The sequence below is a fragment of the Streptomyces sp. NPDC002643 genome (assembly GCF_053592555.1).
In genome coordinates, this window is record NZ_JBSFVY010000037.1 from 1 (window position 1) to 84,917 (window position 84,917).

General features: G+C 71.0%; 65 protein-coding genes and 2 pseudogenes. 42 read left to right on the forward strand and 25 right to left on the reverse strand.

What is annotated here, in order from left to right; translation table 11 throughout:
• Nucleotides 1-341 (reverse strand): annotated as a pseudogene (locus tag ACWD4G_RS37745) (hypothetical protein); the annotation flags it as partial.
• A gap of 268 nt (nucleotides 342-609) precedes the next feature.
• Here ACWD4G_RS37745 and ACWD4G_RS37750 point away from each other — a divergent pair.
• Both ACWD4G_RS37750 and ACWD4G_RS37755 read left to right on the forward strand, forming a co-directional pair.
• Nucleotides 610-1,350 carry a DUF4982 domain-containing protein gene (locus ACWD4G_RS37750; RefSeq protein WP_451301784.1) on the forward strand — a complete coding sequence of 247 codons (741 nt, stop codon included), beginning with the start codon at nucleotides 610-612 and terminating at the stop codon, nucleotides 1,348-1,350.
• The gene (locus ACWD4G_RS37755; RefSeq protein ID WP_451301786.1) at nucleotides 1,320-1,562 is read left to right on the forward strand and encodes a hypothetical protein; all 243 of its coding nucleotides are present in this window, start codon (nucleotides 1,320-1,322) and stop codon (nucleotides 1,560-1,562) included. Before ACWD4G_RS37750 ends, ACWD4G_RS37755 begins: the two co-directional genes overlap by 31 nt.
• 304 nt (nucleotides 1,563-1,866) lie before the next feature.
• Here the strand turns inward: ACWD4G_RS37755 and ACWD4G_RS37760 are convergent, their stop codons facing one another.
• Nucleotides 1,867-2,850 (reverse strand): LacI family DNA-binding transcriptional regulator, encoded by a 984-nt coding sequence (locus ACWD4G_RS37760; RefSeq protein WP_451301788.1) that lies wholly within the window; start codon nucleotides 2,848-2,850, stop codon nucleotides 1,867-1,869.
• Nucleotides 2,851-3,105: 255 nt separating this feature from the next.
• On the opposite strand from ACWD4G_RS37760, the gene ACWD4G_RS37765 reads away from it, so the two are divergent.
• The 4 genes from ACWD4G_RS37765 to ACWD4G_RS37780 all read left to right on the forward strand — a co-directional run bounded on the left by ACWD4G_RS37765 (nucleotide 3,106) and on the right by ACWD4G_RS37780 (nucleotide 10,157).
• Nucleotides 3,106-5,364: a glycoside hydrolase family 3 C-terminal domain-containing protein gene (locus tag ACWD4G_RS37765; protein ID WP_451301790.1), complete on the forward strand. Its 2,259-nt coding sequence runs from the start codon at nucleotides 3,106-3,108 to the stop codon at nucleotides 5,362-5,364.
• Nucleotides 5,365-5,612: 248 nt separating this feature from the next.
• Nucleotides 5,613-6,977: an alpha/beta hydrolase gene (locus tag ACWD4G_RS37770; RefSeq protein WP_451301792.1), complete on the forward strand. Its 1,365-nt coding sequence runs from the start codon at nucleotides 5,613-5,615 to the stop codon at nucleotides 6,975-6,977.
• Nucleotides 6,978-7,404: 427 nt separating this feature from the next.
• Entirely contained in the window at nucleotides 7,405-8,100 is a 696-nt protein-coding gene (locus tag ACWD4G_RS37775; protein ID WP_451301794.1) for an ABC transporter ATP-binding protein, read from the forward strand.
• Nucleotides 8,101-8,141: 41 nt separating this feature from the next.
• Complete coding sequence (locus tag ACWD4G_RS37780; protein WP_451301796.1) at nucleotides 8,142-10,157, forward strand: FtsX-like permease family protein; 2,016 nt, start codon at nucleotides 8,142-8,144, stop codon at nucleotides 10,155-10,157.
• Between the two features lie 240 nt (nucleotides 10,158-10,397).
• Here the strand turns inward: ACWD4G_RS37780 and ACWD4G_RS37785 are convergent, their stop codons facing one another.
• From ACWD4G_RS37785 to ACWD4G_RS37805, 5 genes are all read right to left on the reverse strand, one after another.
• Nucleotides 10,398-11,876, reverse strand: a complete 1,479-nt coding sequence (locus ACWD4G_RS37785; RefSeq protein ID WP_451301798.1) for an MFS transporter — start codon at nucleotides 11,874-11,876, stop codon at nucleotides 10,398-10,400.
• A gap of 218 nt (nucleotides 11,877-12,094) precedes the next feature.
• Nucleotides 12,095-13,294 (reverse strand): XdhC family protein, encoded by a 1,200-nt coding sequence (locus ACWD4G_RS37790; protein ID WP_451301800.1) that lies wholly within the window; start codon nucleotides 13,292-13,294, stop codon nucleotides 12,095-12,097.
• Nucleotides 13,287-15,401 carry a xanthine dehydrogenase family protein molybdopterin-binding subunit gene (locus tag ACWD4G_RS37795; protein WP_451301802.1) on the reverse strand — a complete coding sequence of 705 codons (2,115 nt, stop codon included), beginning with the start codon at nucleotides 15,399-15,401 and terminating at the stop codon, nucleotides 13,287-13,289. The genes ACWD4G_RS37790 and ACWD4G_RS37795 overlap by 8 nt, the downstream gene beginning before the upstream one ends.
• On the reverse strand, nucleotides 15,398-16,399 hold the full coding sequence (locus ACWD4G_RS37800) for an FAD binding domain-containing protein (RefSeq protein ID WP_451301804.1): 1,002 nt from the start codon (nucleotides 16,397-16,399) through the stop codon (nucleotides 15,398-15,400). Before ACWD4G_RS37800 ends, ACWD4G_RS37795 begins: the two co-directional genes overlap by 4 nt.
• Nucleotides 16,396-16,965 (reverse strand): (2Fe-2S)-binding protein, encoded by a 570-nt coding sequence (locus ACWD4G_RS37805; protein WP_451301806.1) that lies wholly within the window; start codon nucleotides 16,963-16,965, stop codon nucleotides 16,396-16,398. Before ACWD4G_RS37805 ends, ACWD4G_RS37800 begins: the two co-directional genes overlap by 4 nt.
• Nucleotides 16,966-17,170: 205 nt before the next feature.
• Here ACWD4G_RS37805 and ACWD4G_RS37810 point away from each other — a divergent pair, with 205 nt between their 5' ends.
• Nucleotides 17,171-17,815, forward strand: coding sequence for a TetR/AcrR family transcriptional regulator (locus ACWD4G_RS37810; protein ID WP_451301808.1), 645 nt, complete (start codon nucleotides 17,171-17,173; stop codon nucleotides 17,813-17,815).
• 61 nt (nucleotides 17,816-17,876) lie between these two features.
• Here the strand turns inward: ACWD4G_RS37810 and ACWD4G_RS37815 are convergent, their stop codons facing one another.
• Nucleotides 17,877-19,709, reverse strand: coding sequence for a thiamine pyrophosphate-requiring protein (locus ACWD4G_RS37815; protein WP_451301810.1), 1,833 nt, complete (start codon nucleotides 19,707-19,709; stop codon nucleotides 17,877-17,879).
• A 289-nt stretch (nucleotides 19,710-19,998) separates the two neighbouring features.
• Here ACWD4G_RS37815 and ACWD4G_RS37820 point away from each other — a divergent pair, with 289 nt between their 5' ends.
• The gene (locus tag ACWD4G_RS37820) at nucleotides 19,999-20,796 is read left to right on the forward strand and encodes an RNA polymerase sigma factor SigF (protein WP_451301812.1); all 798 of its coding nucleotides are present in this window, start codon (nucleotides 19,999-20,001) and stop codon (nucleotides 20,794-20,796) included.
• Nucleotides 20,797-20,865: 69 nt separating this feature from the next.
• Here ACWD4G_RS37820 and ACWD4G_RS37825 read toward each other — a convergent pair whose 3' ends face one another.
• Nucleotides 20,866-21,990 carry a GAF domain-containing protein gene (locus ACWD4G_RS37825; protein WP_451301814.1) on the reverse strand — a complete coding sequence of 375 codons (1,125 nt, stop codon included), beginning with the start codon at nucleotides 21,988-21,990 and terminating at the stop codon, nucleotides 20,866-20,868.
• 154 nt (nucleotides 21,991-22,144) lie between these two features.
• Here ACWD4G_RS37825 and ACWD4G_RS37830 point away from each other — a divergent pair, with 154 nt between their 5' ends.
• From ACWD4G_RS37830 to ACWD4G_RS37840, 3 genes are all read left to right on the forward strand, one after another.
• Nucleotides 22,145-22,861: an ANTAR domain-containing response regulator gene (locus ACWD4G_RS37830; protein WP_451301816.1), complete on the forward strand. Its 717-nt coding sequence runs from the start codon at nucleotides 22,145-22,147 to the stop codon at nucleotides 22,859-22,861.
• 320 nt (nucleotides 22,862-23,181) lie between these two features.
• On the forward strand, nucleotides 23,182-23,976 hold the full coding sequence (locus ACWD4G_RS37835) for a hypothetical protein (protein WP_451301818.1): 795 nt from the start codon (nucleotides 23,182-23,184) through the stop codon (nucleotides 23,974-23,976).
• 81 nt (nucleotides 23,977-24,057) lie between these two features.
• The gene (locus tag ACWD4G_RS37840) at nucleotides 24,058-25,365 is read left to right on the forward strand and encodes an aminotransferase class I/II-fold pyridoxal phosphate-dependent enzyme (RefSeq protein WP_451301820.1); all 1,308 of its coding nucleotides are present in this window, start codon (nucleotides 24,058-24,060) and stop codon (nucleotides 25,363-25,365) included.
• Nucleotides 25,366-25,461: 96 nt separating this feature from the next.
• Here ACWD4G_RS37840 and ACWD4G_RS37845 read toward each other — a convergent pair whose 3' ends face one another.
• Complete coding sequence (locus ACWD4G_RS37845; RefSeq protein ID WP_451301822.1) at nucleotides 25,462-26,076, reverse strand: DedA family protein; 615 nt, start codon at nucleotides 26,074-26,076, stop codon at nucleotides 25,462-25,464.
• The gene (locus ACWD4G_RS37850; RefSeq protein ID WP_451301823.1) at nucleotides 26,073-26,834 is read right to left on the reverse strand and encodes an MBL fold metallo-hydrolase; all 762 of its coding nucleotides are present in this window, start codon (nucleotides 26,832-26,834) and stop codon (nucleotides 26,073-26,075) included. The genes ACWD4G_RS37845 and ACWD4G_RS37850 overlap by 4 nt, the downstream gene beginning before the upstream one ends.
• 142 nt (nucleotides 26,835-26,976) lie before the next feature.
• Here ACWD4G_RS37850 and ACWD4G_RS37855 point away from each other — a divergent pair, with 142 nt between their 5' ends.
• The 4 genes from ACWD4G_RS37855 to dnaK all read left to right on the forward strand — a co-directional run bounded on the left by ACWD4G_RS37855 (nucleotide 26,977) and on the right by dnaK (nucleotide 32,380).
• Entirely contained in the window at nucleotides 26,977-27,414 is a 438-nt protein-coding gene (locus ACWD4G_RS37855; protein ID WP_451301898.1) for a hypothetical protein, read from the forward strand.
• A 265-nt stretch (nucleotides 27,415-27,679) separates the two neighbouring features.
• Nucleotides 27,680-29,740, forward strand: coding sequence for an alkaline phosphatase family protein (locus ACWD4G_RS37860; protein ID WP_451301900.1), 2,061 nt, complete (start codon nucleotides 27,680-27,682; stop codon nucleotides 29,738-29,740).
• Nucleotides 29,741-29,853: 113 nt separating this feature from the next.
• Nucleotides 29,854-30,279 (forward strand): OsmC family protein, encoded by a 426-nt coding sequence (locus ACWD4G_RS37865; protein ID WP_451301825.1) that lies wholly within the window; start codon nucleotides 29,854-29,856, stop codon nucleotides 30,277-30,279.
• Nucleotides 30,280-30,508: 229 nt separating this feature from the next.
• The gene (dnaK, locus tag ACWD4G_RS37870) at nucleotides 30,509-32,380 is read left to right on the forward strand and encodes a molecular chaperone DnaK (RefSeq protein ID WP_451301827.1); all 1,872 of its coding nucleotides are present in this window, start codon (nucleotides 30,509-30,511) and stop codon (nucleotides 32,378-32,380) included.
• Nucleotides 32,381-32,416: 36 nt separating this feature from the next.
• Here dnaK and ACWD4G_RS37875 read toward each other — a convergent pair whose 3' ends face one another.
• Complete coding sequence (locus tag ACWD4G_RS37875; RefSeq protein WP_451301829.1) at nucleotides 32,417-33,280, reverse strand: helix-turn-helix domain-containing protein; 864 nt, start codon at nucleotides 33,278-33,280, stop codon at nucleotides 32,417-32,419.
• Nucleotides 33,281-33,548: 268 nt separating this feature from the next.
• Here ACWD4G_RS37875 and ACWD4G_RS37880 point away from each other — a divergent pair, with 268 nt between their 5' ends.
• Nucleotides 33,549-33,965, forward strand: coding sequence for a hypothetical protein (locus tag ACWD4G_RS37880; protein ID WP_451301831.1), 417 nt, complete (start codon nucleotides 33,549-33,551; stop codon nucleotides 33,963-33,965).
• Nucleotides 33,966-33,972: 7 nt separating this feature from the next.
• On the opposite strand, the gene ACWD4G_RS37885 is transcribed toward ACWD4G_RS37880, so the two are convergent.
• Nucleotides 33,973-34,818, reverse strand: a complete 846-nt coding sequence (locus ACWD4G_RS37885) for a helix-turn-helix domain-containing protein (RefSeq protein WP_451301833.1) — start codon at nucleotides 34,816-34,818, stop codon at nucleotides 33,973-33,975.
• 36 nt (nucleotides 34,819-34,854) lie between these two features.
• On the opposite strand from ACWD4G_RS37885, the gene ACWD4G_RS37890 reads away from it, so the two are divergent.
• The 5 genes from ACWD4G_RS37890 to ACWD4G_RS37910 all read left to right on the forward strand — a co-directional run bounded on the left by ACWD4G_RS37890 (nucleotide 34,855) and on the right by ACWD4G_RS37910 (nucleotide 40,108).
• Nucleotides 34,855-35,922 carry an ADP-ribosylglycohydrolase family protein gene (locus ACWD4G_RS37890; protein ID WP_451301835.1) on the forward strand — a complete coding sequence of 356 codons (1,068 nt, stop codon included), beginning with the start codon at nucleotides 34,855-34,857 and terminating at the stop codon, nucleotides 35,920-35,922.
• A gap of 64 nt (nucleotides 35,923-35,986) precedes the next feature.
• Complete coding sequence (locus ACWD4G_RS37895; protein ID WP_451301837.1) at nucleotides 35,987-36,292, forward strand: 4a-hydroxytetrahydrobiopterin dehydratase; 306 nt, start codon at nucleotides 35,987-35,989, stop codon at nucleotides 36,290-36,292.
• 4 nt (nucleotides 36,293-36,296) lie between these two features.
• A complete protein-coding gene (locus tag ACWD4G_RS37900) occupies nucleotides 36,297-37,100 on the forward strand; it encodes a class I SAM-dependent methyltransferase (protein ID WP_451301839.1) in 804 nt (267 codons plus the stop codon).
• Between the two features lie 39 nt (nucleotides 37,101-37,139).
• Nucleotides 37,140-38,147, forward strand: a complete 1,008-nt coding sequence (locus ACWD4G_RS37905) for a helix-turn-helix transcriptional regulator (RefSeq protein WP_451301841.1) — start codon at nucleotides 37,140-37,142, stop codon at nucleotides 38,145-38,147.
• Between the two features lie 38 nt (nucleotides 38,148-38,185).
• Nucleotides 38,186-40,108 carry a rhamnogalacturonan lyase gene (locus ACWD4G_RS37910; RefSeq protein WP_451301843.1) on the forward strand — a complete coding sequence of 641 codons (1,923 nt, stop codon included), beginning with the start codon at nucleotides 38,186-38,188 and terminating at the stop codon, nucleotides 40,106-40,108.
• A 60-nt stretch (nucleotides 40,109-40,168) separates the two neighbouring features.
• On the opposite strand, the gene ACWD4G_RS37915 is transcribed toward ACWD4G_RS37910, so the two are convergent.
• The 3 genes from ACWD4G_RS37915 to ACWD4G_RS37925 form a co-directional block, all read right to left on the reverse strand.
• The gene (locus ACWD4G_RS37915) at nucleotides 40,169-41,080 is read right to left on the reverse strand and encodes an endonuclease/exonuclease/phosphatase family protein (RefSeq protein WP_451301845.1); all 912 of its coding nucleotides are present in this window, start codon (nucleotides 41,078-41,080) and stop codon (nucleotides 40,169-40,171) included.
• 155 nt (nucleotides 41,081-41,235) lie between these two features.
• Nucleotides 41,236-43,902 (reverse strand): cellulose binding domain-containing protein, encoded by a 2,667-nt coding sequence (locus tag ACWD4G_RS37920; protein WP_451301846.1) that lies wholly within the window; start codon nucleotides 43,900-43,902, stop codon nucleotides 41,236-41,238.
• Nucleotides 43,903-44,043: 141 nt separating this feature from the next.
• On the reverse strand, nucleotides 44,044-46,959 hold the full coding sequence (locus ACWD4G_RS37925; RefSeq protein WP_451301848.1) for a glycoside hydrolase family 48 protein: 2,916 nt from the start codon (nucleotides 46,957-46,959) through the stop codon (nucleotides 44,044-44,046).
• A 392-nt stretch (nucleotides 46,960-47,351) separates the two neighbouring features.
• Between ACWD4G_RS37925 and ACWD4G_RS37930 the strand changes: the two genes are divergently transcribed.
• The 3 genes from ACWD4G_RS37930 to ACWD4G_RS37940 all read left to right on the forward strand — a co-directional run bounded on the left by ACWD4G_RS37930 (nucleotide 47,352) and on the right by ACWD4G_RS37940 (nucleotide 51,301).
• Nucleotides 47,352-49,067 (forward strand): glycoside hydrolase family 6 protein, encoded by a 1,716-nt coding sequence (locus ACWD4G_RS37930; protein ID WP_451301850.1) that lies wholly within the window; start codon nucleotides 47,352-47,354, stop codon nucleotides 49,065-49,067.
• Between the two features lie 473 nt (nucleotides 49,068-49,540).
• Nucleotides 49,541-50,434 carry a class I SAM-dependent methyltransferase gene (locus tag ACWD4G_RS37935; RefSeq protein WP_451301902.1) on the forward strand — a complete coding sequence of 298 codons (894 nt, stop codon included), beginning with the start codon at nucleotides 49,541-49,543 and terminating at the stop codon, nucleotides 50,432-50,434.
• Nucleotides 50,435-50,596: 162 nt separating this feature from the next.
• Complete coding sequence (locus tag ACWD4G_RS37940) at nucleotides 50,597-51,301, forward strand: SDR family oxidoreductase (RefSeq protein WP_451301852.1); 705 nt, start codon at nucleotides 50,597-50,599, stop codon at nucleotides 51,299-51,301.
• A 108-nt stretch (nucleotides 51,302-51,409) separates the two neighbouring features.
• Here ACWD4G_RS37940 and ACWD4G_RS37945 read toward each other — a convergent pair whose 3' ends face one another.
• The 3 genes from ACWD4G_RS37945 to ACWD4G_RS37955 all read right to left on the reverse strand — a co-directional run bounded on the left by ACWD4G_RS37945 (nucleotide 51,410) and on the right by ACWD4G_RS37955 (nucleotide 55,924).
• The gene (locus ACWD4G_RS37945) at nucleotides 51,410-52,246 is read right to left on the reverse strand and encodes an aldo/keto reductase (protein WP_451301853.1); all 837 of its coding nucleotides are present in this window, start codon (nucleotides 52,244-52,246) and stop codon (nucleotides 51,410-51,412) included.
• A gap of 578 nt (nucleotides 52,247-52,824) precedes the next feature.
• On the reverse strand, nucleotides 52,825-54,651 hold the full coding sequence (locus tag ACWD4G_RS37950) for an AMP-dependent synthetase/ligase (protein WP_451301855.1): 1,827 nt from the start codon (nucleotides 54,649-54,651) through the stop codon (nucleotides 52,825-52,827).
• 397 nt (nucleotides 54,652-55,048) lie between these two features.
• On the reverse strand, nucleotides 55,049-55,924 hold the full coding sequence (locus ACWD4G_RS37955) for a LysR substrate-binding domain-containing protein (protein WP_451301857.1): 876 nt from the start codon (nucleotides 55,922-55,924) through the stop codon (nucleotides 55,049-55,051).
• Nucleotides 55,925-56,096: 172 nt separating this feature from the next.
• On the opposite strand from ACWD4G_RS37955, the gene ACWD4G_RS37960 reads away from it, so the two are divergent.
• On the forward strand, nucleotides 56,097-57,215 hold the full coding sequence (locus ACWD4G_RS37960) for a bile acid:sodium symporter family protein (protein ID WP_451301859.1): 1,119 nt from the start codon (nucleotides 56,097-56,099) through the stop codon (nucleotides 57,213-57,215).
• On the opposite strand, the gene ACWD4G_RS37965 is transcribed toward ACWD4G_RS37960, so the two are convergent.
• The 4 genes from ACWD4G_RS37965 to ACWD4G_RS37980 form a co-directional block, all read right to left on the reverse strand.
• The gene (locus ACWD4G_RS37965) at nucleotides 57,154-58,386 is read right to left on the reverse strand and encodes a hypothetical protein (protein WP_451301861.1); all 1,233 of its coding nucleotides are present in this window, start codon (nucleotides 58,384-58,386) and stop codon (nucleotides 57,154-57,156) included. The two genes, ACWD4G_RS37960 and ACWD4G_RS37965, sit on opposite strands and share 62 nt — an antisense overlap.
• A 20-nt stretch (nucleotides 58,387-58,406) precedes the next feature.
• Nucleotides 58,407-60,338, reverse strand: a complete 1,932-nt coding sequence (locus ACWD4G_RS37970; protein WP_451301863.1) for an exo-alpha-sialidase — start codon at nucleotides 60,336-60,338, stop codon at nucleotides 58,407-58,409.
• Between the two features lie 280 nt (nucleotides 60,339-60,618).
• Nucleotides 60,619-61,482: a formate dehydrogenase accessory sulfurtransferase FdhD gene (gene fdhD / locus ACWD4G_RS37975; RefSeq protein ID WP_451301865.1), complete on the reverse strand. Its 864-nt coding sequence runs from the start codon at nucleotides 61,480-61,482 to the stop codon at nucleotides 60,619-60,621.
• A gap of 220 nt (nucleotides 61,483-61,702) precedes the next feature.
• On the reverse strand, nucleotides 61,703-62,116 hold the full coding sequence (locus ACWD4G_RS37980; protein WP_451301904.1) for a pyridoxamine 5'-phosphate oxidase family protein: 414 nt from the start codon (nucleotides 62,114-62,116) through the stop codon (nucleotides 61,703-61,705).
• Between the two features lie 201 nt (nucleotides 62,117-62,317).
• On the opposite strand from ACWD4G_RS37980, the gene ACWD4G_RS37985 reads away from it, so the two are divergent.
• The 17 genes from ACWD4G_RS37985 (at nucleotide 62,318) to ACWD4G_RS38065 (ending at nucleotide 83,083) form a co-directional block, all read left to right on the forward strand.
• A complete protein-coding gene (locus ACWD4G_RS37985; RefSeq protein ID WP_451301867.1) occupies nucleotides 62,318-63,655 on the forward strand; it encodes an OFA family MFS transporter in 1,338 nt (445 codons plus the stop codon).
• Nucleotides 63,624-63,758, forward strand: a complete 135-nt coding sequence (locus ACWD4G_RS37990) for an MFS transporter small subunit (protein WP_451301869.1) — start codon at nucleotides 63,624-63,626, stop codon at nucleotides 63,756-63,758. Before ACWD4G_RS37985 ends, ACWD4G_RS37990 begins: the two co-directional genes overlap by 32 nt.
• Before the next feature lie 141 nt (nucleotides 63,759-63,899).
• A complete protein-coding gene (locus ACWD4G_RS37995; RefSeq protein ID WP_451301871.1) occupies nucleotides 63,900-64,868 on the forward strand; it encodes a beta-ketoacyl-ACP synthase III in 969 nt (322 codons plus the stop codon).
• Between the two features lie 266 nt (nucleotides 64,869-65,134).
• Nucleotides 65,135-66,316 (forward strand): ROK family protein, encoded by a 1,182-nt coding sequence (locus tag ACWD4G_RS38000; protein ID WP_451301873.1) that lies wholly within the window; start codon nucleotides 65,135-65,137, stop codon nucleotides 66,314-66,316.
• Between the two features lie 106 nt (nucleotides 66,317-66,422).
• Nucleotides 66,423-67,988 carry a sugar ABC transporter ATP-binding protein gene (locus ACWD4G_RS38005; RefSeq protein ID WP_451301875.1) on the forward strand — a complete coding sequence of 522 codons (1,566 nt, stop codon included), beginning with the start codon at nucleotides 66,423-66,425 and terminating at the stop codon, nucleotides 67,986-67,988.
• A complete protein-coding gene (locus tag ACWD4G_RS38010; protein ID WP_451301877.1) occupies nucleotides 67,985-69,004 on the forward strand; it encodes an ABC transporter permease in 1,020 nt (339 codons plus the stop codon). The genes ACWD4G_RS38005 and ACWD4G_RS38010 overlap by 4 nt, the downstream gene beginning before the upstream one ends.
• 27 nt (nucleotides 69,005-69,031) lie before the next feature.
• Nucleotides 69,032-70,069, forward strand: coding sequence for a substrate-binding domain-containing protein (locus ACWD4G_RS38015; RefSeq protein ID WP_451301879.1), 1,038 nt, complete (start codon nucleotides 69,032-69,034; stop codon nucleotides 70,067-70,069).
• Nucleotides 70,070-70,367: 298 nt separating this feature from the next.
• The gene (locus ACWD4G_RS38020) at nucleotides 70,368-71,684 is read left to right on the forward strand and encodes a Gfo/Idh/MocA family protein (RefSeq protein WP_451301881.1); all 1,317 of its coding nucleotides are present in this window, start codon (nucleotides 70,368-70,370) and stop codon (nucleotides 71,682-71,684) included.
• A gap of 24 nt (nucleotides 71,685-71,708) precedes the next feature.
• Entirely contained in the window at nucleotides 71,709-72,713 is a 1,005-nt protein-coding gene (locus ACWD4G_RS38025) for a sugar phosphate isomerase/epimerase family protein (protein WP_451301906.1), read from the forward strand.
• Between the two features lie 158 nt (nucleotides 72,714-72,871).
• A complete protein-coding gene (locus ACWD4G_RS38030) occupies nucleotides 72,872-75,394 on the forward strand; it encodes a PQQ-dependent sugar dehydrogenase (protein ID WP_451301883.1) in 2,523 nt (840 codons plus the stop codon).
• A 9-nt stretch (nucleotides 75,395-75,403) separates the two neighbouring features.
• Nucleotides 75,404-76,822, forward strand: coding sequence for a ThuA domain-containing protein (locus ACWD4G_RS38035; protein WP_451301885.1), 1,419 nt, complete (start codon nucleotides 75,404-75,406; stop codon nucleotides 76,820-76,822).
• Between the two features lie 149 nt (nucleotides 76,823-76,971).
• Entirely contained in the window at nucleotides 76,972-78,216 is a 1,245-nt protein-coding gene (locus ACWD4G_RS38040; protein ID WP_451301887.1) for an inositol-3-phosphate synthase, read from the forward strand.
• Nucleotides 78,217-78,224: 8 nt separating this feature from the next.
• Nucleotides 78,225-79,148 carry a sugar phosphate isomerase/epimerase family protein gene (locus ACWD4G_RS38045; protein ID WP_451301908.1) on the forward strand — a complete coding sequence of 308 codons (924 nt, stop codon included), beginning with the start codon at nucleotides 78,225-78,227 and terminating at the stop codon, nucleotides 79,146-79,148.
• The gene (locus ACWD4G_RS38050; protein WP_451301889.1) at nucleotides 79,145-79,945 is read left to right on the forward strand and encodes an EboA domain-containing protein; all 801 of its coding nucleotides are present in this window, start codon (nucleotides 79,145-79,147) and stop codon (nucleotides 79,943-79,945) included. The genes ACWD4G_RS38045 and ACWD4G_RS38050 overlap by 4 nt, the downstream gene beginning before the upstream one ends.
• Nucleotides 79,945-80,793 (forward strand): TatD family hydrolase, encoded by an 849-nt coding sequence (locus ACWD4G_RS38055; protein ID WP_451301891.1) that lies wholly within the window; start codon nucleotides 79,945-79,947, stop codon nucleotides 80,791-80,793. Before ACWD4G_RS38050 ends, ACWD4G_RS38055 begins: the two co-directional genes overlap by 1 nt.
• A 3-nt stretch (nucleotides 80,794-80,796) precedes the next feature.
• Nucleotides 80,797-81,966 carry a metabolite traffic protein EboE gene (gene eboE / locus ACWD4G_RS38060; protein ID WP_451301893.1) on the forward strand — a complete coding sequence of 390 codons (1,170 nt, stop codon included), beginning with the start codon at nucleotides 80,797-80,799 and terminating at the stop codon, nucleotides 81,964-81,966.
• A 70-nt stretch (nucleotides 81,967-82,036) separates the two neighbouring features.
• Nucleotides 82,037-83,083 (forward strand): sugar phosphate isomerase/epimerase family protein, encoded by a 1,047-nt coding sequence (locus tag ACWD4G_RS38065; protein WP_451301895.1) that lies wholly within the window; start codon nucleotides 82,037-82,039, stop codon nucleotides 83,081-83,083.
• Nucleotides 83,084-83,205: 122 nt separating this feature from the next.
• Here ACWD4G_RS38065 and ACWD4G_RS38070 read toward each other — a convergent pair whose 3' ends face one another.
• Together ACWD4G_RS38070 and ACWD4G_RS38075 are read right to left on the reverse strand one after the other, a co-directional pair.
• The gene (locus tag ACWD4G_RS38070) at nucleotides 83,206-84,594 is read right to left on the reverse strand and encodes an OFA family MFS transporter (protein WP_451301896.1); all 1,389 of its coding nucleotides are present in this window, start codon (nucleotides 84,592-84,594) and stop codon (nucleotides 83,206-83,208) included.
• Nucleotides 84,595-84,784: 190 nt separating this feature from the next.
• A pseudogene (locus tag ACWD4G_RS38075) lies at nucleotides 84,785-84,917 on the reverse strand (formyl-CoA transferase); the annotation flags it as partial.

Sequence of the window (84,917 nt, forward strand, 5' to 3'; positions counted from 1 at the left end):
TAGAGCTGGAAGACGGTGCGCAGTTCGGCCGAGGGGTTGATGCCGCCCTCGGCGCGCGGCGGGTAGTCGTAGTGCGAGACGGGGCCGAGCAGCACCCCGTCCGCCTGCGGGACGCGCTCCAGTACGGCTTCCGGCAGTGTGGACCCGGAGGCGGCCAGGGAAGCGAGGCCGATGTCGTGGGTCTCGTACAGTTCTTCCTGGTCGCCGGGCAGGGCGGGCGATGCCGTGGACTGGCCCTCGCCCGCGGTGTTGACGCCGACCCAGCCGGTGCGCTCACCGAGGGCCGCGACGACCGTTGATCGGACTCGGTGAAGTCGGCCGAGGTTCGGCGGCGTCCTCAAGGGGGTGCGGAGCCGCTGTCGGCACAGCCGGCGGAGCGCTCAGTCGTTCGACGCGGATGCCGACCGGTCCCGGTAGCCGAACTCCCGCAGGGTGATCCGGCCCGAGAGCGCTTCGACGGCGAGCATGCGTCCGGTGAACCCGCCGACGACCTCCGTGGAGAGGTACCGGCCATCGGCCTCGCCGAGCAGTTCCTCCGGACGACCCCGACCGGGCGGCGGGCGGGGGCAACGCCGCCGGCGATCTGATGAACCAGGTGGCCCGTCACCCATGGTCGCGGCCCGGCTGGAGGAGTCGCTGTCGTCGGTCGATGTCGCCGGACTCAACTACGGGGAGGGACGCTACGAGATCGACCGCGACCTCCACCCGGACAGGATCGTGATCGGAACCGAGACGTTCCCGAACATCGCCGACAACTGGCGACTGATCGAGGCCAACCCCCAGGTACTCGGTGACTCCACCTGGACCGGCTGGGACTACCTGGGCGAAGTGGGCATCGGCCGCATGCGCTACGCGGACGAGGGCCCCACCGGCACCGAAGCGCCCTACCCGTGGCTGACCGCGGGGTGCGGTGACCTCGACATCACCGGCTACCGGCGCCCGCAGTCGTACTACCGGGAGACCGTCTTCGGGCTGCGCCACGAACCGTACATCGCCGTCCAACGCCCCCAGCACCACGGGCGCGAGACCATGCGGTCGAGAAGCCAGTGGGCCTGGACGGACAGCCTGGCCGGCTGGTCCTGGAACGTCGAGCCGGGAACACCGGTGACCGTGGACGTCTACAGCGACGCCGACGAGGCCGAACTCCTGCTCAACGGCGACAGCGTCGGCCGCCGGCCGCCGGGACGCGACCAGCGGTTCCAGGCCCGCTTCGATGTCGTGCCGTCGCCTTCACCTCGCAGAAGGAGCAGGCACGCACGGTGCTGCGCACGGAAGTGGGGGACCCGGTCCTGGACGTCCGGGCCGACCGCGGCGAACTCGTGGCCTCCACCGCGGAACTGGCCTTCCTGACGATCGAACTGCGCGACCGGGCCGGAGTGCTGGCCCCACGGGCCGACCGCCGTGTCGAGGTCGAGGTATCGGGTGCGGGTGTCCTCCAAGGCCTGGGAACCGGACGCAGGGAGCTGGACAGGGAGAGCCAGGCGATCTGGGTGGTGTGGAAGTGGACGGGGATCGCGGCCTGGGCGTTGCCGATGAGCAGGTCGCCGAGCGGCTGCAGCTGAGCGGTCCACAGCAATGCGACGAGCATCAGCGCGTAGCGGCCGGAGAAGGTCTGCTTCTCCTCGCCTGCCACGCCGCTCGGTGCGGGTGTTGGCCATACGGATTCCATTCAGAACGCGTCGGCGGGGTGCGAGCGGATCGGGCCGACGTCGGCTGTCCGGCTTCGGTCTTCCGTCATCTGCGGTGGCGGCGAGGCTTCCGCGCGGCTTTGACCATGGCCGAGCAGGCCGTACCTCGGGTGGGTGCTGGGCGGAAGTCGGACCGTGGGGTAAAGACGGTGTGCGTGCGTCGGGGCGCAGCGGCGCGTCAGGCGGAGGAGCGTTCGACGAGTTGTGGTGAGTCCGCCGAGGTGAAATCCACGCCCCCCTCGGCGCCCGCGAGGGCGGCGATCACCGCCTGGGCCCGCTCACGGCCGATGCGGGCGAGGTCGTACCGGAGGGTCGTGAGCGGGGGAACGGCCACTCTGCCCGCCGGGATGTCGTCGGCGCCGATTACGGCCATGTCCTCAGGGGCCCGAAGGCCGTGGTGGTGCAGCCCGGCCAGCACGGCCAGCGCCACTTCGTCGTTGTAGGCGCACACGGCGGTCACTCGCTGCCGCCGCCAGACGTCCACCACCGTCGCGGCTTCGTCCGGATCGAGGGCGACGGTGAGTGCCACGGGTGGTGCGAGGTGGTTGGCCGTGCAGGTGTGAGCGACGCCGTCGAGCCTCTCGTCGGCCCAGTCGCCGAGGGCGGGGTCGTCGGGTAGGGCGTAGCCCAGGCGCTGGTGTCCTCGGCGCAGGAGGTACTCGGCCTGGAGCCGGCCGACCGCCGTCGTGGGTGTGCGGCTCGCCGGCTCCGCTGTCGGCAGAACGACCTGGGCTCCGGCGCGGCGCAACTCCTGTGCGGTCTCCGTGTCGAAGGGGTGGAGGCCGAGTACCGCTGACGCGTCGATGGCCGTGCAGACCTCGGCCAGCGGGCGTCCGTGGGCTCCCTCAAGGTGGGTGACCAGGGACAGGCCGTGGGCCGCGAGCGCCGCGGCGAGTTCTTCGATGAAGCGGCTGATGCCCGGACCGATGGGCAGGTCGGGGAGGGCCAGCAGCGCGATGTCGCTGCGGCCCACGCGGAGCGCGCGTGCGGCGGCGTGGGGGCGGTAGTCGAGCTCCCGTGCGGCGTCCATGACGCGCCGGCGGGTCTCCTCGGGGATGGACAGGCCGGGCTTGTCGTTGAGGACGAAACTGACGGTCGTGCGCGAGACGCCGGCGGCGCGGGCGACGTCACTGCTCGTGATGCGCTTGGCGGGTCGGGTCATGGGTCCTCGGTTCGTCGGGCCGGGGCGTCATCCCGTCGGGCTGGGCGTCGTCTCGTCCGGGCTGGGCGTCGTCTCGTCGGGCCGGGGCGTCTGTCCACATCGTAGAGCGCTCGCCGTAACACGTGTTGTCGTGGTCTTCCGGCGTGATCGGTCCGTGCTGACCCCTTGCGCGGGCAGGAAAGCCCCTGCTATTGAGTAACACGTGTTCATAACACGTGTTACTTGATCCATCCACAGCTGACAGAGGGGTCGTTCGTGGAAGATCAGATCCGACCTGCCGAGACGCTCGCATCGCTGGCCCTGCACGAGAAGGCCGCGCTGCTGCCCGGCACCGCAGGCTGGTACACGAAGGCGGCCGAGCGCGCGGGCCTCGACTCGATCGTCCTCACCGACGGCCCCCACGGCGTGCGCAGACCGCGGTCCGACAGCGAACAGTTCACCTTCCGGGCGAGCCTTCCGGCCATGTGCTTCCCCACCGGAGCCGCCCTGGGCTCGTCCTGGGACCCCGACCTGCTCGCCTCGGTCGGCGAGGCGCTGGGTGCGGAAGCCCGGGCGGCCGGCGTCGCGGTCCTGCTCGGACCAGGAGTCAACATCAAGCGGTCGCCGCACTGCGGCCGCAACTTCGAGTACCTGTCGGAGGACCCGCATCTCACCGGACGGCTCGGCGCCGCGCTCGTCCGGGGTATCCAGAGCCAGGGAGTGGCGGCCTGCGTCAAGCACTTCGCTGCCAACAATCAGGAGATGGAGCGGATGCGCGTCAGCGCCGAGGTCGACGAGCGGACGCTGCGGAAGATCTACTTGTCCGCCTTCGAGCACATCGTCACCGAGGCACGTCCCTGGGCGCTGATGGCGTCCTACAACCGGATCAACGGCGTGTACGCGGCACAGAACTCCTGGTTGCTGTCGGAGGTGCAGCGGGGGCAGTGGGGTTTCGACGGGGTGGTGCTGTCGGACTGGGGCGCGGTGCACGACCCGGTGGCCTCCGTGGCCGCAGGGCTGGATCTGGAGATGCCCGGGACGAGCGGCGAGAGCGAGCGGCGCATCGTCGAGGCCGTGCGCCGAGGCGACCTGGACGAGGCCCAGGTCGACCGGGCTGTCGAGCGTGTGGCGGCACTGGTCCGGCGGACGGCCGCACCGGAGGACGTCGAGGTCGACACCGCCCCGCACCACGAACTCGCCAGGCGGGTGGCCCGGGAGTCCGCCGTGCTGCTCAGGAACGAGACCGGGCTGCTGCCCCTGAACCCGGCCGGGACGACGAGCCTGGCCGTCATCGGCGCGTTCGCACGGACACCCCGGTTCCAGGGCGTCGGCAGCTCGTGGGTGAACCCGTCCCGGCAGGACAACGCCCTCGACGCCCTGCGGGAGCCGGCCGGGCCGGGCGTCCGGGTGGGGTTCGCCCCGGGCATCGTCCTCGACGGCGAGGACGAAGCGACGCTTGCCGAAGACGCGGTCGCCGCGGCCGCGGACGCCGATGTCGCCCTGCTCGTCCTCGGTCTGCCCGAGGACGAGGAGTCCGAGGGCTTCGACCGTACCCACGCCCGCCTGCCCCGGCGCCAGATCGCTTTGCCGGAAGCGGTGGCCGCCGTCAACTCCCGCGTCGTCGTCCTCAGCAACGGTGGACTGGTCGAGGTCGGCGACTGGCAGCACCACACCAAGGCGATCCTTGAGGTCTGGCTGGGCGGGCAGGGCGGCGGGGCGGCCGTCGCCGACCTCCTGTTCGGCCGCGTCAACCCCTCCGGGCGGTTGGCCGAGACGATCCCCGCACGCCTGGCGGACACCCCGTCGTATCTGAACTTCCCCGGTTCCGAGGGCACGGTCACCTACGGCGAGCGGCTGTACGTCGGCTACCGCTACTACGACAGCAAGGACCTGGAGGCCGCCCATCCCTTCGGGCACGGACTGTCGTACAAGACCTTCGGCTATTCCGACCTGCGGGCCGAGACCGACGGGCAGGGCGATGACGTCGTCGTGCGGCTGCGGTTGACCGTCACCAACACGGGCGACCGGCAAGGCAAGGAGGTGGTGCAGGTCTACGTCGGCGACCCACAGGCCTCGGTGGACCGTCCCCGACAGGAACTCAAGGCCTTCGCCAAGGTCGACCTCGCACCCGGCACAAGCGTGCCCGTCACCTTCGAACTCCGGGCGCGGGACCTGTCGTTCTACAGCGCCGCGCGGCGCCGCCGGGTACTGGAGCCCGGTGACTTCGACATCGCGGTCGGCTCCTCCTCCCGCGACATCCGGCTCAGCGCCACCATGTCGGTGGACGCCCCGCCCGGCGTCCAGCGGCTCTCCCCGGACTCCTCCGTCGGCGAGTGGCTGGCCCATCCGGTGGGCGGCCCCTTCCTGAGGCGGGCCTTCCGGACGCAGGAGGGCTCGGCCATGGCGCACGACCGGGAGATCCTCCGCATGGTGGAGTCACCGCCACTGACGAGGCTCGTGGCGATGAGCGGAGGCCGACTCGACCTCGGGGACATGGACCGGCTGATCGCCCGGACGAGTGTCGACTGCCCTTGACGGTTCCGGCCCGCTCTCCCGGGCCCCTCTCTCCCCGCTTCGCCCGGGCCATCGGGGCTCCGGTCGTCAGCGACCAGAGCTGCTCGTCCCGTGGTTCGAACACTTCGACGAGGCGGAAGCGGGCCGGGCGGCCGTCCGGCCCGACGGGTGGGGCTGGGCGCCTCCGGCCCGACGTGTGGGGGCGGGCGTCTCCGGCCCGACGGGTGGGGCCGGGCCCATCGCGACAGACCCATCGACTGGAGGTCCGTATGGCACACGCCACGTTCCGCAAGACGCTCCGAACCCTCATCGCGGTGCCGCTCCTCGCGTGGACGGCACTCACCATGGTCCCCGCCCAGGCCGCCGTACCCGAAACCGACGCCCCACCCCTGCACCTGACCGGAACCCTGGCCGACGGAGCCGTCTGGATCGCCGACGTCCCCGCCGACTGGAACGGTGAACTCCTGCTGTTCAGCCATGGGTTCGGCCCGCTCCAGCCCCAGCTGGCTCCCTCGGAGCAGGCCCGCACCGCACTGCTCGACGCCGGCTACGCGCTCGCCGGCTCCTCCTACGACCCCAACGGGTCCTGGTGGGCGCTGAACAGCGCCGAACGGGACCAGTTCGCCACGCTGGACGCGTTCACGAGGGCGGTGCGCCGTCCCGACGCCACGATCGCCATGGGCCAGTCCATGGGCGGCCTGGTCGCCGCCCGCATGGCCCGGGACGGCGGCGGGCGCATCGACGCGGCACTGTCCCTGTGCGGAATCACCGCGGGGGCCGTGGACACGTTGGACCAGCAGTTGCGGGCCGAAGTCGCGATCGCCGAGCTGCTGCTCCCCGGCGAGCCCGTCGAGCTCGCCGGTTACGCGAACCTCGCCGAGGCCGAGGCCGCCGGGCGGCGGCTGCTCGACGCGGTGACCGCCGCGCAGGCGACCCCCGAGGGACGAGCCCGGATCGCGCTCGTGGCGGCGCTGCTGGACGAGACCGACTGGGTCGAGGGCAGCGCCCCGCCCGCGCCCGGCGACGTACAGGCCCGACAGGAACAGCAGTACCTGGGCGTGCGACGGGTGGCCGAATTCCTTCTGTGGTACGGCCGTTACAGCATCGAGTCGGCGGTCGGGGGCAACCCCTCCACCACCGCCGGAACCGACTACCCGGCCCTGCTGAGCCGTTCCCGGCACGCCGGCGTCGTCCGGTCGCTGTACACCAGGGCCGGACTCGACCTCCGGGCCGACCTGGCAGCCCTCGCCGACGCCCCGGAGACGCACGCCGACCTCGGTGCCCGGGCACGGCTCAGGGCGACTTCGACAGCGGGCCAGGGGCTGGCCGTGCCGACGCTGACCGTGCACACCACCGCCGACCCCCTGGTCCCGGTGGAGCAGGAGTTCACCTTCGCCCGGCGGATTCGCGCCGCGGGCGACGGATCGCTGCTGCGCCAGGCATTCGTCGCCCGGCCGGGGCACTGCGCCTTCACCGCCGCCGAGGTCGTCGCCTCGGTGCGGGCCGTCGACCACCGCCGAAGCACCGGTCGCTGGGACTCCGTGACGCGGCCCCGGGCCCTCAACGCCGCCGCGGCCGCGACCGGCCTGGGCGAGTCGGCGTTCGTCCGCCACCCGAACCCGCCGACCACGTAGGCGGCACGGCGCGGAGGCGATGTCCTGGTGGCGCCTGGAGCGCGGGCTGCCCACCGCCCGACGGCGCCGGCCACAGTACGGCGGCCAGTCCGACGAGCACCGGGGCCGGGGTCTGCCACAGGGGACTCATCGCCGGCAGGACGCTCGTTCCTTCGGAGCCCGCGTGGAGGACGGCGCCGACCAGGGCACCTGTGACCAGGGCACCTGTGACCAGGGCACCGATGGCGAGGCCCCGGGCACAGCCGCGGGCCGACACGGTCTTCCCGCCGATCACCGTCGGTCGGTCCCTCGGCGGCGGATCGGCCGAATGGTGGAGGTGGCCGGCACGCACGGCCCGTGATCCTGACCGTTCGGCCGAGGTGGGCGCCCGGGAGCGCGGGCGAAAGTGGAGCCGCATCCCCACCACGGACATCAGAAGGAGCACACGATGCAGCGCGGCACCACGACCGTTCTGGCCGGCTGCGGCCTCGTCAAGAAGTACGGCCCCACCACCGCCCTGACCGGTGTGGACGTGGAGGTCCACGAGCGTGAGTCGCTGGCGATCATGGGACCTTCGGGCTCCGGCAAGTCGACCCTGCTGCACACCCTGGCCGGCATCTTCCGCCCCGACGACGGGCAGGTGCTGTTGCGCGGCGAGCGCATCGACAACCTGGGCGAGAACCGGCTCAGTGCGTTGCGCCGCAAGCGGTTCGGGTTCGTGTTCCAGTTCGGCCAGCTCCTGCCGGAGCTGCCCGCCGAGGAGAACGCCGCGCTGCCGCTGATGCTGGAGGGCATACCGCGCGGCGAGGCCGTCGCCCGCGCCCGCCGCTGGTTCGCCCCGCTCGGCCTGGAGGGCCTGGAGCACCGTCGGCCCGGCCAGCTCTCCGGCGGCCAGGCCCAGCGCGTCGCCATCGCCCGCGCCCTGGCCGTCGAGCCGGACGTGGTCTTCGCCGACGAGCCCACAGGCGCACTGGACCAGCGCACCAGCACGGAGGTGGTCCAGCTGCTGACCTTCGCCACCCGGGAGACCGGTGCCGCCCTGGTCATGGTCACCCACGACCCGGACGTCGCCGCCCACTGCGGACGGATACTCCAGGTCCGCGACGGCCGCGTCAGCGGCCACAGCCAGTTCACCGTCGCCTGATCCAGAGTCCACCGTCGCCCGATCCAGCAGGAGCACCTTCCATGCGTTCCCCTGTCCTGCCCCTGACCTGGCACCTCGCCAGGTCCTCCGGCCGCCGCGGCCTTCAGTCACAGCTGCTCGCGGCCGGCGCCGCAGCCGTCGGCTCCTTCCTCATGCTGCTGATGATCGCCGCCGCCCTCGGTTCGGGCGCCCGCGCCGACCACACCACATGGCGCACCCCCGACGCCGTACCCGCCGAGGAAGCCACGGCCGTTCAGGCCACGACCACGACCTACGTCCGCCAGGAACCCGTCACCGTCGTGAACCTGGCCCAACTCCCCGGCCGCGAGGCGACCCCCGCCCCACCCGGCCTACGCGACTTCCCGCAGCGGGGCCAGGTGTATGTCTCTCCCGCCCTGGCCGAGCTGCTGCACGAGCTCCCCGCCGGCCAACTCGCCGACCGCTTCCCGAAGACGACGTCCTACGGCACGATCGGCGCCGCCGGTCTCGCCTCGCCCGACGAACTGGTCGCGGTGGTCGGACGGGCGCCCGGCGACCCGGCCGTCGCCAAGACCGCCGGGGAGCAGAACTACTACGACGAGGGACTGACCCGCCGCGCGACCGTCTCCGGATTCTCCGGCACCAAGGCGAGCATGTTCACCGGAATCGACCAGGGGACCGTGCTGCTGGGCGTGGTGCTGCTCGTCATGCCGGTCGTCGTGCTGGCCTCGGCCGCCGGGCGGCTCGGCGCGGCCCGGCGCGAGCAGCGACTCGCCGCACTGCGGCTGGCCGGGGCGACACCGCGGCAGATCCTCGCCATGACCGCCGTCGAGGCGGCGGGGGTCGGCGCCGCCGGTGCCCTGGCGGGCGCGCTCGCCTACACGGCGCTGCTGCCCGTCCTCGCCCAGCTCCCGTACGGCGTCGGCGGCTGGTACACCGCCCAGTTGTGGGTCGGACTGCCCTGGCTGGCAGCGGTCGTGGCCGCGGTCACGACCCTCATCACCATCAGCGCGGTGACGATGCTGCGTCAGGTCGCCACCTCCCCCCTGGGCGTGGCCCAGCAGGCCGATCCGCGCCGCACCCGTGCGATCCGCCTGGTGCTGTTCGTCGGCGTCCTGCTCTACATCTGGATGACCACGGGCGACAGCGGGCAGCTCAAGACCCGGCAGCTGCTCGCTCTGCTGGCGCTGTTCTACGGCGCGTTCTGGCTGTTCGGCCCGTGGGTGGTGGACCGGCTGGGCCGGATCGTGGGCCGCCGCGCCAAGTGTCCGGCCACGCTGCTGGCGGCGCGTCGGCTCAGCGACGACCCCCGCGCGGTCTGGCGCACCGTCAGCGGCCTGGTGCTCGCCGGGTTCGTGGCCGGGTTCTTCTCGGTCAGCACGCTGGGTTCCGACGGCCCGAGCCACCACGGCCAGGTGGCGGTGATCACCGCGAACGCCGCCGACGCCCGGCACGCCGCCTCCGAGGCCCGAACGGCGCTGCGCCGGGCGGGCGTCACGGCGACCGTGGACGTCACGAGTGAGGACGACTACGAGAGCCTGCTGGGCGGTGTGCCCGGGGTGATCGCCCATGTCTCGGGCGGGCAGGAGCGCATCGACACCGCCGTCACCGCGCTGACGCCCCTCGGATCGGGCAGGTACCCGCTGACGCGGGAGTACGTGACCGCGTCCGACGACACGGCCATCGCCCGCGTCGCCGCCGTCAGCACCGCCACCCTGGTGCTGAGCTTCCTCGTCGCGGCGGCCTCCGCCGGGCTCACCGCCGCCGCGAACGTCCTGGACCGGCGCCGGGTGTACAGCCTGCTGCGGCTGTCCGGTACTCCGCTGGAGGTGCTGGACCGGGCTCGGAGCCGCGAGACCGTCATCCCGCTGGCCGTCCTGGCCGGCGGCACCACCGGGATGGGTGTCTTCGGCGCCATGCAGCTCAACGAGGCGGCAGGCACCGCGATCAACACCTACGGCGCCCTGCGACTGGTGATCTGCGTGGTCGTCGGCGCGCTGGCCATGTTCGCCGCGATCGCCAGCAGCAGGCCCCTGCTGCGGAGGGTGACAGCGAGCCCGGTACAGGCGGCGGACTGACGCCATGGTGGATGTCGAACCGCCGCTCGCTACGGAACCGGCGTCACCATGATCGTCGCAGTCGCAGTCGCAGTCGCAGTCGCAGTCGCAGCCGCAGCCCGCCGTGGTACGCGCGCGACCGCAGCCGCAGCCCGCCGTGGGACGCGCGCGACCGCAGCCGCAGCCGCCGTCGAAGCCGTCGACGGTGAGCCGGCTGTCCCGGGGTGTGAGCCCTGGGACAGCCTCCGGCCGTGCAGGGGGTCAAGTGCGCCGGCTGCCGTAGTCGGTGAGGGCGGGTTCGGTGAGCGGGGCGGCGGCACCGGCCTGGTCCGGGGCAGGCACTCGGGCGTGATGGCGCGGGCGGGGGATGAACAGGGTGACGACCGCGGCGATCAGAGCGCCGGCGCCGCCGACGAGGAAGGACACGGTGTAGGCATGCTCGGTGGGCAGTGGATGGTGTGCGGTGACGCTGTTGGCGAGGATGCCGGCGATCATCTGGCTGCCGAGCGAGGAACCCACCGACCGGATGAGGGCGTTGACCCCGGTCGCCTCACCGGTCTTGCCCGCCTCCACGGCGTCCACGATCAGGTTCGGCATGGCGGCGAAGGCCAGGCCGATGCCGGTGAAGACGACCATGGTGAAGACCAGGACGGCCCCCTGGGAGCCATGTCCGGCGGCGAGCAGGGCCATGCCGATCGCGGTGACGACACCGCCCAGCGCCAGCGGCACCTTGCCGTTGAAACGTGCGGTCAGCACACCGGAGAGCGGACTGGTGACCAGCATCATCAGGCACCCGGGCAGCATCAGCAGCCCGGCCCGGGTGGCGTCGCCGCCGAAGCCGTACCCGCTCGCGGTGGGCGTCTGAACGAGTTGGGGCACGAGGAGGAAGACGCCGAACATACCGAAGCCGATCAGCAGTGTGGCGACGTTGGTCATCAGCACCGGCCGGTGTGTCAGTACCGTCATGTCGACCAGTGGCTCGGCGGTGCGCCGCTCGACCAGGACGAAGACCACGAGGACGACCGGGCCGACGGTGATCAGGCCCAGGGTGGGGCCGCTGGTCCAGCCCCAGGACGCGGCCTGGCTGATGGCGATGAGCGGGGCGGTGATGCCCGCTCCCAGCAGGACGGTTCCGGCGAAGTCGACCCTGCCGGGGGTGCGTACCGGCGACTCCGGCAGCAGGAACCGCGCCGCGACGGCCGCGACGACCGCCATCATGGTGCCGGACCAGAAGATCCAGCGGTACGAGGCGTGGTCCACGAGCAGGCCGCCCAGCAGCAGCCCCAGCCCGCCGCCGATCCCGGCCAGCGCGGAGATGATCCCCACCGCCCCGGGCCGCCGTTCCTGGGGGAACTCGTCGCGGACGATGCCGAAGCAGAGCGGGAAGATGCCGCCGCCCGCGCCCATCACCACCCGCCCGGCCACCACCACGCCCAGGCTGTCGCCCAGCGCGGCCAACGCACCGCCGAGAGCGAACAGCACGAGCGAGATCACCAGCATGCGCCGCTTGCCGAACATGTCGCCGAGCCGCCCGAACACCGGCGTCAGCACGGCCGCGGCCACCAGATAACCGGTCAGCGCCCAGGTCATGTTCGGTGCGTTGGTGCGCAGGGAGGAGGCCATGGCACCGAGCGCGGGCGCGACGGAGGTCTGGGCCAGAGAGAAGGCGAGCGCCGCCAGGCCGAGGATGGCCAGGCTCCGCCCTGTGGGTGTGCGTCTCGCCGCGTGCGTCACTGCCACGGGTCATGTCTCCCAAGAAGGAAAGAGGAGTGGGTGGACCCGAGGGTCCGTTTCTCGCGTGCCCACCGAACTCGCGGTCGCGCGGGGAAGGCGGCGGGCGGAGGGGCGGGGGTCGGCGGGGAGGCCGAGGCGCGGCCGTCGGCCTGCAGGGTCAGGTCCCGCGTGACACTCCCCGCCGTGCCGGGGCCTTGGTGGCGCAGGGGCGCGCACCCGGTCTCTCAAGCGAGGGCCCCGGCGTGAGCGAGGGCCCCCGTGTGCGGCTTGGCGTCGTCGCGGTGGATCGGGGTTCGTGAGCCGGTGAGGGGCGCACCCGTCCCGCCCCGGCGAGCGGCGATGATCTCCGCCGCGATGGAGACGGCGGTCTCCTCCGGTGTGCGGGCGCCGAGGTCGAGGCCGATCGGGGAGCGCAGGCGGGCCAGCTCCCGCTCACTGACACCGGCCTCGCGCAGCCGCCGGTCGCGGTCGGCGTGGGTGCGACGGGAGCCCATCGCGCCGATATAGGCGACCGGCAGCGGCAGGGCCGCCTTCAGGAGGGGGATGTCGAACTTGGCGTCGTGGGTGAGGACACACAGAACGGTGCGTTCGTCGGTCGTCGTCCGCCGTAGATACCGGTGCGGCCAGTCGACGACGATGTCGTCGGCGTCGGGGAAGCGGGCCCGGGTGGCGAAGGTGGGGCGGGCGTCGCACACGGTCACGTGGTAGCCGAGGAACCTGCCGGTCCGTACGAGCGCCGCCGCGAAGTCGATCGCCCCGAAGACGATCATCCGGGGCCGGGGTACGCGTGTCTCGACGAACAGGGTGAGGCCCTCCGGGCGGTGTGATCGTCCCCCCGACTCCCCGGGGGCCGACTCCCGTGGCGCCCCGCCCGCCGGCAGGTCGACCGTGCCGGTGCGCCCCGCCGCCAGCATCGCCCGGGTCTCGGCCGCGGCCGTCCGGTCCAGATCCGGGTGGCCGCCGAGGCCGCCTTCGTACGAGCCGTCGGTGCGTACGAGGAGGAGTCCGCCGAGCAGATCGTCCGGCCCCCGGAGCACGCGGGCGAGTGCCACCGCCTCGTCGCGTGCCACGTACGACAGCGCCGAGGCGAGCGTCCTGCCGGCCGCTGTGTGGGCGCGTACCGGAGTGACGAGGACCTCGATGGTGCCGCCGCAGGTCAGGCCGACCGCGAAGGCGTCGTCGTCGCTGTACCCGAACTCTTCGAGCACGGTGATGTCATCCCTGAGGGCCTGGACGCACAGGTCGTACACCGCGCCCTCGACACAGCCGCCGGAGACCGAGCCGATGGCCGTACCGTCGTCGGAGACGGCTAGGGCCGCGCCGGGAGGGCGCGGGGCGCTGCCGCCGACCCGCACGACGGTGGCGACGGCGAAGTCCCGGCCCTGCTCGGTCCAGCGGCCCCACTCGGCGGCGAGATCAAGCATCGTCGCCTGCCATCAGGACGCGGTCGGGCCGGATGGGCAGATGGCGGTGGCGTACGCCGGTGGCGTGCCAGACCGCGTTGGCGACGGCCGCCGCGACGCCCACGATGCCGATCTCGCCGATGCCCTTGATGCCGATCGGGTCGTCCGGGTCGGGGTCGTCCACCCAGTCCGCCTCGATGGCGGGGACGTCGGCGTGCGCGGCGACGTGGTAGCCCGCGAGGTCGGCACCGACGAGGCCGCCGGTGGTGTGGTCCCTGATCGCCTCCTCGTGCAGGGCCATCGAGATGCCCCAGACCATGCCGCCGGTGAACTGGCTGCGGGCGGTGAGCGGGTTGATGATCCGGCCCGCCGCGTAGATGCCCAGCATCCGCCGCACCCGCACCTCGCCGGTGGCGACGTCCACGGCGACCTCCGCGAACTGGGCCCCGTAGGCACGCCGTTCCATCGGCGTCAGACCGAAGACCGACCCGGAGGTGTCGGAGCGCGCGGTGATGCCCTCCGGCGGGATGCCGGTGGTCAGCTGGAGCTGCCTGCGCAACTCGGTGACCGCGTCCTTGATCGCCCAGGCCCATGAGCGGGTGCCCATCGACCCGCCGGCCTGCCACGCCGGCCCGAGGTCGCTGTCCCCGATCCGTACCCGGACCCGCTCCGGAGCCACCTCAAGCGCGTCGGCGGCGATGAGGGTGAGCGCGGTTCGTGCCCCGGTGCCGACGTCCGCCGCGTTGATCCCCACCGTGAAGGTGCCGTCGGCCTCGGCCGTCACGGCCGCCGTGGCCGGCATGGCCATCGCGTGGAAGGAGGCCGCCGCCGTCCCGGTGCCGAGCAGCCAGCGGCCGTCGCGGCGCACACCGGGTCGTGGGTCGCGCTCCGCCCAGCCGAACCGGCGGGCGCCCTCGTGGAAGCAGTCGAGTAGTCTGCGGCTGCCGTAGGGCAGCCCGGACACCGGGCCGCGCTCGGGTTCGTTGCGCACCCGCAGCTCGATCGGGTCGACACCGCACTTCTCGGCGAGTTCGTCGATCGCCGACTCCAGCGCGAACGACCCCGGCGCCTCACCCGGCGCACGCATCCAGGCGGGCGTCGGCACATCGAGCCGTACCACCCGCTGGACCGTGTGGTGGGCGGCGGCGTCGTACGACACCCGGGACATCCCGGCACTGGCCTCGACGTAGTTGTGCACGGTCGAGGTCTGGTTCAGGGATTCGTGCCGCAGTGCGCGCAGCCGCCCGTCCGGGTCGGCGCCGAGCCTGATCCGCTGTGCGGTGGGGCTGCGGTAGCCGGCGATCGAGAACATCTGAGGGCGGGACAGGACGACGCGGACCGGGCGCCGAAGCACGGTCGCGGCCATCACCGCGGCCACTTGGTGCGGGCGGAGCAACTTGCTGCCGAAGGCGCCGCCGACGTGCTCGGACCGTACGCGCACCGAGCCCGGTTCGAGCGAGAACATCTGCGCCAGTTCGCCGTGGACCACTCCGGTGCCCTGGCTGGAGTCGATCAGTTCCAGCCGGTCGCCGTCCCAGAAGGCCGTCGTCGCGTGGGGCTCCATCGGGTTGTGGTGGTTCTCCGGCGTGGTGTACTCGGCGTCCACGACCACGGCGGACGCGGCGAGTTCCGCCTCCAGGTCGCCCTTCTCCGTCACCGCCGGCCCACTCACGTCGTCCATCGGCTCCGCGTCCGGGCGATTCGCGGAGAACACCGTGTCGTGCGGCTCCTCGGCGTAGTGCACCACCAGCGCTTCGGCGGCCTCCTGGGCCTGCTCCGGCGACTCGGCGACAACCAGCGCCACCGGCGCGCCCATGTGTCTCACCAGGTCGTCCTGGAAGACAGCCGCGGAAGGATCGGCCGGGGTACCCAGAAAACCGGTGTAACCGGTGGTGACACGCGGGGCGTTCTCGTGGTTCAGGACAGCCAGCACGCCCGGCATGCCCTGGACGTAAGCCCTCTCCATCGAGCGGATTCGGCCGCGGGCGACGGTGGACAGCACCAGCCGGCCGTGGGCGAGCCCGGCGAGGGGGATCTCCGCCGAGTAACGGGCCGCTCCGGTGACCTTGTCGCGGCCCTCGATACGGCTGCGCGCCGTGCCTACGGAGCCCTGAACGGTCGTGGTCATCGGTCGGACTCCTCGGTCTCGCGGGCGAGTTCGGTCAGCACGGCCACGACGAGGTTGCGTATGAGCGGCACCTTGTACGTGTTGTGGGGCAGCGGTCTGGCGTTGGCCAGTTCGGCGTCCGCGGCGGCGGCGAACGCCTCGGGGGTCACCGGACCTCCGACCAGCGCCCGCTCGGCCTTCCGCGCGCGCCACGGCCGGGAGGCGACCGCTCCGAAGGCGAGACGGGCGTCCTGTACGACGCCGTCCCGGACGTCGAGGGCGGCGGCGAGGGAGCCGATCGCGAAGGCGTAGGAGGCGCGCTCGCGGACCTTGCGGTAACGGGAGCTGGCGGCGACCGGGGCGGGCGGCAGGGTGACGCCGGTGATCAGGGCACCGGGCGGCAGCGAGGTCTCCAGGTGCGGGGTGTCCCACACGGGAAGATGGAGCGCCGCGAGCGGCATCTCCCCGGGCCCGTCGGCGCTCTCGTACGACACCACGGCGTCGAAGGCGAGGAGCGCGACCGCCATGTCGGAGGGGTGCGTGGCCACACAGTGCTCGGAGGCGCCGAGGATCGCGTGGTTGTGGTGCTCGCCCTCGATCGCGGGGCAACCGCTGCCGGGCAGGCGCTTGTTGCACGGCCGGGTCACATCGGCGAAGTAGCCGCAGCGGGTGCGCTGCAGCAGATTCCCGCCGACGGTGGCCATGTTGCGCAACTGCCCCGACGCACCGGCCAGGACGGCCTGTGACAGCGCCGGGTAGCGGCGCCGCACTTCCGGGTGGGCGGCCAGATCGCTGTTGGTGACGGTGGCACCGATACGCAGACCCCCCTCGTCCGTCGACTCGATCCGGTCGAGGGAGAGTTCGCGGATGTCGACCAGCCGTGCGGGCCGCTCCACACCGGTCTTCATCAGATCGATCAGGTTGGTGCCGCCCGCGAGGAAGCGTGCCTCGGGGGCGGCCTCCATCAGCCCCAGGGCGCCCGGGACGTCGAAGGCGCGCTCGTAACCGAACTCCCTCATGCCACGGCCTCCTTCCGGGCCGGTTCCGTCCGCACCCGCGCGGCCCGCTCGACGGCCTGCGCGATCTGGACGTAGGCGCCGCAACGGCACAGGTTGCCGCTCATGCGCTCCCGGATCTCCTCCGCGGTCAGCGTCGGCGATCCCGCTTCCGGGCGGACGTCGGCGGTGGCGGCACTCGGCCAGCCCGCCGCATGCTCCTCGATCACCGCGACGGCCGAACAGATCTGCCCCGGTGTGCAGTAGCCGCACTGGAATCCGTCCAGGTCGAGGAACGCCTGCTGCACCGGATGCAGCCGCTCCCCGTCGGCCAGGCCTTCGACGGTGGTGATGTCCCGGCCCTCGGCGGCCACCGCCAACTGCAGGCAGGACACCGCCCGGCGGCCGTCCATCAGCACCGTGCAGGCGCCGCACTGGCCCTGGTCGCAGCCCTTCTTGGTACCGGTGAGATCAAGACGCTCGCGCAGGGCGTCGAGCAGCGTGGTGCGGTGGTCGACGGACAGCGAGTGCTTCCGACCGTTCACGGTCAGGGTGATGTCGCTGAAGGTGGAGGAGGGGGGTGAAGCCACGATCAGGTCCTCTCAGGATCTTCTCGGCAGGGAAAACGGGCGCGAACGCGGCGCGGATCAGTCGCGGTGGTCATACCGCCGTCGATCACCTGCGGCGGCATCCACGAGCACCATAACCTACAGATGTAGGATTTCCGGCAGCTGATTGGAAAACTGCATCTGTAGATAAACCTGTATGTGGTGAGAAGACAAGGTGAGGATGTCCATGACCAAGAGCGGCAGCGCCCCGTCGGGTGATCGACGGGTACGGCGCACCCGAGCCACGCTGCGGCGCGCCCTGATCGATCTCGTCGAGGAGCGGGACCTGCCCCGGATCAGCGTCGCCGACATCGTCGAGCGGGCCGAGGTGAGCCGCTCGACGTTCTACGACCACTACCGGGACGTGCACGAACTGGCCGAGGCCGCCTGCACGTCGATGATCGACGACCTGATCGGATTCGTCCTCGCCCTCGACCCCGCCCATGTGGACCCGGCTGATTCCACGGAGGCCCCGGACCCGCAACTGACGGCCTTCTTCGCGCACTTCGCCGAGCATGCGGGCCTCTACCGCGGTCTGCTGGGGCCGACGGGCAGCGCACGCGTCATCGAACACGTGCGCCTGCGCACCACGGCCGCCGCCCACTCCTTGGGAGAGCTCGCCGCGACGGACGAGTCCACGGCGTCGGACCCGGCGGCCCCGTCCGACACCCCGCACGACGTGCCGGCGGCGTTCGTCGCGGGCGCGCTCATCGGTGTGGCCACGGACTGGCTGCGGCGCGGATGCCCGCGAACGCCGTCGGAGATGGCCCTCCTGACCAAGCCGCTCCTGCGCGCCGCGGCGACCGGCACCTGCGTGCCGCCCACGCCCTAGCCCTCATGGCCCCGAACGCGACCACCGCGGCCTCGCCGCCGACCTGTTCGACGTCCCCCGCCTACCGCTTGTGCTCCCTGTGGCCCGGAAGGAACTCCTGGACCTTCGCCTTGAAGCCCTGCTTGACCATCGCGCCCCGGTCGGCGTCACCCTTGAGGATCGACGCGGCCGTGGCCTCCATCTGCTCCCAGGTGGCGTGCGGCGGGATCGGCGGCACCGCCGGGTCCGTCAGGAACTCCACGACCGCCGGGCCGTCGGCCTCAAGCCCCGCGCGCCAGCCCGCCTCGACGTCCTCCGGCTTCTCCACCCGTACGCCGGTCAGGCCCAGCGAGCGGGCGAAGGCGGCGTACTGGACGTCCGGCAGCTCCTGCGAGGGCAGGAACGACGGCTCGCCGCCCATCGCCCGCAGCTCCCAGGTCACCTGGTTCAGATCGTGGTTGTTCCACACACCCACCACCAGCCGCGGGTCCTCCCAGCGGTGCCGGTACTTCGCGGCCGTGATCAGCTCCGCCAGCCCGTTCATCTGCATCGCCCCGTCCCCGACCAGCGCGATCGCCGGACGGTCCGGATGGGCGAACTTCGCGCCGATCGCGTACGGCACCCCGCACCCCATCGTCGCCAGCGTCCCCGACAACGACGACCGCATCGTGCCCCGCATGGTCAGATGCCGGGCGTACCAGTTCGCCGCCGAACCCGAGTCCGAGGAGATGATCGCGTTCTCCGGCAGCTGGGGGCACCTCCCACGCCCTTCAGGCAGTGGGGGAGGATCGAGTACATGGGCCACGTACTCCGGGTTGATCGGATCGGCCGACAGCTCCGCGCGCCGCGCCATCACCTCACGCCAGCGGGCCACGTTGTCGCACACCGTGTCGTACCACTCACGCCCCCGCGCGGCGTCGATCAGCGGGATCAGCCGCTCCAGCGTCGCCCGCGCGTCCCCGACCAGATTCACGTCGTACGGGTAGCGCATCCCGACCATGTGCGGATCGATGTCGATCTGCACCGCCCGTGCCTTGCCGAACTCCGGCAGGAACTGCGAGTACGGGAACGACGAGCCGATCGTCAGCAGCGTGTCGCAGTCCCGCATCAGCTCGTACGAGGGACGCGTGCCCAGCAGCCCGATCGACCCGGTGACATACGGCAGCTCGTCGCTCAGCGCGTCCTTGCCGAGCAGAGCCTTGGCGACGCCCGCGCCCAGCACCTCCGCGATCCGCTCGACCTCGGCACGGGCCCCCGCGGCACCCTGGCCGACCAGGATCGCGACCTTGTCCCCGGCGTTCAGGATCTCCGCGGCCCGCTCGACGGACTCGGCCGACGGGATCGCCGTCCAGCCGCTGCGGTCCAGGCTGGAGGGGACCATCTTGAACTCGTGCGTCGGCGCCGCGTAGTCCAGCTCCTGTACGTCGCCGGGGACGATGACGGCGGTCGGCGCGCGCCGGGCGTACGCCGTGCGGATGGCCCGGTCCAGGACGTTCGGGAGCTGCTCCGGCACGGTCACCGTCTCGACGAAGTCCGAGGCCACGTCCTTGAACAGGGTGTGCAGATCCACCTCCTGCTGGTACGAGCCGCCCATCGCGCTGCGGTGGGTCTGGCCGACGATCGCCAGCACCGGCACATGGTCCAGCTTGGCGTCGTACAGCCCGTTCAGCAGATGGATCGCGCCCGGCCCCGAGGTCGCCGCGCACACTCCGAGCCGGCCGGAGAACTTGGCGTAACCGACCGCCTGGAACGCGGACATCTCCTCGTGCCGCGACTGGATGAACCTCGGCCGGTCCTCGGCCTGGCCCCAGGCGGCGAGCAGGCCGTTGATGCCGTCACCGGGATACCCGAAGACCTCCTCCACCCCCCATTCCCGCAGCCTCCGCAGGATGTGATCGGCGACCTTGGTGCTCATACCGGACCTCCCGGATGCCGGACGGGGTGCGGACGGGCGGCGCTCCGAGCGGGCGCCCGCGATGGCGATCTCCGTCCGAGTCACCCGCGGCGGCCATGGGAAACCTGGGGTGTTTGCCGGAGACGGTCACGGGCAGGTGAACCGCAGTGCTTCGGACAGGAGGCACGTCCGTGGGAGCGGCCGGTAGACCGCCACGGGTGTGCCCCGTCGCGCACACATCCGCGTGCAGGTCCGCGCTCCCACGGTGACTGTCCAACCCACAGCATCAGCCAGGGAGTTGCGACGCACCATGCGTACACAGGCAAGCGCGAAGCACCACCCCCACGACGACGCCCCCGACACCGCGGAGGCGTTCCGAGAACTGGCCGCCCTTCCCGACGGCCCGCAGCGGGACACCCTCCGTGACGAGATCGTCGAGGCGTGGCTGCCCATGGCCGAACGGCTCGCGGGACGGTTCCGCAGCCGCGGCGAGAGCTACGAGGATCTGCGCCAGGTCGCCGCGCTCGGCCTCGTCAAGGCCGTCGACCGCTACGACCCGGCGCGCGGCAACGCGTTCGAGAGTTACGCCGTGCCCACCGTGACCGGCGAGATCAAGCGGCACTTCCGCGACCACATGTGGACCCTGCATGTGCCGCGCCGCGTCCAGGACCTGCGCAACCGCGTCCGGTTCGCCAGCCAGGACCTGTCACAGACCATCTCCGGGCGCAGGCCCACCGTCACGGAGATCGCCCGGCACGCCGGGATGAGCGAGGAGGACGTCCGGGTCGGGCTGGAGGCGCTGGAGAGTTTCACCGCGTTGTCGCTGGACGCCGAGATGCCGGGGAGCGAGGACGGCTACTCGCTCAGCGACGCGCTGGGCGCCCCCGATCCGGCGCTGGACACGGTCGTGGACCGTGAGGCCGTCAAGCCTCGGCTGGCCGCGCTGCCGGAGCGGGAGCGGGCGATTCTGTACATGCGGTTCTTCGGGGACATGACGCAGAGCCGGATCGCCGAGCGGATGGGGATCTCGCAGATGCATGTGTCCCGGTTGATCAGTCGGTGTTGTGAGCGGTTGCGGGAGCAGGTGATGAGTGACGCCGCCGCGTAGGGGAGGGGGGTGCGGGTGCGTTGCGGGCTGACGGTTCGTTGTGGCTCGTCGCGCAGTTCCTCGCGCCCCTTAAGGGGCGCTCCTGCCAGGGCCTCGTTTCATTGCCAGGGCGATATGGCGGGACATCGTGTCCATCGCCTTTGCCTCTGCCATGGAGAAGGCCAGGCGGGGGCCGGTGCGGAAGAGGGTCAGTACGCCGGTCACCTTGCCGTCTCGCGTGGTCAGGGGGACGGACAGCAGGGACGTCACGTCGGCCTTGACGAGGACGGGGGCGCCCGAGTCGTCCTGGCCGAAGGCGCTGGGGTCGGCGGGGCGGATCTGCAGGGCCGGTGAGGCGGTTCGGGCGGTGTCCAGGACCAGCGGGCAGGTCTCGGGGTTCTGGTTCGCCACGGATGTCGCGTCCTGGTCCGAGGGGGCGAGGGCGAACCTCCGGGTGAGGTGCGGGGCCGTGGTGTCGACGATCACCCAGTCCGCGAAACGGTCGTGGAGGACCTGGGCCGCACGGTCCAGGGCCTCGGCGGCGGGCGCTGTGAGCAGTGCCGTGGTCATGGCGTCCAGCAGGTCCATCAGGGCCGCGTGGCGGGTCGCCTCGGTGAGGTCGGGCAGGGGGCGCGTGCTGTGTTCGACGGACGGCATACGGTCACCGGCCGGCTGCAGGACCACCAGCACGGTGTTGCGGGGCTCGCTGCTCGGGCGCAGGGCGGTCAGCGTGGCGCGCACGGGTACCGAGGGGCGCTGCTGGAGATGGACGGTCAGACCGCGGTCGCCGTCCCCGCGCGCCACGGCCGCCGCCTGGCCCCGGAACGCTATCCGGTCGGCGTGCGCCAGGAACCCGGTGAGCGGGCGCCCCGTCGCGTACCCGGCGCGTACGCCGGTGAACGCGGTCGCCGACTGGTTGAGCCGTCGCACCACGGTCTCGCGGTCCATCAACACGAGGGGCAGCGGCAGACATTGGAAGACCGCCTTCAGCAACTGCTGTTCCCTGGCCGCCGAAGAGGTCCCGCCGGACGGGCCGGAGGTGGTCAGCCGCTCGTACCACGGCCACAACTGGTCGGCCACATGGTCGAGTTCGAAGATCGCCGCGTCCAGCACGGTGTGCAGTTCGCCCGTCGGTACCGAACGGGCCGCCTTGAGTTCCGCGATGCGGCGCACGAAATCCGCAAGCTCCTCACCGAATTCGTCCGTCTGCGTCATGCGACGAACCTAACGCGGGGACGGGAAACGGGTGAGGGGGCGGTCGGTGCCGCGCGGGCGGAGGCCGGGGAGGGACGTGGAAGTCGCCAAGGGCAGCCGGAGTCGTTTTCGCCGCAGGTGGGTGGGAAGGCGACCGGCAGAGGAGGAGTGCATCATGCCGGAAACCGAACAGTTCGGCCTTCTGGGCACGGAATCACCGGAGTCGGCCGCTCCGGCGAGGCGGCTCTCGGAACTCGCCGAGCAGGCCGCCCGCTGCACCAGCGACTGCTGCGGCGCGAGCAGCACGGTCGGCGAGGGCGGCACCGAACGACCCGCCGCGGTCACCCATCCCGACCTCGCCGGCCTGGTCTCGGTGCAACTGCGGTGCGGGGACGGGCCGATCCCGGCCGCGCTGGAACGGGGCGAGTCGGTCGACTCGACGGATCTCCTACGGGACGAACGCTGGCCGGAGTACCGGGCGGTGGCCCTCGACGCCGGTGTGCGGTCCAGTGTCACGATCCCCTTCCGGCGCTCGGGCCTGACCGTGACGCTGAGCCTCTACAGCTTCCGGCCCGGCGCGCTGGAGGACGTCCCGCACGGACCCGCCCGCGCCCTCGGCGACCTCGCCACGTCCTGCATGGTCCGCGACCGCTCGTACCACGCCGCGCTCACCGAACTGGACCAGCTGGGCACCGCCCTGCGCACCAGGCCGATCGTCGACCAGGCCTGCGGCATCGTCATGCACGTCCTCGCCTGCGACGCCGACACGGCCTTCACCCTCCTCCGCCGCATCTCCCAGTCCACCAACCGCAAACTCTCCGAGGTGGCAGCCGCGGTGGTGAAGAAGAAGGGCAGAGGCTTGGAACGGGAACTGACAGCACTTTCCAACTGACAGCTACGACGGGAAGGGCCGAAGGCCCGATGGATGGGGCCGGAGGCCGATGGATGGGCCGAAGGCCATCCAGGGGCGCGGGGCGGTATCAATGTGCGGCTCCGCCGCGTGGGCGCGACCAGCCCCAACGCACCGGCACTCGAAAACGTACCCGAAGCACCCCCCCACCCCCCGGCTGAACCCAGCGGAGCGAACCGTCACCCGGTCGGCGCCCACATGTCCCGCGAACGGTGCCCGGCGGCGAGCGGTCCGCAGGACACCGCGTTGTGATGGACCCCGGGGCACGGCGGTCGTGCCCCGTGACGTCGAGGAGCCCCCTGATGCGCCGCACAGCCCGCGTCCTGTCCGCCGCCTTCGTGACCGGCACGGTCATGTGCACCCTCGCCCCGTCCGCGAACGCGGAATCCGAGGCTCAGGCCGACCCCCACACCGTCCTCCCGGGCGCCGACGTCACGATCTCCGTCGCCTGCGACCCGACCGGCGCCGCCGCACCGGAAACCATCGACGCCGCCTCCCAGGCCTTCGAACGGGGCACGGTCACCCTCCAACGCCTCCCCGGCGGTGACGCCTCCACGGCCGGACCCTCCTACCAGGGCACCGCCCGTATCGCCCCCGCCGCCGACTTCGAGGCCCGCCCCGACGCGATGGGCGGCCCCACGGAGTGGGCCGTGGACGGCCTCTGCCCGGCAGCGTCCGGCGGTCAGGAGAAGCAGTGGAGCGCCGCCTTCACCGTCGAACCCGGCAGCGACCCGAACCAACCCGCACACCAACCACTGGACGACTACTCCACCCACCAGCCCCCGGCCCAGTCCGACCCGTACGCCAACGACCAACCGTCGGCCACGCCGGACCCGTACGCCAAGGACCACTCCTCCGGCCAACCCGACCCGTACGCGAAGGAGCACCCCCCGGCCCAGCCCGACCACCACGGAACCTCTCAGCCGGACCACCGCGCCACGCACACCCCCGCCCCCGTCCAGCGAGGCGTCGAGGCGGGCGGTGGCGGGGCGTTCACGGACTCCGTCCCGGCCATGGTCGCCGGCGGCCTGCTGATCGTCGGCGCACTGGGCGCCGGCGTACAGCGACTGCGGGACCGGGCCCAGTCGAAATCGTGACGCCCACACGGTCCGCCCCGGCGTGACGGAGCACAATCGAACGCAAGCCGGAGAACGCAACACGACTGCGCGGAGGCACAGATGCGGCGGACGGAACCCGGAGGAGACGGTCCCGTCCACCGGGAACACGAAGGCCACGGCCCCGCCGGTCGGGAGCGCGGAGGTCACGGCCCCGCCCGCGCGGAACCGGAAGGCCACGGCCCCGTTCGCTACGGTCCGCCCCCTCCAGACCAGGGCGTGCCCGTCCTCCCCGAGCTCGCCGCCGTGCTGTCCGCCGCCGCGGCCCGCCCCGACGCCGTACCCCCCGGCGGTTCCCCCTCGCTCCTGGACGCCGCCTGCGGCTACTGGAACCGGCGCGGCCTGCCCACCGCGCTCGACCGTGCCGTCGCCGCCCCCGGCGCCCCCGCCCTGCTGCTGGCCCTGACGGCCGCGATCGGCGGTGACGTCCTGCTGCCGAGGCCTTGCGCCGCCTGGTGGGAACCGGAGGCGCGGGCGCTCGGCAGAACCGTCTTCCATGTGGGCACACCCGCCGAGTGTGGGGGCGTCCCGGACCCGTACCAGCTGCTGGAGACCGTGCGCCGTATCCGGGACGAGGGCGGCGACCCCCGGCTGCTCGTGCTGTGCGTCGCCGACGACCCGACCGCCACCGTCGCCCCGCCCGAACTCGTGCACGAGACCGTGGAGGCGGCCGCGGGGGAGGGGCTGCATCTGGTCAGCGACGAGACCTGGCGCGACACCGTGCACGACCCGCACGACACCGTGCTGCTCAGCCCCGCCGAGATGCTCCCCGACCGGGTCACCGTCGTCACCGATCTGGCCGGCCCCTTCCTGCCGCCCGGCTGGCCCGCCGCCGTCGCCCGCTTCCCCGCCGACGGCGACGGCGCGGGCCTGCGCGCCCGGGTCCTCGACGTCCTCACCGCGCTCGGCGCCCGCGTCGCCACCCCGGTCGCGGCGGCGGCCCTGTACGCGCTCGGCGAGCCCGCCGAGGTCACCGAACGACTCACCGCGACCGTACGACTGCACGCCCGTCTCGCCGCCGCCGCACAGCGCGCCGTGGTGGCCGCCGGGGCGCTCGCCCTGCCGCCGCGCGCCGGTCGGCATCTGTACGCGGACCTGTCCCCGCTGCGTTCGGCGCTCGCCGGGCACGGGGTCGGCGACTCCCAGGAGTTGGAGGACTTCCTGACCGAACGGCTCGGCGTTCCAGCCCCGGGCGGGCACCGCTTCGGCGACGACCTCGGGGCGCTGCGCGTCCGACTGTCCACCGGTCCGTTCCTCGGCACCTCCGACGAGGAACGGACCCAGTCCCTCACCGCTGCCGATCCCCTGGAACTACCGCATGTGGAACGCGCGTTGACGTCCTTCGGCTCGGCCTTCGAAGACCTGCGGTGACGAGGGCGGCCCCACCGGGCGGACCGCTCCGAGCACGCCGCCGTTGCGACGACTTTCAGCAGCGCGTCATGTGGTTCTGCTGATCGCGGCCGCCGTTCAGCGGACGGCGCGACGCCACAGGCTCGGCAGGAAACTGATCAACACCGTCAGCACGACCGCCGCGACCACGCCCTCCCACGGTTTGTCGAACAACGACCCGCCCAGAATGCCGATCAACTGATACGTCACGGCCCAGGCGAGGCACGCCGGGAGGTTCCCCCTGGCGAACCGCCGCAGCGGCATCTCGGCCAGGAGACACGCGAGCATCACCGGCAGCCGCCCGGCCGGCACCAGCCGGGACACCACGAGCACGGTCACCCCGTGTTCGTCGAGCCGCTGCTGAGCCTGGGCCAACCGGTCCTCCGGTGCCCGCCGCCGGATCGCCCCCAGCCATCGCGACCCGTTCTTCGACCCCATACCGCGCCGCCCCAGCCAGTACAGCGCGACGTCCCCGAGGAACGCGGCGGCGGACGCCACCACGAACACCAGCAGCAGCGAGAACGGCGCGGTCTGGTGGAACGCCACCACCGCCGCCGAACTGACCAGCGCCCCGGTCGGCACCACCGGCACCAACGCCCCGATCAACACCAGCAGGAACAGCGTCGGATACCCGATCGCCTGCTGAGTCGACTCGTGCGGCAGCGGCGTACTCGCCGCGGACAGAATGATCACGGCCGCACGCTCTCCCCGTGCCCCAGCCGATGCACGACCACATCGGGCGCACGGGTGGCCGCCAGGCGTACGAACTCCTCGCCCGGCGCATGGAATTCATGGGGGCGCACGGCGTCCAGGCCGATCGGCCAGTATGTGCCGTAATGCACCGGCACAGCGCTCCGGGGCGCGAGCCGCGCGAGCGCCTCCGCCGCGCGTCCCGCGTCCAGATGCCCCTCACCGAGGTACGGCCCCCACCCGCCGACCGGCAGCAGCGCCACATCGACCGGCCCGACCTCCTTGGCCATCGACTCGAACAGCCCGGTGTCCCCCGCGAAGTACGTCCGCGCGACGCCCTCGATGACATAGCCGAGCGCCGGCGAACGGTGCGGCCCGACCGGTAGCCGCCGCCCGTCGTGATGGGCAGGAACCACGCGTACGACCAGGTCACCGACCCTGACCTTGGTGCCGGGCGTCACCTCGGTGAGGTCGAGATGGGCGAGCCTGCGCAGCCCCGGCACCTGGCGCGGCGCACCGCTCGGCACCAGCAGCCGGGTGCCCGGGGCGAGCCGGGCGAGGGAGGGCACATGCAGATGGTCGGCGTGCAGATGGGACACCAGGGCGACATCCGCGACGGCCGCCTCGGGCGGGGGTGGTGCGCCCCGGCGTCTGCGCAGGTGCGCGAGCCGGCGCGCGAAGAGCGGATCGGTGAGCACGCGTGTGCCCGAGTCCTCGACGGTGCAGGTGGCATGACCCCACCAGGTGATCTCCACCGGCACTCCGTTCGCCTCCCTCGCGCTACTCCCCCGAGCCTACGGGCTGGAGTAGGGTCTCCGGCCAGGTCCTGGACTCGGAGGTGAGGGGGACGCCGTGGGGGACAAGCGTGACGAGGGTGATGCCTCCCGGTCGGGCTGTGCGGGGATACCCCGTCAGCGGCCGGGGCAGGCGGGGCGGGGTGCCGTGGTACGGGTCGCGGCCATCGCCAGTCTGACGCCGTTGGAGGAGCTGGAGGCCGACCCGTTCCTGGTCGACTCCCGTGGCCAGCACGCCATGTGCGCCCGCTGGGCCGCCGAGCGCGGCTATGTGGTGACGCGCGAGCTGCTCGTACGCGGTCTGCGCACCGACCACGACGCGCTGTGGGCCGACGTCGACGCCGGCCTCGTCGACCTCTTCGTCGCGCCCAGCCGCCGGGTTCTTGAGCGTGCCCTCGCCTCCGCGGATGAATTCGCCGCCGAGTGCGTCCGCCGAGGCATCGGCATGGAGACGGTCGATCACGCCGAACCGGCGTACGACGCCCAGATGAAGGCCAGCGTTCATCGACGGCTGTCGATGCCTACGGCGGGGTACGACGGCCGCTAGGCGCTCCGCTTGCTGCACCGTTATGCGGCTCCGCCGCAGGGCCGCTATATGCCGTCGTTCGTCTGCGGCGCCGTCGTGGCTGGTCGCGCAGTTCCCCGCGCCCCTTTCATGCTGGGCGGCGCTCCTCAGGCGCCCCCGGCGCTGCCCCAGGCGCCCCCCGGCGGCGGCCGTTCATATGACAGGCTGGGCGGAGGATCTGCTGGATGTGAGGGTGGCCGGCGTGAGTCGTGACGGTTGGCGGCGGGTGCTCAGCGGGTTCTGGCGGATGCTTGCCGTGTGGGCGGTGTCCACGCTGACCATGCTCGTGCTCGCGGGGGTGCTGCCCGACTTCCGGCTGCAGTCGGCGACCGGTGAGAGCGCCACCCAGATCGCCGTCACGGCAGCCGCGGGCGCCGGGGCCTTCGGTCTGCTCTCCGCGCTGGTGTGGCCGCTGCTGGTAAGGGCGTTGCTGCTGGTCCCCGCCCTCGTCCTCGGACTGCTGGTCTTCTTCCTCAACGGCTCCCTGCTGCTCCTCGCCCTACGGCTCAACCCCTCCGGCCAGAGCGAGGCCGCCCCCGAGACCGCCGTGGTCGTCGCCGCCGTGATGTCCGCCGTCGCCTCCGCCACCGGCGGCGCCCTCGCCGTACGGGACGACGACGCCTACCGCCGCCGGCTGTACCGGCTGGCCGACCGCCGCCGCAGGCGCGCGGACGGCCGCCCCGGCCCCTGCGGCCCCGGCACCGTCTTCCTCCAACTCGACGGCGTCGGCCATGACGTCCTGGAGGCGGCGACGGAGAAGGGCCTGATGCCGACCCTCGCCACATGGCTCGGCCGCCCGGCCCCCGACTCGGCCCGCCCCCGCCCCACCCACCGGCTCACCCCCTGGCGCACCGACTGGTCCAGCCAGACCGGCGCCAGCCAGCTCGGCATCCTGCACGGCACCAACCACGACATCCCCGCCTTCCGCTGGTACGAGAAGGACAGCCGCGAGGTGATGGTCTGCAACCGTCCCTCCAGCGCCGCCGAACTCCAGCGCCGGGCCATGGCCCGCACCGGCGACGGCGGCCTGCTCACCGTGGACGGCGCCAGCCGAGGCAACCTCTTCAGCGGCGGCGCCGACCAGCTCGCCCTCGTCCTGTCCGTCGCCGCCCGCCGCGACAAGCGGAACCGTTCCCGCGCCGGCTACTTCGCCTACTTCTCCGACCCCGCCAACGCGGTCCGCACCGCCCTGTCCTTCGTCGCCGACGCGCTGCGCGAGATCGGCCAGTCCACCCGCGCCCTCCTCCGCAAACAGCGCCCCCGGGTCGGTCGCGGCGGTCTCTACCCGTTCATCCGGGCCTTCGCGACCGTCGTCGAACGCGATGTCGTCGTCGCCGCGGTGATCGGCGACATGCTCGCCGGGCGTGCCGCCATCTACGCCGACCTCGTGGCGTACGACGAGGTCGCCCACCACTCGGGCCCGCGCAGCCGCGACGCCGAGAAGGTCCTCGAACGCCTCGACCGCTCCCTCGCGTTGATCGCCCAGGTCGCCGAACACGCCCCGCGCGCCTACCGCATCGTGCTGCTCTCCGACCACGGCCAGAGCCCCGGCGAGACCTTCCTCGGCCGCTACGGTCTGACCCTCGGCGCCCTGGTCCGCGCCGGCTGCGGCCTGCCCGTACCCCGCAAGGCCCGGCGCACCCACAGCGGCGCCGAGGCCGGCGCGGCCGTACGCGCCGCCCTGCGCATCCCCGTCGAGGAGCGCGCCGAACAGCACCGCCCGACCCGCCGCTCCGAGCCGATCGTCCTCGCCTCCGGCAACCTCGGCCTGGTCTCCTTCCCGGACGTCCCGCACCGGATGACCCGCGAGGAGATCGACGCCCGCCACCCCGCCCTGCTCACCACCCTCGCCAACCACCCCGGCATCGGCTTCCTCCTCGTACGGAGCGAGGAGCACGGGGGCGTCGTCCTGGGCGCGCACGGCGTCGAGATCCCCATCGACGACCTGACCGACGAACACCCCGGCCCCCTGGCCGACTTCGGCCCCGGCGCCGCCGACGCCGTACGCCGCACCCACACCTTCCCGCACACCGCCGACATCATGGTGAACTCCTGGTACGACCCGAAGGACGGCGAAGTCCTGGCCTTCGAGGAACAGATCGGCTCCCACGGGGGCCTGGGCGGCTGCCAGAGCCGCGCGTTCCTGGTGTCGCCGCTGGCCCTGTCGACCCCGGTCGAGGACGGCGAGGAACTGGCCGGCGCCGAACAGGTACATCGCGTACTGAGGCGCTGGCTGAGGGAATCGAACGGCCCGCAGGTCCCGCTGGGGGCTCACGCCAACAGGGTTGAAAGGGGCGCGGGGCTCTGACATTTGCGGCTCCGCCGCGCGGGAGCGACCAGCCACGAACCAACCGGGGGCCGGAATGTGATCGGATGGGGGCCGACCCCCGTTGGAACGGGACCCCCGCGAAAGGAAGAACCGTGGCTACCACGCGCTCCGCACACACCGTCTGGGAAGGCAACCTGCTTGAGGGCAATGGTGTCGTCCACTTCGACTCCTCCGGCATCGGTGAGCAGCCGGTGTCGTGGCCGTCGCGCGCCGAGCAGGCGAACGGCAAGACCAGCCCGGAGGAGCTGATCGCCGGCGCCCACTCCAGCTGCTTCTCCATGGCCCTCTCGCACGGTCTCGCCGGCGCCGGCACCCCGCCCACCAAGCTCGTCACCTCCGCCGACGTCACCTTCCAGCCGGGTGAGGGCATCACCGGCATCCACCTCACCGTCGAGGGCACCGTGCCCGGCCTCGACGAGGACGGCTTCGTCGCCGCCGCGGAGAACGCCAAGGCGAACTGTCCCGTCAGCCAGGCGCTGAAGGCGGTGCCGATCACGCTTTCGGCCAAGCTGGCGTGACGCTCCGCTGAGGGGGGCGCGATGGCGTCGTGGGTTGACTGCGGCGCCGTCGTGGCTTGTCGCGCAGTTCCCCGCGCCCCTTTGGGGCGCGGGTAGCCTCCGCTCGTCCACCAGTGAGCCCCTGCGCGTCCCCCAGTGCGCGACCGTTCGCCCCGTTGACAACGGACCACTCAAGTTTTGTGCTGGAGGTAGGGACACGGGAGTGGGGCCTCGCTGGAAGGGGACGGCTATGGCACGCGCGGTCGGGATCGATCTCGGGACGACGAACTCTGTGGTGGCCGTACTGGAAGGCGGTGAGCCCACCGTCGTCGCGAACGCGGAGGGTCAGCGGACGACACCCTCGGTGGTGGCCTTCGCCAAGAACAGCGAGGTCCTCGTGGGCGAGGTCGCCAAGCGGCAGGCGGTCACGAACGTCGAGCGCACCGCCCGCTCCGTCAAGCGGCACATGGGCGACGGGGGATGGCGCTTCCCCGAGCAGGGCTCCGTGGACGGTACGCGGTTCCGCGCGCAGGAGCTGTCGGCGAGGGTGCTGCAGAAGCTGAAGCGGGACGCCGAGTCGTACCTCGGCGAGGACGTCACCGACGCCGTGATCACCGTGCCCGCCTACTTCGACGACGCCCAGCGGCAGGCCACCAAGGAGGCCGGGGAGATCGCGGGCCTGAAGGTCCTGCGGATCATCAACGAGCCCACGTCCGCCGCCCTCGCCTACGGACTCGACCGGGGCGAGGAGCAGACCGTGCTGGTCTTCGACCTCGGCGGCGGAACCTTCGACGTCTCGCTCCTGGAGATCGGCGACGGGGTCATCGAGGTCAAGGCCACCAACGGCGACACCCATCTCGGCGGCGACGACTGGGACCAGCGGGTCGTGGAGTACCTGGTCAAACGGTTCAAGGGGAACCACGGCATCGACCTCGGCAACGACAAGATGGCCGTCCAACGGCTGCGTGAGGCCGCCGAGAAGGCCAAGATCGAGCTGTCCAGCTCCTCCGAGACCACCATCAACCTGCCCTACATCACCGCCTCCTCCGAGGGCCCGCTCCACCTGGACGAGAAGCTGACGCGTGCCCAGTTCCAGGAGTTGACCGCCGATCTGCTGGACCGGTGCAGGACGCCGTTCCACCAGGCCGTCAAGGACGCCGGGGTGAAGCTCGCCGCGATCGACCACGTCATTCTCGTCGGCGGCTCGACCCGGATGCCCGCCGTCACCGACCTGGTCAAGGAACTCACCGGCAAGGACCCGCACAAGGGCGTCAACCCCGACGAGGTGGTGGCCGTGGGCGCCGCGCTCCAGGCGGGCGTCATCCGGGGCGATGTGAAGGACGTACTCCTCCTCGACGTCACCCCGCTGTCCCTGGGCATCGAGACCAAGGGCGGCATCATGACGAAGCTCATCGAGCGCAACACGACGATCCCGACGCGCCGTTCGGAGATCTTCACGACCGCCGCCGACAACCAGCCCTCGGTCGGCATCCAGGTGTATCAGGGCGAGCGGGAGATCGCCGCGTACAACAAGAAGCTCGGTGTCTTCGACCTCACCGGACTGCCGCCCTCGCCCCGGGGCGTACCGCAGATCGAGGTGGCCTTCGACATCGACGCGAACGGGATCATGCATGTGTCCGCGAAGGACCTGGCCACCGGCCGTGAGCAGAAGATGACCGTGACCGGCGGCTCCGCGCTCCCCAAGGACGACATCGACCGGATGATGCGGGAGGCCGAGCAGTACGCCGACGAGGACCGGCGCCGCCGGGAGGCCGCCGAGACGCGCAACCAGGCCGAGCAACTCGTGTACCAGACCGAGCGGTTCCTCCGCGAGAACGAGGACCGTGTCCCGGCCGACACCAAGTCGGAGGTCGAGGCCGCCGTGTCCGAACTCAAGGGCCTCCTGGAGAACCCCGAGGACACCGCCGCCCTCCGCGCGGGCACCGAGAAGCTCGCCTCCGTCAGCCAGCGCATGGGCCAGGCCATGTACGCCGGCGCCTCCACCGGTGCGGCCGAGGAACCCCGCCCGGGCCCCGGCTCCACCGACGCCGGTGCCGAAGCCGAGGAAGAGGGCGTCGTGGACGCGGAGATCGTCGACGACGACAAGAACCAGAAGAGCTGAGACCACCGGGTGTGAGAACCTGGCTCGGTCCGGCCGTCAGAACTTGGCGCGATAGCGCCTGATGATCTCCCTGGTCTCCTCGGCGGAGGCCGCGTGCGCCGCCATGTGGTCCAGGACCTCCAGATGCATGGCGACCTCGCGGCGGGAGTCGAGGTAGAGGGCGCCGGTGAGGTACTCCGTGTAGACCATGTCGGGGAGTTCGGGCTCGGCGAAGCGGAAGAGGCCGAAGGGGGCGTAGGTGCCGGGGTGCGGGCCGTTGGAGAATTCGGCGACCTGGAGGATGACGTGGTCCTTCTCGGTGACTTCCAGCAGCCGGTCCATCTGGTCGCGCATGACCTCGGAGTGGATGCTGACCGGACGGAGAAGGGCCGTCTCGTCCATGATCACCCAGAGGTGGGGCGGGTTCTCCCGCGTCAGGAGTTTCTGTCTCGCCATCCGGAGCGAGACATGGCGGTCGATCGCCTCGGGGCCCATCTGGCCGACCGTTCCGGCCTCCATCACCGCGCGGGCGTAGTCCTCGGTCTGCAGCATCCCGGGCACGAAGTGCGGCTCGTACTGCCGGATCAGACTCGCGGCCCCTTCGAGGCTCACATACAGGCTGAACCAGTCCGGCAGGATGTCATGGAAGCGCTGCCACCATCCGGGCTTGTTCGCGTCCTCCGCCAGCTTCACGAACTCCGCGACATCCCGCTCCCCGACACCGTACGTGGTCAGCAGCACCTGAACGTAGGGGATCTTGAGGGCGACATCGGCGGTCTCCATCCGCCGGACCGTCGCCGGGGCGACCCGTAGGACCCGTGCCGCCTCCTCGCGCTTGAGCCCGGCGGCCTCGCGAAGCTCCTGCAACCGCTTCCCGAGCACCACCTGGCCCACGGTGGGCGCGGCCCGCCGCTCACTCACGCCACGCCTCCCCACGCGCCGAAGTCTGCGAACAGTCTGTCATGTTCCGGTGGACATCTCATGGGGGTGGCCGGAACGTTCCGCTCCCACGGCACAGGGTGCCACGACGACCCCACAGAGTACGGGGTGCCATGACCTCCGAGGTAATCGACCGTGCCCGGCCGCGCACGGCAAGGTGAGGGCACCGGGTTCCGGGCCGGCGCACTCCGCCCCGGAACCCGGCTCCCATCCACTGGACTCGTCCGACCTCGACGGAGGGTGATCCGCCATGTCCGCAACCCAGCTCGCCGCTCTCGCCCGGACCACCGACCCCCGGATCATGCTGCGTCGCTTCCTGGCCGTGGACGCCGTGGTCACCGGCGCGAACGGGCTCGCCTATCTCCTCGCCTCCGGCCCGCTCGGCCGGTTCCTCGGCGTCGGCTCCGGCCTGCTGCTCGGGCTCGGCGCCTTCCTCACCGTGTACGCAGCCGCCGTGGGCCTGCTGGCCTCGCGCCGGCGCCCGCCGGTGCCGGCCGTGCACGCCGTGATCGAGGCCAACCTCGCCTGGACGGTGCTCAGCCTCGTCGCCCTCGCGCTCTGGCTGACGCCGAGCACGGCGGGCGCGGTGTGGACGGTGCTCCAGGCGGTCACGGTGGCCGGGTTCGCGGCGGCCCAGTTCATCGCCGTACGAGCGCATCGGGACTGAGCCGGAGTCATGTCATCAGCGAGTGAAGGTACTTGGCCGTCGCCGGGTCGGCCGGGAGCAGGGTCTCGATGGCCAGTTCGGCGACGGTCACGTCCATGGGGGTGTTGAACGTGGAGATGGAGGAGACGAAGGACAGCACCCGGCCGTCGTGCTCGATACGGAGGGGGAGCGCGAAGTACGCGGGCGGCCGGCCGTCGGGTTCGGCCGAGGGGTCCTCGTCCGGTCGGCCCGGCGGCAGCGGATACGCCGCGACCTCCTCGTACAGCGCGCGCAGCCGTGCCGAGCGGCGGAGGGCGATCTGGCGTTCCATCTGCTGGAGGAGATGCCCGCGCCAGGCACGGAGGTTGCGGATGCGGGGCGCCAGGCCCTCCGGGTGGAGCGTCAGACGTATCGCGTTCAGGGGTGGGGAGAGGAGGAACGCCGGGAGGTCGCCGAGGAGGAGGGCGATGCCCTGGTTGGCGGCGAGGACGTCGTACGCGGCGTCCACGACCAGCGCCGGGTAGGGCTCGTAGCCCTGGATGAGGCGTTCCATGCCCTCGCGGAGGGTGGCGAGCGCCGGGTCGTCGAGCGGGGTCTGGGGGTAGTGCGGGGCATAACCCGCCGCCAGGAGCAGGGCGTTGCGCTCGCGGACGGGGATGTCGAGGTGGTCGGCGAGGCGGAGGACCATCTCCTCGCTGGGGCGGGCGCGGCCCGTCTCGACGAAGCTGATGTGCCGGGCCGAGGAGCCCGCGCGCAGCGCCAACTCCAGCTGGCTGAACCGTCGTTCCTCGCGCCAGGCCCGCAGCAGCGGACCCACGCCCCGGTCGGGAGGGGTGGTGGGACGGCCTGCGGCGGTGGACGGGACAATGGTCATACGTCGAACGTAGCCGAGGCGATCGAGGAGTGGCGCGTGTACAACCCGTGGAACCCGTCCTGGGAGGCGACGGCCGTCTACCGGGCCCGGGTACGAGGGTGTCTGCTGGGCGGGGCGGTCGGGGACGCCCTCGGCTATCCCATCGAATTCGCCTCGCTCGACCAGATCCGCGCCCGGTACGGAGGCACCGGGGTGACCGGGCTCGTGCCGGACGCGGACGGCGTGGTGGGGCGGGTCAGCGATGACACCCAGATGACCCTGTTCACGGTCGAGGGGCTGCGGCAGTCGCATGAGCGGGCGCGGCTCAAGGGCGATGACGGCGACTGGGTGGAGCTGGTCCGTGAGGCGTACGGCCGCTGGCTGGACACCCAGCGGCAGTCCGGCCCCGACCCCCGGGCGACCTCCGGTCTCGCCGCCCAGCCCTGGCTGTACGCCCGCCGCGCCCCCGGCAACGCCTGTCTCTCCGGTCTCGCCCAGGTCCACCACCCCGACCCGGCGGTCCCCCTCGGCGGGCCCGGCCCGGTCAATCCGAACTCCAAGGGCTGCGGCACCGTCATGCGGGCGGCGCCCTTCGGGCTGGCCCGCGTACCGGCCGAGACCGCGTTCGACATGGCCGCGCGGTGCTCCCAGATGACCCACGGGCACCCCACCGGGTACTACGCCGCAGGGGCGCTCGCCGCGATGGTGTCGTTCCTGATGGCCGACGAGTCCCTCGAAGGCGCCGTGCTCCGCGCCATGCGGCTGCTCGCCCGCCACCCCGGCCACGAGGAGACGACGGCCGCCCTCACCCGCGCCCTCGACCTCGCCGCCCAGGGCGCCCCGACCGCCGAGAAGCTCGCATCCCTCGGCGCCGGCTGGGTCGCCGAGGAGGCCCTGGCGATGGGCGTCTACTGCGCCCTCGCCACGCCCGGCGTCACCGACGCCCTCCTCCTCGCCGTCAACCACTCCGGCGACAGCGACTCCACCGGCGCCATCTGCGGCAACCTCCTCGGCACCCACCACGGCGACCACGGCCTGCCCCACGACTGGCTCACCACGACGGAGGGCCGCGCCGAGATCACCCTCCTGGCGGACGACTTCGCGACGGAGAGCGTACGGATCTGAGAGGGCGGTGGCAGGCTGGGAAGGAAAGCGTGTTCGCAGGGGTTGTCGCGGGAGGAGTGGGCGCATGGCTGTCGAACCCTTGGCGCAGAAGGAGATCGAGGAGCGGCTCGCGGAGTTGCCCGGCTGGGCGCTGGACAGCGGTCGGCTCGCTCGCTCGTACCGGCTGGCCTCGCACTTCGCGGCCGTCGCCATGGTCGTGCACATCGCCCACACCCAGGAGGAGCTGAACCACCACTCCGACCTCACCCTGGGCTACAACACGGTCTCCCTGACCATCAGCACCCACGACGCCGGCGGCGCCGTCACCGACAAGGACTTCGAGCTGGCCCGCAGGGTGGAGGCGCTCGCCCCCGGCCACGGGGCGAGCTGATCCGGTGCTGGACTACGACAAGGAGGCGAGCGACTACGACGCCCTGCGGGGCGGCGAGCCCCGCGCCGAGTCCGCCGCGCACGCCGTACTCGGCCTCCTCCCCGAAGGCACCCGCACTCTCCTCGACGTGGCCTGCGGCACCGGCATCGTCACCCGGCGTCTCGCGGCCGGACGCGCCGGAATGCGGGTGACCGGCGTCGACCTGACGTACGGCATGGCGAGCCGCGCGGCCGTGCGGCTGCCCGGCGCGGTGGTGCTGGCCGACAGCCGTCGACTGCCGTTCAGGGACGGGGAGTTCGACGCGGTCAGCAGTGTCTGGCTGCTGCATCTGCTGGCCGGTCCAAAGGACGTCCGTGCCGTGATCGGCGAGTGCGCGCGCGTGCTGCGGCCCGGTGGCGTGTATGTCACCACCGTCGACAAGGCCGCCGCGCACAACGTCGGCAGCGACATCGACGCCGTCCTCGCGCCGCGCCCCAGGGTCCCGGCGACGGACACCGCCGTCGACGTCGAGAAGTACGCCACCGAGCACGGCCTGGAAGCGGCCGGGCAGGCCACGTTCACGGGCCGGGGGCAGGGCCGCAGCCCGCGCCGCACCCTCACCGATCTGCGGCGCGGCTGGTTCATGACCATCCCTCCCGGTGATCCGCTCGCCGACGACTTCGCCGTGCGTCTCGCCGCCCTCCCCGACCAGGACCGGGACCGCCCGGACCCGACGTTCAGCCTGCGCGCGTTCCGGAAGCCTCTGGTGCCTTCGGTGCCTTCGGTGCCTCCAGCGCCGCCGGTGCCGCCGGTGCCTCCGGCCGGGTGAGGCGCGTCGGGCGGTCGGTCGCCCTGCCACGCTGTTCGCATGAAATCCGCCCGCCTGCTCTCGATGCTGCTCCTCCTCCAGACCCGTGGCCGGATGACCGCCGCCCAGCTCGCCGGGGAGCTGGAGGTGTCGGTGCGGACGGTGTACCGGGACATCGAGGCCCTGCACGCCGCCGGTGTCCCGCTGTACGGGGACGCCGGGCGCGCGGGCGGTTATCGGCTGCTCGACGGATATCGCACCCGGCTCACCGGGTTGAACCCGGCGGAGGCCCAGGCCCTGTTCCTCGCCGGTGCGCCCGGTCCGGCGGCGGAGCTGGGCCTCGGACCGGTCCTGGCCGCCGCCCAGTTGAAGGTGCGTGCCGCGCTCCCGGCCGAGTTGCGCGACCACGCCGACCGGGTCGCCGGGCGCTTCCACCTCGACGCCCCCGGCTGGTACACGGACGCCGACCCCGTCCCGTTCCTGCCCGCCGTCGCCGACGCGGTCTGGCACAGCCGGGTCCTGCGCGTCCTGTACCGCCGCTGGGCCGAACCCACCGACGTACGCCGCCGTCTCGAACCGTACGGTCTCGTCCTCAAGGCCGGCCGCTGGTACGTCGTCGCCGGGCCGGGGCCCCGTACCTACCGGGTCGACCAGATCCTCGACGTGCTTCAACCGGACGATGGGGAAGGTGAGGACGAGAAGGGTGAGGACGGGGAAGGTGAGTTCGTCCGGCCCGAGGGCTTCGACCTCGCCGCCCACTGGGCCTCGTACCAGCGTGACTTCCAGGACCGGTTGTACCGTGCCGAGGCCGTCGTACGGATCGCTCCGGGGACGCCGCTCGCCGGGCCGCAGCAGCGGGCCGTGGCCGCCAACGGGCGTACGGGGGAGGGAGGTTGGACCGTCGCGACCGTACCCATCGAGTCCGTCGACCACGCGCATGACGAGTTCCTGCGGCTCGGTTCGCGGGTGGAGGTGCTGGAGCCCGCGGAACTGAGGGAGCGGATCGCGGCGACCGTGCGAGAACTGGCCCGTATGTACGGCAACTCCGGTGCGGGCGGCGGCGACTGAGGAAACGGAACCCGTCTGTCCTCTCGGGAGGTAGCCCCGTGACGCACCCGCATGCGCACCGCAGACGCACCACCGTCCCCCAGCCCCGCCTCACCCCGAGGCCCCACACGATCCGCAAGGCCCGCAGGATGGTGACAACGTTGGCGGTGGCGACGCTCACCGCCGCAGGGCTCACCACGTTCACGGCACCGCCCGCCGCCGCGGCCACCGCCCGGCAGGTCGAGGCGCTGGACCGGGGTGTGGTCAGCGTGCACACCGACGCCGGGAACCTGGTCAGCTGGCGCTGGCTGGGAACCGATCCGAACGATGTCTCGTTCAACGTGTACCGCGCCGGTACGAAGGTCAACTCGACCCCGGTCACCGGCTCGACGAACTACTTCCACTCCGGCGCCCCCGCCCAGGCCGACTACACGATCCGCGCGATCGTGAACGGGGTGGAGCAGGGCGACTCGGTGCACGCGATCCAGTTCCGCACCGCCTACAAGGACGTACCGATCAGCCCGCCCGCCGGAGGGACCACCCCGGACGGGGTCGCGTACACCTACGAGGCCAATGACGTCTCCGTCGGCGATCTCGACGGCGACGGCGCCTTGGAGTTCGTCCTCAAGTGGCAGCCGACGAACGCCAAGGACAACTCCCAGTCCGGCTACACCGGCAACACCATCGTCGACGGCGTCAAGCTGGACGGCACCCGGCTGTGGCGCATCGACCTCGGCCGCAACATCCGCTCCGGCGCCCACTACACCCAGTTCCAGGTGTACGACTACGACGGCGACGGCAGGGCCGAGGTCGCCATGAAGACGGCGGACGGCACGGTCGACGGGACGGGCGCGGTCATCGGCAGTTCGTCGGCCGACTACCGCAACTCCTCCGGCTACATCCTCTCCGGTCCCGAGTATCTGACCATGTTCAACGGGCAGACCGGGCGGGCGATGGGGACGGTGGACTATGTCCCGGCCCGGGGCACGGTGTCGTCGTGGGGGGACTCCTACGGCAACCGCGTCGACCGCTTCCTCGCCGGCACCGCCTACCTCGACGGCGCCCGGCCCTCGCTCATCATGGCCCGCGGCTACTACACCCGTACGGTGATCGCCGCCTGGGACTGGCGGAACGGGGCCTTCACCCGGCGCTGGACCTTCGACACCAACTCGTCCACCAACAGCGGCAAGGGCTTCGACGGGCAGGGCTCGCACAGCCTCTCCGTCGGTGACGTCGACAACGACGGCAAGGACGAGATCGTGTACGGCGCGATGGCCGTCGACGACAACGGTTATGGCCTGTGGACCACGAAGACGGGCCACGGGGACGCCCAGCACCTTGGCGACCTCGACGCCTCCACGTCCGGTCTTGAGTACTTCAAGGTCTCCGAGTCCACCTCCCAGCCCGCCGAGCTGTACATCAACCCCGCGAACGGGGCGGTGCGCTGGCAGCTGGCCGCCTGCTGCGACAACGGGCGGGGTGTCGCCGGGGACATCTACGCCGGCAACGACGGCCCGGAGATGTGGTCGGCCTCCGACTCCTCCATCCGCGACGAGGCCGGCGCGGCCAAGGGCCGCGAACCCTCCTCGGTGAACTTCCTCTCCTGGTGGGACGGCGACCCGGTCCGCGAACTCCTCGACGGCACCCGGATCGACAAGTACGGCACCTCCGCCGAGACCCGGCTGCTGACCGGCTCCGGGGTGTCCTCCAACAACGGCACCAAGGCGACCCCCGCCCTGGCCGGTGACATCCTCGGCGACTGGCGCGAGGAGGTCGTCTGGCGGACCAGCGGCAACACGGCACTGCGTATCTACTCGACGCCGATCGAGACCAGTACGAAGATCACGACCCTGCTGCACGACACGATGTACCGCACGGGGCTCGCCTGGCAGAACACGGCCTACAACCAGCCCCCGCACACCAGCTTCTTCATCGGCGCCGACATGCCGACGGCTCCCCGGCCGACGGTCTACACGCCGTAGCCGACCGGTCCGTGGGCGGTCCGGGCCCTTCCGGCCCGCCCACGGGCCCCGGCGAAGGCCTCAGCCCAGGGTCAGCGACGCCTGCACCGGCAGATGGTCGCTGGGGAACTGGCCGCCCGACGAGTAGGTGTTGATCTCCGCCCGGTGCACCGTGATCCCCGGCGTGGTCAGAATCCAGTCGATACGGCTGCCGTTCGGCGTCAGCGGCTGATAGCCGTGGAAGGTCGCGTACAGCGCGCTGCGCTCGGCCGCCGCGTCCCAGGTGTCGACGAGCCCGGCGCCCAGCATCGTGTCGTAGACGACGTTGTTGTGGGCGGCGACGTTGAAGTCACCGGTGACGACGAGGGGGAGGGACCGGTCGAGGCCGCCGATCCGCTGCACGATGAGGGCGGCGGCGCGCTCGCGGGCGTACTGGCTGACGTTGTCGAGGTGGGTGTTCAGGACGTAGAACTGCCGGTCGCCGTCCTGGAGATCGCGGAAGCGGACCCAGGTGACCATACGGATGGAGCCGCCGCCCCAGGTGTTCGAGCCGGGCACCTCCGGGGTGTCGGAGAGCCAGAAGTGGGCGTGCTCGACCGGGGCGAGGCGGCGGATGTCGTAGAAGACGGCCATGAACTCGTCCCGGGTGCCGCCCGCGCGTCCGACGCCGATCCACCGGTAGTTCGGCGCCAAGTCGGCCTCGATGTCCAGGAGTTGCTGATACAGGCCCTCCTGGGTGCCGATGACATGGGGTGCCTCCTGCCGCAGCAGTTCCCGCATCACCGGTCTGCGCACCGCCCAGCTGTTGGGCTGGACCGTGCTGGCGTAGCGCAGATTGAAGGACATGGTGTCGAGTGGAGGAGCGGCGGACTCCTCGGCCGCCACGGCGGGTTCGGTGGACAGTCCGGTGGTGTGGGACAACGGCAGCAGTACCGCCGCCGCGAGGGCGGTCTTCATGCTCAGTCGGCGCGTGACTCGGCTGTGGTTCGGCACAGGGGCTCCTTCTGTGAAGGTCTCCGGGCGAGCCGTGCGTACACAGTGTGGGATGCCCCCCTGCGTTCATCATGAACATGCCTAGAGATGAGGGTGTACACGGCTCGAAAAGGGCGCGTGCCGTATTCGACACGCGCCCCCTCCGAGTCGCCTGGTCAGCTGACCGCGCAGGTCTGTTCACCGAGCCGGAAGGCCGTCGGCTCACCGTTGGATGCTGTCCACCCACCCGTGAAGCCGAAACTCACGGACGACCCCGCCGCCACATTGCCGTTCCAGCCGACGTTCTTCGCGGTCACCGCCGATCCCGACTGGGTGTGCTCGGCGTTCCACATCTGCGACACGGTCTGCCCGCTGGGGAACGTCCACCCCAACGACCAGCCGCTCCACGCGCCGCTCCCCGTGTTGGTCAGCCTCACATCGGCCTGGAAGCCGCCGGACCACTCGTTGGTGATCGTGTACGTCACCGCGCAGGCACCCGTGGGCTCCGGCTCGGGTTCGGGGTCCGTACCGCCGTCCCCACCGCCGGTGTCGGAGGTGTCGCCGTAGATGACCCCGCGCCCGTTGGTCGCGATGTACACACGGCCGTAGATCCGTGGGTCACCGGTGATGGCGGCGCCGGTCCAACCCCACTGGTGGGCGTCGTCGTTGATCCGGGTCCAGGTCGCGCCCTTGTCCGTCGAGCGGAAGATCCCGCGTACGCCGCCGATCTTGGCGCTGGTGTAGAGGGCCTGGTACGAGGCACCGGTGGCCGCCTTGCCGAACCCGATGGTGTCGGCCTGCTCGACGTTGGAGAGCTTGGTGAACGTGGCCCCGCCGTCCGTGGAGTGCCACAGCCCGTACGCCCCGTCCGTCGCGCCGCCCGCCAGCCACACCTCACCCTTCACCCCGGGCAGCGCCTTGAAGCGGACGCTGTCACCGCTGGGCAGCCCGGTGGCGTCGGACGCCGTGAAGGTGGCCCCGCCGTCCGTGCTCACATAGAACTTCCCGGACTTGAACCCGTAGAAGGTCCGCGCGTCCACCCGGTCGGACTCGACGATCGCGCCGGCCGGGATGCCCGACGAAGCCGACCAGGAGGTGCCGAAGCCCGTCGCGTAGTGGACGCCCGCGCCCTGCGGACTCCAGACGAACCGGCTGCCGTCGGAGGCAGCGGCGACGGTACCGCCGCCGCTGACGCCCGAAGGATCGGTCCCGGCGAACCAGTTGGCCCCGTTGTCCGTCGAGAACGCGATATGCGGGCCGGAGTCCAGATTGCCCACCCGCACCACGGTGTTGGGGTTGGACTCGGCGTAGTCCAGGCTGGTGGTGGACGTGAAGTTCGGCTGGGTGAACATCATCGACGGGACCTTCGTCAGATCCGTGTGCCGGAAACCACCGATGTCACCGAGCGCGGAGAGCAGCGGCGCACCGGACGGGGGCGAGGCCAGATCGTTGACGGCGGTCTCCTCCAGCCCCTGCACCATCGGCCTGATGCTGAACTGACCACCGCTGTCCCAGTTCCCGAGGTTCTCCGTCCCGTAGATCGTCGCGCCCGTCCCGTACATCATCCGGTCGGAGTCGAACGGGTCGATCTCCAGTGCCTCGGTCATCCACCCCAGCTTCGGCGTCTGCTCCGGCGGCGACGGATTGGCGCCCCAGGTCAGCCAGGGCGAGGACGAGACGTCCATGGTGTAGCGATTCGAACGGTTCGGATACGAGGTGTAGTCCCACGCCTTGGTCCAGGTGGCGCCGCTGTCCGTCGAACGGAAGATCTGGGTGTCCGGCCACCAGGAGCTGTACGCCGTCGCCATGACCGTCCCCGGGTCCTGCCGGTCCACGGTCAGCCCACTGAACCCGTAGTACGTGTCGGCCTCCGCGACCGGACTGATGTCCGTCCAGGTCCCGGTGGCCGTCGCATACCGCCACAGCTGGCCCTTGCCGCCGTCGTACGGCCCGCCCTTGTCGCTGTAGGACAGATACAAGTAGCCGTTGACCGCGTCGAGAACACCCTTGTGGGCCAGATAGCCGGTGGGCTGCCCGGCCACCCGCGACCAGGTCGCACCCGCGTCCGTCGACCGGTACACCGCGTTGTCCTTGTCGGCGACCCCGACATAGATCGTCCGCGTCGCGTTCCCGGACGTCCCGGTGGACTCGTCGAAGGTGACCCAGACGATCCCCTGGTTGTCGGAGGCGTACCCGGACGCGTCGCTCGGGTCCTGCACGTAGTTCCCGACGTTGGGGAAGTCGGCCACCTGCGCCCAGGTGACCCCGGAGTCGGTGGACCGCCAGAGCCCCTTCCCGCTCGGCGCCCCCAGATACAGCACACTGTTCTTGTTCGGATCGACGACGAGCCGCTCACCCATGCCACGCCCCGGCATGTTCCCGCCGAGCTTGAACGGCAGATCGGCCTTCTGCCAACTGGCCCCCCGGTCGGAGGACCGAAGAATCGCCCCATTACCGGGGTCCCAGCTGTTGGTGTACGTCCCGGCGGCCACATACACCTTGTCGGGATCGACGGAATCGGAGGCGAGGCTCACGACTCCCGTGTGCCCCCAGTTGTCCCAGCCGACGGAATCCAGCAGCGGCGTCCAGGACTTGGAGGACTCGACCCAGCGATAAGCCCCACCGATATCGGTACGGGCATACGCGAGGTTCTGTTCCTTACGATTGAAGACGATGCCGGGAACGAATCCACCGCCATCGATGCGGGCGTTCTTCCAGGTGTAGGTGTCGGCGGCGATCGATACGGACTTGTCGGCCTTCTCGGCGGCCAGGGCGGGCGGGGAGCCCGCGAGCAGCCCGGCCGCGAGGGCGAGCACGGTGGTGAGGATGCGAGTTCTTCGCACAGGTGGGGTCCTCTCCTGCAAAGGTGGGGGGAAAGGGGCGAAGCGTTACGTGCACAGCCCCCGCGCCCGTCTTCAGGGGCGCGGGGAACTGCGCGACCAGCCACGGATCACCCGCAGCCGAAGCACGACCTCTCGGCGGAGCTATTCCAATAGCTCCGCATACGCACCCATGGCCAAAGCGATATCCGCCTGAGCCCAGAACCGGTGATAAGTGAACGAAGGCGCTGCCCCGCCGGCGAGATACGCCTCGATCTTCGACCAGGCCGGATCGTCCTCATAGAACGACCGAATCGAATCGAAGGTCGACGACGAGTTGACGGCGTCACCATTCGGCATCGTCCCGGTCCACCCACTCGGCACATACACCCCGTCGTCGAACCGGTTGTAGTCCGCCCGGGTCTCGGGAACCGCGATCCCGAGCCCGTCCTGGTGGTGGTCCCACATCCCGTCGAGCAGCGCCTTGGCGACCCGGGCCGCGTCGGCGTCACCGGAGCGGTCGGCGTAGTACGTCAGGGTCTTGGCGTAAGCGGCGGCCACTCCCACGTCATCCGTATAGTCGGCGACGGTGACATGAAGCCCCGCATTGGCGCCGGGACTCGACGCGTTCCACGTATCGGGCGCCCCCGACCACTGAAGGGTCGACGGAATCCGATACGTACCGTCCGGATTGATGGTCGTGTTGGACAGCGCCCAGTCGACCCACTTGTCCAGCACGCTCTTCGCGGCGGCGTTCCCCGTCTGCTGGTAGTACTCGGCGACCCGCTCCATGGACCACGCCTGGAAGCCGAACCACTGGTTGGACGGCGGGTCGTGGTACACCGGCTTCTCGTCGTAGTACATGCCGTAGAACGTCGGCGTCCCCGCCGGAGGCGTCGCGTACCGCCCCGCCCAGCTGTTGGTGGCGCCGCCCGCGATGGCGCCCTCATCGGACTGCAGCCAGCGGTAGAACTCGATCTGCCGGTCGAGGGACTTGGCCCAGTCGGCCTGCCCGGTCGCGGACTTCGGCTTCAGCGGGGCGTAGTTGGCGAGGGCGTACGCGGCGAGCGGGTTCTGGTAGCCGCCGTGGGCGTGGCTGGAGCCGATGCGCCAGGCCCAGCCCGCCGAGGAATCGGTCGCACCGCCCCAGGCGTAGTACCAGGACAGCAGATAGTGCGAGGCGTCCTTGCCGGTACCGGCCGCACAGGCCGTGGGACCCACACAGTTGCCGATCTTCTTGAAGTACTTGTCGTACATGGCGTAGCGCAGATAGTCGCCCATCTTCGCGGCCTTGCCGATGGTCGCGGAGACATCGGCGCCCTTGCCCTGCTGCTTGGCCCAGATGTCCGCCCAGTACGCGGCCTGCACGGCACGCGCGTCGGCGTCGGGCGCGTTGGTGAACTTCCACTGCTTCGCGTAGGCGGCGTCACCGGTGAACAGGTCCAGATAGCCGTTCGGACCGCCGTACTTGAACTGGTCGCAGGTGGGCTGCGGAACGGTCTCCCACACCGACTCCTGCGGTCCGCGCTGGAAGGTGTTGATGTACGACGGGCCGGTGTCCGTCGGGCCCGCCTCGCACTTGCCCGGCGAATTGCCGTACCCGTACACGTTGTCGACGTCCTGCAGCCAGTGCATGCCGTAGATGTCGTCCGTGCCGTACGCGCTCTTCAGCTCGGCGGCGATGGGGTCCGAGCCGACCGAGACACCGGTGTCGAGCTGCGCCGGGTACTCATTGGGGGTGTCGTGCTCGGGGGCGTACGTCGCCGGCTTGTTCGCCGTGTAGAAGGAGTTGGTCGGCTGGTCGGCGTGGGTGGGGATCATGTACTGCTCCATGATGTCCCAGGCGCCGTTGAAGCGGGACCAGTCGCCGGTCACCTTGCCGTACATGGCCTGCAGCCACAGGAGGTAGCTGTACGCCTCCGAGGTGGTCTCATGGCCGTGGTCCGGCGCCTCGACGATCAGTGTCTCCACCGAGTGGTACGGGATGCCCTCGGGGGAGAAGTAGCCGTTCGCCGGGTTGGTGATCTTGCCGTAGAGCTCCAGGAACCGTTCGTCGTACTCGCTCGACGCGGCCAGCTGCGTCACGGTCACCGACGCCTTGGCGTGCCCGGTGGCCGTGGAGTCGAAGACCGCCGAGCCGGTGCCGGAGGCGTCGGCGCCGATGGTCACCTTCTGGGCGGTGTTCCAGTTCGACGACGTGAACGTCAGCGACGCGCCGCCGGTCACGGACAGCCCGGTGTTGCCGGAGGCCCGCGCCGTCGTTACCGTCACACTGCCGGACGGCTGCGTCGAAAGTTTCACGTCGTAGGTGCTCGACTCGCCCTGGCGGACGCCCAGTTGGGTCGGCGCGACCACCACGGCGGGACCCGAGGCGACCGTGATGCCGACCGGCGTGGAGTCCGCCGACGCGCCCAGACTGTCGTACGCCTTGGCGACCAGCGAGTGGCTGCCCACGGACAGCCCCGTCGCCGAGAACGTGTACGGCGACGTCGTGTCGGTGCCCAGCAGCGTGGTGTCGTCGTAGAACTCGACCTTGCTGATCGTGGCGTCGTCCGCGGCGGCGGCCGTGGCGGCCATCGGCACGGGGTCGCCCTGCGAGTAGACCGCGCCCGCCGTCGGGCTGGTCAGCACGGTGATCGGCGGCTGATGGGCGCCCACACACGGCGTGCCGTTGATGGCGAAGCTTGTCGGTGCCGCGTTCGTGCCGCTGTAGGTGAACTGGGCACCGGTGGTCACGGCCGCCCCGACGGCGATCGTGCCGTTCCAGGAGGCGTTGCGTGCCGTCACCGTCTTCCCGGACTGGGACCAGGTGCCGTTCCAGCCGTTGGACAGCGTCTGGTTGCCCGCGTAGTCGTAGGTCAGGGTCCAGCCGCTGATGGCCTCGGTACCCCGGTTGGTGAGCGTGAGGTCGGCGGTGAAACCGGAACCCCAGTCGTTCGTCTGGTAGTCGACGCTACAGGCAACTGCCGCCGCGCTTGCGGGAGTTGAAGTCGTGCCGAGCATCGTGAGCGGGAGAGCGAGGGCCGCCACGACGGCGGTCCACAGGCGCCGCGCCGTGCGGCGTCCGGGTCTGGGGAGCATGCTCTGGTTCCTTCCGTGCGGCTCTTACGGAGGTGGGGGCGGAGCAGCAACAACAAGCCTTGAACCAGTGGGAGCGCTCCCATATTGAGGACGGGGGCACAAGGGGTCAAGGTGCTTGAAGAGTCGAAAAGATTCGATCAGGGCGAAAAGATTCGTGAAGCGCAATAACGCAACACCTCTGTTTTTTACCGTCACTTGGCGCTACCTTCACCAGCACCAGTGGGAGCGGTTCCATCAGTCGGCGCGTCCGTCCCCGGCGTGTCCGAGCTGCGAGGGGCCGCTCATTCGAACACCCCAGCGTTCAGGTCTTTTACTCGATCTGCCCGCCGGGGTGACCGCATGACGCACGGCTCCTCCACGTACACCCCACTACGGAAGAGGAACCCGCACTCATGAGCCGTACCAGAACCGCACTCCTCGCCGCGCTGGCCCTGGTGGCCGGCGCCGCCGGGGCCGCGACCGCCGCGGTGCCCGACGACGTCGGCACCCGGGCGATCCCCTGCACGGTCGACTACACGGTGCAGAACCAGTGGTCCACCGGATTCACCGCCGCCGTGACGATCACCAACAACAGCGCCGCGAAGACCGCGTGGGCCGTGCAGTGGTCGTACGCCGGGAACCAGACCGTCACCAACGGCTGGAACGCCCGGCTCACCCAGAGCGGGACCGCCGTGACCGCCGCCAACGAGACGTACAACGGCTCGCTGCCGACCGGCGGTTCGGTGAGCTTCGGCTTCAACGCGACCTACAGCGGCACCAACGCGCTCCCCACCACGTTCACCCTCGACGGCGTGACCTGCAATGTCGACGACGGCGGCACCGACCCCACCGACCCGACGGACCCGGGCACACCGGGCAGCAAGGTCGACAACCCGTACTCCGGGGCCAAGGTGTATGTGAACCCCGAGTGGTCCGCGAAGGCCGCCGCCGAGCCGGGCGGCACCCGGATCTCCAACCAGCCCACCGGTGTCTGGCTGGACCGGATCGCCGCCATCGAGGGTGTGGGCAGCGGCATGGGCCTGCGCGACCACCTCGACGAGGCACTGGAGCAGAAGGGCTCCGACGAACTCGTCGTCCAGCTGGTCATCTACAACCTGCCGGGCCGTGACTGCGCCGCGCTCGCCTCCAACGGCGAACTGGGCCCGACGGAGATCGACCGCTACAAGACCGAGTACATCGACCCGATCGCGGCCATCCTCGCCGACCCGAAGTACGCCTCGCTGAGGATCGTCACCACGGTCGAGATCGACTCGCTGCCCAACCTCGTCACCAACACCGGAAGCCGCCCGACGGCCACCCCCGAGTGCGATGTGATGAAGGCCAACGGCAACTACGTCAAGGGCGTCGGCTACGCCCTGAACAAGCTGGGCGATGTCGCTAACGTCTACAACTACGTCGACGCCGGCCACCACGGCTGGATCGGCTGGGACGACAACTTCGGGGCCTCCGCCACCACCTTCAAGGAGGCGGCGACCGCCGAGGGCGCCACGGTGAACGACGTCCATGGCTTCATCACCAACACGGCCAACTACAGCGCCCTGAAGGAGGACCACTTCACCATCAACTCCACGGTCAACGGCACCTCCGTGCGTGAGTCGGCCTGGGTCGACTGGAACCGCTACGTCGACGAACTCTCCTTCGCCCAGGCCTTCCGCCAGCAGTTGGTCTCGGTCGGCTTCAACTCCGACATCGGCATGCTGATCGACACCTCCAGGAACGGCTGGGGCGGCAGCGCACGGCCCACCGGTCCCGGCGCCACGACCAGCGTGGACACCTTCGTCAACGGCGGCCGCTACGACCGTCGTATCCACATCGGCAACTGGTGCAACCAGTCCGGAGCCGGTCTCGGCGAGCGTCCGCAGGCGGCCCCCGCGTCCGGGATCGACGCCTATGTGTGGATGAAGCCCCCGGGTGAGTCCGACGGCTCCAGCCAGGCCATCGACAACGACGAGGGCAAGGGCTTCGACCGCATGTGCGACCCGACGTACACGGGCAACCCGCGCAACGGCAACAACATGTCCGGCGCCCTGCCGAACTCGCCGCTTTCCGGGCACTGGTTCTCCGCCCAGTTCCAGCAGCTGATGCAGAACGCGTACCCGGCGCTGTGACGCCGACCGCGTGAGTGTCCGCCAGGGGGTGCCCCCGGCCCCCTGGCGGACCGTCCACCGGGCTTCGCCCAAGATGCGCGGAAGAGCTCGGGGGTTCGGGTTGATTGGCGGGTGCGAGTGGGTGGGGGCTGGTCGCGCAGTTCCCCGCGCCCCTTAAAGGCATGGGCCTGCGGCCCTGCCATGCGGCCATGCGGCCATGCGTGCCCGCGGGCCGATGAAAAGCGGGGCGTAGCCCCTGCTTTTCAGGGGCGCGGGGAACTGCGCGAGCAACCACACACCACCCGCACCCGCCAAACAACCCCGAACCCCCGAGCTATAAGGCGCCCAAGGGGGTCGAAGGGGCGCAGCCCCTGGGGATGGGAACGGGTAGGGGCGGCGGGGGCGAGAAAAAGTTGCTGATACGGCAAGGTGAGTTGCCCATCTTCAGCGCGACGCCGCAGGCTGACGGCATCCGCGAAGAGAGGGACACCGTCATGGGACAGCACCACCACGGCCACCAGCAGGACGGTCACCATCACGGCCACGTCGACACCGACATCGACTGGGCCGAGATGGCCGGCCACCTGGAGGAACAGGCACAACTGTTCACACCGATGTACCGCAGCGCAGCGTCCTGGCTCGCCCAGCACCAGCCCGACCCGGGACTCATCGCGGATCTGGGCAGCGGCCCAGGCGTGGTGAGCTGTCTGCTGGCAGACCAGTTCCCCGGCGCCCGCATCGTGGCCGTGGACGGTACCGGCCCTCTGCTGGAGCGGGCCCGGGCGCGTGCCGAACGCCAGGGACTCGCCGACCGGTTCACCACGCTGGAGGGTGAACTCCCAGGCTGCCTCGGCGACTTGGAGTACCCGGCCGATCTGATGTGGGCCAGCAACAGCCTGCACCACCTCGGTGACCAGCGCGCCGCCCTCGCCGCCTTCGCCGAACGCCTCGCACCCGGCGGCACCTTGGCCATCATGGAGAGCGGGCTGCCGGCCCGGTTCCTGCCGCGTGACATCGGTATCGGCCGCGCCGGACTGCAGTCCCGGCTCGACGCGGCGCAGGACCTGTGGTTCAGCGAGATGCGCGCCGGGCTGCCCGACAGCGTCGCCGAGCCGGAGGACTGGCCGGGGCTGCTGGCGTCCGCCGGTCTGCACGACGCCACGTCCCGCACCTTCCTGCTGGACCTGCCGGCCCCACTGTCGGACGCCGCCCGCACCTACGCCGTGAAAGCCTTCCAGCGCGGCCGGGGAATCCTCGCAGACCTCCTCGAACCCTCCGACCTGGCCGTCATCGACCGTCTCCTCGACCCCGAAGACAAGGCGAGCCTGCACCACCGGACGGACGTCTTCGTCCTCGCCGCCCACACGGTCCACGTGGCACGGGCATGATCCCCCCGTCGGACGGCCCTTGACTTCGAGAGTGCTCTTGACTTCGAGAGTTCTCCAAGTGGTGGACTGCGGACGGGCATCGGCGGCCGGACCGCCGATCGGCGCCCGCCGGCGGAGCCATGCCGCCACGTTCCACACGTCCAGAACCACAGGGGGAGAGCCATGTCCGACGACACTCCGGTCGCACTCATCACCGGCGGCGGCACCGGTATCGGAGCCGCCGTGGCCCGGCGGTTGCTCGACGGCGGCCACCGGGTGACCGTCACCGGGCGTCGGGCGGAGCGGCTGCGGGACTTCGCCGCCGAACTCGGCGATCCGGAAGGGCTGTTGACGGTCGCCGGTGACGCGGCCGACTACGGCGATGTGCGGGCCGCCGTCGAGGCCACGCTGAAGGAGTTCGGGCGGATCGACACCGTCGTCGCCAACGCCGGGTTCGCCACGCACGACACCGTCGCCGAGGGGGACCCGGCCGGGTGGACGGACATGGTCCTCACCAATGTGCTCGGGCCCGCTCTGCTCATCCGGGCCGCCATCGACGCCCTCAAGGAGACAAGGGGGCGGATCGTGCTGGTCGGCAGTGTCGCCGGCTTCGTGCATGGACCGGGGAACATCTACGGGGCCACCAAGTGGGCGGTCACCGGGCTCGCCGAGAACACCCGGCGGCAGGTCACCGAGTGGGGCGTGGGCGTGACCCTCGTCGCCCCCGGCCGTGTGGAGACCCCCTTCTGGGACAGCTACGGCAGCCTCCCGCCGGGCCATCTCCTCACGCCGGACCAGATCGCCGACTCGGTCGTCTGGGCCATCCGGCAACCGGAGGGCGTCGACATCAACACCGTGGTCGTCCGCCCGATCGGCCAGCCCGTCTGAGGCACACGGGCAGCGGCCCCCGCACGGTTCGCACATGAGACCGCCCGCCGGAACGCATCACGTCCGGCGGGCGGTCTCATGTCCGCGACTCTCGGCGCGGTGGCCGGGTCACGCCATGTCGAACGTCGCCGGGTCCGGGCCCAGTCGGCGGTCCTCGTTCAGCGCGCTGATCGCCGCGATGTCCTCGACGTCGAGGGAGAAGTCGAAGACCTCGATGTTCTCCTTGATGCGGGCCGGGGTCACCGACTTGGGGATGACCACATTGCCCAGCTGGAGGTGCCAGCGCAGGACGATCTGGGCCGGGGTGCGGCCGTGCTTCTGGGCGATGGCGATGATCGCCGGGACCTCCAGGAGGCCCTTGCCCTGGCCGAGCGGCGACCATGCCTCGGTGGCGATGCCCTGCTCCGCGTGGTACTCGCGGGAGGCGTGCTGCTGGAGGTGGGGGTGCAGCTCGATCTGGTTGACGGCCGGGATGACCGACGTGGCGTCGATCAGCTTCTCCAGGTGCTCCGGGATGAAGTTGGAGACACCGATGGACTTCGCGCGGCCGTCGGCGTACAGCTTCTCGAACGCCTTGTAGGTGTCGACGAACTTGCCCTGCTTGGGCAGCGGCCAGTGGATCAGATACAGGTCCACGTACTCCAGGCCGAGCTTGTCCAGGGACTCGTCGAAGGCGCGCAGGGTGGAGTCGTAACCCTGCTCGCTGTTCCAGAGCTTGGTGGTGACGAAGAGGTCCTTGCGGGGGATGCCGGAGGCGGCGATGGCCTTGCCGGTGCCCTCTTCGTTGCCGTAGATCGCGGCCGTGTCGATGCTGCGGTAGCCGGCCTCCAGCGCCGTGGCGACGGCGCTCTCCGCCTCGTCGTCCGGCACCTGCCAGACGCCGAAGCCCAGCTGGGGCATCTCGACGCCGTTGTTCAGGATGATCGGGGGGACCTTGCTGCTCACGCGCTCTCGATCCTTCAAGTCGTCGGGTGGTACATCCCATCGTCAACGATCACGGCCCTCGATGCATTCCTGAGCGGACGGCTCGCGACCCGAATCACAGATTGGCCGGAAACGGACCCCACGCGCGAAGGAACCTCCTAGGGCCTGTCGTTTGGATCACGCCTGGGCCGCGGGGTGTGGCACGCACTCCCCCACTGCCTTAAGGGCGTGGGGGGACCCCCAGCGGCGTTGTCGTCGGTCGCCAACTCCCCCACGCTCGGCTTCGCTCGCGCGGGAGGGACCCCCATCGCGTTGACTCCCTCCTCCGCCTTGCCTCTGCACGCACCACACCCCGCTCACCGGCAGCCGCCAGGCGCCGCAGCCCGAAGCCGGCATGATCCAAACGACAGACCCTAGGCGCCGCGCTCGGCGGTGCCGCCGCCACCGCCGTCGGACTGCCGGCCCCCCCCCGCACCTCACCCACATCATGCAGATACTGCGTCTTCCCGAGGGCTGCGTTCGATGTGCGGCTACCGCCGCGCGGCCCCCGGCCCTCATGCAGAAAAGCAGGTCAGCCGGCGTGACCGGCGCCCGTGACCTCACGCCTGGTACAGCGCCTCGACCTCTTTCGCGTACGTCTTCTCGATCGCCTTGCGCTTCAGCTTCAGCGAGGGGGTGAGCAGGCCGTGTTCCTCGGTGAACTGGTGGGCCAGGATGCGGAAGGTGCGGATCGACTCGGCCTGGGAGACCAGGGTGTTGGCGGCCACCACGGCCCGCCGCACCTCGGTCTCCAGCTCGGGGTCGCGCACCAGCTCGGCCGGTTGCAGCCTGGGCTTGCCGCGCATCTGGAGCCAGTGCTCGACGGCCTCCCCATCGAGGGTGACGAGGGCGGCGATGTACGGCCGGTCATTGCCGACGACGATGCACTGGGCGACCAGCGGATGGTCGCGCACCCGCTCCTCCAGGATTCCCGGGGAGACGCTCTTGCCGCCCGAGGTCACCAGGATCTCCTTCTTGCGCCCGGTGATCGTGAGATAGCCGTCCTCGTCGAGGGCGCCCAGATCACCGGTGGCGAGCCAGCCGTCGTGCAGAGTCTCGTCGGTGGCCTTGGGGTTGTTGAGATAGCCCTGGAAGACGTTCGGGCCGCGCAGCCAGATCTCGCCGTCCTCCGCGATGTGCACGGACATCCCGGGGATGGCCTGGCCGACCGTGCCGTAGCGGGTGCGCTCGGGCGGGTTGGCGGTGGCGGCCGCGGTCGTCTCGGTGAGGCCGTACCCCTCGAAGATATGGACGCCCGCGCCCGCGAAGAACAGTCCGAGCCGGCGGTCCATCGCCGAGCCGCCGGACATGGCGTACTTGATCCGGCCGCCCATCGCCTCGCGGATCTTGGCGTAGACGACCTTGTCGAAGAACTGGTGCTGCATCCGCAGCGCCGCCGAGGGGCCGGGCCCGATGCCCCAGGCCCTGGCCTCCATCGCGTCCGCGTACTTCACGGCGACCTCGACGGCCTTCTCGAACGGCCCGGTCCTGTCCTCCCGTTCGGCCTTGCGGCGGCTGGCGTTGAAGACCTTCTCGAAGATGTACGGCACCGCCAGGAAGAACGTCGGCCGGAACGCGGCCAGGTCCGGCAGCAGGACGGCCGCGTTGAGCGCCGGCTGATGGCCGAACTTGACCTTCCCTCTGATCCCGGCGACCTGCACCATCCGCCCGAAGACATGGGCGAGCGGCAGGAACAGCAGCGTCGCCGGGACCTCGCCCCTGCGGGGGGTGAACAGTGGTGCCCAGCGGTCGATGACGGTGTCCGACTCGAACATGAAGTTGGCGTGCGAGATGACACAGCCCTTGGGGCGCCCGGTGGTCCCGGAGGTGTAGATGATCGTCGCGATCGACTCGGGCGTCACCGCCCGGCGATGCCGGTGCACCACCTCGTCGTCGAGATGCGCCCCCGACTCGTACAGCTCCTCCACGGCGCCCGCGTCCAACTGCCACAGCCGACGCAGTTGCGGCAGCCGGTCGATGACCGTGGCGATGGTCATCGCGTGGTCCTCGTGTTCGACGACGGCCGCCGTCACCTGGGCGTCGTACAGCATCCAGAAGCACTGCTCGGCGGAGGAGGTCGGGTAGAGGGGGACGACCTGGGCGCCGATGGTCCACAGGGCGTAGTCGAAGAGGGTCCACTCGTAGCGGGTACGGGACATGATGGCGACCCGGTCGCCGAACCGGATGCCCTGCGCCAAGAGGCCCTTCGCCAGCGCCAGTACCTCGTCGCGGAACTCCGCCGACGTCACGTCCCGCCACTCGCCCCGCTCGTCCTTGCGGCCGAGGGCGATGAACTCGGGGTCGTCCTGGGCGTACTCGAACACGGCGTCGGCCAGACCGCCCACCGGCGGCGCCGACGCCAACGGAGGGTTGGTGAACTCGCGCAAACCCGCTCCTCGTGGCGCTCCGCACAGGGCGTGAAAGCTACCTCACCGAGAGGGCCGATGGGAGGGGTTCCGGAGGGGACGAATCCACACCCAGGTCACAGGTCGCCACGGGAAAATCTGCATAGAGAGGGAGGTATCAGGCGCAATTCCTGACCGCCGAGTAAGTGTGGGCGGCGCAATCTCCACCGAACCCGCACGACCCGATCACGCCACGCGCTGTCATGGGCACGGTCCGACCTGGGCAAACGCGAATACTGCTCACGTCTCAGGGGGCGCGGTGTGTGTGGTGGGGCCGGGACACGCCGCTTCGCGCCCGGCCCCATCTGTACCAGCGCATCGGCGGACCCACCCGTCACACCCCGGTACGTCACACCCGGGTACGTCACACCTGAGTACGTCAGACCTGGCGCAACCGGTCGCGCAGGCGATCGCCTCCGGCGAGGATCGTGGCGGCCAGGGCGTCGGCCGCGCTCGACGCCGCACCGGGGCGGCGGCCGTGGACGAGGACGAAGTCGACCTCGCCCAGCTCCGGCAGGCCCGCCCGCTCGGGGACGCGGACCAGACCGGGCGGGATCAGCCGTCGGGAGTGCGCCATCACACCGAGTCCCGCGCGGGCGGCGGCGATCAGTCCGTTGAGGCTGCCGCTGGTGCAGGCGACACGCCAGGCGCGGCCCTCGCGCTCCAGCGCCTCCAGGGCCAGGGCGCGGGTGATGCCGGGCGGCGGATAGACGATCAGCGGCACCGGGCGGTCGGGGTCGAGCCGGAGGCGTTCCGCGCCGATCCACACCAGACGGTCCGTCCAGACCGGTTCGCCGCTCGGGTCCTCGGGGCGCCGCTTGGCCAGGACGAGGTCCAGCTTCCCGGCCCTCAGCTCTTCGTGGAGCGTGCCCGACAGCTCCACCGTCAACTCCAGGTCCACCTCGGGGTGATCGTGCCGGAAGCCCTCCAGGATCTCCGGCAGCCGGGTCAGCACGAAGTCCTCCGACGCCCCGAACCGCAGCCGTCCGCGCAGCCGGGTGCCGGTGAAGAACGCGGTCGCCTGCTCGTGCACCTCCAGCAGCCGCCGGGCGAAACCGAGCATGGCCTCGCCGCCCTCCGTCAACTCCACGGAGTGGGTGTCCCGTGTGAACAGCTGCCGCCCGGTCGCGTCCTCAAGGCGCCGCACATGCTGACTGACCGTGGACTGGCGCAGTCCGAGCCGCCGGGCGGCCTGGGTGAAGCTCAGCGTCTGGGAGACGGCGAGAAAGGTCCGCAGATGGGAGGGGTCGTACACGATCCCCACCCTACTCGCTTATCGCAAAACGCGATGGCAGTCAGAGCGGTATGACGGATTCCCGATCAAGGGCTTGAAGAGGAGCATGGAGGGGGGTCTTCCGGCCCCCGCACACGCACCGAGGGGGTCTTCCGGCCCTCGAACACCTACCGTCGAACGCACGTGGAGCACCGTGAAACGCCTGCATTGGCCGAGTCGGATGCCGATAGACCCCTACATCCTGTTGTTGCTCGGGACGGTGGGGCTCGCGGCGCTTCTCCCCGCGCGGGGTACGGCGGCCGATGTGGCCTCGGGCGCCTCCACGGCGGCGATCGCCTTCCTCTTCTTCCTCTACGGCGCCCGGCTCTCCACCCGTGAGGCACTGGACGGCCTCAAGCACTGGCGGCTGCACCTCACCGTGCTGGCCTGCACCTTCATCATCTTCCCGCTGCTGGGCCTCGCCGCCCGCGCCCTCGAACCGGTGGTCCTGAGCCATGACCTCTACACCGGGCTGCTCTTCCTCACCCTCGTCCCCTCGACCATCCAGTCGTCGATCGCCTTCACCTCGATGGCTCGCGGCAACGTACCCGCCGCGATCTGCGCGGGCTCCTTCTCCTCCCTCGCCGGTATCGTCCTCACCCCGCTGCTCGCGGCGAGTCTGCTGGGCGGCAGTGTGGGCGGCTTCTCCGCCGACTCGGTGCTGAAGATCGTCCTGCAACTGCTGGTGCCGTTCCTGGCCGGGCAGCTCACCCGCCGCTGCGGAATCAAGAGGGGCCGCGCGAAGCGCGACAGGCAGGGTGGTGGTGGGAGACGGGCGGGTACCTTCGTCACCCGGCACAAGAAGATCCTCGGCCTGGTCGACCGGGGCTCGATCCTGCTCGTCGTCTACGTCGCCTTCAGCGAGGGCATGGTGCGCGGCATCTGGAGCCGGGTCAGCCCGCTCAGGCTCGCCGGACTGCTGGTCGTCGAGGCCGTGCTGCTCGCGGTGATGCTGCTGCTCACCTGGTACGGCGCCAAGGCGCTCCGCTTCGACCGGGCCGACCGCATCGCCATCCAGTTCGCGGGCTCCAAGAAGTCGCTGGCCTCCGGACTGCCCATGGCGAGCGTCCTGTTCGGCCCCCAGGCCTCCCTGGCCGTGCTGCCGCTGATGCTGTTCCACCAGATGCAGCTGATGGTGTGCGCGGTCATCGCCAAACGCCGCTCGCAGGACCCCGTGGAGCCGGAGAACAGCGACGAGAGCAACGACGAGATCAGCGGCCTTCGAGACGCAGCGACACGAACCTCGGTCGGTACAGGGACACGTTCCGTGTGATGTTCAGCTGCGCCCGCGCCCCGTTCGCGTCCAGCCAGTTGACGTCATAGCTGAGCACGAGCCGACCGCCGGCCGCCTTGTGGACCTGGGGGTTGTACGCGGCGACCCCGTCGGCCGGCAGTGGCGCGTCGAGCGCCTTGGTCGGCCCGTGCCAGGGGCCCGTGGGGGAGCAGCCCCAGTAGGCGGCGACGGTCGTCAGCCCCTCGGTACCGGCGGCCATCGTGAACAGCACATACGTACGACCGTCCCGTACGACCGTGAACGCGCTGCCCACCCCCTTGTCCTCCCCGTTCCCGAGCACCGCCTTCGGCCGCCCCCGCACCGCCCAGCGCTCGCCGTCCCAGTACTCCCACGCTCCCGGCTCCCCGAGTCTGCCGCGCGGCACCCGGGCCACATAGGCGTGGGAGACCGGCCGGGAGGTCGCCTGGGCGTCGGTGCCGCCGTAGACGTACGTCCAGTCGCCGGCGTCGACCGCCGTGGTGCCGAACAGCACCCGCCGGGCCGGATCGGCGACCGACGACTGGTCCAGCACCGTCGTGATCCCCTCCAGCCGCAGATCCGGCAGCGACAGCGTGGCCACCTCGGTGGCCGTGGGCACCCCGTAGATCCACGGCGACTGCCCCGCCGTACGGGTCCACAGCAGCACCCGGACGACCCGCTCGGCCGAGCCCGGCGCGCGTGGCTCGACCCGGGCGGCCACCGGCCAGCGCCACCGCTCGGGGCCGGGATCGGGGAAGACGGGTGCCGGGAGCGTGCTCTCCAGACGGCCCGAACGGGACATCACCACCGCCGAGTTGCGCACCAGCGGCGCCGAGACGTCCCGCCAGGCCACGGACTCGCCGACCGGGTTGGGCGGCGCGTACACCGGGCCGAGATAGGTGTCGGAGAACAGCCACAGCACCCGTCCGTCGGGCAGCTTCACCGAGTGGGTGCCGTCGCCGCCGGTCCAGTCGTCGGTACGGGTGGCGTCGTCGCCGTAGCGGGCGAACTCGCCGGTCAGGGAGGCGTCCTCGGCCCAGTCCCGCACCGTACGGGCCGTGCAGGTGCGACCGCCCTCCCGGTCGTCGTCCGGGAGGGCGGTGAGCAGCACGGCGGCGAGGGCCACGACCAGCGCCAGGATCAGCACCGGTCCGGCCCCCGTCCGCTGACGTACTCCCGCGTCGTCGGGCACGCGGGGGACGTTAGCGGCCTTCAGTCCACGCGGTCCATGGGCAGCCACAGGATCGGGCCGTGCGCCGAGATGGTCGAGGCGTTCGCGGTGCGCAGCCCGGCGACCTCCGCGTCGCTCAACGCCCGGTCGACCACCCACACTTCGTCGATCGCGCCGGTGAAGTGGACCCGGCTGTCGACCCGTTGCCCGATGTGCACCCCGAACGGCGAGTTCCGGCTCACCGATCCGGGGATGTCGGCCGTGCCGAACGCCACACCGTCGACGAACATCGTGAGCTGCCCCCCGCCGCGCCGCAGCACGAGGTTGTGCCACGCGCCGTCGTTGTACGCGGAGGCCGACCGCACCGAAGTGGTCCTGGGCGCGGCGGCCCCGTCCCGTACGGTGATCAGCCCGGTCAGCCGGTTGTTCGCCGGCTCCCCGCGCAACCACACCTGAGGCTGGCTCGACCCCACCCCGCCCATCCACAGCATCGGGTGCTCACCGGTGGTGGCCGAGTAACGGAACCACAGCGAGGCGGTGAAGTCCTTCGTGCCGAGCGGGAGTCGGGAACGGTAGGGCAGCCGTACGGCGTCGTCGGCGCCGTCGAACTGCATGGCCCCGCCGAACACCCCGTCCGTCGTCCGCGCCCCGCCGAGCACGGCCGCCCGCTTTCCGCCGGCGGCCCTGTCGGGGGTGGTCGGGTCCGCTCCCCGGCGCGGTTTCAGCCAGTCCTCGGTGAACCGGGCGAAGCGGATCTCGTCACGCGCGTCGACCGCGCCGCCCTCGTACACCAGCCCCACGGTGGCGGTGGCGTCACCGCCGTCGATCCGCACCATGTCCGAGTAACCGGACCAGTCCGTGGTGACCACCGTGCCCCGGTCCACGCTCTCCCAGGTGTTCCCGTCGTCGTACGAGGAGCGGATCTCCATCGTGCGACGCCGGTCCGGGTCGGCCGGGCCCGCCAGCAGCATCCGGTCGCCCAGACGCAGCACCGAGCCCTGCACCTGAGGCATGTACAGGTCCGGGATCGCCCGGAACGGGGCGGCGAAGCTGTCGCCGCCGTCCCGGCTGACGGCCTGGGAGCGATGACCGAGGTCGGTGCCGTCCTGCTCCCGGCCGCTGACCAGCACCGAGCCGTCCCCGCGCTCGGTCAGCGTCAGCTCCGACGGCTTCTGACGGAACGTGCCGTCCTGCGCGATCGGCCAGGTGTCCTTCGCGCCGACCCGCCAGGTCTCACCGCCGTCGTCGCTGACCACGAGCGCCGCGTGATTGGCCGTCACCCGGTTCTCCGCCCAGCTCTCCGCGTTGACCCCGAAGATCAGCCGTCCGGCGTATCCGCCCCGGGTGAGCTGGATGCCGTGCACCGGGCCCGTCGCGTACCACGAGTTCCAGTCGACCGGGCGGACCTGGTCGACGAGGTTGCGCGGGGACGACCAGGTCAGACCGTCGTCGTCGCTGTACTGGAGGTGAGGGGCGCGATCACAGGGGACCGCGCAACTGGCGCTGTCCGTACGGCCGGCGTTGTACGTCTCCGCCAGCACGATCCGGCCGGTCCCACGGTCCACGATCGGCGCCGGGTTGCCATGGGTGTCGCCCGCGCCCTCGTTGACGACCTGGAGCGGACCCCAGGTGCGACCGCCGTCCGTGGAGCGCTTCAGCACGATGTCTATGTCGGCGGCGTCCCCGCAGTTCAGCACCCGGCCCTCGGCGAACGCGAGCAGTGTGCCCTTGGTGGTCCTGACGACCGCCGGAATACGGAAGCACGCGTACCCCGGGTCCTGGGGCGCCTTGAACAGCACCTGCTGCTCGAACTCCGCTGCGGCGGAGGCCTTCTGAGCGGCAGCGTCCCTCTCGGCCCGAGGCTCGGCGCCGGCGGGGTGGGGGAGGGCAAGGAGGAGGCCCGCGGTGGCGAGTAACGCCACGAGGGGGGATCTGAACCGGGTTCTGAGACGTGCGTGAAGACTCGACGGCATTCTGCGGCCAGCCCTTCATCCGTCTAGGTGGTATGAACATCGGACGTCCTACGTCCGATGCGGGCCACAGACGGTACTTCGGGGCTCAGGGGCTCACAAGAACCGTGCGCCGGTCGTGATGGGGCGTGTCTCAGGCGCATGGTGACGTCGCGTCAGGCGATGGGGCGATGGGGCGCAGCCCCTGCTTTTTCAGGGGCGCGGGGCAGTGTCGATGTGCGGCTCCGCCGCGTGGGCGCGAGCAACCACACACCACCCGCACCCGGCAACGAAACAAAAGGCCCTACGGCGCGTACCCGGCGGTCAGAGCCACACGCCGCTCACCCGTATACACATTCATCGAGGCCCCCCGAAGGAACCCCACCAGCGTCAGCCCGGTCCCGGCCGCCAGATCCACCGCCAGCGACGACGGCGCCGACACCGCCGCCAGTACCGGGATGCCCGCCATCACGGCCTTCTGGGCGAGCTCGAAGGACGCCCGCCCGGAGACGAGGAGCACCGCCCGGGACAACGGCAGCTCCCCGTTCTGCAGGGCCCGCCCCACCAGCTTGTCCACCGCGTTGTGCCGGCCCACGTCCTCCCGTACGTCCAGCAGCTCGCCCTCCTCCGAGAACAGCGCAGCCGCGTGCAGACCCCCGGTCCGGTCGAAGACCCGCTGTGCCGCGCGCAGCCGGTCGGGGAGGCTCGCGAGCAGTTCGGGCTCCAGCCGGACCGGGGGAGCGTCGCCGCCGCGTGTGTCGTCGATGGGCCAGCGTGCCGTGGTCCGCACCGCGTCCAGCGACGCCTTGCCGCACAGCCCGCACGACGAGGTCGTGTACACGTTCCGTTCGAGCGTGATGTCGGGGATCTTCACGCCCGGCGCGGTCCTCACATCCACCACGTTGTACGTGTTCGAGCCTCCCCCATCGGTGGCGCCCGCGCAGTACACGATGTTCTGCAGGTCCTGCCGCTCGGCGAGCACACCCTCGCTGACCAGGAACCCCGCGGCGAGGGCGAAGTCGTCACCGGGGGTGCGCATGGTGATGGCGAGCGGCTTGCCGTTCAGCCTGATCTCCAGGGGTTCCTCGGCGACGAGCGTGTCCGGGCGGCTGGAGACCGCTCCGTCCCGGATACGGATCACCTTGCGTCGTTCCGTGACTCGTCCCATGTGCCGTCAGTCCCGTCGGTCGCCCCAGTTGACGATGCCATTGTCCTGCACATGGAGTGCGAGGTGCGGCCCATATTGTCTACAGTATGGAAGTGGGCGTGGACAAGGGTGCGCACCCCATGCCCGTACGAGCGAAGGGGGCGTCGGTCGGCGTCGGCGTGGGGGTGGGGGTGGGATCGGACGACGACGAGGGCTGAAGTCGCCCACCCTCATGGGCGGATCAGACGACCGAGTAGCTCAGATCCGTGGCCGTCAGCGAGGTGGGCGCCAGGCGCAGCCACATCGTCCCCCGTTCACCCGGATCGTCATGCAGATAGCGCACGAACCGCTCGTCCCACACGGCTTCGTCCGCTCCCAAGTAGCGTGACAGCTTCCGTCGGCCCCTCGGCACGTCGAACGGCACGAGCTCGGCCCGCCCTCGGGCGATCACCTGCTGAACACGTCCCGTCGCGATATCGCATTCGTCCACCACGAGAGCGACCTTCGGATCGGCCTTCACCCGGTCGAACAACCGGGCCCACGGGCCCGTCAACACCCAGAAGGCCCCGTCCTCCCACAGGAACCAGACCGGACGCACGGTGGGCCCGCCGGTCGCCAGACGAGCAGTCAGCGGCTGCCGCAGGAACATGTCCACATCGAAATCATGAGTTGCCACCTCCCCATCCTGTGGCGCCGCACGGCACTTGCCCACCGACCTTCGACCTAGGACCAGAGCGCCAGGGACATGACCGGCGCCGTCATGCGCGACCGTTCGGCGCGCGGTGGATACCGTTCACCGCATACCGCGGACGTGCCGCCTTCTCAACTCCCCGGTCACTCCCTACCGTCCGGGATCATGAGTCCCCCCGTCGCACCCCCGGGCTGGAGCCGCTGGCTCGTCCCCCCGGCCGCTCTCTCCGTCCATCTCTCCATCGGACAGGCCTACGCCTGGAGCGTGTTCAAGCCCCCGCTCGAATCGGCCCTCGGGCTGAGCGGTACCCAGAGCGCGCTGCCCTTCCAACTCGGCATCGTCATGCTCGGTCTGTCCGCCGCGTTCGGCGGGACGCTCGTGGAGCGCAACGGCCCACGCTGGGCGATGACCGTGGCCCTGATCTGCTTCTCCTCCGGCTTCCTCCTCGCCTCGCTGGGCGCGGCCACCGAGCAGTACTGGCTGATCGTCTTCGGCTACGGCTTCGTCGGCGGCATCGGGCTCGGCATCGGCTACATCTCGCCCGTCTCCACCCTGATCAAATGGTTCCCGGACAGGCCCGGCATGGCCACCGGCATCGCCATCATGGGCTTCGGCGGCGGCGCGCTGATCGCCTCGCCGTGGTCCGCGCAGATGCTGGAGTCCTTCGGCACCGACTCCTCCGGTATCGCCCTCGCCTTCCTGGTGCACGGACTGTCGTACGCGGTCTTCATGACCCTCGGCGTGCTGCTGGTCAGGGTGCCGCGCGGTGAGGACCGTGAGAACACTGCCAGCGGGCCCGGTGTCTTCGAGGGCCCCCAGGTCTCCGCCCGCAACGCCATCCGCACCCCGCAGTTCTGGTGCCTGTGGGTCATCCTCTGTATGAACGTGTCGGCGGGCATCGGCATCCTGGAGAAGGCCGCCCCGATGATCACGGACTTCTTCGCGGACTCCTCGGCGGCGGTCTCCGCCACCGCGGCCGCAGGCTTCGTGGCGCTGCTCTCCGCGGCCAACATGGCCGGCCGTATCGTCTGGTCGTCGACGTCCGACCTGATCGGCCGCAAGAACATCTACCGCGTCTACCTCGGCGTCGGCGCGCTGATGTATCTGCTGATCGCGCAGCTCGGCGACTCCTCCAAGCCGCTGCTCGTCGCCTGCGCCGTGGTCATCCTGTCCTTCTACGGCGGTGGCTTCGCCACCATCCCCGCCTATCTGAAGGACCTCTTCGGCACCTACCAGGTCGGCGCGATCCACGGGCGGCTGCTCACCGCCTGGTCCACCGCCGGTGTCCTCGGACCGCTCATCGTCAACTGGATCGCGGACCGCCAGGAGGAGGCCGGAAAGTCCGGCGCCGACCTCTACGGCCTGTCCTTCTACATCATGATCGGCCTGCTCGCGGTCGGCTTCGTCGCCAACGAACTGGTCCGGCCCGTCAACCCCCGCTTCCACATCCCCGCACCGAGGGAGGCCGACGATGTCGTCAAGCGACAGCCCGAATCCGCCTGACCGCCGTCCGCTGATCGTCCTGTCCTGGCTGTGGGTGGGTGTACCGCTCGGTTACGGACTGTACGAACTCGTACGGAAAGCTACGCAACTGTTCACCGGCTGAGTGTTCGGGCGCCCAAAGGTCTGACAGAAGCCCACAACTCGGGCCGGTCATTACTGTCGCCTCACCCGCCCTCGTACCCGTGAGTCACTGATCAGACTGGTGAATCCCGCTGACCACAGGCACTACAAGGGGGATTCACCCATGAACGGCTCGCGGATCGCCGCCGTCGGCCACTACCAGCCCGCCAAGGTGCTCACCAACGAGGACCTGGCGGGTCTGGTCGACACCAGCGACGAGTGGATCACGACCCGCGTGGGTATCCGCACCCGGCATATCGCGGGCCCGGACGAACCCGTCGACGAACTCGCCGCCCACGCCGCCGCCAAGGCGCTCGCGGCGGCCGGTTACGGCCCGGACGCCATCGACCTCGTCGTGGTCGCCACCTCCACCGCCGTCGACCGCTCCCCGAACATGGCCGCCCGGGTCGCCCACCGGCTCGGCATCCCCTCACCGGCCGCCATGGACATCAACGTCGTCTGCGCCGGCTTCACCCATGCCCTCGCCACCGCCGACCACGCCGTGCGCGCCGGCTCCGCGACCAGGGCGCTCGTCATCGGCGCCGACAAGATGTCCGAGGTCACGGACTGGACCGACCGTACGACCTGTGTGCTCGTCGGGGACGGGGCGGGCGCCGCGGTCGTCGAGGCCGCGGGCTCCTGCGACCCGGTCGGCGGCGGCTCCGACGCGCCCGGGATCGGGCCGGTGCTGTGGGGCTCGGTGCCCGAGATGGGGCATGCCGTACGCATCGAGGGGACCCCGGCGCGCTTCGCCCAGGAGGGCCAGAGCGTCTACCGCTGGGCCACCACCAAGCTGCCGCCCATCGCACGGGCCGCCTGTGAGAAGGCCGGGCTCGCCCCCGCGGACCTCGCCGCGGTCGTGCTGCACCAGGCCAACCTCCGCATCATCGAACCCCTCGCAGAGAAGATCGGCGCCGTCAACGCCGTGGTCGCACGCGACGTCACCGAGTCCGGCAACACCTCCGCCGCCAGCATCCCCCTCGCCTTCTCCAAGCTGGTGGAACGCGGCGAGATCAGCACCGGCGACCCGGTCCTGCTGTTCGGCTTCGGCGGGAACCTGTCGTACGCGGGGCAGGTCGTGCGCTGCCCGTGAGCGGCGCCGGAAGAGGGCCGTTGTCTTTCCGTGTGCGGTGACGCCGTCGGCCCTTCTTTGTCCTGTCAGTGGAGAAAGTCTGCGGCAATCTGTGCGCGACTTCTTCCCAGGCTCGGTGGGCGCTGCTACGTTCCCCTGCGAAAGGTCGGTCACATGTACGGGTGTGTGGCCGGAAATCGAGGAATGTGACGTCGACGACCAAGTCGACGGACCTGAAGTCGACGGATGCCGAGGCCGGTTGAGGCGGGGAGGGGCTTGTGAGACGGATGACGGCTCGTCCCGCCAACGCGCACCAGGCCCGGCTGCTGCGGCTGCTGCGTGACGGTGGACCCAACTCCCGGGCACAGCTCGGCGATCGGGTCGATCTCTCGCGGTCCAAGCTGGCCGTGGAGGTGGACCGGCTGCTGGAGACGGGGCTGGTCGTGGCCGACGGGCTCGCCGCCTCACGCGGTGGCCGGCGTTCGCACAACATCCGGCTCGCTCCCGGGCTCCGCTTCCTGGGCGTCGACATCGGCGCCACCTCCATCGATGTGGCCGTCACCAACGCCGAGTTGGAGATCCTCGGCCATATCAACCAACCCATGGACGTCCGGGAAGGCCCGGTCGCCGTGTTCGAGCAAGTCCTCTCCATGGCCGCCAAGCTGAGGGCTTCGGGGCTCGCGGAAGGGTTCGACGGCGCCGGCATCGGCGTACCCGGACCGGTCCGGTTCCCCGAGGGCGTTCCGGTGGCCCCGCCGATCATGCCGGGCTGGGACGGATTCCCGGTGCGCGAGGCCCTCAGCCAGGACCTCGGCTGCCCCGTCATGGTCGACAACGACGTGAACCTGATGGCGATGGGGGAGCAGCACGCGGGCGTCGCCCGTTCCGTGGGCGACTTCCTCTGCGTCAAGATCGGCACCGGCATCGGCTGCGGCATCGTCGTCGGCGGCGAGGTCCACCGCGGCACGACAGGCAGCGCCGGCGACATCGGGCACATCCTCGCCGTACCGGACGGCCGCCCCTGCGCCTGCGGCAACCGGGGCTGCCTGGAGGCCCACTTCAGCGGCGCCGCGCTCGCCCGCGACGCCAAGGAGGCCGCCCAGCAGGGGCTTTCCGCCGAACTCGCCTCCCGGCTGGAGGCGGGCGGCACCCTGACCGCCGTCGACGTGGCCGCCGCTGCCGCCGCCGGTGACGCCACCGCCCTCGACCTGATACGCGAGGGCGGCAACCGCACCGGCCAGGTCATCGCCGGACTCGTCAGCTTCTTCAACCCCGGCCTGGTGGTCATAGGCGGCGGGGTGACCGGCCTCGGCCACACCCTGCTCGCCGCCATACGCACCCAGGTCTACCGCCAGTCACTGCCCCTCGCGACCGGCAATCTGCCCATCGTCCTGGGAGAGCTGGGCCCCACCGCCGGAGTCATCGGCGCGGCCCGCCTCATCAGCGACCACCTCTTCTCACCCGCGTAATCCCGCGTCAGCCCCGCGTAAGTCGCTCACCCGATACGACTCACCAGCACGACCCGCTGCTCTGCCCTGCCCTGCAACCGGCCCGCACGCCCGCCAAGGGGAACTCATGGCACCAGAACCACCGCTGCTCACCATGTCCGGCATCACCAAGTCGTTCCCCGGAGTCCGGGCCCTGGACGGCGTCGACCTCGATGTCCAGGCCGGAGAAGTGCACTGTCTGCTGGGCCAGAACGGGGCCGGCAAGTCCACCCTCATCAAGGTCCTCGCCGGCGCCCACCAGCCCGACGGCGGCACGATCACCTGGCGGGGTGAGCCGGTCACCCTCAAGTCCCCGATCGCCGCCATGCGCCTCGGTATCGCCACCATCTACCAGGAACTCGACCTGGTGGAGGGCCTGTCGGTGGCCGAGAACGTCCACCTCGGGCATGAGCCGACGGCCGCCGGCTTCGTCGTGCGGGGGAAGGCGGCGCGGGCGTCGACTGCCTTACTCCTTCGAAGGCTCGGTCATCCGGAGATCGATCCGGCGCGGCTGGTCGGGGAGTTGTCCGCCGCCCAGCAGCAGATCGTGTCGATGGCCCGGGCGCTCTCCCACGACGTACGGCTGATCGTGATGGACGAACCGTCCGCCGCCCTCGACCCGGACGAGGTCGACAACCTGTTCAGGATCGTCGGGGATCTGACGGCGGACGGGGTCGCCGTCGTCTATATCTCGCACCGCCTGGAGGAGATCCGGCGGATCGGCGACCGGGTGACCGTCCTGAAGGACGGACGGGCCGTGGCGGGCGGGCTGCCCGCCGAGTCGACGCCGACGCGTGAGGTCGTGGCGCTGATGACCGGGCGGAATGTCGAGTACGTGTTCCCCGAGCGGCCGTCGGCTTCCCCTGCCGATGCCCCGCCGCCGGTCCTGGAGGTACGGGGGCTCGCGCGGGCCGGGGAGTTCGAGCCGCTCGATCTGGAGGTGCGGCCCGGGGAGATCGTCGGGCTGGCCGGGCTCGTCGGGTCGGGGCGGTCGGAGATCCTGGAGACGATCTACGGCGCACGTAAGCCGACCGCCGGTCGAGTGAGCGTGGACGGGCGGCCGTTGAGGGGCGGCAGCGTACGGGCCGCCGTGCGCGCCGGGATCGGGCTCGCCCCCGAGGAACGCAAGGCGCAGGCCCTGCTGATGCTGGAATCCGTCACCCGGAACGTCTCGGTGTCGTCCATGTCCCGCTTCGCACGCGGCGGTTGGATCGACCGGGGCGCCGAGCTGAGGGCCGCCCGGGCCGCCACCCGTGAACTGTCGCTGCGCCCGGACAACCCCTCCGTCCCCGTGCGCACCCTCTCCGGCGGCAACCAGCAGAAGGCCGTCCTCGCCCGCTGGCTGCTGCGCGGCTGCCGGGTGCTGCTGCTCGACGAACCGACGCGGGGCGTGGATGTGGGCGCCCGCGCCGAGCTGTACGCGGTCGTACGCCGGCTCGCCGACGAGGGGCTGGCGGTGCTGCTGGTCTCCAGTGAGGTGCCCGAGGTCCTCGGTCTCGCCGACCGGGTGCTCGTGCTGCGCGAGGGCCGTGTCGTCCACACCGCGCCCGCCCGCGAACTCGACGAGCACCGCGTACTCGACCTCGTGATGGAAGGAAGCCCCGTGACCGTTGACGGGAGCCCCATGACCGTTGAAGGGAGCCCGGCGTCATGACGCAGCCCGTGTCCCCGCCCAGGGGCGACACCGACAAGCCGGCACCTGTCAGTGAACCGCCCGCCTGGCGCACCCTCGTGTTCCGCGCCGACGTCCGCACCCTCTCGCTGTTCGGTGTCCTCGCCGCCCTGATCGTCATCGGCGGCATCACCAAACCCGACGAGTTCCTCGACACCCGCAACCTCCAACTCGTCCTCACCCAGGCCTCGGTGATCGGTGTCGTCACCATCGGCATGACCTTCGTCATCACCTCCGGCGGCATCGATCTGTCGGTCGGCGCGATCGTGGCCCTGGCGTCCGTCTGGGCGACCACCGTCGCCACCCAGGAGTTCGGCTTCGCCGGCATCCTCTTCACCGCGGTGATCGTCGGGGTCGGCTGCGGCCTGGTGAACGGGCTGCTCATCGCGTACGGCGGCATGGTCCCCTTCATCGCCACCCTCGCCATGCTCGCCTCGGCCCGGGGGCTCGCCCTCCAGATCACCGACGGCAAGACCCAGATCGTCACCGTCGACTCCATCCTCGACCTCGGCGAGCGCGACGCGTATGTCCTCGGCATCCCGCCGCTCGTACTGGTCTTCGCATTCGTGACGATCATCGGCTGGCTGCTGCTGAACCGTACGACGTTCGGCCGCCGGACCGTCGCCGTCGGCGGCAACGCGGAGGCCGCCCGCCTCGCCGGCATCGACGTCCGCCGCCAGCGCCTCTACCTCTATTTGCTGTCCGGGCTGTGCTGCGGCATCGCCGCGTTCCTGCTGATCGTGCTGTCCGGATCGGGTCAGAACACCAACGGCAACCTCTACGAACTCGACGCCATCGCCGCCGCGATCATCGGCGGCACCCTGCTCACCGGCGGTCGGGGGACCATCACGGGCTCCGTCCTCGGCGTCCTGATCTTCAACACGATCACCAATATCTTCGCCCTCAACAACCTGCAGAGCGACGTCCAGCAGATCGCCAAGGGCGCGATCATCGTCGCCGCGGTGCTCGTCCAGCGACGTACGGCCAACACCACCTGAGACGCCACACGGAAGGGCCCGAACGCCATGGCACACCTCACGAGCCGCAGAGGACTGCTCCTCGGGACCGCCGCCGTCTCGGCCGGCGCGCTCCTCACCGGTTGCACCAGCAATGAGTCCGACGACGACCCCGCCGTCAGCGAGCAGACGGCCGCCGACGACAAGCCCGGCAAGGCCGTCACCATCGGCTTCGCCGGACCCCAGGCCGACCACGGCTGGCTCAACGCGATCAACGACAACGCCAAGAGCCGCGCCGAGCGGTACGAGGACGTCACCCTGGAGATCACCGAGGGCTCCAACGACACAGCCCAGCAGATCGGCCAGATCGAGACGCTGATCAACAAGAAGGTCGACGTCCTCGTCGTCCTGCCCGCCGACGGCAAGGCCCTCACCCAGGTCGGCCTCAAGGCGATGCGCGCCGGCATCCCCGTCGTCAACCTCGACCGGATCTTCAACTCCCCGCAGGCGTATCGCTGCTGGATCGGCGGCGACAACTACGGCATGGGCCTCAACGCCGGGCACTACATCGGCGAGCAGCTCAAGGACAAGGAGAACGCCAAGGTCATCGAGCTGGCCGGGCTCGACAACCTGGAGCTGACCCAGCAGCGCACGCAGGGCTTCGACGACGCGCTGAAGAACTACCCGAACATCAAGAAGGTGGCCCGGCAGGCCGCCGAGTTCACCGTGGAGTCCGGGCAGGCCAAGATGGCCCAGCTCCTCCAGGCCCAGTCGCAGTTCGACGCCCTGTGGAACCACGACGACGACCAGGGCGTCGGTGCCCTCCGCGCCATCGAGCAGGCCGGCCGCGACGACTTCCTGATGGTCGGCGGCGCGGGCGCCCTCTCCGCCTTCCAGGCCATCAAGCAGGACGACGGCGTTCTCAAGGCCACCGTGCTCTACCCGCCGACCATGGCCGCCTCCGCCATCGACCTCGCCCGCGCCCTCGGCCAGGGCAAGGGCGTCAGCGGCCTCGCCGAGTTCGAGATCCCGGCCTCGCTGACGCTGTACTCGGCCGTCGTCGACAAGACCAACGTCGACCAGTACATGCCCACCGGCTTCAAGTGACGAGCCCCGCCGGACGGACTTGACCGGAGATGAGTGCCGGGGGCCGGGGAAGCGGGCCGAGGTGTGGTGCCGGGGACCGGAGAAACGGGCCGAGGCGTGCCGCCGGGGACCGGGGGATCGGGCCGAGCCGTTCCGCCGGGAACCTGGGAAACGGGCCGAAGCCCGCCGCCGGGAACGACAACCCGGCCCGGCGGCCAAGACCGCCCACCCGGCCCCGGCGCCACAGCCACACCGATGCCGGATCACCGCGTCAGGCCCCCACCCCCCACCGCGCCGCGACCACGAGGAGGACACACGCATGGGACAGCCGCAGCAGCCCGACCGGGGCGAGGCGGAGGCAGAGGCCACAGGGACGGACACCGGGGCCGAAACCAGATCCGCTCGGCCCGCAGGGCTCGCCGGAGGCGTCGGTAAGCCGCCCCTGCGTGTCGGCATGGTCGGGTACGCCTTCATGGGAGCCGCGCACTCGCAGGGCTGGCGGACGGTCGGGCGGGTCTTCGAGTTGCCGCTCAGCCCGGTGCTCGCCGCGGTGTGCGGCCGGGACGGCGACGCGGTGCGCGCCATGGCCGACCGGCACGGGTGGGCCTCCGTCGAGACCGACTGGCGTGCGCTGGTCGCCCGGGACGACATCGACGTCGTCGACATCTGCACCCCCGGCGACAGCCACGCCGAGATCGCCCTCGCCGCCCTGGCCGCCGGCAAGCATGTGCTGTGCGAGAAGCCGTTGGCCAACACCGTCGAGGAGGCGGAGGCGATGGCGGCGGCGGCCGAAGCGGCGTACGGGCGCGGTCAGTTGGCGATGGTCGGCTTCAACTACCGCCGGGTGCCTGCCACCGCGCTCGCCCGGCGCATGGTCGCCGAGGGACGGCTCGGCGCCCTGCGGCACGTACGGGTGTCGTACCTCCAGGACTGGCTCGTCGACCCGGAGTTCCCGCTGACGTGGCGGCTGCGCAAGGAGTCGGCGGGCTCGGGCGCCCTCGGTGACCTGGGCGCGCACATCATCGACCTCGCCCAGTACCTGGCGGGCGAGCCGGTGGTGGGGGTGTCGGCGCTCACCGAGACCTTCGTGCGGGAGCGGCCGTTGCCCGCCGGGGCGTCGAGCGGTCTGGCGTCCGCCGGGGGTTCGTCCGGGCGCGGCGCCGTCACCGTCGACGACGCGGCGCTGTTCACCGGCCGGTTCGCCTCCGGCGCCCTCGCCTCCTTCGAGGCGACCCGCTTCGCCACCGGCCGCAAGAACGCCCTGCGCATCGAACTCAACGGCGAGCACGGCTCGTTGGCCTTCGACCTCGAACGCCTCAACGAACTCTCCTACCACGACGCCACCGAACCCGGCACCCACGCCGGCTTCCGCCGCATCCTCGTCACCGAGCCCGACCACCCCTACCTGGACGCCTGGTGGCCGCCGGGCCACGGCCTCGGCTACGAGCACACCTTCGTCCACCAGGCCCACGACCTGGTGCGGGCCATCGCCACCCACACCCGGCCCGAACCGTCCTTCACCGACGGCCTCCAGGTCCAGCGCGTACTCGCGGCCGTGGAGGAGAGCGCCGAGAAGAACTCCGTCTACACCCCCACATGCACCCCCACCCCCACGTCCACCCCGACAGCGGCCTGATTCCGGTCCGAGGAGGTCATGGCAATGCCGCGCGACTTCACGCTCTTCACCGGCCAGTGGGCCGACCTGCCCCTTGAGGAGGTCTGCCGACTCGCCCGCGACTTCGGCTACGACGGCCTGGAACTCGCCTGCTGGGGCGACCACTTCGAGGTCGACAAGGCCCTCGCCGACCCGTCGTACATCGACTCCCGCCACCAACTCCTGGAGAAGTACGGCCTGAAGTGCTGGGCCATCTCCAACCACCTGGTCGGGCAGGCGGTGTGCGACGCCATCATCGACGAACGCCATCGCGCGATCCTGCCCGCCCGGATCTGGGGCGACGGCGAACCCGAGGGCGTACGGCAGCGGGCGGCGGCCGAGATCGCCGACACGGCCCGGGCGGCGGCGGCCTTCGGCGTCGACACCGTCATCGGCTTCACCGGCTCCGCCATCTGGCACCTCGTCGCCATGTTCCCGCCCGCGCCCGAGTCGATGATCGAGCGCGGCTACGAGGACTTCGCGACCCGCTGGAACCCCATCCTCGACGTCTTCGACGCCCAGGGCGTCCGCTTCGCCCACGAGGTCCACCCCAGCGAGATCGCCTACGACTACTGGACGACCCGGCGCGCTCTGGAGGCCGTCGACCACCGCCCCGCCTTCGGCCTGAACTTCGACCCGTCGCACTTCGTGTGGCAGGACCTCGACCCCGTCGGCTTCCTCTGGGACTTCCGCGACCGGATCTACCACGTCGACTGCAAGGAGGCCCGCACACGCCTCGACGGCCGCAACGGACGCCTCGGCTCCCATCTGCCCTGGGGCGACCCGCGCCGGGGCTGGGACTTCGTCTCGGCCGGGCACGGCGACGTCCCCTGGGAGGACGTCTTCCGGATGCTCCGCTCCATCGACTACCGGGGCCCCATCTCGGTCGAGTGGGAGGACGCCGGCATGGACCGCCTCCAGGGCGCCCCCGAGGCCCTGACCCGCCTCAAGGCATACGACTTCGACCCACCGTCCGCCTCGTTCGACGCGGCCTTCGGCGGCAACGACTAGGCCCGTACGACTAGGCCCGTACGACTAGACCCGTACGACTAGACCCGTACGGCCAGGCCCGTACAGCTCCCTCGTGTCTTCCGGGGTGACGGCGCACCCCGGCGTACCGCACACACCCGTACACCTCCGTACGACCAGCCCCTCTCTGGAGGCATCTCGTGCACCCGTACGACGACAACGGACACCCCACCTCTCACTTCAGACGCCGGAGCGTTCGCGGGCCCCTCGCACTGCTGAGCGGGCTGCTGCTCGCGGGCGCCTCGCTGTCGCTCACCTCGCCCGCCGCCGGCGCGGCCGAGGCCGCCCCGCAGGCCGCCGCGGCGGAGGACTCCGAGCGGGTCGCCCTCGCCGCCGAGGACTTCCAGCAGGTCACCCTCGCCAAGGGCGAACCGGAGGTCGGCGAGCCCATGTCGCTCGCCGTCCTCCCCGACCGCTCCGTCCTGCACACCTCCCGCGACGGCGAACTCCGCCTCACCGACGCGGCCGGCAACACCAGACTCGCCGGCAAACTCGACGTGTACTCCCACGACGAGGAGGGCCTCCAGGGCATAGGCGTCGACCCGGGCTTCGCCGACAACCGCTTCATCTACCTTTACTACGCGCCCCCGCTGAACACCCCCGCGGGCGACGCCCCCGAGACCGGCACCGCCGCCGACTTCGCGCCCTTCGACGGCGTCAACCGGCTCTCCCGGTTCGTCCTGAAGACCGACGGCACCCTCGACACGGCCAGCGAGACGAAGATCCTCGACGTCCCCGCCTCCCGGGGCATCTGCTGCCATGTCGGCGGCGACATCGACTTCGACGCGGCGGGCAACCTGTACCTGTCGACCGGCGACGACAGCAACCCGTTCCAGTCGGACGGCTTCACCCCCATCGACGAACGCGCGAGCCGCAACCCCGCTTTCGACGCCCAGCGCACCTCCGCCAACACCAACGACCTGCGCGGCAAGATCCTCCGCATCAAGGTCGACGCCGACGGCTCCTACACCGTCCCCGACGGCAACCTCTTCGCGCCCGGCACGGACAAGACCCGCCCCGAGATCTACGCGATGGGCTTCCGCAACCCGTTCCGCTTCAGCGTCGACAAGACGACCGGCATCCTCTACGTCGGCGAGTACGGCCCCGACGCGGGCGCCGCCAACCCCTCGCGCGGCCCCGCCGGACAGGTCGAGTTCGCCCGCGTGACCAAGCCGGGCAACTTCGGCTGGCCGTACTGCACCGGCAAGAACGACGCCTACGTCGACCACGACTTCGCCACCGGCACCTCGGGCGCCGCCTTCGACTGCTCGGCGCCGAAGAACACCTCGCCGAACAACACCGGCCTCACCGATCTGCCCCCCGCCGAGCCCGCCTGGATTCCCTACAACGGCGCCTCCGTCCCGGAGTTCGGCGACGGCTCCGAGTCCCCGATGGGCGGCCCGGTCTACCACTACGACGCCTCGCTCGACTCCCCGGTGAAGTTCCCCGAGGCGTACGACGGCGACTTCTTCGCCGGTGAGTTCGGCCGCCGCTGGATCAAGCGGATCACCAGCGACGCCGACGGCACCGTGCAGTCGATCAACGACATCCCCTGGTCCGGCACCCAGGTCATGGACATGGCCTTCGGCCCGGACGGGGCGCTGTACGTCCTCGACTACGGCCTCGCCTGGTTCGGCGGCGACGAGAACTCCGCCCTGTACCGCATCGAGAACGCCACCGACGGCCACTCCCCGGTCGCCCAGGCCGCCGCCGACCGCACCTCCGGCCAGGCGAAGCTCAAGGTGAACTTCTCCTCCGCCGGCACCAGCGACCAGGACGGCGACGCCCTCACCTACAGCTGGGACTTCGGCGACGGCACCACATCCACGGCCGCCAACCCCCGGCACACCTACAAGACGAACGGCACCTACACGGCGACCGTCACCGCCGAGGACCCCTCCGGCCGCACCGGCAGCGCGAGCGTGCGGATCGTCGTCGGCAACACCGCGCCCAAGGTCGAGCTGCGACTCCCGGCGGACGGACAGCTGTTCGCCTTCGGCGACGCCGTGCCGTTCGAGGTGAGGGTCAGCGACCCCGAGGACGGGCGGCCCATCGACTGCTCCAAGGTCAAGGTCACCTTCATCCTCGGCCACGACAGCCACGGCCACCCCGTGACCTCCGCCAACGGCTGCACCGGCACCATCCAGACCAGCGCCGACGGCGGCCATGACGAGAACGCCAACATCTTCGGAGTCTTCGACGCCGAGTACACCGACGGCGGAGGCGGCGGCCAGGCCCCGCTGACCACCCATGACCAGAGCGTCGTCCAGCCCACCCACCGCCAGGCCGAGCACTACGGCGACTCCTCCGGCATCACCGTCCAGTCCAAGGACACCGCCCACGGCGGCAAGACCGTCGGCGACATCTCCAACGGCGACTGGATCTCCTTCAAGCCGTACGTCCTCTCCGACGCCACGAAGATCACCGCCCGTATCTCCTCCGGCGGTTCCGGCGGCAAGCTGGAGGTCAGGGCCGGGTCCCCGACCGGACGGCTCCTCGGCACCGCCACCGTCCCGGTGACCGGCGGCTGGGAGACCTTCCAGGACGTCACCGCCGACCTGTCCCGCGCCCCACGCGGCACCACCACGCTCCACCTGGTGTTCAAGGGCAGCGGCACCGACGCCCTGTTCGACGTGGACGACTTCACGTTCACGGCGAGGTGAGGGGCGATCATGCGAACGAACGGACGCATTTGGGCGGCCGTGGGAGGCGCCGCCCTGCTGATCGGCTGTGTGTCGGGTCCGGCCGCGTCGAACGAGGCCGACCAGGCGGGACCAGCCGTGTCGCATGAGCCGGGCGGCGGCCCCGGCCAGGGCGGCTCCGAGACCCGCCGGGTGCTGGTCTTCTCCAAGACCGCCGGCTTCCGGCACGACTCGATCCCCGAAGGGATCACGGCCGTACGGGAGTTGGGCGCGGCGAACGGCTTCGCCGTCGACGCCACGGAGGACGCCGGCGCCTTCACCAGCCGCAACCTCGGTCACTACGACGCCGTCGTCTTCCTCTCCACGACCGGCGACGTCCTGAACGAGGCCCAACAGGGCGCGTTCGAACGGTACATCGGACGCGGCGGCGCCTACGTCGGCATCCACGCCGCCGCCGACACCGAGTACGACTGGGCCTTCTACGGCGGACTCGCCGGCGCGTACTTCCAGTCGCACCCGGCGATCCAGCCCGCCACGGTCGCCGTCGAGGACCACGCCCACCCGGCGACCTCGGGCCTCGGCCCCACCTGGAACCGCACGGACGAGTGGTACAACTACCGCTCCAACCCGCGCGACCGGGCCCATGTCCTGGCCTCCCTCGACGAGTCGTCGTACACCGGCGGCACCATGAACGGCGATCACCCCATCGCCTGGTGCCAGAACTACCGGGGCGGCCGGGCCTTTTACACCGGCGGCGGCCACACCAAGGAGTCCTACACCGAACCCGCCTTCCGCCAGCACCTCCTCGGCGGCATCCGCTGGGCGATCGGCGACGCCCAGGCCGACTGCCGCCCGGAGAACGGCTACCGGCCGCTCTTCGACGGAACCGCCGATTCGCTGTCGGGGTGGCGACAGGCAGGTCCCGGCTCCTTCACCCTGTCCGACGACGGCACACTCACGACCACCGGCGGCATGGGCATGCTCTGGTACGCCGCCTCGGGCTTCGGGTCGTACTCCCTGAAACTCGACTGGAAGGTCGCCGGCGACGACAACTCCGGTGTCTTCGTGGGCTTCCCGCCCTCCGACGACCCCTGGTCGGCCGTCAACAACGGCTACGAGATCCAGATCGACGCCACCGACGTCCCCGAGAGAACCACCGGGTCCGTCTACGGCTTCCGGTCCGCCGACATCGACAAGCGCGACCGCGCGCTGAACCCGCCGGGGGAGTGGAACACGTACGAGATCCGCGTGGAGGGCGAACGCCTCCGTGTCTGGCTCAACGGTGTGAAGATCAACGACTTCACCAACACCGATCCGGCCCGGAGCCTCACCGACGGACACATCGGCATCCAGAACCACGGCGCCGACGACCAGGTGTCCTTCCGCGACGTCCGGATCAAGGAACTGCCCGTGGGGACCGCCGACACGGCACCGCATTCGGGCAACTGAGCGACGGCGGGCGGGTGACGCCGGACTCCCGCCCGCCGTCTTCCTTTCCCACTCCGGCACCGACGGCAGCCCCGCGGCCGCCGTACCCGTACCGGCCGCGCACAACGGCTTGTGACCGCCCACGACCACGTACGACGAGGAGGCCGCCCATGTCCGGTACCGGAGGTTCCGAGCAGAGGGCCGGTGTCTGGCTGATCGGGGCACGCGGCTCCGTCGCCACCACGGTCGTCGCGGGCTGTGCGGCCCTGACCGCGGGGCTCCACGCCCCCACCGGCCTGCTCACCGAAACCCCCCTCTTCGCCGACACCGGCCTCCCACCCCTCTCCTCCCTCGTCTTCGGCGGTCACGACATCGCCGACTGCCCCCTCCCCAAACGTGCCGAGGCCCTCGCCGCCACCGGCGTCCTGCCCCATGGCCTCCCAACGACGATCACCGCCGAACTCACCGAGGCCGACGCCGAGATCAGATCCGGCGGCCCACTACCGGTACCGGGAACCACGACAATCCCCACCACCGAGACCGACGCCCCAGTCCCCACCGAGGCCCGCGCCCAGAACCCCGCCACGGACCCCGGCACCGACCCCTCCGCTCTGATCTCCTCCTTCGCCGCCGACATCCGGGACTTCATACGGCGCCGTGACCTCTCCCGAGCCGTCGTCGTGAACCTCGCCTCCACGGAGCCCGCCCCAACCGGCGCCGCCCTGCCGCCCAGCTCCCTGTACGCGGCGGCGGCCCTCCGAGCCGGTTGCCCCTATGTGAACTTCACACCCTCCGTCGGCCTCGACCACCCGGCGCTGGCCCCGCTGGCGGAGTCGGCCGGTGTCCCCTACGCGGGCCGCGACGGCAAGACCGGCCAGACGTTGCTGCGATCGGTCCTGGGCCCGATGTTCGCCCAGCGGGCCCTGACAATCCGGGCCTGGTCCGGCACCAACCTCCTGGGCGGTGGCGACGGTGCCGCCCTCGCCGACCCGGCCGCCGCAGCCGCAAAGAACGCCGGCAAGGAACGCGTCCTGACCGACACCCTCGGCACCACCCCCGAGGGCGAGACCCACATCGACGACGTCCCCGCCCTCGGTGACTGGAAGACCGCCTGGGACCACATCGCCTTCGACGGCTTCCTCGGCACCCGCATGGTGCTCCAGACCACCTGGCAGGGCTGCGACTCGGCGCTGGCCGCCCCCCTGGTCCTGGACCTGGCCCGCCTCCTGGCCCGCGCCGACGAACTGGGTTTGACCGGCCCCCTGACCGAGCTGGGCTTCTACTTCAAGGACCCGGTGGGGGCGGGGCCCGCGGCACTGGGTGAGCAGTACGCGGCGTTGGCGCACTTCGCCGACCGGCTCCGGTACGGCCGACGACAGCCCGCGCACGACAGCGGCGGGACGGACCTCTCGTGAACCCATCTCTGTCACCCCCGTCATCCGACGCCACCCCCTCTCCCTCTCCCTCTCGTACTCGTCTCTCCCTCGGCTACGGCACCAACGGCCTCGCCGACCTACGCCTCGACGACGCCCTCGCCCTCCTCGCCGACCTCGGCTACGACGGTGTCGGGCTGACCCTCGACCATATGCACCTCGACCCGCTGGCCCCCGATCTGGCCGCCCGCACCCGGCGACTCGCCCGCCGCCTGGACGCACTCGGCCTGACGGTCACCGTGGAGACCGGCGCCCGCTATGTCCTGGACTCGCGCCGCAAACACGGCCCCACACTCCTCGACGCCGATCCCGACGACCGCGCCCGCCGTGCCGATCTGCTGATCCGCGCGGTCCGGGTCGCCGCCGAACTGGGCGCCCACGCCGTGCACTGCTTCAGCGGAGTCACCCCGCCCGGCACCGATGACGACACCGCCTGGAAACGCCTCGCCGCCGCCCTCACCCCCGTCCTGGACGCGGCCACCGCCGCCGGCATCCCGCTTGCAGTCGAACCCGAACCCGGTCACCTCCTCGCCACGCTCGCCGACTTCCACCGCCTCCGTGAGATTCTCGACAGCCCGGCCGCGCTGGGCCTCACCCTCGACATCGGCCACTGCCAGTGCCTCGAACCTCTCCCTCCGGACGACTGCGTCCGCGCCGCCGCGCCCTGGCTGCGCCACGTCCAGATCGAGGACATGCGCCGAGGTGTCCATGAGCATCTGCCCTTCGGCGAGGGCGAGATCGACTTCCCACCGGTCCTGGAAGCCCTAGCCGCCACCGGCTACGAGGCCCTGACCGTCGTCGAACTGCCCCGCCACTCCCACGCCGGCCCCCACCAGGCAGAACAGTCCCTCTCCTTCCTCCAACGCATCGTCGGCCGAACAACGGGCCGTCCGACCCACGGGAGCCCGCCGTGAACCACCGCACGCCACCCTCGGCCGACCCCGACCCCGACATCACCCCCGGCAACCCGTCCCTCCCCACCCCCGCCGACCTGCGCGCCCGGCTGAACACCCACCTCAAGGACAGCGCCCGCGCCTGGCTGGGCCGGGCCCTGGACGAGGCCGCCGACCATCCGGGCATCCACGGGCCGATCTCCGTCTGGGAACTCCGTCTCGCCGAAGCGGGCCGCAGATGCGGTGCCGAACACGCCGACGCCGTCCGGGTGCTGATCCTGCACGCGGCGCGCGCCGACGCCGACGCCCTCAGCCGGGTCTACCGCCAGGGCACCGCCGACGAACGCCGTGCCGTCCTCCACGCGCTGCCCCACCTCGTGCCCGGCCCCGACGCCCTGCACCTCGTCGAGGACGCCCTGCGCACCAACGACACCCGCCTGGTCGCCGCCGCCCTCGGCCCGTACGCGGCCCGGTATCTGGCCCCGCACCACTGGCGGCACGCCGTCCTCAAGTGCCTGTTCACCGGTGTGCCGGTCGACGGGATCACCGACCTTCCGCGCCGCGCCCACGGTGACACCGAACTGGCCCGCATGCTCGGCGACTACGCCGACGAACGCACCGCCGCGGGCCGTCCCGTACCCGAAGACCTGTACCGCGTCCTGGCCCTGACCGCGCCCCCACCGGCCGACGAATCCGGCACCGAGGGCACCGACCGCACGTACGGCACCGATGGCACCGACGGCACCGACCGCACGTACGGCACCGACCGAGTCGTCGGCACCGACCGCATCGCCGGCGACGACGGCAAGGAGACCTGATGCGCCTCTTCGACCCCCACATCCACATGACGTCCCGCACCACCGACGACTACGAGGCGATGCACGAGGCGGGCGTCCGCGCGGTCGTCGAACCGGCCTTCTGGCTCGGCCAGCCCCGCACCTCTCCCGCCTCCTTCCTCGACTACTTCGACTCCCTGCTGGGCTGGGAACCCTTCCGCGCCGCCCAGTACGGAATCGCCCACCACTGCGCCATCGCCCTCAACCCCAAGGAGGCGGGCGACCCCCGCTGCGTCCCCGTCCTGGACGAGCTGCCCCGCTATCTCCTCAAGGACCGGGTCGTCGCCGTCGGCGAGATCGGCTACGACTCCATGACCCCGGCCGAGGACCACGCCCTGGAACACCAACTGCAACTCGCCGCCGACCACGGCCTGCCCGCCCTCGTCCACACCCCGCACCGCGACAAGCTCGCCGGGGTCCGCCGCACCCTCGACGTCGTACGCGCCTCCGCGCTCCCCACCGAGCGGGTCCTCCTCGACCACCTCAACGAGACCACCGTCAAGGAGGCCAGGGACAGCGGCTGCTGGCTCGGCTTCTCCGTCTATCCCGACACCAAGATGGACGAGGAGCGCATGGTCGCCGTCCTCAAGGAGTTCGGCCCGGAGAAGGTCCTCGTCAACTCCGCGGCCGACTGGGGCAGAAGCGACCCCCTCAAGACCCGCGAGGTCGCCGACGCCCTGCTCGACGCCGGGTACGACGAGGACGACGTGGACCTCGTGCTGTGGCGCAACCCGGTCGCCTTCTACGGGCTCAGCGGCCGGCTCGCCCTCGATGCCACCGCCACAGGGGCCACCCACGAGGGCAACTCCATCCTGCGCGGCCGGGAGTGACCCATGCGCTTCCGCCACCCCGACGGCTCGACCGTCCACCTCGCCTACTGCACCAATGTGCACCCGGCGGAGACCCTCGACGGAGTCCTCGCCCAACTCCGCGACCACTGCGAACCCGTACGCCGCCGCCTCGGCCGCGACCGCCTCGGCATCGGCCTGTGGCTCGCCAAGGACGCCGCCCACGCCCTCGACAGCGATCCCGCCGCCCTGCGGGGCCTGCGCGCCGAACTCGACCGGCGCGGCCTGGAGGTCGTCACCCTCAACGGCTTCCCGTACCAGGGCTTCGGCGCCGAAGAGGTCAAGTACCGGGTCTACCGGCCCGACTGGGCCGACCCCGAACGCCTCCACCACACCACCTCCCTCGCCCGCCTCCTCGCCGGACTCCTCCCCGACGACATCACCGAGGGCACCATCTCCACGCTGCCCCTGGCCTGGCGCACCGTGTACGACGACACCCGCGCCGCCCTGGCCCGAACGGCGCTGCGCACCCTCGCCGAACGCCTCGACGCCATGGCCGAGTTGACCGGCCGCTCCATCCGCGTCGGGCTGGAACCCGAGCCCGGCTGCACCGTCGAGACCACCGCCGACGCCATCGGCCCGCTGACCGACATCGGCCACGACCGCATCGGCATCTGTGTCGACACCTGCCATCTCGCCACCTCCTTCGAAGACCCGGACACCGCCCTGGACGCGCTCACCCGCGCCCACGTCCCCCTCGTCAAATCCCAGCTCTCGGCCGCCCTGCACGCCGAACACCCCCATCTCCCCGATGTCCGCGAAGCCCTCGCCGCCTTCGACGAGCCCCCCTTCCTGCACCAGACCCGCACCGCAACCGCCGCCGGACCGCGCGGCACCGACGACCTCGGCGAAGCCCTCTCGGGCGACGCCCTGCCCGACGCGTCCCCGTGGCGCGCCCACTTCCACGTCCCGCTGCACGCGGCCCCCGCCGCGCCCCTGACCTCCACACTCCCCGTGCTCATCTCCGCCCTGACCCGTCTGGTCGGCGGCGCCCACCCGCTCACCCACCATCTGGAGGTCGAGACCTACACCTGGCAGGCCCTCCCACCCGAACTCCGCCCCCGAGGCCGCGCCCAGCTCGCCGACGGCATCGCCGCCGAACTCACCCTGGCCCGCGACCTGTTGACGGACCTCGGCCTCAAGGAGCTGCCCTGAACCACGACCCGACCGGCGACCGGAACAGGAACAGGAACACCACGATCCCCGACCTCAAGGAGTCCCAGGCATGAGCCGCATCCGCCAGACCGATCCCGAACTCACCCACCGCCTCAGCAGACGCGGCATGCTCGGCGTGGCCGCGGGCGCCACCGCCGCCGCCCTGCTGGGCACCGCGGCCCCCGCGCAGGCCGCCACGACAGGCTCGGCGACCACCTCCGCCGCGACCGGTCGCGGCCGCCCCGTACTGCCGCCCGGACGGCTCGGCATCCAGCTCTACAGCCTCCGCGACAAGGTCTCCACCCTCGGCTTCGCCCCCGTCTTCGCCGAGCTGGAGAAGTACGGCTACGACGAGGTCGAGTTCGCCGGCTACACCCAGGGCACGGCGGGCCCCATCACGCTCGCCCAGCTCAGGCGGCTGGCCCGGGACCACGGGCTCACCCCGATCGGCAGCCACGTCGGCTACTACGCGGACGACCCGAACGCGTACACCTTCGCCCAGAACCTCGACAAGGTCCTCGACGACGCCCAGGCCCTCGGCCTCAGGCACATCGGCACCGCTTCGGGGCCGTTCCGCTACGGCACCACCGTTGACGCGATGAAGCGGGCCGCCGAGGAGTTCAACACCTACGGCGCGGCGGCGAGGGCACGGGGCATGAAGTTCTACCAGCACAACCACTCGGAGGAGTTCTCCTTCGCCAGTGACAAGCCGAAGGTCCGCCTCTACGACGTGCTGCTCCGTGAGACCGACCCCGATCTGGTCTTCCTGGAGATGGACATCTTCTGGGCGTATGTGGCCCAGTTCCGCTTCTCCCAGCGGCCCGACGGCAAGCCCGCGCCGTTCGAGCCCCTGGACTACGTCCTCAAGCGTCCGAACCGCTATCCGCTCTTCCACGTCAAGGACGGCGAGAGCGACCCGTCGAACCCCTTCGGGTACCGCATGGTCGACGTCGGCGACGGCGACATCGACTACAAGAAGTTCATCTCCGCCGTGACCCGTCTCAGGGGCCACCGGCTCGCCCACCACTGGCAGGCCGAACACGACAACCCCACCGAGTCGTTCACCTTCGCCCGCCGCTCCAGCGAGCATCTGCACTCGCTGCGGGAGAAGTGCTGACGGTGTGACACACCGCGCACATGAAGCGGCCGTCCAGGGGCGCGAGGCCCTGGACGGCCGCTTCACATACTCGGCGGGAACCGGGAACCGGGAACCGGCGAGCCGGAACAAGCCGGTTGAGGTCAGACGGTCTCCTCACCCAGCGGCCGCGGGTTCGGCTGGACGCGCTTGGCCGGCGTCCGTCCCGGCGGTCGCAGGAACACGGCCACACAGCCCGCGAAGAGGGAGATCGAACCGGCCAGGATGAACGCACCGGCGTAGTCCCAGGCGGAGACCACCACCGCGCCCATGCCGGAGCCCAGCAGACCCGACACCAGCTTGGACGAGTACACCAGGCCGTAGTTGGAGGCGTTGTTGTTCTCACCGAAGTAGTCGGCGGTCAGCGCGGCGAACATCGGGAAGATCGCACCGCCGCCGAAGCCGGAGATCGACGAGAACAGCAGGAAGAGCGGCAGATTGCCGATGTTCCCGGAGAACAGGATGCCGTACTGCGACAGCCCGAGGACGATGCAGACGAAGATCAGGCACTGTTTGCGGCCGTACCGGTCGGAGAGCCAGCCGATGACGCCGCGCCCCGTGCCGTTCACAATCGCCTTCAGGGACATGGCGGTGGCCACGATCCCGCCCGCGAAGCCCGCCTCGTCACCGAAGGGCACCTGGAAGGCTATGCCGAAGATGTTCACACCCGACGTGCACAGCAGACAGAACCACATCAGGGCCACACGGCCGGTCTTCCACGCCTCCTTGGGGGTGTACTGGTGCACGGCGGGCGGGTTCTTCTCCAGTGCGCGCCGGGCGCGGGCGTCGGTGGGCTTCTTCAGCGGGTCGACGTCGGCGGGCCACCAGTTCTTCGGCGGGTCCTTGAAGAAGTAGCCCGAGACGGCGACGACCGCCGCCAGGAACAGGCCCACCGCGACGAGTACCCAGCGGAAGTTCGTGAGGTCCATGTAGCCGGTGAAGATGAAGACGAACGGGACCGAGCCGTAGGCGAAACCGCCGTTCACGAAGCCCGTCTTGCCGCCCTTGCGCTCCGGATACCACTTGGCGACCATGTTCACGCAGGTCGCGTACACCATGCCCGCGCCCATGCCGCTGAACATGCCGAAGCCGATGTACGCGACGACCACATGGGGCGCGTACGCGAGCGAGAGATAGCCCAGCAGGGTGCCGAGTGCGCCGAGCATCATCGCCCAGCGGGCCGGGAGCTTTCCGCTCTCCCGCAGCTTGCCCGCGGGGAACGCGACGGCGGCCTGGAAGAAGACCCAGACCCCCAGCATCCAGAAGATGTGCGCGCTGCTCCAACTGTGCGCCGTGTGCAGCGTGTCCTCGGCGGACGCGAACGCGTACTCCGCCGAGCTGATGCCCATCATGCCGACCCACGGCAGGATGACCATCCACTTGCGTTTGCGCCCCATGATGTCGATGTCGGTCTCACCGACGCGGAACACGCGGCCGTTGGCGTCCGTCACCTCCCTGTACGGGAGGGACGTCGAGTAGTCGATGGTTGTCATCTGCTCTTGCACTCCTTGCGTCGAAAGATCTGGCCAGCGCCCCCTGTCCAAATGCCTTTCGTGCGCGCACGGCTCCCGGGGCCGGCCGACGCGCACCGTCGGCCTGCCCCTCGTGCTCGGTTACGTCATGGCCCGCCCCCCAACAGCAGGGAGGCTCCGCACCCTGGTGGCGCGCCGGGAGATCCCCACGTCAGATCACCCCGCTCGACCTCAGCAGCCGCAACTCCTCTTCTTCTAGGCCGAGTTCGTTGGTGAGGATGTCGTGGGTGTGTTGGCCGAGGAGGGGGGAGGGGGTGATGTGGGTGGGGGAGTCGGAGAGTTTG

Bases quoted from the DNA above. Each gene is read 5' to 3' on its own strand.
- ACWD4G_RS37750 (WP_451301784.1), top strand. From the start codon at position 610: ATGGTCGCGGCCCGGCTGGAGGAGTCGCTGTCGTCGGTCGATGTCGCC.
- ACWD4G_RS37760 (WP_451301788.1), bottom strand. From the start codon at position 2,850: ATGACCCGACCCGCCAAGCGCATCACGAGCAGTGACGTCGCCCGCGCC.
- ACWD4G_RS37770 (WP_451301792.1), top strand. From the start codon at position 5,613: ATGGCACACGCCACGTTCCGCAAGACGCTCCGAACCCTCATCGCGGTG.
- ACWD4G_RS37775 (WP_451301794.1), top strand. From the start codon at position 7,405: ATGCAGCGCGGCACCACGACCGTTCTGGCCGGCTGCGGCCTCGTCAAG.
- ACWD4G_RS37780 (WP_451301796.1), top strand. From the start codon at position 8,142: ATGCGTTCCCCTGTCCTGCCCCTGACCTGGCACCTCGCCAGGTCCTCC.
- ACWD4G_RS37790 (WP_451301800.1), bottom strand. From the start codon at position 13,294: ATGCTTGATCTCGCCGCCGAGTGGGGCCGCTGGACCGAGCAGGGCCGG.
- ACWD4G_RS37795 (WP_451301802.1), bottom strand. From the start codon at position 15,401: ATGACCACGACCGTTCAGGGCTCCGTAGGCACGGCGCGCAGCCGTATC.
- ACWD4G_RS37800 (WP_451301804.1), bottom strand. From the start codon at position 16,399: ATGAGGGAGTTCGGTTACGAGCGCGCCTTCGACGTCCCGGGCGCCCTG.
- ACWD4G_RS37810 (WP_451301808.1), top strand. From the start codon at position 17,171: ATGACCAAGAGCGGCAGCGCCCCGTCGGGTGATCGACGGGTACGGCGC.
- ACWD4G_RS37815 (WP_451301810.1), bottom strand. From the start codon at position 19,709: ATGAGCACCAAGGTCGCCGATCACATCCTGCGGAGGCTGCGGGAATGG.
- ACWD4G_RS37820 (WP_451301812.1), top strand. From the start codon at position 19,999: ATGCGTACACAGGCAAGCGCGAAGCACCACCCCCACGACGACGCCCCC.
- ACWD4G_RS37825 (WP_451301814.1), bottom strand. From the start codon at position 21,990: ATGACGCAGACGGACGAATTCGGTGAGGAGCTTGCGGATTTCGTGCGC.
- ACWD4G_RS37830 (WP_451301816.1), top strand. From the start codon at position 22,145: ATGCCGGAAACCGAACAGTTCGGCCTTCTGGGCACGGAATCACCGGAG.
- ACWD4G_RS37835 (WP_451301818.1), top strand. From the start codon at position 23,182: ATGCGCCGCACAGCCCGCGTCCTGTCCGCCGCCTTCGTGACCGGCACG.
- ACWD4G_RS37840 (WP_451301820.1), top strand. From the start codon at position 24,058: ATGCGGCGGACGGAACCCGGAGGAGACGGTCCCGTCCACCGGGAACAC.
- ACWD4G_RS37860 (WP_451301900.1), top strand. From the start codon at position 27,680: ATGCTTGCCGTGTGGGCGGTGTCCACGCTGACCATGCTCGTGCTCGCG.
- dnaK (WP_451301827.1), top strand. From the start codon at position 30,509: ATGGCACGCGCGGTCGGGATCGATCTCGGGACGACGAACTCTGTGGTG.
- ACWD4G_RS37880 (WP_451301831.1), top strand. From the start codon at position 33,549: ATGTCCGCAACCCAGCTCGCCGCTCTCGCCCGGACCACCGACCCCCGG.
- ACWD4G_RS37885 (WP_451301833.1), bottom strand. From the start codon at position 34,818: ATGACCATTGTCCCGTCCACCGCCGCAGGCCGTCCCACCACCCCTCCC.
- ACWD4G_RS37895 (WP_451301837.1), top strand. From the start codon at position 35,987: ATGGCTGTCGAACCCTTGGCGCAGAAGGAGATCGAGGAGCGGCTCGCG.
- ACWD4G_RS37905 (WP_451301841.1), top strand. From the start codon at position 37,140: ATGAAATCCGCCCGCCTGCTCTCGATGCTGCTCCTCCTCCAGACCCGT.
- ACWD4G_RS37925 (WP_451301848.1), bottom strand. From the start codon at position 46,959: ATGCTCCCCAGACCCGGACGCCGCACGGCGCGGCGCCTGTGGACCGCC.
- ACWD4G_RS37930 (WP_451301850.1), top strand. From the start codon at position 47,352: ATGAGCCGTACCAGAACCGCACTCCTCGCCGCGCTGGCCCTGGTGGCC.
- ACWD4G_RS37935 (WP_451301902.1), top strand. From the start codon at position 49,541: ATGGGACAGCACCACCACGGCCACCAGCAGGACGGTCACCATCACGGC.
- ACWD4G_RS37940 (WP_451301852.1), top strand. From the start codon at position 50,597: ATGTCCGACGACACTCCGGTCGCACTCATCACCGGCGGCGGCACCGGT.
- ACWD4G_RS37970 (WP_451301863.1), bottom strand. From the start codon at position 60,338: ATGCCGTCGAGTCTTCACGCACGTCTCAGAACCCGGTTCAGATCCCCC.
- fdhD (WP_451301865.1), bottom strand. From the start codon at position 61,482: ATGGGACGAGTCACGGAACGACGCAAGGTGATCCGTATCCGGGACGGA.
- ACWD4G_RS37985 (WP_451301867.1), top strand. From the start codon at position 62,318: ATGAGTCCCCCCGTCGCACCCCCGGGCTGGAGCCGCTGGCTCGTCCCC.
- ACWD4G_RS37990 (WP_451301869.1), top strand. From the start codon at position 63,624: ATGTCGTCAAGCGACAGCCCGAATCCGCCTGACCGCCGTCCGCTGATC.
- ACWD4G_RS37995 (WP_451301871.1), top strand. From the start codon at position 63,900: ATGAACGGCTCGCGGATCGCCGCCGTCGGCCACTACCAGCCCGCCAAG.
- ACWD4G_RS38000 (WP_451301873.1), top strand. From the start codon at position 65,135: ATGACGGCTCGTCCCGCCAACGCGCACCAGGCCCGGCTGCTGCGGCTG.
- ACWD4G_RS38005 (WP_451301875.1), top strand. From the start codon at position 66,423: ATGGCACCAGAACCACCGCTGCTCACCATGTCCGGCATCACCAAGTCG.
- ACWD4G_RS38010 (WP_451301877.1), top strand. From the start codon at position 67,985: ATGACGCAGCCCGTGTCCCCGCCCAGGGGCGACACCGACAAGCCGGCA.
- ACWD4G_RS38015 (WP_451301879.1), top strand. From the start codon at position 69,032: ATGGCACACCTCACGAGCCGCAGAGGACTGCTCCTCGGGACCGCCGCC.
- ACWD4G_RS38020 (WP_451301881.1), top strand. From the start codon at position 70,368: ATGGGACAGCCGCAGCAGCCCGACCGGGGCGAGGCGGAGGCAGAGGCC.
- ACWD4G_RS38025 (WP_451301906.1), top strand. From the start codon at position 71,709: ATGCCGCGCGACTTCACGCTCTTCACCGGCCAGTGGGCCGACCTGCCC.
- ACWD4G_RS38035 (WP_451301885.1), top strand. From the start codon at position 75,404: ATGCGAACGAACGGACGCATTTGGGCGGCCGTGGGAGGCGCCGCCCTG.
- ACWD4G_RS38040 (WP_451301887.1), top strand. From the start codon at position 76,972: ATGTCCGGTACCGGAGGTTCCGAGCAGAGGGCCGGTGTCTGGCTGATC.
- ACWD4G_RS38055 (WP_451301891.1), top strand. From the start codon at position 79,945: ATGCGCCTCTTCGACCCCCACATCCACATGACGTCCCGCACCACCGAC.
- eboE (WP_451301893.1), top strand. From the start codon at position 80,797: ATGCGCTTCCGCCACCCCGACGGCTCGACCGTCCACCTCGCCTACTGC.
- ACWD4G_RS38065 (WP_451301895.1), top strand. From the start codon at position 82,037: ATGAGCCGCATCCGCCAGACCGATCCCGAACTCACCCACCGCCTCAGC.
- ACWD4G_RS38070 (WP_451301896.1), bottom strand. From the start codon at position 84,594: ATGACAACCATCGACTACTCGACGTCCCTCCCGTACAGGGAGGTGACG.